Here is a 115,343-nt window from a genome sequence, read left to right on the forward strand (position 1 = left end):
CCTTGACAATTTGATCGGAGATACCAACCATATCTATCAAAATAAACTTACTGTACTCGATGCATACGCATTTGTAATGGCTCGTTGGTCTGTTAAAACCCCTAAGCCATGGAGTGAATATCCTAATGTTGCAAGATTTATGGAAGCTATGCAACAAGATGAAGCAGTTAAAAAATTTTTAGAATTATCTAATAAATAATTTTACAACTCTATAAAATTTATAAACAAATAGGAAATCTATTAACAACTTTAGATTTCCTATTTTAATTTAAAATTTTTATTTTGTTTAGCCTTTATAGCCTAACTAATATATTTTTTATTTAGCTCTATAATATCTGTTAGGGATTTATTCCCCAACAGATATTATAAAGCCAAAAATAAGCTCAGCTGAGCTTATTTAATTTCTTATTTTACAGGAACTATTTTGTCTTTTCCACCCATATACATTCTAAGTGGTGCTGGAATTTTAACTGAACCATCTTCTTGTAGCATATTTTCTAAGAAAGCTATTAACATTCTTGGAGGTGCGACTACAGTGTTGTTAAGTGTATGAGCAAGATAAGTTCCATCTTCTCCTCTCAATTTAATTCCAAGACGTCTTGCTTGAGCATCTCCCAAATTTGAACAAGAACCTACTTCAAAATATTTCTTTTGTCTTGGAGACCAAGCTTCAACATCAACAGATTTAACCTTCAAATCTGCTAAATCTCCACTACAACATTCCAAAGTTCTAACTGGAATTTCAAGACTTCTAAAGAAATCTACTGTGTTTTTCCAAAGCTCATTATAGAAATTCATAGAATCTTCAGGTTTACAGATTATTACCATTTCTTGCTTTTCAAATTGGTGAATTCTATATACGCCACGCTCTTCAATTCCATGTGCTCCAACTTCTTTTCTAAAGCAAGGTGAATAAGATGTCATTCTCAAAGGCATTTTTTCTTCATCTGTGATTGTGTTTATAAATTTACCAATCATAGAGTGTTCTGAAGTTCCTATCAAATATAAATCTTCGCCTTCAATCTTATACATCATATTTTCCATTTCAGCAAAACTCATAACCCCTGTTACAACTTCTGACCTAATCATAAAAGGTGGAATATAATATGTATATCCCCTATCAATCATAAAATCTCTTGCATAAGAAAGAATTGAAGAATGAAGTCTTGCTATATCTCCTCTTAGATAATAGAACCCTGCACCTGAAGTATCTCTTGCAGCATCCAAATCTATTCCGTCAAAGCTTTCCATTATTTCAACATGATATGGAACTTCATACTTAGGAACTACCGGTTCTCCAAATCTTTCAACTTCAACATTTTCTGAATCGTCTTTTCCAACAGGAACACTTTCATCAATGATTTGAGGAATTACAAGCATTCTCTCTTTAAGTTCTACTTCATATTTTTTAGTATCTTCTTCAATTTGAACAAGTGCATCATTTATTTCTTTAACTTTAGCTTTTGTAGCCTCTGCTTCTTCAATTTTCTTTTGAGCCATCAATGCTCCAATTTCCTTTGAAATCTTATTTCTTTGAGCTCTTAAATCATCACCCTTAATTTTTTCTTGGCGAAGTTTTTCATCAATCTCTATTACTTCATCTACAAGTCCTAACTTTTCATCTTGAAATTTCTTTTTTATGTTTTCTTTTACCAATTCAGGATTTTCTCTTAAAAATTTAATATCTAACATTTTCTCACCTTTCTTAAAAAATAAAAAGAGCCTTCTCAATCCCAAAGGGACGAGAAGACCCGCGTTGCCACCCTAATTAGTCTACAAATAGACTCTCTTTAAAACAATAGACTCAAAGGCGGATTCAGTTGCCCTCGTTATTTACTCACACCAAACGTAAACTCTCTAAAAACTCGGCACAACTTACTATTCCTCATCACTGTCCTATAAAAATTAAATTAATTATATCATTTTATAAAATTCTTTTCAAATACTAAGAATTATTTTTTCTAATAGTAATTAAATCTCTTAAAATTATAATTATGCTAAAAGGTTTTATTAAATTTTTACAAGTGTTAAAATACTTCTGGAGGATTTTATGAAAAATAAATTATTAATACTTATATTTCTTTTTGTGGTTATATTTCCCATCAAATCTCTTGCAGCTTCTACAATTGGTTTGGAAAATAGTCAGGGCGAATATATGCATTATGAAAAAGCAATTGTAACTAAAACTTCTGAATTCAGTAAAGTTGACAGCTTTGGAAATAAAGAACAAACAGTTGAAGTTAAATTTCTGACTGGAGAAAACAAGGATAAGACAATTGAAGTGAAAAATTCTATTTCCACTCAATTGAATAGTAACTTGGATTTAAAAATAGGCGATAAAGTTTTGATTCTTGAAAATAAAGATGCCTACGGTGAAACAATATATAGCATATCAGACCACTTGCGTACAGATTATCTATATATTTTGGCTGCATTTTTTATACTTTTTCTTTTATTGATAGGTAGAAAAAAAGGTGTCCTTTCAATAATATCCTTGCTTTTTACTCTTGGAATTATACTCTTCGGAGCAATTCCTATGATTATAAATGGACATAGCCCGGTTACAATGGCTGTTTTGAGTTCAATTTTAATTTCAATTTTCACAATATTGATAGTTGCCGGCTTTAGCAAAAAAAGTTTATGTGCAATACTTGGCACTTGCCTCGGAACTATCTTAGCAGCACTCATAGCTTATTTTGTTGGAAATAAATTACATCTCACCGGTCTTTCAATGGACGAAACACAAATGTTATTATATCTTCCAAACAATCTAACCTTAGAGCCAAAAGAATTGCTCTTTGCCGGAATAATTTGGGGGTCTCTTGGAGCTGTGATGGACGTTGGAATGAGCATCTCTTCAGCGATATATGAATTATCAATAAATAATAAAGACCTATCGTTTAAAGAGCTTTTGAATTCAGGAATGAATGTTGGAAAAGATATTATGTCAACTATGAGCAACACTTTAATTTTAGCCTACCTTGGAAGTGCTCTTCCCCTAATACTGTTGATGATGATATTTAATCAAAGTAATTATAAAATCATAAATTTAGATGTGATTGCAACAGAAATAGTTCGCTCGATCTCCGGTAGCATTGGATTGTTATTTACAATTCCAATAACCGCTATCTTAGCAAGCTATTTTATGCAACAAAATAAAAAATAAATACATTTAAAAAGCAACCATATATCGGTTGCTAATTTTATTATTTAAGTCCTTCGTAAAGAGTTCCCTCTTTTTCATCAATATATCTATCTGCACTAAGAGCCGCTATAGCCCCATCTGCAGCCGCTGTAACAACTTGTCTGATATTTTTAACTCTTATATCTCCAGCCGCAAACACACCCTCTATATTAGTTCTCATTTCTTCATCAGTCTTTATATATCCATTTTCAAGTTCAAGCTTATCTTTGAATATTTCTGTTTGAGGAACATATCCTATAAACACAAATAGTCCAAATGGCTCATTAGGTTTTATATTTGTAACTTTACCTGTCTTTAAATTCTTAATCACTATCTCATTTACTATTTTGTCGCCTTTTACTTCTTCAATAGTACTGTCCCATATAAAGTCTATCTTTTCATTTGCAAAAGCTTTTTCTTGCACAGCTTCAGTAGCTCTTAATTTGTCTCTCCTGTGAATTATATGCACTTTCTTAGCAAATCTTGTTATAAAAAGAGCTTCCTCTACAGCAGAGTTTCCTCCGCCCACTACATACACTTCAAGGTCTTGATAAAATGCCGCATCACAAGTTGCACAATAAGATACACCTCTACCGCTAAATTCTTCTTCCCCTTTAGCACCCATAGGTCTTGGAGATGCTCCTGCTGCAATTAGTAAAGTCTTGCCTTCATATTCTCCAAACTTACCAACTACTTTTTTAGTTTCTCCTTCAAGTTCAACTGATACAACTTCATCCATTGCAAACTCACACCCGAATTCTTCCGCTTGGGCTCTCATAGTCATTCCAAGTTCCATACCTGAAATATTTTTAATCCCAGGATAGTTTTCAACATCAACAGTATTAGCTATTTGGCCACCTTCAATACCCTTTTCAATTATGAGTACATTTAAACTGGCTCTTGAAGCATAAATACCTGCTGTCAATCCCGCAGGACCTGCTCCCAATATGATTAAATCGTACATTTTATCCCTCTTTCTATTATAAACTCAATTTTTATTAATATTCTTCTTACTTTAAATACCCATAAATTAACTTAATAATTCACACCCCCGCTCAGTTTTTGTTATACTTAAGTTGAGGTGAATTAAGTGAATAATTTAATAGAACATTTAAATCCAATTAATGCTAATATTATATCAATTATGTTGATTATCAGTATTTCAATATTGCTAAAGAAATCTTTTAAAAACAATATAAGAAAAGAAGTAGAAATGCCTAAGATAAATTTAACCCCAGCTCAAATAAGCTCACTGGTGTTTGGAAATATGAAATTTATAAAATCTTTAACTGCAACACTACTTTGCTTAAACGAAAATAAAAACATAAATCTAAACATTGGCACAAAAGATTTTTCCATAGATTTTTTAACTGATGAAAACTTAGAGAAGCCCGAAAAATATCTTATACAATTCTTTAAAACTATTAATCCCAAAAATATAACATCAAAAGATATTTTACGAGAGAGAAAATCTGCGCCCGACGACTTTAATAAATCTATGCAAAAATATTTTGATTTAGTCGAACAATCGCTATATACTAAAAATTTGAAAAAGAAAAATAATATAAAAATTCCAGCGCTAATTATTTTAATAGCTTTGATGTATTTGATAGTCGCTTTGATTTTAACATACTATAAGGGATTTTTAGCTTTAATTGTAATTCCACTTTCACTGATACTATCTTTTAACCAAACTAAAAAAATATTTGAAAAAACTCCACAAGGAGAAAAACTTCACGTTGAATATCTTAAATTTGTAGAAAACTTTGAAAATAAAAAGATTAATACATCTTCTCTTACTACAAAAGACATTATTAATCTAATCGCATTAGATGCTAAATCCGAACACATAGAGTCTATACTAAAATTAAATAACATTGACTCTTCAAAATATACCACACTGTTTGAAACTAACAACTTTATTTTCGCAGACAAAAAGAGTAGATAAAAACCTACTCTCTTTTTATTATCCAATTAAGTCTTTTAATCTTCCAGTCAACTTATAATTTACTTTCTTTAAATCCTTTAAATCACATGAACCAGTAAGCGCCATACTTATTCTAGTTTTTTCCATCAACTCAGTTAAATATCTCAAAGTGTATTCATATCCGCCATGCACCAAGTATGATAATATCTCGCCACTTATTCCAACCAAGTCAGCTCCCAAAACCAAACTCTTTAATACATCAAGAGAATTTTTAACTCCACCTGAGGCAACTATAAACAAGTCATCAGGTTTGTCCTTTACATTTTCTATAAGCGCCATTGCAGTTGGTATCCCCCAACCATATAATTCTGAAACATCTGTATCAGGAGTTCTAAGATTTTCAACTTCAAAGAAATTAGAGCCTCCAAATCCAGCTATATCGATATTTCTAACTCCTACAGAATACAATCTATCAGCAACTTCTCTAGAAATTCCAAAGCCAACTTCCTTGACAATTACAGGAACCTCAACAGCTTTTACGATATCCTCTATATTTTTTAGAACATCTGTAAAATCTCTTTCACCTTCGTCCATAGCAAGTTCTTGTGCTGGATTTAAATGAATTTGAAGTCCATCTGCCTTTATCAAATCAACAGCAAATTTGGCGTCTTCTGCACTTGCATAACCACTTATATTTGCAACTACAACACCCTCATCGCCCATTATTTCTCTAACACATTTAAAACTATTAGAAGCATCTTCATCTTCAAGCGCTATAGTTTCAGAACCTACTGCCATAGGAATTTTAAGTTCCTTTGCAAGCTTAGCTAAATTTTTATTTATATCTCCCGAAAATTCAGTTCCGCCAGTCATTGCATTAATCATAATTGGAAAAGAAATTTTCTTGCCTAAAAATTCCATAGTCGTGTCAATTTTATTATAATCACAACACGGTAGTGCATTATGATAAACGAAAACATCTTCAAAAAGTGGGTTTCCCTTATAGGTACTTCTCAGATAATTTTCTACATGTTCCCTCTTTCTATACTTTCTCATCTCAACATCTCCCATCAAGGATAATATAACATTCGAGTAAATCTTATTCAACCAAATCTCTATGATTTACTTCAACAGAATATCCAAGCTCTTTTAACTTCAAACCTATCTCATTAGTTATAACAACAGACCTATGAAAACCACCAGTACAACCAATTCCTATACTCAACACGCTCTTGCCCTCAGCTATATAATTTGGAATTAAAAACTTTAGCATATCAATGCACTTAGTTAAAAATCCACTGGTAACCGAATGTGACAATACAAATTCTTTTGTCTTATCATTTTCTCCTGACAATTTTTTTAATTCAGGTATATAGTAAGGATTTGGCAAAAATCTCACATCAAATATTAAATCACCATCTAATAAAATCCCATTTTTAAAACCAAAAGAAGTAACCGAAATTTTTAAAACTTCATCAATTTTTAAATCTACAATTTCTAACATCTTCTCTCTAAACTGCTTCATGGATAAATCAGAAGTATCAATTATATATTCAGCTTCTCCTCTTATATTCTCAAGCATCTTAGCTTCTTTTCTAATACCATTTAAAATAGACTTGTCTAGTGGATGAGGTCTACGCTTTTCCTTGTATCTATTTACAAGCACTTCTTCCCTTGCATCTAAAAATAGTAATTTATAATTTATGTTTTGAGCCTTAAGTTCCAATAAAGACTTTGAAAAATCTTCAAAAAACTCTCCACTTCTAACATCCACCACAACACAAACCTTACTCATGGTGTCAGATTTACAAGCCATTTCTGCAAACTTAGGCACCAAAGCCGGCGGTAAATTATCCATGGCAAAGTAACCCAAATCTTCAAATACATTTAAGGCTCCGGACTTACCTGAGCCGCTCATTCCGGTTATGACAAATATTTCCATTATCTTCCCCCAATGTATTTTACTTCTCTCTTTAACTCAACACCAAACTTTTCCATTACAATTTTTTGCACTGTATCTATCAAATCTTTAACATCTTGACTTTTAGCATTGTCAAAATTAACTACAAAACCACTGTGTTTAGTGCTTATCATTGCACCACCAACTCTAAGACCTTGTAGCCCTGAATCTTGTATCAACTTTCCTGCAAAGTATCCAGTAGGTCTTCTAAACGTGGACCCGGAACTTGGCATTTCTAAAGGCTGTTTGTCAATTCTTCTCTGCATTAACTCGTCCATCTTCTCAAAAATTTCTTCTTTATTTTTTTCAAATAATTCAAATTCAACCGAAAGAATAATATAATTATTTCTTTGAGCAATACTGTCTCTGTAAGCAAATTCCATTTCAGAATTGTTTAGCTCAATAACATTTAAATTGTTGTCAATCAATTTAACCTTGCTCACAACATCCTTTAGCTCTCCGTCATAAGCACCGGCATTCATTATAGCTCCGCCACCTACAGAACCGGGTATCCCATGGGCAAATTCCATACCACCAAGAGAATTTTCCCCCGCAAAAATTGCAGTGTCTCTTAAAGTTGCTCCAGCCCCTGCAATGACAGTCGTGCCTTTTAAAGTAATCTTGTTTAAAGTATCTCTTAAAACTATTACAAGACCGTCAACTCCCGAGTCATCAATCAAAACATTTGAACCGTTGCCAAGTAAAGTTACTTTAATACTCTTTTCTCTAGCAGTTTTAATGGCTTCAATTAAAGACTCTTCGTCATTTGGAATTAACAAAAACTCCGCCGGACCTCCAATCTTAAAAGTTGTATATTTATCTAAATTTTCTTCTCTATAAAAAGAACCAAAATTTTTAAATGAATTCATTTTACACCTCATTATAATTATACTATAAAATTCAAAACTATTAGATATAAAAAATAGAAATAAATCTCAAATTTATTTCTAGAATAAAAAAAAGACCTGAACTTTCCACTCAGGCCTTAAAATTAATTTAATTATTTAATTTCTTCTTTAAGTGCTTTCTCCTTCTTGATGATGTCAACAAGTTTAGGAACTATAGCGTTGATATCTCCAACAACTCCAAGGTCAGCTACATCAAAGATTGGTGCATCTTCAGTCTTGTTAACTGCGATGATAAGATCAGAATCTTCCATACCGGCTAAATGTTGGATAGCTCCAGAAATACCCATTGCAAAGTAAAGTTCCGGTCTTACAGTCTTACCTGTTTGTCCTACTTGACGGTCTTTTGCAATCCATCCAGCATCTACTGCAGCTCTTGAAGATGAAATTTCAGCATCAAGTTCTCTTGCAAGTTTATCAAGTTCATCAAATCCCTCCGGACCACCAAGTCCACGACCACCGGAAACTAAGATATTAGCTTCAGTGATATCTTTCTTCTTAGATTCACTCTTCTTGATTTCTCTGATAGTTACGTTCATATCAGCAGCAGTAAATTCTACTTTCTTTTCGATAACTTCTGATTTAGGGTTATCTACAGTAACTGATTGCATAACTCCAGGTCTTACAGTCGCCATTTGTGGTCTGAAATCTTCACAAATGATTGTAGCCATGATGTTTCCACCAAAAGCCGGACGAGTCATAAGTAAGTTCTTAGACTCTTCATCTATATCAAGTTTAGTACAGTCAGCAGTAAGTCCAGTGTGAATTCTTGCAGCAAGTCTTGGTGCAAGGTCACGACCAATTGAAGTTGCTCCATAAAGAACAATTTCAGGTTCATTTTCTTTGATTACTTCAAAGATTGCCTTTGCATAAGGTTCTGTTACATATTCCTTTAGCATTTCATCTTCTACTACTATAACTTTGTCTGCTCCATGTTTAAAAAGCACTGGTGTTTCAGACTTTACACTTTCTCCAAGAAGAATACCTACTACTTCTTGTCCAAGTGCATCAGCCAGTTCACGAGCTTTTCCAAGAAGTTCTATACCAACTTTTTGAATTTTGTTATCTCTTTGTTCTATAAATACGTATACATCTTTTGACATTTCACAAGCTCCTTTAGATAATGTACTTTTCTTGAAGTTTAGCTACAATTGCTTGAGCTGCTTCATCAGCTGATAAATCTTTTAAAAGTACGCCTTCGCCCTTACCTTGTTTAGGGAATGACTTCTTAACCTTTGTAGGTGAACCCTTTAGACCGATATTAGCTAAATCTAAGTTTTCTTTAATATCTTCTAATCCCCAAACTTTAACTTCTTTTTGGTAAGCTTCATATATTCCACCAACAGTCATATATCTTGCGCTTGCCGCTTCAGCTAAAGCTGTAATCAAACATGGCATTTTAACATCAATGATGTGATATCTATCTTCAAATTGTCTTTGTACAGTAACTGTGTCTCCGTTTACTTCTACGTTTTCAGCATAAGAAACTTGAGGAATTCCAATATGTTCAGCAATTTGAGGACCAACTTGTGCAGTATCCCCGTCAATTGCTTGACGTCCTGTTATGATTAAATCATACTCAAGATTTTCAAGAGCTCCAGCTATAGTACAAGATGTAGCCCAAGTATCAGCTCCACCAAAAGCTCTGTCAGATACTAAGATTGCTTCATCAGCTCCCATTGCAAGTGCTTCACGAAGAGCAACTTCAGCTTGAGGAGGCCCCATTGAAAGTACAGTTACATGTACATTTTCAGGGTCATTATCTTTAATTTTTAAAGCTACTTCAAGTCCCGCTTTATCATCAGGATTTATAATACTTGGTACACCATCTCTAATAAGAGTATTAGTTACAGGATCAAGTCTTACTTCGTTAGTGTCTGGTACTTGTTTAACACAAACAACTATTTTCATCTTTAAATAACCTCCTTAGTTTACACCCATCCATGAAGAAACTACCATTCTCATAACTTCAGAAGTTCCTTCATAGATTTCTGTAATCTTAGCATCTCTCATCATTCTTTCAATTGGATAGTCTCTTGTATAACCATATCCACCGAATAATTGTAAACAACGTCTTGTTACATCAGATGCTGCTTCAGATGCGAAAAGCTTACACATTGCAGCTAAGTGAGAATATGCTTCTTTATTTTGTTTAGCGCAGGCAGCTCTGTAAACTAAAAGTTGTGCTGCATCTGCTTTAGTTTTCATATCAGCTAATTGGAATTGAGTGTTTTGGAATTGAGAAAGTCTCTTACCAAATTGCTTTCTTTCCTTAACATAATCAACAGTTGCGTCAATAGCTCCTTCAGCGATTCCCAGTGCTTGAGAAGCGATACCGATTCTACCTCCGTCAAGAGTTTTCATAGCAACTTTAAATCCTTTGCCCTCTTTTCCAAGTAGGTTTTCTTTAGGAATTCTACAGTTTTCAAAAATCAACTCACAAGTTGAAGATCCTCTGATACCCATTTTGATTTCAGGTTCCCCAACTCTAAATCCAGGAGTTCCTCTTTCTACTATGAAAGCCGAAATCCCACGATTTCCTTTAGATTTATCAGTCATTGCAATTACTATAAAAGTATCGGCAAATCCTGCATTTGTTATGAATATTTTTGTTCCATTAAGTACATACTCATCTCCATCAAGAACAGCTGTTGTTTGTTGTCCTGATGCATCAGTACCAGCTCCCGGTTCAGTTAAACCAAAAGCTCCAATTTTCTTCCCACTTAATAAATCCGGTAAGAATCTTCTCTTTTGTTCTTCTGTACCGTTTTCAAAAATAGGAGCACAGCAAAGTGATGTGTGAGCTGAAACTACAACGCCTGTTGTTGCACATTTTTTAGAAAGTTCTTCAACAGCCATAGCATAAGCTAAGTAGTCTCCCCCTTGTCCACCGTATTCCTTTGGAAATGGAATTCCGAAGAAACCATATCTAGCAAGTTTCTTTAGATTTTCCTTTGGAAATTCTTCAGTTTCATCTACCTCTTGTGCAAATGGTTCGATTTCATTTTCAGTAAAAGAGCGGTACATTTCTCTAAGAAGTAAGTGCTCTTTGTCCATTGTAAAATCCATTTAATATCCCCCTTAATATAACGTGGTTAATACGTGTTAATAAAATAACACACTTGAGTACAATTATAACATTCTTTGTTAAAAATACAACAATGATTTTTAGAATACAATCCGAAAATTTGATTGCTATCTTAACTCTTAATTAGAGTTTGAAATATGTATCGTGTTCTCTGACACTTAAAACTAATCAATAAATCACAGTTCTCTTCTACAAAATAAATGTATAAATTTTTCCCTTTACAAGAATAATAACATACCTCTTATATCATCTCAATAAATAAAATATAATTTACAAATACCGTTTGTGGTTACTGCTTTTTAATTTTACTTTACAAAAATTATTCTCTACATTATACTTAATTTGTAAGAAGTTTACTCTATAAGTTATATAAAAATTGGGAGGTACACATGAAAAGATTCTTATTTCTCAATATTATTCTATTACTTATGTTTTTCAACGTAGTTTTTGCAAATTCAAATGTATCTACAGAAGAATATAATCTTAATAACATTAGCTTTGTAAGTTTTAATCCCGGTTAGGAAATCGTTCCCTTCGTTGTAGATGCATGTCCTGGTAGAGGTTCTCATACCATGATTAGTAATGGTTGGGGTAAATTGATTGAAGTAGACCGTTATGGAAATAGACGTACTATCTTCAATGGAGCTGCTTGGCAATGCAAATATTGTAATGAAGTATTAGTAACTGAATTTGATCCTTTACTTACAGGATATGTTGGTAAATATTGTATGCGTTCAAGATGGGATGTGAGTTCGTTAAGTGACATAGGGACTATTATGGAGGCACCACCGGAATCTATAAGATTTACTAATGGAGCGACTGTTCCAAATTGTCATCTTTATTATTGATTATGAAAATAAAAAATATTCTTATACTAATTTTCACAATGCTAGTTCTAATTTCTTGCTCTGGCAAAAATAATGAAAATTTGGTTGATGATTTTTTAACTACATATTTTAATCAAGCTAATTATAGTGAGACGGAATGGCAAAAAATTGAAGAAATCATCAGTTCCAAAGATAGTCATAAAGTCTTAGAGCCTTTCAAAGAATTTTTGACCGATAAAGCTCTGGACAAATTCGTAAATTCCCGTGTAATACCATGTTTCTATTTAAAAGATATGAATATATCTTATAAAATAGGTAGCTTTGAAAAGTCTGATGATGGCCTTACTGTAGAATTAGTATTAAATTCTAATGATAAAACTATATCTTTCCCATTAAAGTTTCAATTTAAAGATGGAAAGATAAATTGGTTTGACTACGCTACACTTATGAAAAATATACAGCAACTAAAAAAGCAATCGGTTTGAGTTCCGATTGCTAATTTTTTAATTTTCAACTTTTAGTTTTAATTTCTCATCTTCTATATCTACTTTAACTTTAGAATTTTCATAAACTTCGCCTTTTATAATAAGCTTTGAAAGTTCTGTTTCAAGAGTAGATTGAATATATCTCTTTACAGGTCTTGCTCCGTATTGTGGAGAATATGACGCATCTAAAATAAATCTCATTGCTTCATCTGTAACTTCTATTTCAATATTTCTATCGGCAAGCTTGCTTTCAATATGCTCTACAGTTTTCTTGATGATTTCATAAATTTGTTCCTTAACCAAAGGTTTAAACAATACAATTTCATCAACTCTGTTTAAAAACTCAGGTCTAAAGCTCATTCTCATTTGAGAGTCAACTGCATCTCTTGCCTCTTGTGAAATTTCTCCGTCAGAATTTATTCCGTCTAACAGATATGATGAGCCTATATTTGAAGTCATGATTATAACAGTATTTTTAAAATCAACTGTCCTGCCTTGGTTATCAGTAAGACGTCCATCATCTAAAACTTGTAATAAGATGTTGAATACATCCGGATGTGCCTTTTCAATTTCATCAAATAAGACAACACAATACGGCATCCTTCTAACTGCTTCAGTGAGTTGTCCCCCTTCATCATAGCCTACATATCCCGGAGGAGAACCTACAAGTCTTGATACAGAGTGTTTTTCCATGTACTCACTCATATCAATTCTTATCATATTCTTTTCATCATCAAATAAAATTTCAGTTAGTGCCTTTGCAGTTTCTGTCTTACCAACTCCAGTTGGCCCTAAGAATATAAACGAACCTATTGGTCTGTTTTCTGACTTAAGCCCCGCACGTTGTCTCAACACAGCATCTGAAACAGCTTCAATTGCCTCGTCTTGTCCAACAACTCTTTGATGTAGTATATCTGACATCGATAACAACTTATCCCTTTCAGTTTCAGCAAGTTTTTCAACAGGAATTTTAGTCCATCTTGAGACAACATGAGCAATCTCTTGGTCAGTTACAACTTCTTTGACCATAGAAGACTCAACTTGATTTTGAGCTTCTTTCTCTCTTAACTCTTCTTCCAACTTAGGAAGTTCTCCGTATTTTAAAACTGATAGTTTTTCAAGATTGTACTCTCTCTCAGCTTTTTCAATTTCATACTTAACTTCATCTATCTTGCTCTTTAAATCTTTTACTTTGTCTAAAGATTGCTTTTCACTTTCCCAAGTTGCCTTTAAATTATCAAACTCTGACTTTTCCTCTGAAAGTTCTTTTTCAAGCTCTTCAAGACGTTTTTTAGAGTAGTTGTCTGTCTCTTTTTTAAGCGCTTCTCTTTCTATTTCAAGTTGTAGAATTCTACGTCTTACATCATCAATTTCAGTTGGCATTGAGTCGATTTCAGTTCTAAGCATTGCACAAGCTTCGTCCATTAAATCAATAGCCTTATCCGGTAAAAATCTATCTGTTATATATCTATCAGAAAGTGTCGCAGCAGCAATTACAGCTGAATCTGCAATTCTAATTCCGTGGTAGATTTCATATTTTTCTTTCAAACCCCTTAGAATTGAAATTGTATCCTCAACAGTTGGCTCTTGAACCATAACTTTTTGAAATCTTCTTTCAAGTGCAGGGTCTTTTTCAATATACTTTCTGTATTCATCAAGAGTTGTAGCCCCTATTGCGTGAAGTTCTCCCCTTGCAAGCATCGGTTTTAAAAGATTTGAAGCGTCCATCGCTCCTTCTGTCTTACCTGCTCCGACTATATTGTGAATTTCGTCTATAAATAGGAGTATCTTTCCATCAGATTTCTCAACTTCAGAAAGTACAGCCTTTAATCTCTCTTCAAACTCTCCTCTATACTTTGCCCCTGCAACTAAAGCCCCCATATCAAGAGATATTATAGTCTTATCTTTCAATCCTTCAGGCACATCTTTTTTTACAATTCTTTGAGCCAAACCTTCAACAATTGCAGTTTTACCAACCCCCGGTTCACCAATTAAAACAGGATTGTTCTTTGTACGTCTTGAAAGAATTCTTATAACATTTCTAACTTCTTCATCACGTCCGATTACAGGGTCCATCTTTCCTTGTCTTGCCTCAGCTGTCAAATCTCTTCCGTATTTTTCAAGAGCGTCGTAAGTGTCTTCAGGATTGTCAGTTCTTACGTGTTGATTGCCCCTTATCTTTTGTAGCGCCGCTAAAAAAGACTCCTTAGTTATATTAAATTTTTTTAAACTTTCACTTGAATTAGTATTTTTAAGACCAAGTAGCGCCAAATAAATGTGCTCTACTGAAACATAATCATCTTGAAAATTATTGGCAATCTCTTCAGAATCAACAAGAGCCTTGCTTATATCTTTAGATGAATATACAGTTCCTGATTGCTTAGGAAGTTTTGAAATTTTATTAATCAGCTCATTCTTAAAAGCACTAGTATCTACTCCCATATACTTCAGTATCCTCGGTATTAAACCATCTTCATCATTTACCAAACTGTAATTCAAATGAATTTCATCCACTTGAGGATTTCCGTACTCTCTTGCAAGATTTTGCGCATTTTGTATAGCTTCAAGTGACTTTTTAGTATATTTTTCAAAATTCATAATTTCACTCCCTTGTACTAATTTTCTTTAACTCCTCATAAAGTCTAAGTTGCTCTTCAGAAAGATTTGTAGGATTTACAATGTTAAACTTCAAATATAAATCCCCAACGTTACCTTTCATATCCCTAAATCCTTTTTTAGGAATTCTCATTTTTCCAGTTCCCCTGTACCCCTTTGGAACCTTCACCTTTATTTTTCCATCTATATTGTCAATTACAATGCTGTCCCCAAGAGCCGCTTGCCAAGGATAAATTTCCTCTTCCTTAGTTATATTCAAACCATCAAACGACTCAGTTGTTGAAGTGTGAATATCGATTTTAAATAAAATATCTCCCATCACACCATATTTTTCTCCATTGACTTTAATCTTCTTGCCCGGAGTTATACCCGCCGGTACTTTTACATCAACTTCGATATTTTTCCCATTCAAAGAAAGAGCCATGTGCTTATTTGTTCCATGATATGCTTCCTTTAAAGATATGCTAATTTCAGTATTGTATTGTTGCCTATAATTCGATTTTCTCTTCGACCTTCCCCCTAAATCAGAAAAAATGTCTGAAAAATTAAATCCTCCCCTGCTACTCCTGTCATCTGAGCCAAAGAATGTTTCAAAGAAATCAGAAAAATTTCCATTTCCCGTTGAAGAATAAGAGTAACCATATTGAGAAGGGTCAAAATTAGCTCCGTTAGAAAAATCATAACTGGACCCAAAAGTATCATACTTTTTCTTTTTTTCAGGGTCTCCTAAAACTTCATACGCTTCGCTAACTTCTTTAAATTTTTCTTGAGCCTTTTCATCCCCACCATTTAAATCCGGATGGTATTTTTTAGCAAGTTTTCTATAAGCAGACTTAATTTCTTTCTCACTTGCACTTTTATTTACACCTAATATTTCATAATAATCTCTATACTTCACTTTTGCCTCCTATTTTGACCTTCTTTGACCTTATTAAATTATACACCGCTATTTCTAAATTTGCAATAGTTATCCACAGATTTTTATTTAACTATTTCACTTTTATTTTATAATTTAATTCTAGATTGTTTTAAGTTAAAATCATATTTTTTATTTATGTAGATTATATAAATCTCACACAACTTTATTTCAATATCTAATCTTTCCATACAATCTTACCCAATAAAAAAATGGTTTATCAAAATAAATCTTTCGATAAACCAAATTAAATTTTACTGCATATTTGCACTTGTAACCACTGCTAATATAATTAAAATATCATATAAAAAGTGAACAATATATGCCAAAGTTAAATTTTTTCTTCTAATATATACAGCAGATAAAACAAACCTAACTATACCTATTCCTATAACAGCTTGGACTATATTAAAATTATACGTTGATAAGTGCATAGCTCCGAAGATTAAAGATGAAACAACCCATGCAAAAATTTCTCTTGTCGACTCTTTTTCAAACTTAGCCTTATGGTATAAAAATAAAAACCAAATTATAAAAAATATCTCTTCTATTACAAGTTGCACCATTAATAAAATGGCAATGTATTTTATATTGTCCTCATTTGCAATCCCAACAATCGGGTTATCAACACTTCCAAATCGCTCAAGAATTATACTAGATATTACACCAACCAAAATAGTTAGTACAGTCATTCCAAAAACTACCGGTATATCCCTTAACTTAGGTCCTTTAAATAATCTTCTAAAAGATTTATGTCCTAACACAAATAAAGAAACTATAGGACCCACAAGGAACATAACCGCCAACCATGTTTTTTCAGGAAAAATTTCCATTATAAAAAACGAGCAATTCAAAATTATCAACGCTATAACCCATCTTAAAATACTTACTTCTCCAAGAGGGTATCTTTCTTCTTTAACTTCAACTAAAATATCTTCTTTTTCAAACTCTTCCATATTTCCCCCTGTAAAGATTATATCGTTACTTATAATTCTTTACAAACACAATAGACAAAATATAGTTGAGAATAAACATTACAATTGCCGATGAGCCTACTATCATATATAAACTCTTCACATCATAATTCCCATTAAAAATTCCAAACCCAAATAATATCGCAGCAACTATAATCGCATAGATTAAAATGTACAACATAAATATGCCAAGCGCCCATTTGACTTTAAACCTAAAACAAATTGGAATCATAGAGCTGTATATTACCATCAAAATTCCACCTACAATAGGTAATCCGTATAATTCCTCAAGTTCTATTCCAAAAAGCATACCTATAAAACCTATAACCCCCGATAAAACAAAACCTATAAAAACCAAACTCAAATAGCTGACATACGTTGAATTTACAATTTTTACATTTGAAATTGGAAGTCCTTTTATATATCTAAAACTTTCATTTTGTTCATCTTCTTTAAAAATTTCTATCATTAAATTTAAAAAATAAATGTTTAAACCTATCATAGGCCCGAGTACAGTTCTGGTTATATATGCAAACAAAAACATAAATGCGAATAGACCTATGTGCATTTTCATTGGAACATTTTTTATAATAATCCAATTTTTTTGAAGTATAGCACTACTCATAATTTTCCAACTCCTTTAAAAGAATTTTAAAAAATAATTTATTAAGTACTACATCAAGTAAGAAAATAAACATTCCAAAATATAAGATATAACTGCTCGTTACAAAATCAGATAATAAATTTGGAAAGTTAGCACTTAAAATAAAAGCTATAAAATATAAACCTACAGGCAACACTGTTACATAATTCTTGCCAAGTTTTAAACTGAAGAAGATATAAAGCAAACTAACAAAATAACATAGACAAGCAGTAAAAGCTAAAGTCCCGACTATCAACAAGTTTCTTGAAATACCATAAAAAATTCCTATTTCAACAAAACTTATAAATAAAACCATTAAAAATTGAGTTATAAATTTACTTTTTAAATATTCTCTTTCACCAATTGGTGTCGCCCTTAAATATTCCCTAACCTTTTCAGCCCCTTCAGTTAAAACAATCCCTCCAACAGACATTACAAATACAATCTGAAGCAATATACATACCGGTAATATATTTGCAGGATTTGCTCCCTCATTAAAAATTTTAATAATAAAGTAAAGTTGACTTAGTGGTATGATAATCAATTGAAACAACATAGTTTTTCTAAAAATATAGAAATCTTTAAGCATTAAGGCTTTCATAATCTCCACCTCGTTTGTAAAATACCATTATATCCTCGATACCGGCCTTATCTACGCTAAAATTAGGATATGACTTTCTAAACTCATTTACATTTTTTATAAGAGCATTAGTAGAATACTTTTCATTCTTAACTTTAACTATATACTCCTTAAAATTATTTATCTCTTCGTGACTACATTTTAAAATTCCAAAATTTTCAAACAATTCATACTTTTCTTCAGATAAAATAACTTCCCCATTGTCTATATACGTGATGTAATCTGCTATCTTTTCTAAATCTCCAGTGATATGAGATGAAATCAAAACTGAATTGGTTTCATCTTGCACAAAATCTAATAAAATATCCAAAATTTCACTTCTTACAACAGGGTCAAGTCCACTTGTTGGCTCATCTAAAATCAATATCTTTGGATTGGAAGACAATGCAATTGCAATTTTAAACTTCATCTTCATCCCTTTAGAAAAAGTTTCAAACTTTTTATTCGTTGTTATTTCAAACTTTTCAATATATCCAAAAAATTTATCAGAGTCCCAATTTTTATAGATGTTCCTATAAATTTTATCCGCTTGTAGCGCATTTATCTGCTTACTTAAAAAAGCCTCATCAATTACAAAACCAATATCTTGTTTGACAAAATTGTCTATATCCTTTCCAAAAGCTTTTATATCTCCACTAAACTTAGTAATGCCAAGTATACAATTTATAATTGTACTCTTACCTGCCCCATTTGCTCCGACAAGGCCCATAATCGTCCCCTCTTCAATGGAAAAATTTACATCCTTTAATGAAAAATCTTTATACTCCTTATTTAAATTTTTAATCTCTAAAGCTTTCATCTTCCACCTCTTTAAATAAATTAAACACTTCTTCCCTGTTAATCCCTGACGTTTTGCATATTTTCAAAATATCAGCTAACAGTTCCCTAATCTTCTGAACACTATCCGCTTTGATGTCTTCGTGATTTACCTTACTTACGAAACTTCCCCTGCCAGAAACCGTGTATATAAACCCATCCTTTTCCAAGTCGTTATACGCACGTTTAGTAGTTATCACAGAAACTTTTAAATCCTTTGCCAAACTTCTCATTCCCGGCAAAGCATCATCAGGCCTTAGCTCACCTACTGCAATCAGCCTTTTTATTTCATTTTCTATTTGTTCATAAATTGGTACATCACTTGAATTTAAAATTATTATTTTCATTTCGCACCTACCGTATATACTGTATATATACATTGTATAAGTGTGTATATTATATGTCAACACCCAAAATATTTTTACATTAATTTTTATTAATAATTGTTTTATTATCACACCGTAGGGTGCGGCACGAGTGTAGCGAGGTCCGCCCGTTTCATGACAATTTAAATTAATTTATATTTTGAAATTTTATTTGCATTGCACCATAATACTTATATTTTTTATATTTCATTTTATTTTGGTTTTAAGGGCGGACCTTTACTTCCCTTTATCTATTTCATTTTATTTGTCTATTAATTTTTTAATTCTTTATTTTTCTTCCAATCACGTGCCGCTCCTACGATTGTTGGCAATATTTATGTTTTTTATATTTTATATTCGAGGCCCGCTCATTCTTACAACTCAAATTAATTAACAAAATAAAAAGCACAACAAAAAAGGTGGAAACTTTTGCGTTCCACCTCAGTCTTCATCTTTTAATATTCTAAGCTCTATTAAAGCAATTCTATTGTCCTTAACATTTAACCCCTTTAATTCTACCATATCTTCATATACAACAGTAAAACCGGTTTCGTCTTCTTGAGGAATATACCCCAGAAGTTCAATCATAAGTCCTGAAATCGTCTCGTGATTTTCAGAATACAATTTAGTCCCTAGTTTTTCATTAATTACATCAATTTCAACATATCCGTCAATCAAATACCTATCATCAGCAATTTTTTCAATCTTAGGTTCATCCTTATCATATTCATCCTCAATCTCTCCGACAATTTCCTCAACCAAATCTTCCATAGTAACCATTCCTGAAAATCCACCATACTCATCAATCAAAATCGCCACATACTTTTTAGAAAGTTGTAACTCCTTTAAAAGCGAGTCAACCTTTTTAGTTTCCGGAACAAAGTAAGGTTCTTTCATAACATTATCTATATTTACAGACTTATAATTTGTCTTAGAGTAATCTATGAATAAATCTTTTATATAAACAGTTCCAATTATATTATCTCTGTTATCCTTAAAAACAGGCACTCTTGAATAACCCATTTTTAAAATTTCAACCACAGTATCTTCATTAAACTCATCATAATCCACCATAAAAATAGAAGTTCTTGGTGTCATGATTTCATAAGCCATAGTATCATCAAATTCCATAATGTTTACTATCATCTCTTCTCCTGCTGAATTTATAACCCCTTGCTCTTGAGAAACTTTGATATAAGCCTTTAATTCTTCCTCAGAAATTTTTTCCTCAACATCTTCAGAATACTTTCCTAAAATCTTTAGTATCAAAGTTGTTGAAAAAGATAAAAGCTTCACAAAAGGATATGCAAATTTAGAAACTATCCCTATCACAGTTGCAGATTTTAATGCAACTTCATCAGCATTAGTAAGTGCTATTCTCTTTGGCACAAGCTCACCACATACAAGAGTTATGTAAGACAACAACAACGTTATCAATACAAGAGCTATAGTTTGCGCATACGGTATACCCAGAGAATTTAATTGAGTTGCAAATACTCTTGATATAGTTGTCGCCGCAGATGCAGATGAAAAGAAATTGGCAAAAGTAATTCCAACTTGAATAGTAGATAAAAATCTTGTTTGGTCAGACAAAATCTTTTTAAGGATTATGGCCTTCTTATTTCCCTCATCGACAAGAGTTTGTATCTTATTCCTATTTGCAGATACCATAGCCATTTCAGCAGATGCAAAAAAAGCATTCACCCACGTTAAAAAAGCTATTAATAAAAATTGTAATATAATCGAGCCTCCGGCCCCGTCCATATTGTTCCTCCTTGATTTTTCATATGTTTTCAACAATTATACCACAATTTATCAACTATAAACCAATATAATCTGTATTTTTACAGAAAATATTTAGAACTATTTACCAATTTTAAGCAATCCCATTAAAATTTAAATGACTTCCGATCTTATGTAACGCTTAAATGTAAAAATAAGATCAGAATTTCATTTTTCTATTTCAGTTATAATTTTTTATCAAAAAATTTTATATAAATTTATAATTAAATATTAAATTATCTATAATAAAATCAAAAATAGCCAGTCAAAACCAATTTATTCACTATTTAATTTTATAATTTTAGAAAACGATTATTTTATTTAAGACAAGTAAATATCGAATGTTAAATTTTTGCCATTCGCCTTTAATTATTTAATTAGTTGCTATAAGAAATTGTTTTACTTTTAAAAGTATTGTGCTATTATATTTATATAAGAAGTTAACATTTTCATTACTTTTAATAATTTTTTAAAAGAAAAGAGGGATTTTATGTCTGTAGGAAAAAGCGAAAAAAGAGTCGACGCTTTTGATAAAGTTACAGGTCGTGCTAAATACACAGAAGACCTAGTTGATCCACGTGCTTACGTTGCAAAAATTTTACATTCAACAATACCACATGGAAGAGTAGTATCAATAGATACTTCTGAGGCAGAAAAAATTGAAGGTTTGGTAAAAATAGTTACATGTTTTGATGTTCCAAAACATGGTTTCCCAACAGCAGGTCACCCTTGGTCAACTGATCCACATCACCAAGATATAGCTGACCGTAAACTCCTAAACGAACATGTACGCTACTACGGAGACGACGTTGCAGTAGTTATAGCAAAAAATGAAGTTTCAGCTACACAAGCTTTGAATAAAATAAAAGTGGAATATGAAGAGTATCCTGCAGTTTTTGATGCATTCGAAGCTATGAAAGACGGGGCGCCTCAATTACATGAGGATTTCCCAAATAATATAATCAATCATACAACAAACAACAGAGGTAATTACCAAGAGGCAATAAAAGAAGAAGGTCTTATTAAAGTTGAAGGTTGGTATGATACACCTGTAGTACAACACTCTCATATTGAAAACGGGATTGTTTACTCTTATGAAGAATCCGGAAAAATAGTAGTTGTAGCCTCAACTCAAATACCTCACATTGTAAGACGTATTTGTGGTCAAGCATTGGGGGTACCTTGGAGTAAAATTCGTTTAATCAAACCATATATAGGTGGTGGATTTGGAAATAAACAAGACGCTCTTTACGAACCACTTGGAGCCTTCTTAACAACTCAAGTTGGTGGACACCCTGTAAAGCTTGACACATCTCGTGAAGAAACTTTCGTTTCAAACCGTACACGTCACAAAATTACTATGCACATTGTTTCATACCTTAGAAAAGACGGAACATTTGCAGCTCGTAAATTAGAAGCTTATTCAAATAATGGAGCTTATGCTTCTCACGGACATAGTATCGCAGCAAAAGGTCTTGGCTGTTTTCATCAATTATATCCTTGTGATAATGTTGAAGGAGATGCTTACACAGTATATACAAATAGACCGACTGCCGGAGCTATGCGTGGATATGGCATCCCACAAGCTATGTTTGCAGTAGAATCTCACACAGAAGATATAGCAAGAGCGCTTGGAATGGATTCATATGAATTCCGTATGAAAAATTTAATGCCTAAAGGATACGTTGATGGATTCTCTAAAAATGAAAACTACTACGATTCATTCAGAGAATGTCTTGAAGTAGGTAAAAAAGCTATCGACTACGATAAAAAATTAGAAGAATTTAAAAATCAAACAGGAAATATTCGTCGAGGCATAGGTCATGCAGTATTCTGGTACAATACAGCAGTTTACCCTATCTCGCTTGAAACTTCAGCTTGCCGTATGGTATTAAACCAAGATGGTTCAGTTCAACTTATGTTGGGTGAAACAGAAATTGGACAAGGTGCAGACACTGCATTCTCTCAAATGGCTGCAGATGCAATCGGGGTAAAATTTGAAGACATTCACATCATAACAAACCAAGATACCGATATAACTCCATTTGGTACAGCAGCATATGCTTCAAGACAAACATTTATAGCAAGTTTTTCTATTACAAAAACAGCAAGAATTCTCAGAGAAAAAATCTTTGACCACGCATATAAACTTCTCGGTATAACACGTGAAAATATAGATTTAATTGATGGAAACCTTGTTAGAATATCTGACAATAGAATTCTGATGAGTCTTGCTGAACTCGCAACAACAGAATTATATAGTTTTGTAAACAGCGAACACATAACAGCTGAGTCAACATATCAAATAAGAAATAATGCATACTCATTCGGTTGTTCATTTGCAGAGGTTGAAGTAGACTTAAGCCTATGTAAAGCAACAGTAAAACGACTAATCAATGTTCACGACTGCGGTAAACTTATCAATCCTCAACTTGCAGAAGCTCAAGTACACGGAGGAATGTCAATGGCTATAGGATATGCCCTTTCAGAAGAACTAAAATATGACGAAAAAACAGGCAGAACACTTAACAACAACCTGTTAGACTACAAGTTGTCTACGACAATGGATCATCCTGATTTAGAAGTTTATTTTGTTGAAAATGCTGAACCAACCTCACCTTATGGAACTAAAGCATTAGGAGAACCACCAACTTGTTCCCCTGCTCCAGCAATTAGAAATGCGATATTAAACGCAACAGGAGTTGCTGCAACACAATGCCCAATGAACCCACACGTTCTATATCCACTATTCAAAGAAGCCGGACTACTTGATAATTTAGAAATAGAACTTTAAGCAGGAGGAAATTATGTACGATATAAAGAAAATTTATGAAGCCTTTACAGTTGATGAGGCTATTGAGCTCTTACGTGAACATCCTGAAGCAAAAATACTAGGCGGAGGTTCAGACGTATTAATTAAAATTCGTGAAGGAAAAATGGCAGGCGAAGAATTAGTATCAATCTATATGATTGACGAAATTCGCGGTGTATCCATGGACGAAGATGGAACGCTAAGAGTTGGTGCATTGACATCATTTAGCCACATAACTCAAAACGAACTAATTCAAAAATACTGTCCTACACTTGGTGAAGCCGTAGACACTGCCGGTGGCCCACAACTTAGAAATATCGCAACAATTGGCGGTAATATAAGCAACGGTGTTCCATCAGCCGATTCAACAACAACCCTACACGCTTGGGATGCAATAGTTGAAATTAAAGGTGAAAACGGAGTTCGTGAAGTTCCTATTACAGAATTTTATATAAAGACAGGCGTTGTAGATTTAAAACCTACAGAACTTGTTACAGCAGTTAAAATCAAAAAAGAATCTTATGAAGGATACTATGGGCACTACTTTAAATATGCCATGAGAAATGCTATGGATATCGCAACAAGTGGTTGTTCAATCAGTTGTAAATTCTCCGGCGAAAACATAGTAGAAGATGTAAGAGCGGCATTTGGAGTTGCTGGACCTATACCACTAAGAACACCGGAAGCTGAAAAATTCCTAAAGGGAAAACCACTTACAGTAGAAAATATCAACGCATTTGCCGAAGAAGCAATCAAAGAACTTAAACCTAGAGATTCTTGGAGAGCTTCAAAAGACTTGAGAGTTCATATTCTAAAAGAAATCTCAAGAAGATGCTTAGTAGAATGCTTTAAAGCTTATAAAGGAGGTCAAAATGCATAATTCAGAACACGGACCTTATGAACCTAAAGAAGAACAAGTATTACACTACGAACCACAATTTAAACTAATCAGATGTAGAATCAACGGAGAAAGAATTACTCAGATGGTTGATATGAGAGCCTCTCTAACAGATATGTTGAGAAATGACTTTAGACTTACATCAGTAAAAAAAGGTTGTGAAGTTGGAGAATGTGGTGCATGTGCAGTTCTTATAGATGGAGAAGCCTTTAACTCTTGTATCTATATGGCAATATGGGCAGATGGAAAAGACATTTGGACAACAGAAGGACTGCTAAACAAAGACGGCACCCTCTCAGATATCCAACAAGCCTTTGTTGATGAGGCAGCTGTACAATGCGGATTCTGTACACCAGGATTTATAGTAACATCTTCAGAAATAGTTGCTAAAAAGAAGAGATTTACAAGAGCTGAACTTAGAAAAATGTTGGCAGGACATCTTTGCAGATGTACAGGTTACGAAAACATCCTAAGAGCTGTTGAAAAAACAATCGAAAAAAATCTTGAAAAATAAAAAATATAAAGAAATGACCGCTAGTTTTAACTGGTGGTCATTTTTATTTATATAATTAATATTCTCCACTCTTTGAATAAACAAACATATCTTTATTTTTTGATTTATTTCTTATTTTATAATTTCTTTAAAATTATTTCCCTCTATCCCTTGACAGTTATTTAGAAAGTGGTATAGTATACTTGTAATAATGATATTGGTTATCTTTTGTATTTTTAATTTTACATACAAAGTACCTTATTAAAAATAAACCAAGGAGGATTTTATGAAAAACTTAAAAATGTTAGCTGTAACTACAGCTATGTGTATGTCTATGTTAGTTGTAGGTTGTCAAAAGAAAGAGGCGCCTGCTAATAATGCCCCTACTAATGCTGCGGTTCAAAACGCTAATATGGATAAAGATGCTAAGGCAAAAACTGCTGATGCTAAGGTAACTTTAGCTGATTGGGAAGGAACTTGGAACAACTTTGGAGCATATTTAGATGACCCGGCTGTTCAACCAGCTTTTGAAGAAGTTGCAAAGAGAGATGGTATAACTGCTGAAGAAGCTAAAGCTAAATTACTTGAAAGAAGAAACTGTGAGTTTAACGGTATGGTAGTTAAAGGCGATACTATCACTTTCTTAGATGGTTTTGAAGATAAAGGTGGAAAAGAAGTAGCATCTGCTGAATACAAACTAACTGATGAACACAAAACTCAACACGGTTCTCACGAACTTACATGGTACACTTTCGAATCTGAAGGAGCAAAATACCCTGTGCTTCTACTAATGGAAGTTCACGGTGAAGAAGAATTAACTCACTTCCATATGAGATATGGTAACAATGCTGAAGAACTTTTAGCTATGGATGATTGGTTCCCTACTTTTGTAAAGCCAAATTCAACTATGGACCAAATCATCGAAGAAATAACTGAATAATTTTAGGAGGTATTATGAAAAAGAAACTGCTTAGTTTCTGTTTTGTAATTTGTCTTTTAATAATTAGTGGATGTTCAAAAAAAGAGGTGAAAGATGACAGACCTGTTGTCTACACCTCTTTTTATCCTATTCACGAACTTGTTAGTCAAGTTGCAGGCGACACTGTAGAAATTAAATCTTTTATGCCGTTAGATAAAGACCCTCATTTTTGGGAACCTAGTCCTAAAAATATGAGAGAACTTGCCAATGCCGATTTGCTTATCGTAAATGGTGCTAATATGGAAAAATGGCTAGATCAAGTCTCTGAAAATCTACCTGATTTAGATGTATTAGTGCTTTCTGAATCTGTTAATTTGATAACTTACAAGGGAGCTGCTGCTATGGGAGATTTTCAATATATGGGTCATTCTCAAATGCAATCCGGACAAGAATATAGGATTGAATTTGGACATACTCACGAAAATAATATGCGTGTAGCTTTTTTCAAAAAAGGCAATGAAACAAATGCTGAATTAATAAAAAAAGGTAAAAAAATTATGGAACAGAAAGGTGAAATAGTTCATCAAAGGTCACAAATCAATATTGAAGATTCTAAAGTCTACACTATTGAAATGGGCCATGAGAGTGGACTTGTAACTTATAAGTTGCCAACTGATGGTGACTGGGTATTTGTATCAGACCGTATTTCGGAAAATATATTGTCTTATGATTTATTGGATTCAAATAAAGAAAAGCTAAATGAAGAAGTTGTACTTGCCGGTTCAAGTTCATCTCTTGATAAAATCACTTATGACCCACATTCTTGGATGTCGGTTGTAAATGCAAAGAAATATTTAAATGCTATTTTTGATAAATTATCTGAAAAATATCCTGAAAATCAAAGGTTGTATAAAAAGAATAAACTAAAAACTGTAGATGCACTAACTGATTTAGAGTTTGAGTTTAAAGAAAAATTTAAAAATAAAAAAAATGATCACTTCCTTACTGCACACAATGCGTATGGATATATTGCGAGAGACTTCGACTTAGTTCAATTTGCGTTGTCAGATTTAGTAAGTTCTGAGTCTCCAAGTTTAAAGACTATAAGAACTGCAATCAATTTTGCAAACACTTATGGAATAGACACAATTTTTTATGAATATGGCGGCGATTCAAAGAGCGCCAAGTCCCTTGCAGAAGAAGTACATGGAAAAGCAGAAGGTCTTGTTTCAATGGAATTCGCTTCTAATATCGATGATCTGGAAAATAAAGATTATGTCTCTCTTATGAGGATGAATCTTGAAAAAATATATGAAGCTGTTAAATAAAATAAGGAGGAAATTTTGAATATTGTAGAAATAAAAAATCTTTCTTTTTCTTACGGACATGACATTGTCCTAAATAATTTAAATTTAAACATTAAAGATGGTGGATTAAATATAATTCTAGGAGAGAACGGCTCAGGTAAATCAACCCTACTAAAACTAATCTTGGGAGAATTAAAAGTCAATTCAGGAAGTATAAAACTTTTTGGAGAGGACATATCTAAATTTAAAAACTTTGAAAAGATAGGTTATGTACCTCAAATACAAGTAGCAAACCAGATGGCTTTCCCTGTTACCTGCCTTGAACTAGTGGTTTTAAATTTGTATCGAGATTTTGGAAAAGTTAAAATTCCAAAAGATGAACAACTTAGAAGAGCTAAAGAAATACTAATCAAGATGGGACTTGAAAAACAAATAAACACTCCCCTAAATGAACTATCAGGGGGGTTAAAACAGAGAGCCATGATAGCAAGAGCTTTGATAAATAATCCTGAACTCTTAATCTTAGATGAGCCGACAGCCGGAATTGACGTTAAAAGTAAAGAGCAATTTATAAATATTCTCTCTTCAATGCAAAAAGACAACATCACTATTATGTTGGTAACTCATGAAATGGAATTTATTGAAGAAAATTTAAAAGAATATGAAATTTTCAATCTTAAAGGAGGTTCAGTATGTTAGCTTATGATTTTATGAGAAAAGCCTTAATCGCCGGCTTTATGCTTTCAATCATGATTCCTTTAATTGGAGTTGTAATGGTTAATAGAAAGACTTCAATGGTTGGAGATGCACTGTCTCACACTTCTTTAGCAGGTGTCGCAGTTGGACTTATAATGGGATTTGACCCTGTTATCGGAGCTATTATAGCTTGTATAGTCTCAGCTTTTTCAATTGAAAAAATAAGAAAGAAGTTTCCGCAGTACGGAGATATGGCAACAGCTGTAATCATGAGCACGGGTCTCGGTTTAGCTGCTTTGCTTTCAAACTTCGCCCCCGGTGGAAATACTTTTGAATCCTACCTTTTCGGTAGTATCTCATCAGTTACAACTATCGACCTTATAAATGTGGGCATTGTCTTTATAATAGTTGTTGCATTTTCAGTAATTTATTATGGAGCACTACTTGATATTTCAATTGATTTAAACCTTGCAAGACTTTCAGGAGTAAATATAAAACTTATCAACAATGTATTTACACTACTTACAGCCATAACAGTTGCTCTTGCTTGTAAAATAGTTGGCGCACTACTTGTTGCTTCACTACTTGTGTTGCCGGTTGCAACGTCTCTATTAATATGTAGATCCTACAAACAAACTTTAAAACTAAGTATCATACTGGGAGTGATATATATGTTCTTTGGAATTTGTATGTCATATTGGTTCGACGTAAAACCCGGTGGAGCAATAGTTATAAATGCTGTAATTGGTATGTTAATACTTTTCAGTTTAAATAAAATAAAAAAGAGAAAGAGAATTTAAAAAATAGCAGTGTTGAAATTAACTCAGCACTGCTATTTTCTTTATGTTTTAATTATTACATATAAAAAGCAAGTATTTCAACTTGCCCTTTACTTATCATATATGAGATTTAACTTCTGCTATTCTCTCCTCAAGAGTTTTTAAAATAGCTTCATAACTTTCCAACTTATCTCTTTCTTCTTGTACCAATTTTTCAGGAGCCTTGCTTACAAACTTTTCATTTGCCAGTTTTGAACTAGCTCTTTTTATTTCAGAAATAGTCTTTTCCCTTTCATTGTTAAGTCTTTCATACTCTTTGTTGTAATCCACCAAGTCGTTAAGTGGTAAAAATATTTCTGCACCGTCAACAACTATAGACACATTTTCAGAAGTCATTTCAAAACTTTCATCTTCCACAGAAACACTTTCTGAATAAGCTAAGTTTAACAAATGTCCCTTGTTTTCTTCAACAGCACGTCTAGCATCTTGATTCAAAACTTTAATCACTGTTTGAGATTTGTTTTTATTTTCTATATTCATCTCTTGGCGCCTATTTCTGATAAGTCTGATTATATCTTTTATATACTCAATATCTTTTTCTTCAGTTTTAAACTTCAATGACTCTTCAACTACAGGCCAACTTTCCACAATCAACGCACCATTTTCGCTTGGAATGTGGTCCCAAATTTCCTCTGTGATGTATGGCATAAATGGGTGAAGTAATTTTAAAATTCCCTTTAATACATAGATTAAAGTTGCCTTAGCAGCCTTCTTAGTTTCTTCATCTTCTCCATACAATCTTGGTTTTACCATTTCAATGTACCAATCGCAGAAGTCAGACCAAATGAAATCATATATGTCATTTGCCGCAAGTCCTATGTCGTACTTGTCAATCTTAGTTGTCAAAGACTCAACAGTTTCCATATACTTAGTCAAAATCCACTTATCTTCATTTCTTAAATTTTCAAGTTTTAATTCAAAATCTCTGTCTTCAAAATTCATAAATACAAATCTTGTAGCATTCCAAAGTTTATTTGCAAAATTTCTGTTTGCTTCAACTCTTTCAGTGTAGAAACGCATATCATTTCCAGGAGTATTGCCTGAAATAAGTGTAAATCTAAGAGCGTCTGCACCATAATCAGCGATTAACTCAAGTGGGTCGATACCATTCCCCAAAGATTTACTCATCTTACGACCAAGTGAATCTCTTACAAGACCTGTCAAGAATACATCTTTGAAAGGAACTTCTCCCATTTGTTCGATTGATGAGAATACCATTCTAACTACCCAGAAGAATATTATGTCATATCCTGTAACAAGTACATCAGTAGGATAGAAGTAGTCAAGATCAGGTGTCTTATCCGGCCATCCAAGAGTTGAGAAAGGCCAAAGAGCTGATGAGAACCAAGTGTCTAGAGTATCTTCATCCCTTCTGAAAGTCTTTCCTTCATATCCTTCTTTGCCGGTTGGATCCTCTCTGCTAACTACTATCTCATCAGTTTCATTGCAATAGTAAACAGGAAGTCTGTGTCCCCACCAAAGTTGTCTTGAAATATTCCAATCTCTTATATTTTCAAGCCAGTGTTCATAAACTTTTCCAAATCTCTCCGGAATAAAATCAACCTCTCCATTTCTGTAAGCTTCAAGAGCCGGTTTAGCAAGAGGTTCCATCTTTACAAACCATTGCTTTGAAAGCATGGGCTCGATAACTGTTCCACATCTTTCACAATGTCCAACAGCACTGTCGTGTTCCTTTGCCCCAACGTATAGTCCAAGAGCATCAAAATCTTCTATTATCTTCTTACGAGCTTCAGAAGTTGTAAGCCCACAATATTTCCCGGCATTTTCATTTAAAACAGCCTTTTCGTCAAACACTATAAGTTGACCAAGACCATGTCTTTCTCCTACACCAAAGTCGTTAGGGTCGTGAGATGGAGTGATTTTTACACAACCTGTTCCAAAATCTTTTTCTACATATTCATCTGCGATTATAGGAATAGCTTTATTGTCCATTATTGGCAATAAGACATTCTTTCCAATTAAATCCTTATATCTTTCATCTTCAGGGTGCACTGCAACAGCAAGGTCTCCAGGAATAGTTTCAGGTCTTGTTGTAGCAACTTCTATACTTCCTGAACCATCTTCCAAAGGATATCTAAAGTGGTAGATATGTCTATGCTCATCAACGTGTTCAACCTCTGCATCTGAAATTGAAGTCCCACAATTTGGACACCAATTTATAATTCTGTCCCCTCTGTATATAAGTCCTTTTTCATAAAGCCTTATAAAAACTTCTTCAACAGCCTTAGAAAGTTGATCATCTAATGTAAATCTCTCTCTTGACCAGTCACAAGAAACCCCCAATTTTTTCAATTGGTTCTTTATATTTCCGCCATACTCGTGAGTCCAATCCCAAGTTTCTTCTAAGAATTTTTCTCTGCCAATATCTTCCTTAGCTATTCCTTGAGCCCTAAGCTTCTGTACAACCTTAGCTTCAGTAGAAATACTCGCATGGTCGGTACCCGGTAACCAAAGTGCCGAATAACCTTGCATTCTCTTAGTACGAGTTAAAATATCTTGTATTGTGTTGTTAAGGGCATGACCCATGTGAAGATTCCCGGTTACATTTGGCGGTGGCATCATTATTGTAAAAGGCTTTTTATTTTCATCAACTTCTGCCCTAAAATGATTATTTGACATCCAAAAATCATATATTCTATCTTCAAACTCCTTAGGATTATAATTCTTTGATAACTCTTTCATTTTTCCCCCTATATTCAATCTTACTCTGCCTTTGGCACTATTTTAAACTTCTTAATTTTAATAATAAAAAAGACCCCTCATCTCTAAGGACGAAGGGCCGTGGTACCACCTTAATTTCTGAATAAATCAGCTCAAATAATATATCGGTTATAACCGCTGCATAGCAGTGCAAAAAAGCAACCTTCACTACTTTCAAATGACACCTTCCACCGGCCGATGCCTCTCTAAAATTCTACGATAGCTACTCCTCTTTTTTATAGCAAATATTAAATTATTCCCATTATATTAATTAAAGCTCATAAAGTCAACTGCTCTTGAATAAAAAAGTTAATTCTTACAATACTATTAAATCTACACTATTATTATCACATAATAAAACTAATGTTTATTAATTTGTTGAATACCTATTTGTTTTGTTATTTACTTATCTTATTTGCTAATTTGTCTTATTGTGTGGTACAGGTATCCTCACACTGCCTTGTTAATGCTGACCATACATCTTTATTAACTTCTCTACTTTTTCTTCAAGTTCTGCTATGAAACCGTCATTTTCTATAATAACGTCTGACATAGCCTTTTTAGTTTCAACACTGATTTGTGAATTTATTTTCTTAACCGCAATTTCTCTTGTTATGTTATCTCTATTCATAAGCCTCTTTATCTGAGTAGCTTTTTTAACATAGACCAACCAAATTTCATCTGCTTTAAATGAATATTCCACCATCTTATCTTTTAGTTCAAAATACAACGGCATATCCACGAATAACACTTCGTCTTTACTCTCTTGAATTTTTGCATTTATTTCTTTAAAAATCTCTCTGTGCATTATTTTATTTAAGATTTCTAATTTTTCTTTATTATTAAATACATAATCCGAAAGAGCTGGTCTATTTACTTTCCCCTTTAGCAAAAATTCATCTCCAAAGTTTTCTCTAATCTTTTCTGCTATAAATTCTTTTTTCAAAACTTCGTGAGCTATTTCATCTGCATCTATAACTTGAAAACCGTGTTTTCTTATTATTTCTGTAACAGCACTCTTACCCGTTGCGATTGAACCGGTTATAACTATGACCTTACTTCGTGTCATAAAGGCTATCTCCAACTTTCATATCTATCTTCAACGCCACCTTCATATTAACTGCATTTTCCATAAGTTCGTGCATGATTTTTTTCACTTCTTCAATTTCTTCTTCAACTGCATCAACTATCAATTCATCGTGAATTTGAAGTATCAGTTTGGAATTCATATTCTTTTCCCTAAGCGTTTTATAAACTTTGACCATTGCAATTTTTATTATGTCTGCTGCTGAACCTTGTATTGGTGTATTGATTGCTATACGCTCCCCAAATTGACGTATATTGAAATTCTTTGCTGATAACTCCGGAATATATCTTCTTCTGTTTAAAATTGTTTTGACATACCCTTTCTCTTTTGCAATTTCTACTTCATCCGTCATGAATTTTTTAATACCTTTAAAATTTTCCAAATAGTTATCTATATATATTTTCGCCGTCTTTCTTGGAATATTTAAATTTCTTGAAAGTCCATAATCTGAAATACCATAAACTATACCAAAGTTTACTGCCTTGGCTTGTGATCTCATAAGTGAAGTCACTTCTTCAAGAGGAACTTCAAACACTTCAGAAGCCGTTTTTCTATGAATATCGACATCATTTTCAAAAGCCGATATCATATTTTCGTCTTCTGTTATAGAAGCTAGAACTCTAAGTTCTATTTGTGAATAGTCTGCATCAACTAGTGAACAACCTTCTGAAGCCAAAAAAGCTTTTCTAATAAGCCTGCCTTCTTCAGTTTTTATAGGTATGTTTTGAAGATTTGGATCTTGTGATGAAATTCGCCCTGTGCTCGCAACAGTTTGATTGAAGTGGGAGTGAATTCTGCCGGTTTTAGGGTTCACTATCTCTTTTAGTCCATCCACATAAGTTGATTTGAGCTTTGTCAATTTTCTATACTCCAAGATATTGCCGACTATCTCCCCTTCATCTATCAGCTTTTCCAAAACTTCTGCTGATGTCGAGTAGCCTGTCTTTGTCTTCTTTATGACTTGAAACCCAAGTTTTTCAAACAATATAACTCCAAGTTGTTTTGGTGAGCTTATATTAAATTCTTCTCCGGCTTGTTCATATATCAACCTTTCAAGTTTTTCTACCCTCTCGTTTAAATCGGCACCTATCTCATCAAATACTGTTGTCTCAGTTTTTATTCCTATAAGTTCCATAGAAGCCAATACTTCAACTAATGGCAATTCAACATTTCTATATAACTCTTCCATTTCTTGTTCTCTGAGTAGCTCAACTTGTCTATCTCTAAGTTTATATACTGCACTCAAATAAAAAGCTGCATATTTATTTAAATCATCATCAGATAGTTCTGAATATTTTTTCTTTTTCACGCCTTTTCCAAGTAATTCTTCTTCATCTTTATATCCAACACCGAAGTGTTCACTTGAAATATTTGAAATATCATAATCCGATTTAGTTGAATTTAAAAGATATTCAGCTATTTGAGTATCGTGAGTGAAATTATTTATATTTATTCCCTCACTCATCAAAACCATGATGTCTTCTTTTAAATCATGACCTATTTTTTCTATTTCTTCAGACTCAAAAACTTCTTTAAATTCAGCCAAATTTTCTATGCCTTGGTATATCACAACGGGTTTTTCCTTAACTTTTATTGCAAATCTGCAAGGTTTAATACCTTCATAAATTTTTCCATCCGTTATAAACCTAAAGGCAAAAGATTTTTCATTTTTTATTTCTTCTATTAAATCTTTATAAACAATATCTCTTACTTTAAATACACTCTCTGAAACTTCCACAACCTCTGCCTTTTGAAATCCTTCCGGCAATCTCTTTAGTAATGTGTAGAATTCATATTCTCTATATAAGTCAGATAACTCTTGTAGATTGTATTCTCTTAGCTTTAATTCATCTAATTCAGTTTCTATAGGCACATTTCTAACAATTGTTCCAAGTTTTTTAGACATAAAAGCTTGAGCCTTATTGTCTTCTAATTTTTCCTTTTGTTTTTTCGCTGTGATTTCATCTATATGGTCATATAGGTTCTCAATTGTTCCAAATTCATGTATCAACTTAAGTCCCGTCTTTTCACCTATTCCCGGCACTCCCGGAATATTGTCCGAACTGTCTCCCATAAGTCCTTTTAAATCTATAAATTGATCAGGTGTTAACCCATAATCTTCTTGTAAACTCTCAACTGTTACAAGGTCCATTTCAGTAATTCCCTTTCTTGTCAAAAGTACACTGGTGTCCTTGCCGACCAATTGATAGTAGTCCTTATCTCCTGTAAGTAGTACAGATTCCATACCGACTTCTGAAGCTAATTTAGAAATTGTCCCTGCTATATCATCAGCTTCGTACACCGGAGATTCTAAAACTATAATGTTCATAAGTTTTAATACATCTCTTACAATTGGAAACTGTTGTTCCAACTCATTTGGAGTCTTTTGGCGAGTGCCCTTATAATCTTTGTATATATCCGAACGGAAAGTCTTTCCCTTCATATCAAAACAAACCACAGCATGAGTAGGCTTTATCCTATCGATAGCATTTTCCACCATCTGTATAAAACCGTACAGTGCATTTGTATAAATTCCCTTTTTAGTTTTTAACAACGGCAATGCATAAAAAGCTCTAAAGAAGAGCGACGAACCATCTATAATCAAAATTTTTTCCATAAAATCACATCCTTATAACTATTATACATTATATTTACAACTAATTTCACAATGATAATTAAAAAAGAACCTAATTATAGGTCCATTTTGAGTTTTATTTAATTGTCATTGCAAAATAAAATATACTCTAATAGTTTCGACTTGATTTAATATATAAAATGTTGTAAAATAATTAGGTAATATGCCGGAGTGATGGAATTGGCAGACGTACCAGACTCAAAATCTGGCGGTGGCAACACCGTGCGGGTTCAAGTCCCGCCTCCGGCACCATTTATATACTCTCATAAAAGCTTAAAAGTTTTTGTGAGAGTTTTTTATTTGCTTTTATGTGTTTGTAAGACATTGTTTGTCGAAATTATTGTCGATTTGCGGACGGGCCTATACTTTTTTACTATTTATATCTTTTATTTGTTGATTTTATTTTGATTCTTTATTTTTCTTGTAATCACGTGCCGCCCGTACATTTTTTGAAATTGTTGGTTATATTGATGTTTTTTATATCTTTGCAGCAAAAAAACATGGCTTCCCACGCTTTTTTATAAAATTTGTAATTTGCTTTCTTTTACTATATACATCATCAACCAAACTATTCCAATGCCAAGCGCTATGTGACCTAATCCGGCTATTCCTGAGAACATATTTTGGTTAAATAGTTCTGCATTTCCCCCTATTACTTGATATATTCCCTTTATCCACATCATCACTATTGTAAGAACTAATCCTGCGCTCCAAAGTTTTATCGGCATTTTTATTTTTTTGTAGTCAACATTTTTTATTCTGCTTATCAAAAGATACAATATTATTCCAAATACAAAACCCAAAATTAATGTGTGTGTATGAATTACTGAAAGCATTGTTTTTCCTTTAAATGCGAAAATTTTTGTAAATTCCCTAAAAAACACTCCTGCACTCAAACCAAATATCAATGTTATTAGCGCTGTTTCTAAGATATCTGCTGTTTTAAATTGTGTTTTGTAGTGTTTGTAGGCTACATACACGAGCATAAAGTAAGCCACGGTCTTTGGCATCATTAACATTCCAACAATCGCATATTTATCAGCAAATAGCACCACCGGTACATAGAAAATAAATGACAGTGCAATTAAGATTGAGTATTTTCTAAACAGTCCTTTTTCATTATATGATATTGCTATTAATATAATTCCCATAATTGTAAACGGTATGTTTCTAATGATATTCCAAGTTAAGTTTGGGTCGCTGGTTCCCCATTTGTTTTGAGGGAGTACTGTTAAAATTATTCTTACTATTGTAAGCAAATATATTGTACAATCGAGCATTTTGTTTTCTTTGTGATTCTCTTTTTTGTAGTGTTTATAATACAGTAGATAAAATATCGTCATGGTTATTGAAGTTATCATTTTGCCCCATGAGAGTATTGATGCAAATTGTTCCATTCCATTTTGTGTCATGTGTGCCATAATTCTCGGTACCAAGTGGAATGAGTCCCCAAGTCCTAGAACTACCCCCATTACTCCAAATGTTTTTGCACTTTTATCTTCTAGTAATAATAATTTTATTCCTATTGATATCACTAAAACTAGATATAGTGCATCAAATATTGATTCAAATAGTCCTGCCATTTTTAATTCCTCCAAATATCCAACTGCATTGGATGTCATATTTTTCTATAAATGTGTCTTTATCCCAGTTTTCGCTAAATGCTCTCCTAACCAAGTCATGCACAATTGCCTTTATGAACATTATTTTTTCTTCCCTTGTACTCTTTAGTGATTTTGTCATTTCCTTTGTCTTATATTTTGTATATTCTCTTTCTAAGTGTTCTGTCCAGTAGAGATACTTATATTTATACAAATTATAGTTTTCCGGGTTGAAAATTTCTTCGCTTATTTCACGTCCAAATTGTTGAAGTGCTTTTTCATGGTCGTAGTTATTTTTCTTTAATAAGCTTGAAAAAAGTTTGTGTGAGTCCACTATATATTTTTCTAATATCAAAAAATATGCTTCTTCTAAATTTTCAAAATATTGGTAGAAACTTCCCCTTGGAATATTTGCTTTTTGTATTATATTTGCTATTCGAGCTTTATTAAATGGTTTTTGCAAAAATTCTTCACGAATTGCATTTAATATCGACTGTTTTTTCTCTTCTGACAAATTAAAAAAAGTGTCCTTCATTTTTTGCCCTTTCTTTATAAATTTATAAGAATTTTTATTATGACACCCTGTCATGTTTTGATTGTATATGACGCTATGTCGCTTGTCAATTGTTTTTATATTATTTTATAAATTTTTGATTTTAAAACTTTGATTAAAAAAGTATTCGCAATGCAAAGATATGATAGCAGCTGTAATAGTAAGTGCCGATATTGATTTGTCTGCTTTGTTTTAAAGGTTTACACCGTGTGAAAATACTTTTGATTATTATCTTTTTGGTAGTATCCCAAGTTACATCTATCCAACTTATTTTAAGCTTTTCTCTGTAATAATTTGTTTGTGATTAAACTCATTTTACAAGTTGCTTCCTATTTCTTTATCAAATATATATTATCATCTAAAATAATAATATAAATCTTTAAATTTCACACCTTTATTTTAAACGACATTCTTTCTAATATTTCTCAACATAAATAAACTTACTATTATTTCTATTATCATAAGAACAACTATTATTGTATCAATAATAGGATAAACCTTGCCTATTCCGCTTAAAGATATATAATCCCAAAGGCCATGATAAACTACAATTAACCATATATTTTTTATATTTTTATAACTGAGAGAAAGAAATATACCTGCAATAAAGGTGGTTATTAATTGTGTAATAACACTTGCAGGGCTTAACCCTCCCAAGATATTAACCGCATGTAGCAAAGAAAAAGTCAATGATGATATAAAAACAGCTTTTGTAATTCCCCTTTTTTCTGCTGCATTTGAAAAAATAACTCCTCTATAGATAAGTTCTTCATTTAGTCCAACTAATAATGCTCCTATTAATGGAATAAAAAATGATTTAGATAGCTCAAATTTCTGCACTATTGTAAATAAACTTATTAACATAACAGGAACAAAAAGCAACATAAAAGCTGTATATCTCGGCCTATATTCATCTATCTTTTTCTTACATTTTTTATAACAAATTATAGAAAATATGGCCAATATTATTAAAAAAGGCATAAAGGTATTGATAAAATTTGAATCCAAATAAGATACATCTTTAAAATTTTTGCATATAAAAATACCTATCCCCATGATAATTGTGTAAATTATCGCTATACTATAAAATCTCTTCATGTTTGTGATGTTTAATAAAACTAAACATTTACCTCCCTTTCAACATTCATATTTTTAAAAATTTCCTACTATTTTAATCTTCTTATAAAAATAGCATACAATACCGGTTCACAAGACATCTGTCACCACATTCCCAATGATAATCAGTAATTAAAGACAATAAATCATTTTGGTCTTCTAATATTACCTTTCCTATACTCATAAATAAACTTTTGAGATTACAACAGATTAAATAATATTTGTAAAACCCTGGTTAAATAAAGAACTCACAGCCCAGTGAACATATAAATATATAAAAATACAGACGATATTTTATTATTTCATCTCGTCTACTCTTTTGTCAACAAAAAATCTTATACCTTAACATCTACTAAAAAGTCTTTAATGACATTTTGTAAATCCCGAATATTTTTATGTTGATACTATTCTCTTAACCTCTTAGATATTCCGTTTAATATTTCTATCTTTCCCTCTATTGGCAATAAAATTCCTCTTGATTAGTTTTTCTCTATCATAATCAAGAGGTTTCTATACACAAAATTTTACAACTTATAAAATTTGTGTAAATATAAATACTTAATAAAAAAGTGATGCGCAGAGTAGAATAATCTATTCTGCACACCACTATTTTAAAGACAATTTATATCAAAAATCAATAATATCACTTCAATAAACTCTAAAGTCTATTCCTTTTATTTGTAGATATTATATAGCACTTGAGCTACTTGAGCTCTTGTAAATGGTGTTTTTGGACTGAATGTCCCGTCTTCCATTCCGTTTACAATCTTAGCTTTTGCAAGTTCTTCAACTGCATCCTTGGCCCAGCTTGAAATCTTAGCACTGTCTTTAAATTCTGAATTTCCACCGTTCTGAACTGTGACTCCTGCAACTTTTAAATATCTAGCCATTATTACAGCCATTTGTTCTCTAGTCATAACATCATTTGGATTAAATTTATCATTTCCCACTCCGTTGACTATTCCCGTTTCACTTGCCCAGTTCACATATGGTGCATAAAATTCGCCTTGTTTTACATCTGAGAACTTAGAATTTTGGTATTTACTCTTATCAATTTTTTGAATTCTTCCAAGAACTGTTACAAATTCTCCTCTTGTCATGCCTCTGTCCGGATCAAATTTGTTATCTCCTACTCCTTCAAAATATCCTTTAGACAAACCGAATTCTATAGCTGCTCTTGCCCAGTGGTTTTGAATATCTTGCAGTACGCTGCTTGTATTTGTTACTTTCTTTTCTTCTACTTTATTTTTTTCTTTTTCATTTACATTTTTAGTTAAATCCACCACTTTTGCATTTGCATGATGTCTAGCAGCAGAAATTGACGGTTTGAAATAGAAACTTCCACCAAAGTTATTATTACTGTTATCAGTATCAACCCTTGGTTTTTCTGTGCTTGGTTTTTCAACTATATCTATTTCAAATGTCTTCTCTACACTTACTCCATCTTTAGTAATTCTAACTTTAAATATCTTATGACCCGGTATAATAGTCTCAAATTTTTCAGTTAGAAGTTCTAATTTTGCACCGACAGGATAATTCAATTCCTGACTAATTCCTCTAAACTCTTCAGAAATAAATTTAGTTTTCTTCAAAGTTACAGAACTTGCAAGTTCTTCTTTAGTAAGGCTACCCGGTTGTGGTTTCGGATCTATCGGTTTTGGTTGCGGTTTATCTCCAGCAGAAGTTTCGTTACCATCAGTTATATTTACTTTAAAAGTTTGAACTTGGCTTCTTCCAAATTTATCCTTTACCAATACATTTAATTCATGTTCTCCTGAGCTTCTAAGAACCATCCTATCAGCCAACCTATAAGGTTTTATAGTATCTCTGTCATGCCATTCATCATCCAATTTTGCAGATTCATATTTATCCGCATATTCAATGTAGCTTGCCTCTATGCCATTAGGAATTTCAAAAGCAGATTCTAATTTTTCTACTTCATTTGAATGTACATTGTTCTTCTTTAGTTTAAGAGTTGGAAGAGTATCCTCTAAGTTTATAGTATGAGAATCTGTAGATGTATTTCCGGCTAAGTCTTTAACTTCTAAATATATAAAGTACTTGCCCGGTTCACCTTCTACTTCATAATTTTTGATTTCATCATTCTTATACTCTTTGCCATTTACCAATAATTTTTGTTGCCATACTCCGGATCCGCCCTTATCCTCAGCAGTATACTCAATTTTAGATTCAGGAGTTAAACTGTTTTTATCTTTAATCTGTGCAATAGGAGCTTCACTGTCAATTTTGGTTACAAATTGATGTTTTTCAGAAGTCCCAAATTTGTCGCCAACTTCTATAGTTAACATCTCGCCATCTTTTGAGTGTCCTTGATGTTTAAATCTCTTTTCTCGATGATTTTCTCCAAATAGATCCCATGAAAAAACAGATACATCATCAACTTTTGCATATATCTCGCTGGAATCGTCAAAGACTTTTCCTTCTAAAGTATAATTTTCACTAGGGAAGAATATTTCAGCCCTCTTATCTCCTCCCATGTCCTCAGGTAATTTTACATTATACAATTCAAGTTCAGGCCCTTTTGCGTCTAAACTGAAAGTATAACCGCGATTTGTTATTACTTTCCCGTCCTTATCAACTATTTTTAAGTTTACAGAGTTAAATCCTTCATATAGCACAGCATAAAGTTCACCATACCCATTTCCCTCAAATTTGTATTCTTTAGGATACTCTCTGAGATTCGGCTCACGAAGAGGCTCATAACCCTTCTTTGCAGGATTATATGAAGTTACACTCATAACGTCGCCTTCCATACCATAGTATTGAATTTTTATTCTATAAGGTTCATTTTCTATATCCGATAAATTTCCGGGTTCTATATTCTTATTTCTCGAAATAGAATCAGGTGAAAATGCAGTCCATGCAGCAAAGACACTCGGATACATTACTTCTCTTCCCTCATCATCTAACTCGGCATGTGCCATAATTTTACTCTTTACTACTGAATGATCTTTGTTGGTTAATTTCTCTCTTCCCATGGATTCTATATTTTCCGCAGCTTTATCTAGAGCTTCATTAGAAATTTGTCTTTCATCAAGAATAGACGCAGAACTACCTTCAAGAGAAACTTCTATCCCTGTACTATTCTTAGCAAAATCTGTAGCTTGAATATTTAATTTGTTAGTAGAATTTTCACTTAGATTAAATTCTTTAGCTACAAACTTTTTGTATTTGCTTTGATCATCAACCCTTTCAAAGGTTATAGCTTTTCCATCCAGAGATCCTTTTATATATGAAATTCCAAAATTATCATCAATCGTAACAGTAAGAGTTTTATTAGCTTTATCAATTTGAATATTCTCTTTTTTAATTTCCGGTTTTTGTCTGTCAAGTTTGATTGGTAAATAATCTACTTGATAATCATGATTTTCAGAAGATCTAAATTCAAGTTTGAAATAGTATTGTCCATCCGGGAGCTCTTTTACAAAATCAGTTCTACCAGGTTTCCAATTTTTATTTAATACAGTTCCTCTCCAGCCCAATGAATAATCAGGATTTGATACTATCGGCTTATACCAATCACGTTCTAAATAGTGAGCATGAATATATTTTTTATAGAAATTCCCCTTTTGTAATACTTGTACTACTTCTTTATTTTCATTTACAACTGAAATTTTATAATCATTTGCATCTCTTAATGCAATTATTCTCGGTATAACTTCATATCCATTTGTGGCAATCATATCCGGATTTACCGTTTTATTATTTGGAATCATACCATCAATTCCAAGCTTTTTCATTTGACCTTCAGCACCATCATGTGATTGTGAAGCCTCTAAAACTGTTGTAAGCTTAGATTTTGAATTACTGTCCCATTCAGGAAGATCGACAATTCTCTCTTTGCCCCAATCACCCAAGAAACCCATATAAGGTATACTCAAACTTGGTTGTTCATTGTTTTGAGATTCAAAATAAATAAACCCTTCTACAAATTTATCTTTGCCATCCGATACAGCTTTTAATGTAAAGCTTACACTTGCTTTTGAATTAGCAGGTACTTTTATAGTTTGTACACTTGGAGTAATGCTGGCCCCATCCACTACTTTTGGATGAATTTCGTGTACATCATCATATCCCCCGCCGGATTTTTGTTTTTGTACAGAAACAATATTATCAGTTATTACATTTCCCGTTTTGATGTTAAATACTTGATCTGTATTTGAGAAGTTATTTAAATCAACCGTAAATTTTGTGGTTTCTTTTATCTCCTTTAAAGAAACTGAAGGTCTACCCTCATGTGATAAAAATACATTGGTCGAAAAAGCATTCTCAACATTTACTTGTCCCGCACCTTGATGTCTAGGCGAACTCTCTAAAAATGTATCTCCAACCGGAACTTTCTTATCTCTCATAGGACGAGCAGTCGACATCATTAAAAATTTTGCAAGTTCCGATCTTGTATACTTGCCAATTTCTTCAGGAATCTTTGGAACCGCTCTATCCCTTAAAATCTTATGGTTTTTAGGTTGTATTAATACACTTTGCATATCCTCTTGAATCTTAGAATATAAAAGTGCCGTTACACCTGCTATAACAGGTTGAGACATTGAAGTCCCTGACATTTGTACATAATAATTTTTTCCATTGTGGTTATTTCCAAGAGAAATAATTTCTTGCCCCGGAGCTGTGATATCCGGCTTTAATTCCAATTGATTGTTCGGACCCCATGCTGAAAAACCGGAAATTGCAGTTTCATCTAAGAAAGCTGCACGAGTTTTATACTCTTTTGTTTTTATTTTTATTTTAAAAGGTTCATCTATTGGTTTTAATCTTTCAACATTATCATTACTTAAATTAAAAAGTTCTTTACCCGCATTTCCACTTATACCGATAGTAAGAATTGGGTCCATACCTTCAGATGCTTTAAGTGCTTTTTGGCTAATTCTCTCAAAACCGGTTGGCACTTCTTCCATAAATGTGTCTCTATTTTTATTCATGATGTCATTGACAAGAATAAACCCAATTGCACCATATAATCTAGCTTTATCTAATTTTTGATAAGGGAGATTATTATTGTCCATATCTCTTGCAACTGCAACTACTTTACCATCAAGTTTATTTTCAAATTTTTTAAATATTTCAGCATCTGCACGTCCTAAATAGTAAACTTCATATTCTTTGGCTTCAAACTTCTCAAATGTTTCAGGAAATTCAAATCTTTCCCCTATCGGCGCTACCGGATAGTCTTTACCATTAAGTTCCACTGTAGGATAAAGCGCTCCGGTATTCCTAGATGCTGCCACCCCTATTGCATAAGGATTTGCCGCTCCACTAACTGTCATTGAAGTATCTACATTCCCAAAAGCATTATTTGTATAATTATCAAAAGTGCTACTTGATGAAGACGCCCCATAATTACCCATTGAAACAGAAACGGCAACCCCATATTCTTGTGCATTTCTTATGGCTGTATCATATAAGTCTCCACGTCTGCCCACTCCCGGATCACCAATACTCAAACTGATGACATCAGCACCATGTTTAATGGCATCTTCCATTGCATGATATACTGCATCATCTCCCGAAGTCGGTGTATAACCATCCTTATCTTGCCCATCTGCAAAAATTCTATAGACAAGAAGTTGTGCTCCCGGCGCAACTCCTCTTATACCTAAGCCTTTTTCCGCATCTTCTTCACTCGCGCTGCCGGCCAGTATTCCTGCAATATGTTGCCCATGTGGAGCAAAGAAATTATCCTCCAGTTCAAAATTCGCATCACAATAATTAAATCCATGCGGTACTTTATTTGTAAAATGTCCTGTTTGATCTACGGTTTTAATTTTTGCATACTTATTAAAAAAATCATCACTCATTTGCAAATCTTTATGTTCTAAATCTGCGCCTGAATCGATAGAGGCTATAACCATGCCTCTACCGTCAAACTTATACTTCTTATTTATTTTTTCATTCTTTATAGAATCTACAAGCTTTATGACTTTTCTAGCATCTGTCATAGCCGGTTCAACAGGTTGAGATTCAATTGCCTGATCTACTTCATCAATCTCAAAAATTTTCTTCAACTCAACTTCCGGAACTTCAATTGCCGCTCCGTCAAACACTAGATTGTACTCATACTTTACTTTTAAATTAGGAATTTTTTTAAGTTCTGCAAGAGCTTTTTCCCTATCTGCTTTGTCGAACTTAACTATCATAGTAACTATTCCATTATTCCTTTTCTCAATAGTTTGAGACTTTAAATAATTTGCGATCAGAGGAAATTCTTCTTTTAATTCCTCTTCACTCACACTCTGTTTTTTATCATTTTCATTTACACTAGTTATTTCTCTCTCTTTTATTAGAGACGCTGCAGTGGCTGCAAGCGCAGAGGTGCCTGAGCCACATATTATAATAATAGCTAGCATCAAAGAAATAATTCTTCTTTTCATCTAGATACTTTCTCCTTTTATTGTCTAAATATCATTTGTAAACTGCTCTTATAATTACCTCAATATCCGGCATTATAAAGCTTGTTTTTTTTGAGTTCGGGTTATTAAATGTCACTTTTTCAGGACGGTTGGATTCCCAACGCACAAATTTTCTCTTTTCATTTTCATTTGCATATAAAGCTACTTCTCTTCCAGCTTTTGCTTTATACGGCCACGAATCCCCTCCTTCAGTGTAAATATCGTATGCCTGATTTTCATCATTTACTACCTCAATATCATCATTAAAAGTTTTCTTAAAAAGATCTTTTAATCCATTTTGACTAAGTTGAGGAGAAAGATTTACAATTCTTCCCGCCTCATCTAAGAGTAGTATATTAGGAGTTGTTTTAAGACCCAGTTTAGATGCCCAAATCTTAGTTTCAGAGTCATAGAGTGCAACTTCCTTTAAATTTCCGGCACCCATTTCATCTAAAGTTTTATTAGTAAGTTCAATTGTATCATTTGTGTTTTCTTCTACAGAAGTTACAACTACATAGAAGTTATATTTCTCTGTAAACTTAGGATATTTACTAATTAAATTAGACATTTCCTCCATCATTGTTTTGCAACCGCCACAACCTGGGTAGCCAAATAATAACATAGTTTTCTTATCTTTATTTAAAATGTCCTTCAAAGTAATTACTTCATTTTCATAATTTCTTGCATTGTAATTCGTCACATCATTACCATAAACTTTTTTGATTTGAGTTTTTTCACGATCATTTTGTTTAAAGTGAATAAAAAATTTAGACTCCTTTACTTCGTCAAAAGATTTAAACTCTACATTTCTTGATGACACAGGAATTGTTGCAATTCCATCTTCCCATCCATCTTCACTAGCCGTTGCTTTAATGGTAAAAGAACTTGTATCTGCAACATTAAGTATAAACTCTTTTGTTATTACCTCTTTATTATTCATATCAAAATCCTCTTCATGTTTTAAGTTATTATCTTCAAGTATTTCAATTTTTACTTTACTTTTAACTCTTGCATTTAAGTTAGGATCTAATACCTTCACCTCTACCTTTACTTTATTTATTTCAGTCGTAAGTGATTTAAGATTTACACTTAACTTTTTTTCAAATTTTGCAGATACATGTTCCTTATCCCCTATTAGCCATTTAGTCATTCCGCCTAGCATTACATAAATATTATTAAATCCCTTTCCCTGCATAAGTTTTGCAGCTTCTTTAGACCTATTATCTGTTCTACAATAGATTAGATAAGTTTTATCTTTATCAAGAGTTTTTAAATAGCTTTCAAATTCTGCTCTATTATAGAAATTAGATTGAATGGAGCCCTTTATATGACTTTCATCATACTCTCCCTTTGTTCTGACATCAAAAATTACAAAATCAGAATTATTCTTATTTTTATTTATAAGTTTTTCTCCTCTTTCAGTGTCAATTTCTTGATAGAGTAATTCTTTAGTTTTTTTTTCTCCGGATTTTGTCTTGCATAGATATATATTTGATCTGGATAATTTCCTCCAAATTCATGCTCTTCTACTGCTATTAGATTTTTTATATTGTCTAAACTTAAATTTGAAATATTTCCCAAGTGTTTATCTTTAAATATATAGAAATATTCAAAAGTCTGTTTTTCAGACAATTCTTTTAACTTATCCAAAAATTCTTGGGTAGCTTCTCCATAAGATTTCCCTATATTGAAATTTAAATCTTTTGCTACAAATTGTCCTTGGTTAAAACCATCTATATATTCATATAGATATAAGGCAACTTTTTTACCAATAACTTCATCTTCAATTTCTTTTTCAACATTTTTTTTCTTGTCTAAAGCACTTGGATCTGCTTTCAATACAACTTCCTTTAAGGCATTATATTTAATTTTTACAGATTTTTTAGTTCTATTTTCACTTATAATTTCATTTTCTGCAGCTTTTAGGGCACTTTTTAATTCTTCATTGCCTTCAATTTTTTTTGCTATATCTATAAGATCCTTTAATGAATCATTATAATTAAATACGCCAACTATATTTACAACTGAACCGCTACATTGAACACATTGCATTCTGCCATGCAGTTTTTCTTTTTTCAGTTCTTCTAAAGTAAAGCGCTGTTCCTGACCAAAGTTTACCTTTTCACCTTTTTTCCACTTTTCAATATAGAAATATCTAAAATCATCTCTTGCTGCATATTCTTCTAATACTCTCAAGACTTTACCATTTGTTTCAAAATTTTGTCCTTCTATAATAGTAGCCCCTTGTGAAATACCTAATTCAATATCTCCGTCCATTTTATTAACTGCACTCTTGTCTCTCTCTGCACTTGCCCATTCAAGATATCCTACTGTTACTGCATAAGGTGCCTTTGGCGTATCGTCTTCATTGCCCAACTTATTTTCTTTTCCATAATAAGTCTCTATTGTAATATCCTTATCTACTTTTATTTTTATTGCTTCCGTTTCAATTGCTGTAAGATCTTTTTGATTTATTTTAAACTCAATTTCTTTTCCATTTACTTCAATCTTCTTTAAAGGTTCATCACCATACTTGGTTTGAACTTTAATATAGATGTTGGAATTTTTTTGTACTTGAATTTCAGTTCCATTCGTAAAATTCAATTCTCTATAGTGAGATGGCATATAAGTGTCCGCTGCTTTATCTCCGTACTCTTTATTGGTTTTTTCTGAATCAAAACGGTCAAACTTTGCATCTTTCCACTTTTCTATATATTTATCAGTACCGAATAATACATGTACTTGAGGAGCAGCATAAGATGACGACAAACCTTTTACCTTAAAATTATCGTTTTTATCTACAAGTCCCTCTGTAAATTCTTTCAAATTAAATAATTCAGCTGTAACTGCATCTGTTTTTATATTTTCTTTTTTTTGCAAACCCTCAGTTCTTTCAATAGTATCTTTAAGCCTTTGTGCAGATTTATCTGTGTACTTACTCAAATCAATTGCACTAGCTTTTTCTACTTCTAATTTCAAAACAGTTTTTGGGTCTTCCACACCTTTGAGTTGTGTAACAAGTTCTAATTTAAGAACTACTTCTCCAAATTCACCATCATACTCATACTCAACCATATTTCTATTTATTTGAGCTTCTAATATCTGTTTAATTGTAAATTCCTGACCTGTTCTTTTAACTCTCCAAGCTTTAACTTCTTGACCTTCAGGAACTTTTGGTTTTTGAATTGCATTTTTTACATCTTCGTCACTTCCAAACTTTTGACCAACTTTCATATCTTTAGAATCACCAAGCAAACCTTCAACATAAACTGTTACAGTTCCATCAAAATCTTTTGGCAAATTCGGATCTTCTGCCATATTAGGATTACCAGGATTTAATCCCTCTTCACTTGGTGTATCCGGTTTAGGTTCAGGTTTTGGTAGCGGTTTTGGTGTATCTGGGACTTCTTTCCCAACAGGAAGTTCTGCATCATCATAGATGTTTACATATGCATATATATATACAGTGTCCTCTGTTATAGATGATCCATGGAAATGTTCAGGAATGGCTACAAGTTCTTTTAGTTCTTTTGGTCCGCCTATTTTTATTTTAAATGAATCTCCATTTGGATTGTTTTTTTCAATATAGAAGTATTTAAATCCTTTTTTATTAGCTAGACTTTCTATGGTTTCCAACATGCTTTTGCCATTATCACCATTCCCCAGTTCACCATATTTTTGACCTGTTTTAAATCCAAAATATTTGTAGTTTTGTTCTCCATTATTTTCAAAATCTAGAATACCTTTTTCATCTCTGCTTCTTTGAATGAGACGAAGCGATACCTTGGCATTTCTAACAACAACGCCTTCGCCTGGGTTAGGGTTAGGGTTAGGTGTTGGATTAGGTGTTGGATTAGGTGTTGGATTAGGTGTTGGACCAGGTGTTGGATTAGGTGTTGGATTAGGTGTTGGACCAGGTGTTGGATTAGGTGTTGAAGTCTTGTCCCTAACTTTCACTCCGATCTTTACATTACTCTCAGGCATTGTAAAGTATGCTCCGTTCTTTTGGTCAGCATTTTCAATTTTTACATTACCTTCTAGAACCACAAATTTATCAAACACTTTTTTGGCTGTTGTTGGTGCATTAAATGTAATGTTAACTTTCTCTCCCGCTCTTGCTTTAATAACTTCTTCGTCGCTTTCTTCATCATCCTTGCCATTGACTTTAACTTGGAAAAATCCATTTGAAAAATCCGTTTCAATTATGTAAGCTTTTCCAGTTGGTTTAGGAGTAGGAGTTCCTTTTTCCTTCCAAAGAGCTTTTACTTCAATATCTTTATTTATACTTATCTTATCTCCAACTTGTTTTTCTACTTTATCAACTTCCCAAGCTTTAAATTCTTTATTTTGAGGTGCTGTAAATTTATTTCCAGGCAATGTATATGATTTATCTTTATCAACTACTACACTTGCCATACTTCCGCCTCCACCGTTTGAGTTAAAGCTAACTGTGAATTTCTTTGCAGGTGTTAATGGAGAATCCTCTTTTTCCTTCCAAAGAGCTTTTACTTCAATATCTTTATTTATACTTATCTTATCTCCAACTTGCTTTTCAGTTCCGTCAACTTCCCAAGCTTTAAATTCTTTTCCGTCTGCCGGTTTAAATGCATTGGCAGGAAGTGTATATTCTTTTCCCTTTTCAACTTTAACACTCGCCATATTTCCACTTCCACCGTTGACATTAAAGCTAACTGTGAATTCCTTTGCAGGTGTTACCGGTTTTGAAGGTGTCACCGGTTTTGAAGGAGTGCTTCCACTTGAAGAACTTCCTCCGCTTGAAGAGCTGCTTCCACTTGAAGAACTTCCTCCGCTTGAAGAGCTGCTTCCACTTGAAGAACCCCACCATCCGAACCATGCATTTGAACTCCCGGAAGTAGTATGTTTATGAGTTGTTTCTTTATCGTCACGTATGCCTTTTCTCAAATTTTCTTTTGCTTTTCTCAAACTCTCTTCTTTTAGTTTGGATTTAGTCTCTTCCATTTTATCAAGAGCATTGTAAAGAGCATTAAACACAATATTTCTAATTGCATCGGCACTCGGTGTTAAATTTTCAACTCCGGTTCCCTCTCCAATGATTTTCAGTTCCTTTGCCCAATTAAAATAACTATCAGGCCATTTGGCATCTTTCATTTGATTAGATTGTAGATCAAACTTACTTGCAACTACCAAAACTTTTATAAACTCTTGATATGTTATTTTATTCTCCGGTTTGAACTGTCCGTCAGGAAAACCATTTATAAGATACTGACCATTCGGCATTTTAACAGTGCTTGCAACATTTATGACCCCATTTGCCCAGTGATCGGTGCCGACATCCGGAAATTTTCCCTTTTGAGATTGCAAATTCTTTGCTAAATCTTCCAATCCTAAAGAATAAACTACAATTTTTATAAGCTCACTTCTGGTGATTACTTCATTTAACTTTAAATCACCCTTTTCATCACCTTGGATGATCCCCTTTTTCACCAGTTTTTCTACTTTATCGTTTTCCTGTTTGTTTTGGCTTGCAAATGCAGCACTCGGACTAAAACACGAAAACAAAATACAAAAAACTAATAATATTGACCATAATTTTTTCATTGTAAATGAATGTCTCCTTCCTTTTATATTTTGATAATTACTATCATTTATGTAATATCACACTTTATCGCTTTTGTCAATATATTAGCTTTTAATTTATTATTATTTCTAGTTAAAATGATAATAAATTAAAAAAATTTTAACCATTTTAAAATAACGAATGTGACGGTAAAACCGCACCAATCCAAAAGAAGAATGTGCATTCATAAAAATATCAATATTAAAGCGTAGGGGCGGCACGTATCCACAAAAAAAATAAAGAATTAAAACAAAAGCAGAAAAATAAAAAATATAAATATCAAAAAAGTATAGGCCCGCCCGCAAAAATAATAACAGATTCAAAAACTGTATGATTACACAACACAACAGCATAGCCAACCCACCAAACCAAATAAAATGAAATACTAAAAACATAAATGTAAAAACCAGCCCAAAAAACGGGCGGCCTATACTGCTTTATAATATAATTTTCGATTTGTCCATTACATCATCAAACTCATTATCCATTTCACAAACACGTGCCGCCCCTACATGAACTAAATAAAATTTAAACCATAAAATAACCAAAAAAAACGGGCGGGCCTATACTGCTTTATAATATAATTTTTGATTTGTCCATTACATCATCAAACTAATTATCCATTTCACAAACACGTGCCGCCCCTACATGAACTAAATAAAATTTAAACCATAAAATAACCGAAAAAAAAACGGGCGGGCCTATACTGCTTTATAATATAATTTTCCCATTTGTCTATTTCATAATCAAACTCATTATCTATTTCACAGACACGTGCCGCCCCTACGATAAAATAAATAAAATAATTACATATAATGAAATATTAAAAATCCAAAAAACCTAAATATGCATCATCAACATAATAATCATATATGGCTATGTTATTTTGCTCTGCATACTGTTTTAGCATTGCTTTTTGTGAATATATACTCATACTCTCATTTGTATTACCATCATCTTTTGATAATCTGCATTACAAAACAGCAATATATTTTTTAGTCCTGTTCAAATTTACGCTCCTTTCTCTTAACAAGACTATCTCAATGTAATTATTAAATCAAAACACTCCTGTGTACTCAATTCTTACTTAGTCTTGCGTTTGTTTTTTATTTTTTTCTTCTAAATTTTTATCTACAATATGTTCGATTACTTCTTCAAATACTTCGGTAATCGTTTCCCCTACATACACTCTTTTAATTTCAAATTTTATTTTTCTATGTTTTTTCTCATTTGTTTTTTTCATCATTTCGTCTCCTTTCCATTTGTTCCAATAAAAACCTGCTAACAAAAGTCAAGCCTACTCCGAAATTAATTTCAGAGTAGGCTTGTAATATTTAGTATTGAATTTAAGCATAGCAAATAAGCCGGTTGATATCGGCTTGTTTTAACTATTCTATTCCTAGCTCTAAGCTACTTTTAACGCCTCCTTTTCTTGTTTTGATGCCATAACTTTTGCATAGTAGATTCTTAAGAACTTATTTAAGCCTGCAAATTTACATACTTTTTTTGCTTTTCCATCTTTTTCTTTTTTTAGCATATATAGATATATTTCATTTTCTGGATTTTTAACACTCATCATACATTTCATAGATTGGTATCCTATTTTTCTAAGTATTGCATTACCTCTTTTGGTTATTTTTCTCTGATCTGCTTTGAAATTCCCCGATTCATATGGAGGTGAGTCTATTCCTACAAAGGATATTAGGCATTTTTTATTTTTAAATTTTGATAAGTCTCCAAATTCTGCTGTTATTTGTACTGCTAATTTGTCTGATATTCCTGAGAATTTTTTGGCTTCTTGATATTCTTCTAGAGGCTCGGCAATTTCTATCATTTGTGATAAAATATTATATAGAATTTGATTTATATGTTTGATCAATTCTATCCCTTCTTGTAGGTTCATCTTTATGTATGAGCTATTGGAAGGTTGAGTTGAGATACTTTCCTCTGCAAGCTTGTAAATGGATTTAGCTTTATCAGCATTAGGATGGTATCTCTTTTCTTTTGCCCAGTTCTTAAAGTCTTCTATGAATTTTTCTTCTGTTTTTTCTAAAACTAGGTCTTTGTGCCACCATGTTTCTAAGAAATCTAATAGTTTGTCTTTTGAGAAGTCTTTAGATCCATGAGATATTAATTTTTTTATTCCTGGAAATGTTTGACTGATTGTTTGGTCTATGAAGTTCATTTGATTGATTCTTAGGTCCATGTAATGCTGATAAGATCTGTTTAATTCTTTTAGAGTTCTAAAATTTTCTGTATCTACTTTGTGTTCTTGTAATTCTTTCCAATACATCAACCCATATTCTGCTATTTGTGTGGCATCTATATTATCATTTTTTGCTTTTCTGAAGTTTAACACTCGGCAGAACTGTTTCATTTTTAATGGATTAATTACTGCTACAAAGTATCCTTGTTTTTTTAATTCATAAAGAATTGGCAAATGATATTTTCCTGTTGCTTCCATGACTATTTTGATTTCTTGATTTAAATCTTTTAGTTTATTTAAGAATCCTTCTACTTCTGGTTTGTTAAGATTTACATCAAAGGGCTTCCAAATAATTTTGCTACCTTGTTCTAAGGCACAGGCTGTAAATTTTTCTTTTGCTATATCTATTCCTATAGATATCATTTTCTTACCTTCTTTCTTTTAAATTTGTAGTTCCTACCTGCACCATTACACTCATTTTAGCTCGTGACACGGACGTTTTGCCCAACCTGCTTAACCGAATATGAATAATGAAGAGGTAGATGACAGTTTTTATTGCGGATGTTTTAACCCTAAAAGACGATCGTCATACTACTTCTTCATTATACAAAAATAGTGCAAGATAGAAATCACTTTCTTTCTTACACTATTTATGGTACTAAAAGGCGATAGATTTTACTTCTACCGTCTTGTGTAAATTTATTATGTTCTCAAAATTTATTTTAGTTCATTTTCGATTTCTTCTGTGCTTGGTAATACTCCTTTAAAACTTTCAGGAATTAAATTTTGTAGTTGATATTCTGAAATTCCAATAGGTTCTCTTGAACTTTCAGAAGCATATTTCGCCAATACATTATCCTTTGTCTTACAGATTAAAAGACCTATTGTTTGATTATCTCCATCGCCCTTCAATATATGATTTACAGATGTTACATAAGTTCCAAGTTGACCTATGTCCGCAGGTTTAAATGCAGAAATTTTAACCTCCACAACCACATAGCAATGCAGCTTAATGTTGTAGAATAACATATCAATAAATTCTTCTGAATTTCCAACTACAAGTCTATATTCTCTACCTACAAATGAAAAGCCTGTTCCAAGCTCTAATAAGAATTTTTGAATATTATCCATCAAAGCGTCTTTCAATTCTTTTTCATCATAATTTTGTCTAATCGCTATAAAGTCAAAATTATACGGATCTCTTGTCATTTCATTTGCTAAATCGCTTTGTGTTGCAGGCAAATTATTTGTGAAATTTGTTATTGCTTTTCCTTGTCTATCAAACAGGTCTGTATCCAAGAAATTTAAAAGCACAGCTCTACTCCAGTTATTTTCTAATGTTTTAGATATAAAGAAAAATGCTTTATTCAAATTTCCCTCACATCTATCCATAATATATCTTTGATGTCCCCATGGGATACTAAAAATTATATCAAAATCTCTACTGACTTTGGATATTCGTAAATCGTCCACAAGCTGTGGACGATTTAATGGAGAATACATTTCATAAAATTTTTTCATATATTTTAAATTAGTAACAGAAAATCCTTTAACATTTGGAATTTCCTTTTGTAGATCCGAACTTAGTTTTTTATAAAATCCGCTTCCCCATCTGCTTTCTGCCTTTAATCTAATAATTTCTTCTCCTAGACTATAATAAAATCTCAGCATTTCTGAATTAACTGAAACTGCTGCTTTAAGTTGTCTATCCTTATATGATTTTTTTATTTTTTCAAGCATTTTTATATATTCACTATCCCCTATGATAGCTAAATCTTTTTTATCCATCACCACCGCTCCTTTTTTATTGTAATTTTATCTTATATTTTTATCATAATCAGCTTACATCCTATAAGCCAATTCTATCACCAAGATTTTAGTCTAATTGAGATAATTATACCAAAAATATAGCCTTTTTTCTATCTCTCAGTTTATGTGTGCCATTGAAACAAGGACTAATCTTTATATCTGCATTTCCAAAATGGGATTGTGCTTTATGCACTTAGACAGTGCATAAACTTGTAGGACTGAACGGTTAGTTCATCTCTTTAATTCATATTTCTTGCTCTGTATAATTTTCGATTGGTCTATTTCATCATCAAACTCATTATCTATTTCACAGACACGTGCCGCCCCTACATGAACTAAATAAAATTTAAACGGAAAACAACCCAAAAAAATAACGGGCGGGCCTATACTGCTTTATAATATAATTTTCGATTTGTCCATTACATCATCAAACTCATTATCTATCTCACAGACACGTGCCGCCCCTACATTAACTAATAAAACGACTATGTATACAAAATAAATATAAACACATTGCAAAAAGGGCGGACATTGATACATTCGTGCCGCCCTTATAATAAATAAATAATTAAACCCATTAATATGATGGTGGAATTTCACCAATGACTTGCAAAAGTTCACGAGCTTTATCTAAATTTTCATCAGGGACATAGACCATTATTCCAACGTTGATGTTTGCATAGATAACTTGAGCGGTGGAGTCGTTCATTTGAGAAGATTCTTCAAAGTGAGGTATATTATTATCATCCAAAATACCTATTATTCCGCCAAGTTTTAATCTATCATTTACAGAGATTAATTCAACGAATTTAGGTTCTCTTTCAGTTTCTTTATTAAATTTAAACATATAAGACCTCCTTGGTAAATATATTTAATATATACCCATATATAAAAAAAGATGACGGATTGGGTTATATCCATCATCTTTTTTTAATTACATATTCTTTGAGTAGAACTCAACGATTAATTGGTCTTCAATTTCTATTGGAACATCTTCTCTTGCCGGAATAGAAACTAAAGTAGCTTTAAAGCCTTCTTCCTTAGAGATGTAAGGATATGAAGTTACGAAGTTTGTTTCAAAGTTTTCTTTGAACATAGCAACTTTTTTACCTCTTGCAGAAAGTTCAATAACATCTCCTGCATCACATCTGTATGAAGGAATATTAACCTTTTTACCGTTTACAGTTAAGTGTCCGTGAGTTACCATTTGTCTTGCTTGTCTTATAGAAGAAGCAAAGCCCATTCTGTAAGCTAAGTTATCAAGTCTTCTTTCAAGGAAGATAACTAAGTTAGGACCAGTTTGTCCAGCAGTTTTCTTAGCTTCCTTAAATAAGTTGACAAATTGTTTTTCAAGAACACCATAGTAAGCTCTTAATCTTTGTTTTTCAAGTAATTGCTTACCATATTCGGTTAATTTCTTGTCACTTCTTGCAGTACCCTTTACAGCTCTCTTCATAGCCTTAGGGTGTCCACATACGTTAAGACCTAATCTTCTTGATTGTTTAAATCTTGGTACCATCATTCTTGCCATTTTATTATTCAACTCCTAATATATTCTCGCCGCGATAATTTAAGAGCCGAAAGCATTATACTAAATAACTGAGTAAAAGTAAAGAGAAAACAGAGAAAAATTGTGCTATAATGTAACCTACGGAGGGTAAAATGATACTTAAAAATGCAAATTATATAGACGTTAAAAATGGTAGAGTTATAACACAAACCGATATACAAATAGAAGACGGGAAAATTGTAAAGATAGGCGAAAATCTTCAAGCTAATGATTATATAGATTGTAGCTCAAAACTTATTGTGCCGGCATTTACAAATGCACATACTCATCTTGGAATGAGTATGATGAGAAATTATTCAGATGATTTAGAACTTCAAGATTGGCTTGTGAAAAAAATATGGCCTTTTGAAGCTAAGTTGACTAAAGAAGATATATATTGGGGTGCAAAACTATCGGCGGTTGAATCGGCAAAAAACGGAGTGTGTGCAGTGGTTGATATGTACGACCAAATCGATTCAACTGCAAGAGCATGTAAGGAAGTCGGAATAAAGGGAATTCTTGCCAAGGGAGTTTTGGATGTAGCGGGCAGTGGTTCAGAGAGAATAGATATATTCAAACAAAACTACAGAGAATACAATTCAGATGATATTAAAGTTGTCTTGGGGCCGCACGCTATTTACACTTGTTCAACGGACTTTTTAAAAGAGTGTTTAAAAGTTTCAAAAGAATATGGTGGGATGCTTCACATACACGTTTCAGAAACTATGAAAGAAGTTGAAGATTCTAAAAAATTATATGGGATGACACCTGTAGAATACTTGGATTCGTTGGGATATTTAGATACTAAGATAATAGCCGCACATTGTGTGTATATAACAGATTCGGAAATTGAAATGATAGCGGGAAAAGAATTCTATCCGGTATACAATCCGGTATCTAATTTGAAATTGGCAAGCGGATTTACACCGGTTAAAAAGATATTAGATGCAAATATAAATTTGGGGATAGGAACTGACAGTTCATCTTCAAACAACAATTTGAGTATATTAAAAGAAATACACGTAGGAGCGATAGTAAATAAGGCGGTAAATAAGTCAAGCTCAAGTGTACAAGCTAATGAAATGTTAAAACTTGCTACAGTAAACGGAAGTAAGATAACAGGCTTCGACAACGGCTCTGTTGAAGTTGGAAAGAGTGCGGATTTGACATTTTTTGATTTAAATTCAATTAACTTCACTCCTAAAAATGATTTAATAGGAGCGCTTTGTTATAGTGCAACACCGGAAGATATCAAAGATATTATGATAAACGGTGAGTTTATAATGAAAGATAGAATGATGTTAAATGTTGACGAAGAAGAAGTTAAGTATGAAGTAAATAAATTGACAGACAGAATTTTAAGGAGTTTATAATGGATAAAAAAGTAGTTTACAGTGGGATACAACCCTCAGGTTCACTTACGATAGGGAACTATATAGGAGCTCTTTCAAACTTTAGTGAATTACAAGAAGAGTACAATTGTCTATACTGTATAGTGGATATGCACGCAATAACAATGCCGCAAGAACCTAAGAATTTAAGGAAAAATACACTGGATATATTGTCACTGTACTTGGCGTGTGGACTTGACCCTGAAAAATCAATTATATATATTCAATCACACGTGCCTGAACACGCTGAACTTGGTTGGGTTTTAAATACTATAGCATCCATGGGACAACTTCAAAGAATGACACAATTTAAAGATAAGTCAAGCAAGAGTAAAGAAGTATTGGCTGGGATACTAAATTATCCGGTGCTTATGGCGGCGGATATCTTGTTGTATCAAAGCGCCTATGTGCCGGTTGGAGAAGACCAAAGACAGCATATAGAACTCACAAGAGATCTGGCTCAAAAATTCAACTCAAGATATTCTGATACATTTACAATTCCGGATATAATGACGCCGAAAGTTGGCGCAAGAATAATGTCGCTACAAGACCCGCAATATAAGATGAGTAAATCGGATTCGGATGAAAATGCGTTTATATTGATTTTAGACGATGAAAATGCAATAAGAAGAAAGATAAAACGTGCCGTGACGGACTCGGAAGGAGTTATCAGATATTCAACAGAACAACCGGGACTTAAGAATTTAATAGACATCTATTCATCTTTTTCAAAACTAAGTGTTGAAGAAATAGTTGAAAAATATAAAGACTTGGGCTACGGCAAATTTAAAGAAGATTTAGCCGAAGTTGTTGTAGAAAGATTAAGACCTGTTCAAGAGAGATTTAATGCAATTAGAAATGATAAAGAATATTTAGAAAAAGTATATACAGAAGGAGCGCAAAAAGCCTCCGCATTGGCGAGAAAGACACTTAGAAAAGTATATAAAAAAGTTGGATTTATACCAAGATAGATAAAAAATTAAGAGCTGAGCATTTTTAATACGGGTGAGAAGAGAAATAGTATAGGTTCGCCCGTTTTTTTGTGGTTCGTTTTAGGTTTAAATTTTATTTAGTTCATGTAGGGGCGGCACGTGTCTGTGAGATAGATAATTAGTTTGATGATGTAATGGACAAATCGAAAATTATATTATAAAGCAATATAGGCCCGCCCGTTATTTTTTTGGGTTGTTTTCGGTTTAAATTTTATTTAGTTCATGTAGGGGCGGCACGTGTCTGCAAAATAGATATTGGGTTTGTTTATGTAATGGATAAATTGAAAATTGTATTATGAAGCAGTATAGGCCCGCCCGTTTTTTGGGTTGGTTTTATGTTTAAATTTTATTTATTTTATCGTAGGGGCGGCACGTGTTTGTGAAATGGATAATGAGTTTGATGATGTAATGGACAAATCTAAAATTATATTATAAAGCAGTGTAGGCCCGCCCGTTATTTTTTTGGGTTGTTTTAGGTTTAAATTTTATTTAGTTCATGTAGGGGCGGCACGTGTTTGTGAAATAGATATTGGGTTTGTTTATGTAATGGATAAATTGAAAATTGTATTATGAAGCAGTATAGGCCCGCCCGTTTTTTTTTGGTTATTTTATGGTTTATATTTTATTTATTTTATCGTAGGGGCGGCACGTGTTTGTGAAATGGATAATGAGTTTGATGATGTAATGGACAAATCGAAAATTATATTATAAAGCAGTGTAGGCCCGCCCGTTTTTTTTTGGTTATTTTATGGTTTATATTTTATTTATTTTATCGTAGGGGCGGCACGTGTTTGTGAAATGGATAATGAGTTTGATGATGTAATGGACAAATCTAAAATTATATTATAAAGCAGTGTAGGCCCGCCCGTTATTTTTTTGGGTTGTTTTAGGTTTAAATTTTATTTAGTTCATGTAGGGGCGGCACGTGTTTGTGAAATAGATATTGGGTTTGTTTATGTAATGGATAAATTGAAAATTGTATTATGAAGCAGTATAGGCCCGCCCGTTATTTTTTTGGTTGTTTTCGGTTTGAATTTTCTATGTGCTGTTGTTTTTTTACTTCTACCGCTTAAATAAATTATTATGATCTCTGTATTTGTTTATTAAATTTTTAGGTTTTTATTGTTTAACATTCTACTAAACATCATATGATATAAATCTTTAGATGATTCTTCTATTTTAGTAATACTTGATATTTTATTTCCTGCGTCCTTTGATGATGCTCCGCAAAGATAAAAGGCTTCATTGTCTGTTCCATAGTCTATTGCTATATATCTATCGTGATATTTTTTACCTGCTACCTTCAGTTTTAGGTCTATATTAGGATAACCTTTTCTAAAATCGTCCAAGATATTTTTTGTGAGCATATCCTTATTTTTTATATTATCACTAAAGACTATGATTTGGATATTATCTCTTGCAGCTCTTAAAAGTTCTAATGTTTTAAGTCCTATGTAGTTGTCTATGGCATAAATGCTTTTCTTTGCTGACTTATATATTTTTGTATATGCTACATCTGCTTCTATCTTATCTCCATTCATCAAAAGGAAGTGTTTATATGTTTGCGGATCTATGAAATTATCCATTACTTTTTTCAAATCTTCTTTTGTGGCTAGGGTGTTCATCTTTCTGTCTATTCTAGCTATATCATTTGTATTTTTATTTGTTTGAATAGCAATTTGTAATAATTCTTTTGAGCTGATAAAATCTTGGTTTTCAATTATAAAGTCTTTCATCTGCTTAAACATTCGTATTAAAGCCTTGCTCTGCTTAACTGCAAGTTCGCCTCTTAATACAGTCATAAGCATATATATGCCCTGTTCTGTAAAGGCATATGGCAGCTTTCTACGCCCGCCCCAACTTGATGTCGATTTTTTCGACATCAAGTTTTCAAATTCTGACTTTGTCAACTGGAACATAAAATCATCATCAAATTTTTCCGAGTTGTTTTTTACTTGCTCGTTAAATCTTGTCGTTGTATATCCATAGATTTCAGCAAGTTCAAAATCAAGCATAACTTTTTGGTTTCTTATATAGTAAATCTTACTTTCCATTGTAGTTTCTTCTATTACTACAATTTCTTTATTTTGCTCTGTCACAAAATACGCCTCCTATATATTTTTTTAACTACAATTTGTAAGCTATTTCTTCATCACGTTTTCAAAATCTACTTGTTATAATTGTACCAAAAATATAGGTTCTTTTCTATCTGTCAGTCCCCTTATGGAAATGTTGTTATATTTTATTTAGTTCATGTAGGGGCGGCACGTGTTTGTGAAATAGATAATTAGTTTGATGATGTAATGGACAAATCGAAAATTATATTATAAAGCAGTATAGGCCCGCCCGTTTTTTTGGGGGTTCGTTTTCGGTTTATATTTTATTTAGTTCATGTAGGGGCGGCACGTGTTTGTGAAATGGATAATTAGTTTGATGATGTAATGGACAAATCGAAAATTATATTATAAAGCAGTGTAGGCCCGCCCGTTTTTTTTTTTTTGGTTATTTTATGGTTTAAATTTTATTTAGTTCATGTAGGGGCGGCACATGTCTATGAAATAGATATTGGGTTTGATGATGTAATGGACAAATCGAAAATTATATTATAAAGCAGTTTAGGCCCGCCCGTTTTTTGGGTTGGCTTTTATATTTATATTTTTATGTTTTCAGTATTTCATTTTATTTTGGTTTGGTGGGTTTGCTATGCTGTTGTGTTATGTAATCATACAGTTTTTGAATCTGTTATTATTTTTGCGGGCGGGCCTATATTTTTTTGACATTTATATTTTTTATTTTTCTGTTTTTGTTTTAATTCTTTATTTTTTTTCGTGGATACGTGCCGCCCCTACGTGATAATATTGATGTTTTTAAAATAAGTGTAAGGTCGACACTAGTGTAGCGAGTTTTTTACAATAAAATAAGCGTGGTTTCCCACGCCTGTTTTGTTTAGTTTAGTATCTCTTTTCTGATTGTAACTTCTTGTTTTGCTTCGTCCCATTTGATGTCTTGTCCGTCTTTTAAGCCCAATGCTCTTGCTACGTTTGCTATCGGCAACATTGTTCTTCCGTTTTCTATCATTGGTTTTACGTCGCTTTGGATTTCTTTTCCGTTTACTATTATTTTATTTGTATCTACCGGAATTTCTATTGTTGTATTTTTGTCTTTTAGGATCGCTATTCTTGTGTCTTCTCTCCACTCTACTGTGTATCCTAGGGCTTCTGCTACGTATCTTATCGGTAACATTGTTCTGCCGTCTTTTATTATGGCTTTTGTATCCATTTTGGTTTCTTGTGTGTGGTTGTTTATTGTTCTTTGTAGTATGTCTGAGCCTATTTTGATCTTTAGTTCTATTACTGTCTTTTGTTTTTGCACTTCTGCTTTTGCATCTTTGCTTGGCGCCTTTATATATCTCCAGTCTATTGATCCCCTTTGATCGTTGTCGTTTCTAAATGCTCTTGGTGCCACTTTTATGCTTGGTTGTAATGGAGTTGAAGGTATTACTTTTATGCCCGGTGTCAGCGGCATAGCCGGCACTTCTTTTGGCTTTTCTTCTTTGTCTCTTCTTGCTTGTTCTTCTTTTTCTCTTCTTGCCTTTTCTTCTTTGTCTCTTCTTGCTTGTTCTTCTTTTTCTCTTCTTGCCTTTTCTTCTTTGTCTCTTCTTGCTTGTTCTTCTCTTTCTCTTCTTGCTTGTTCTTCTTTTTCTCTTCTTGCTTGTTCTTCTTTTTCTCTTCTTGCTTGTTCTTCTTTTTCTCTTCTCGCTTGTTCTTCTTTTTCTCTTCTTGCTTGTTCTTCTTTTTCTCTTCTTGCCTTTTCTTCTTTGTCTCTTCTTGCTTGTTCTTCTTTTTCTCTTCTTGCCTTTTCTTCTTTGTCTCTTCTTGCCTTTTCTTCTTTGTCTCTTCTTGCTTGTTCTTCTTTTTCTCTTCTCGCTTGTTCTTCTTTTTCTCTTCTTGCTTGTTCTTCTTTTTCTCTTCTTGTTTGTTCTTCTCTTTCTTTTTCTCTTTCTCTTTCTTCTTTTTCTTCTTTTTCTCTTCTCGCTTGTTCTTCTTTGTCTCTTCTTGCTTGTTCTTCTTTTTCTCTTCTCGCTTGTTCTTCTTTTTCTCTTCTTGCTTGTTCTTCTTTTTCTCTTCTCGCTTGTTCTTCTTTGTCTCTTCTTGCTTGTTCTTCTTTGTCTCTTCTTGCTTGTTCTTCTTTGTCTCTTCTTGCTTGTTCTTCTCTTTCTCTTCTTGCTTGTTCTTCTTTGTCTCTTCTTGCTTGTTCTTCTTTTTCTCTTCTTGTTTGTTCTTCTCTTTCTTTTTCTCTTTCTCTTTCTTCTTTTTCTTCTTTAATATTTTTTACAGACTTTCTAAATTCCTTAAGATTTTGAATATCATCATTATTATTTTCTGATATAAGTTTTCTAGCTTTAGTTCTAATTCTTCCTTCTAACTCTTGATTGCCTTCTATTTTTGTTTTTTCTAACTTCAATAATTCTTCTATTAATTTAGCTTTTTCATCTTTTAATTCTTGATCTATTTTATCAAGTAATGATTTAAATTCATTTACAAACAGAGTATGATCTAACTTACCATTGTTATATATAGCTGACCTATTTGATTTGCTAGGATCTTCTTTATAATTTTTAATTTCTTGTTCTAATTTAGATTCTAGATTTTTTAACAAAACTTTTCCATCGACACTTGTTGCATAAACAACACCACTTAACTCAGCCTTACCGAAGTTAACTGGTGCAAAAAGTACAAATGCTCCCACTACGCATGAGACAACCCCTATTGATAATCTTCTTATAGAATATCGGTATATTCTATTTCGCTTCCTACTTTTAATAAATTCCCTTAAATTCTCCATTCTCGTCCTCCGTTAAATATTCATTATCATTTTTAGTCATTCTTGATTAATTTTACAACTCTCCCCCTCAAAAATCAAGCTTTTTAGCGGTGTTGCAAGGATTCGAAATATATTACACTCTTTTTGTAAATTAATTAAAAGTTTATAATTTGTTCTTTAAAATTATTTTGCAAGTTCGCCTTATTATTCAACATTTATTTTAATTATCATTTTCACATTTTTAATCAGAGACAAATTTCTAAAATATTGTTTAAATTATTTTTAGGAAAAATATTAAATTAAAATTTAAATTTTATAATTGTATTCTAAATTTTAATCTTCTCAACTTAAAATTATGTTTTTTGTATTTCATTATATAAAATTATTGGGTTAATTTTATTTCATCGTAGGGGCGGCACATGTCTGTGAAATATATAATGGGTTTGTTTATGTAATGGACAAATTGAAAATTATATTGTAAAGCTGTATAGATCCGCCCGTTTTTGTATATATAATTATTTTATTCCTCTTTTTTGGCAACAAAATAAGCGTGGTTTCCCACGCCTGTTTTGTTTAGTTTATTATCTCTTTTCTAATTGTAACTTCTTGTTTTGCTTCGTCCCATTTGATGTCTTGTCCGTCTTTTAGACCCAATGCTCTTGCTATGTTTGCTATCGGCAACATTGTTCTTCCGTTTTCTATCATCGGTTTTACATCGCTTTGGATTTCTTTTCCGTTGATTATTATTTTATTTGTATCTACCGGAATTTCTATTGTTGTTTCTTTGTCTTTTAGGATCGCTGTTCTTGTGTCTTCTCTCCACTCTACTGTGTATCCTAGGGCTTCTGCTACGTATCTTATTGGCAGCATTGTTCTTCCGTCTTTTATTATGGCTTTTGTATCCATTTTTATTTCTTGTGTGTGGTTGTTTATTGTTCTTTGTAGTATGTCTGATCCTATTTTGATCTTCACTTCTATTACTGTCTTTTGTTTTTGCACTTCTGCTTTTGCATCTTTGCTTGGTGCTTTTATATATCTCCAGTCTATTGATCCCCTTTGATCGTTGTCATTTCTAAATGCTCTTGGTGCCACTTTTATGCTTGGTTGTAATGGAGTTGAAGGTATTACTTTTATGCCCGGTGTTAGCGGCATAGCCGGAATAACTTCTTTTGGTTTTTCTTCTTTTTCTTTAGGTTCGTTTTCCGGTTGTTTCGGTTCAGCCGGTTTTTCTTCCGGTTTCTTAGGTTCTTCCGGATTTTTTTCAGGATCCTTAGGTTCCGGTTTATTTGGTTTTTCCGGTTGCTTTGGATCAGATGGCTTTTCTTCTTTTTCTTTAGGTTCGTTTTCAGGTTTCTTAGGCTCAGCCGGTTTCTCTTCAGGTTTCTTAGGTTCTTCCGGCACTTTTGGTTCTACCGGTTTTTCTTTTTCTTTTTCTTTCTTAATTAATTCTTCAAGAGCCTTTTCCGCTTTCTTCTTATTCATCAATTTAGCTCTTTCTGCAATATCTTTAATAGTCTCTACATTTGTTGCTTCATCAATATCTTTTTTAGCTAGTTTCTTTGATGTCTCTGTTAGATCGCTTAAATTATCTATATACTCTTTTGCAGCTTCTTTTACTTCTTTTAATTCTTTCTTAACTAATTCTTCAAGAGCCTTTTCCGCTTTCTTCTTGTTCATCAACTTAGCTCTTTCTGCAATATCTTTAATAGTCTCTACATTTGTTGCTTCATCAATATCTTTTTTAGCTAGTTTCTTTGATGTCTCTGTTAGATCACTTAATTTATCTACATATTCTTTTGCGGCATCTTTTAACTCAATTTCCTTAGCTTTATCTTTTTCTTCTGCTAATTCTATAACTATACTTACACTATTAGGACTTGTAGCGCCTCCCAATTGAGATTTATAAAATTCTTTTTCTTCTTTATTTAGAAAAGCCAGTTTATCTATATCATTTTTTATATTATCCTTAATCTTCGCTTCAATGGCTTCATTTTTTTCTTTAGCTATATCAAAAACAGTTTTAAAATGATTAAATTCTTCTGTATTGTCTAAAACAGTTTTATAATATTTTTTCTCTTCTTCATTTAAAAATTCAAGTTTGCTAATTTCGTTAAATGTCTCTTCTTTACCTTTTGCATCAATTTTAGATTTATATACCTTAAGTTCTTCTAAATTTTTAGCTTTATCAATTCTTGCACTAAATATACCAATTTCTTTTTCATCTTTTAAAGATTTTATATTCTCTCTTAACTTATTCTTTAAATCTTTTTCTTCTCCCATTTTCTCTATCAATGGATTAATAGTCTTCTCAAGTTCTTTTAATTTTTCTTGAGTAAATTCTTTACTGTTGTCTAAATCTTTTATCTTCAGTAAATTCTTTTCTAATTCTGTAACAGAAGATCTTCCATAATCTTTATCTCCATTACGTAAGACTTTAGCTGCTTTTTCAAATAAATCATCTATTTTTTTTTCTATTTTCTTCTTATTTTCAACATGATTTTTTAAGCTATCTACAGCTCTTTTAAATACTTGTTCATTTTTACTCCAATCTTCTACATTTGTCTTTAAATTTGCTTTTTCAGCATCACTCAAATATCCTTCTACGTCTACAACCGCTTCTATTAATTTTTCTTTTATCCCTTTATCGTGCTCTTTGGATTGAATTTCAAATACTAACTTTAACAAATCGTCATAGTTGTTTGTCTTAAGTACCTTCATTAACATCCCTGAATTACCTTCAGAAAGTTTTATTTCTTTTAAAGTTTCTTTTACTTTATCCCTAATTTTATCGAAATTTGCATTCTCTGTTGGTTCTTTTTTCTCTGATTCTTCTCCTGATTGATCTACTTGAGGTTTCTCTTCTTTTTCTTTTCTTTCTCTAGCTATTGCTTTAGTTAGTGCTTCTTCTGCTTTTTGTACTGCTTCTTCTGCTTTTTGTACTGCTTCTTCTACTTTTTGTAATGCTTCTTCTGATTCTCGCGCTAATTTTTGTACTGTTGCTTGTTCTTCTCCACTCACTTCTTTAGCTTTTTTTTCTAATTCTTCTGCAGCTTGTTTTGCTTTTTCCGCATATGTTTTTGCTTCTTTTGCTAAATTTGCGGCTTCTTCTACTTTATTTTTTACTGTTTCTGCCTCAGTTGCCGCTCCACTAATCTCTCCTTTATTTAATTTTTCTTTTATTTTTTCTGCTTCTTTTGTCACTTCTTCTGCTACTTTTGTCACTATTTCTTCTCGTTTTGCTGCGTCTTCTACTAATTGTTGAACCTTTTCTTTTAATACATTTATTTTTTGTAAAGTTTCCCTTTCTCTTTCTCTTTCCTTTTCTCTTTCCCCTTCTTGTTTTTCTTCTTTTTGTAGTTTATCGTAAGTTTCTTCTTCTCTAAGAATTCCACCAGCATAATAGGTTGGATTCTCTTTTTTGCTGCTATCATATATAGCAACCTTAAACTTTTTGCCTAAATCAGTTGCATCTATTTTACCTTCACGAATAAGTGGATTACTCTTATCTGGTTCCAATTTAATCTCTTTTTTATTATCACCAATAACTAACTTCACATCTTTTAAATCATGATTATCCTGTGTAAAAGATTTAGACACTAAAACCACCGAACATTTGCCATCATTGTCATCTTTTTGTTGTACTTCAAGGAGAAGATCACTATATTTCTCAACTTCACTCGCATAAACAACACCACTTAACTCAGCTTTACCGAAGTTAACTGGTGCAAAAAGTACAAATGCTCCCACTACGCATGAGACAACTCCTATTGACAATCTTCTTATAGAATATCTGTATATTCTATTTCGCTTCCTACTTTTAATAAATTCCCTTAAATTCTCCATTCTCGTCCTCCGTTAAATATTCATTATCATTTTTAATCATTCTTAATTAATTTTACAACTCTCACCCTCAAAAATCAAGTTTTTTAGCGGTGTTGCAAGGATTCGAAATATATTACACTCTTTTTGTAAATTAATTAAAAGTTTATAATTTGTTCTTTAAAATTATTTTGCAAGTTCGCCTTATTATTCAGCATCTATTTTAATTATCATTCTCACATTTTTAAAAAAAGGCAAATTTCTAAAATATTGTTTAAATTATTTTTAGGAAAAATATTCAATTAAAATTTAAATTTTATAGTTGTATTCTAAATTTTAATCTTCTCAGCTTAAAATTATGTTTTTTGTATTTCATTATATGAAATTGAGGTGTTAATTTTTATTTTATCGTAGGGGCGGCACGTGTCTGTGAGATAGATTGTGGTTGATGATGAAATGGACAAATCTAAAATTATATTATAAAGCAATATAGGCCCGCCCGTTTTTTTGGGTTGGTTTTTATATTTATGTTTTATGTTTTTAGTATTTCATTTTATTTTGGTTTGGTGTTTGGCTATGCTGTTGTGTAATCATACAGTTTTTGAATCTGTTATTATTTTTGCGGGCGGGCCTATACTTTTTTGACATTTATATTTTTTATTTTTCTGTTTTTGTTTTAATTCTTTATTTTTTTCGTGGATACGTGCCGCCCCTACGTGATAATATTGATGTTTTTAAAATAAGTAGGGGCGGCACGTGTCTGTGAAATAGATAATGGGTTTGTTGATGAAATGGACAAATCGAAAATTATATTATAAAGCAGCATAGGTCCGCCCGTTTTTTGGGTTGGTTTTTATATTTATGTTTTATGTTTTCAGTATTTCATTTTATTTTGGTTTGGTGGGTTGGCTATGCTGTTGTGTTGTGTAATCATACAGTTTTTGAATCTGTTATTATTTTTGCGGGCGGGCCTATACTTTTTTGACATTTATATTTTTTATTTTTCTGCTTTTGTTTTAATTCTCTATTTTTTTCGTGGATACGTGCCGCCCCTACGTGATAATATTTATGTTTTTAAAATAAGTAGGGGCGGCACGTGTCTGTGAAATGGATTGTGGTTGATGATGAAATGGACAAATCTAAAATTATATTATAAAGCAATATAGGCCCGCCCGTTTTTTTTGTGGTTCGTTTTAGGTTTAAATTTTTTATATGTTATTATCTTTTTTTATTTCTTAATCTTTTATTCCGAGGGAGGGCTAAGGGCGTTGCGATTCTCCCTCACGCCCTCTCTCTAACTCCCTCAAAACGCTTTTGGTTTGTGTTGGTATTTAGGCTTTTTAGATTTTTGATATTTCATTTTATGTAATTGCCGGGTTAATCTTTATTTATTTTAGAGTCTAAAGTTGTCAAACTTGTGTGACAAGAAACCCATCCAATAATATTTTTCAAATGGCATAACTATCCTCATCAAATAATGCATATTTCTGTCAAAGGAAATCGAAGCGACCCTTGACTGGGATGAGAAAATTCAACTTGAACCTTCTTTACAAATATAATTTACAATGTCTTATTAAAGTTATCTCCATTTTTTAAAACTAAAGAATGCGATACTCCTCATAAAAATGATGCTATGTTTTATTAATAAATGTTTTTTCTATGTCCTATATCAACAAAAACTAATACAAGTTCATTGTCTCTTATATCTGCAAGAATACGATAATCTCCTATTCTATATCTCCATTGACCGCTCCTGTTTGCTGTAAGTCCTTTTCCATGAATACGAGGATTTTCACAATTTACAAGATTCTTTTCAATCCAAACTTTAATTATTTTTTGGATTTGTCTGTCCAACTTTCTAAAAGCTTTATCAAACTTATCTGTTGTAGTTATCTGGTATATCATATTTCTAAATCTTCCCAAAGTTCATTTATAGGTCTTGTTTTTAGTGTTCCTTTTGCCTTTTCTGCTTCATACTCCTCAAACACTTTAAGATCATATTCATTTTCAATATGTTCAAGCATCGTCATTCTAATTATTTCAGATAGACTTTTATTATTAAGTCTTGCATAAGATTTAATAATATTTAGCTCGTCCTCCGGAACTCTCAAACTAATTGTAGACATATCTTTGCTCCTTTCATTTCTCCTCTTGCCCTTTAATAGTTAATCTCTCCTCTACGTAATACGATCGTATTACATAGAGGAATGCTTGTCAAGATAATATTGGTTTTGTTAGGCAACCAGACTGTATAAAATAAAGAGCATTAAGTCTACATATTTTTTAGCATCAGCAGGTAAATTTATGCCCTATTAAAAACAAAGAAGGTTCAAATTGAACCTTCTCATATTGAAGACAAACCCATGGTTTTCCTAGGTTCGTTTTATCTAAGCGTGGTTTCCCACGCCTATCTTCGGGTTCTCTCCTCCTACACCCTCAAAACGCTTTTTGGGATGGTTTTTATATTTATGTTTTATGTTTTTAGTATTTCATTTTATTTTTGTTTGGTGGGTTGGCTATGCTGTTGTGTTATGTAATCATACAGTTTTTGAATCTGTTATTATTTTTGCGGGCGGGCCTATACTTTTTTGACATTTATATTTTTTATTTTTCTGTTTTTGTTTTAATTCTTTATTTTTTTCGTGGATACGTGCCGCCCCTACGTGATAATATCGATATTTTTAAAATAAGTAGGGGCGGCACGTGTTTGTGAAATGGATAATTAGTTTGATGATGTAATGGACAAATCGAAAATTATATTATAAAGCAATATAGGCCCGCCCGTTTTTTGGGTTGGTTTTTATATTTATATTTTTATGTTTTCAGTATTTCATTTTATTTTGGTTTGGTGGGTTGGCTATGCTGTTGTGTTGTGTAATCATACAGTTTTTGAATCTGTTATTATTTTTGCGGGCGGGCCTATGCTTTTTTGACATTTATATTTTTTATTTTTCTGTTTTTGTTTTAATTCTTTATTTTTTTCGTGGATACGTGCCGCCCCTACGTGATAATATTGATGTTTTTAAAATAAGTAGGGGCGGCACGTGTTTGTGAAATGGATAATGAGTTTGATGATGTAATGGACAAATCGAAAATTATATTATAAAGCAGTGTAGGCCCGCCCGCTTTTTGGGATGGTTTTTACATTTATGTTTTCAGTATTTCATTTTATTTTGGTTTGGTGGTTGGCTATGCTGTTGTGTTATGTAATCATACAGTTTTTGAATCTGTTATTATTTTTGCGGGCGGGCCTATATTTTTTTGACATTTATATTTTTTATTTTTCTGTTTTTGTTTTAATTCTTTATTTTTTTTCGTGGATACGTGCCGCCCCTACGTGATAATATTGATGTTTTTAAAATAAGTGTAAGGTCGACACTAGTGTAGCGAGTTTTTTACAATAAAATAAGCGTGGTTTCCCACGCCTATTTTGTTTAGTTTAGTATCTCTTTTCTGATTGTAACTTCTTGTTTTGCTTCGTCCCATTTGATGTCTTGTCCGTCTTTTAAGCCCAATGCTCTTGCTACGTTTGCTATTGGCAACATTGTTCTTCTGTTTTCTATCATCGGTTTTACATCGCTTTGGATTTCTTTTCCGTTGATTATTATTTTATTTGTATCTACCGGAATTTCTATTGTTGTTTCTTTGTCTTTTAGGATCGCTGTTCTTGTGTCTTCTCTCCACTCTACTGTGTATCCTAGGGCTTCTGCTACGTATCTTATCGGTAGCATTGTTCTTCCGTCTTTTATTATGGCTTTTGTATCCATTTTTATTTCTTGTGTGTGGTTGTTTATTGTTCTTTGTAGTATGTCTGAGCCTATTGTAACTTTTACTTCTACTACTGTCTTTTGTTTTTGCACTTCTGTCTTTGCATCTTTACTTGGTGCCTTTATATATCTCCAGTCTATTGATCCTCTTTGATCGTTGTCATTTCTAAATGCTCTTGGTGCCACTTTTATACTTGGTTGTAATGGAGTTGAAGGTATTACTTTTGTACCCGGTGTCAGCGGCATAGCCGGCACTTCTTTTGGCTTTTCTTCTTTTTCTCTTCTCGCTTGTTCTTCTTTGTCTCTTCTTGCTTGTTCTTCTTTGTCTTTTCTTGCCTGTTCTTCTCTGTCTTTTCTCGCCTGCTCTTCTCTGTCTCTTCTTGCCTGTTCTTCTCTGTCTCTTCTTGCTTGCTCTTCTTTTTCTCTTCTTGCCTGCTCTTCTCTGTCTCTTCTCGCCTGTTCTTCTCTGTCTCTTCTCGCCTGTTCTTCTTTTTCTCTTCTCGCCTGTTCTTCTCTATCTTTTTCTGTAAGGATTTTTATTTCTTGCTCGTAAATTCTTCTTTCAAACCCATCTTCTTTTTTTAGAACTTCAACTTTCACTTTTTTGCTATTACCATAATAATCACGAGTAATTATCCATTTATTATTATTATTATACTCAACTCCTTTTATTCCTTCAAAGCCACTATTAGATTTAATAAATTCACCTGCTCTCACACCACCATCATTTGTTATTCTCACTTTATCATAATCTATTTCTATATTAAATGTTATTTCCCCAGTATTAGCATCATATTTTAAAAAATTATCTAATTTAGCTTTTTCTCTTTCTGCTTCTTTATTATATTTATCAGCATCTTGAGCATAAACAACACCGCTTAACTCCGTTTTTCCAAAGTCAACCGGTGAAAAAAGTACAAATGCTCCTACTATGCATGATGCAACTCCTATAGATAATCTTCTTATAGAGTATCTATATATTCTATTTCGTTTTCTGCTTTTTATAAATTCTTTTAAACTTTCCATATCTTTCTCCCGTTAAATTTTATTTTATAAATACCTGCTTATAATTTCCAATTAATTTTACACTGCATATTCCCTCAAAGTCAAGGTTTTTAATTACATTTTAATTGTTTCAGTTCAAACCCCACAAGCATTTACTAAATAAATGCTTATTATATATTTTAGGTGAATATTTTATTTATTTCTCTATTTTTACTGTTTGTTTCAAAAATAAATCTGTCATTTTAATTCTAAATATATACTTCTAAAATATTGCTTAAATTTTTTTACTAAAAAATTATTTTTCATTTTTTTAATTTTATTATCTGTTTTTAAGATGGATAGATCGATAAGTTTAAAATTTACAGCCTACTAAAAAAAAATAAAATGGATGCCCTATAAATTGCAGAGAAACATCCATTTTATTTTAAGTTAATGCCTAATTATTGACTTCATCTTAATTAATTTTTTATTTAATTTCTAGAATTACTTGCCCTTTCTATTTAAAAGAAATAGCTTACAATCCCCGCTCCAAAAACATCCGTTATTGCGTGTGCCAGGAAAAATGGGAACAGGTTTTTGTCTTTTGATTTTGTATATACTAGATAGTAAATTCCCCCTACTAAAAGCCCTATCGCCAAAGCTGATATATTTCCTTGGTAGGTGTGGAATGAATATCTTATAAGTAATGAGTAGATAAAGTAATATTTTCTTTTATCCGGTTCAACGCTAAGACAAATTCCCAAGAAAAATATTTCTTCATAGAATCCATTTAATATTGAGTACATTATAAGCGACAAATCCAATGTGGATAATTTTGACAATAATAAATTTGTAGTTTCAGATTCATAAAATACTGAATTATCTGTATTTGGATATGGCAAAATGCTATATACCAATGTGAAATACAAGTCAAAAATCAATGCTACTCCTATAAATAAGGCTATTCCAATTGCTATTGATTTTAAGTTTATCTTTATTTTCCATTGTGAGAAATTAAAGTTTCTAATGTATAGGTATATAAAGGCTATACTTAATAAAATAAATTGAAATACTAATGCACGCCAATTCATATTGGTTGTGAATTCAGGAATTTGTGTTGTGTTCGGATCCGGCAAGTAAAAAAATGATGATATTGAGGAATATATAAAGTAGCCGAACATTATCACAGTTACAATTAGTATGTCCCACCATTTTAAATAATTTATCTTTTCTCTTTTTGTCTTTAAATTTTCCATCTTATTCAACCTCATCTGTATATGTTTCTATGTCGAATTTATCTAAAACGTTCATCTTCTGTTTTACAAACAGATCGTAGCAAAGCAATATTATTAACACAATTTGCACTATTAAGCTGATTATACTTCCTTCGACTCCAAATTTACCTCCCGTAAGCCAGCTCGGCCCCTGTGTTGTGACATTTATAAATGCATTTCCCACATTTGTTCCGCTTACAGGAAAGGCGAATACATTTCCTTGGAAGCAATTCCACGCGGCATGGAATCCGCTTACAAGCCATATGTTTTTTGTCTTTATCATAACGAGGGCTGCAAAAATTCCAAATACAAACAGATCTATTAGAGGAATAACTGATATGCCGTCGTTTTCTAAATGCATAACTGTAAAGAAAATTGCCGAAACAGCTATGCCGATTAAAATATTTGTTTTACGAGCAACTCCTGAAAATAAAAATCCTCTTGTCAAAACTTCTTCGGCATTTCCCTGTATTGACCAAACCATAAGAAGGGGAATAAACTCTAAAATAAGTTTTGAGTCAAATGTAACTTTATCAATCCTAACTACACCTACAATTATCATAAAAGCTACACAACTTATTAAAACAATTGCACCAAAACCCCAGCCTTTTAAAAATTCTTTTAAGCTACCTGTTTTTCTAAATCCCAAAGTATTCCAAGAAATTTTTAATATTTTCCTCGCCAAAAATATAACCAAAAGAGTTATAAATATAAAACTCGAAAGCTCGACTAAATTTATTATATAACCACTACTTGGCAAGATATTTAATACTACATTTATATAGCCTAATGTAAAAATTTCAGAACTGAAAAGCACCAATTTAGCCATAAGCAAAAGTATTAAAGTATACAAATAGGGATTCTTTGTAAAATTCTTATCCTTAATTAAGTCCAATATCATCACACCTTTCTATTTTAAATAAATTCTTTAAATATCAGATGCCCTCAACCTTACCATAAATAATTTATATGATAATTTGTCAATTGAGGGCATATATTATTTTACATTTTCTAAAGTCGTATTCTTAATATTATTTATTTTCTCAAATTTTCTACCTGCTATCAAAAGCTCAATCGCTCCTTTCGGACAAGCTTTTCTGCAATTTCCACATCTGATACATTCCAAATGGTTGGCATCCTTTACAGGGTCAACATTCATCAAGCATATTTTGGCACATCTTCCACAGTTGATACACTTCTCACAGTTGATTTGGTACCTGTAAAAAGATACTTTATTAAACAAGGAATAAATAGCTCCCAAAGGACATATCAGCTTACAAAATGGTCTGTAAATTATAATTGATAAAATAATTGTAGTAAGAAGGATTACATTCTTCCATACAAATAAGAACCCGATTGATCCTCTCATAGCTTTATTTAACAGTACTAATGGGATTCCTCCTTCCAGCGTTCCAACAGGACATATATATTTACAGAAGTATGGATTGCCATTGCCTATATTATTTACCAAGTACATCGGAAGTATAATGACAAATATCAGCAAGATTAAATATTTTAGTTTTACTAGTATTTTTTCTTTGGGCAGTGTCCTTATTTTTTTGGGAAATGGAATTTTATGTAATAAGTCTTGGAAAAGCCCAAAAGGACATAACCAGCCACATACCAATCTCCCCAACAAGCTTCCTATAAGGAGTAAAAACCCTACTACATAGAATGGAAATCCTCCCCCTTTTTTTCCTATTACTGCTTGCAGAGATCCTATAGGGCAGGATCCCAATGCTCCAACGCAGGAGTAACAATTAAGTCCGGGGACACATGCGTTTTTTATGTCCCCTTTATATATTTTCCCTGAGATATACCCTGATACATTCCCATTTGTAATAATGGTTGCCAAGGCTTGAATTTTATGTCTAAACGAATTAAATTGTTTTTTCATAAGTTATTTTATCCAATTCCTATACATTCCATGCAAATCTTGATCGCCTTATTTAACACTACGAGATTTTCTTGTTTTACAAGGACTCCGTATAATACAAAACATATCCCGGTCATCAATAGAACTGAGGGTTTTATATTATTTTTCTGCATACTATCACCTATTTATTTTTAGAAATTTTATCAAATTCTTTGTCAATTACATTTGCCCACTCTTCTTTTGAACGGCTCCCTAGGTATTCTTCTCCGACTATATCTCCATTTTTATTTACAAAGAAAGTATATGGAAGTGCATCTGTCTTCTTGAGAAGTGTATTTATTAAATTTTCATCTAAAAAGATCACTTTCATTTCACTTTTTTTATCTTTTAAAATTTTTGATATTATTTCCCTTGATTCTTCGTCGGGTTTACCTTTTGAATCCATGTCAATGTCAACGCCCAATATGCCTACTTTTTTGTCTTTATATTCTTTTGCCAATTCTGCTAAATATGGCAATTCTTCCATGCAAGGGTTACATGTTGAAGAGAACATATTTACCATAGTAAGGTCATTTTCTCTAAATACTTCTTGTGTGACCTTATTTTTTTCTAAATCTGTTGTTTCAAACTCTCCTATGTTTGCACTAGAGCTTTCTTTTTGTGCTTGTTCGGCAACGGGCGGTTTATTGGCTGAATCTGTCTTATTTTCTTTTTTACCGCAAGCTGCCAAGCCAAATGTCATAATACCTACCAAACAAAACATAGATGCTTTCTTTAACATAAATTTTTTACTAAAATCTCTATTCATATTTTCCTCTCCTTTATTTTAGATTATTTTAGGTTGTAGTTATTTTATCATTTATGTTGTTAAGTTCGTGTTAAGAAAAAATAAAACTTCTACATTAAATATTGAATATCACACTTAAAATGGCGATAGGTTTCATCTATTCCTATCGCCATTAATATTATATTATTAATTTTTATCTTGCAAAGTTTAATTTAAAGCAATATTTTCTTCCATTTTCTGATTTTTGTTCTGAAAGTTCCAAAAGGTGCAACTGTATTTATGTGGATAAACTTATATACTTCCCATACTGCCGTCTTAGTTGCTTCATCAGCCCATTTCCTCATATGCGGTTCAAATAATTCTTCTTCACTTAATGAGTCGATCATTTCATAGATAGAATTGATATTTTCATTTAATTTATCTTTCAACTCTTTTAGGGATAAATGCGCATAAGTATCTGTAAACCATTGGTATAATTTTCCAAGCTCATTCCATTTAAATTCATCCGCTGGCGTATTCACATGAAATCCCATTTTTTCGTCCTCTTCCCATTTGAGAAGTAAGGTCGTCCACCCCACTTGGTAAGCTAAATTTTCAGAAGGGGTTCTATCAACTTCGTTAATTCTCTCATTTTTTAAGTTTTCCGGAATATTATCAAATTCTGAAATATATTTTTCAAATGATTTTTTTATTTCAAATTTTAGTTCTTCTTTATTTTCGTACGTTCTCAAAAAACACCTCCTCAACTTCTATTTCATCAATGCTTTGATTTATAATAACTTTATTTCCTCATTTATTTCTTGCCATAAATTAATTTAAAACAAAGTTGTTTCTCATACGTCTCATTTGTTCTTATTATCTTTTAAAAAATAACCTTCTCCAATTTTATTTACAATTGGATTATACCCTAAAATTTGTTTTACTTTTTTTCTAAGTGATGCCAAATGTACTCTTATGGAATTGCTGAAATAATCGACCTCGCTGTCCCAAGCGTGTGCCAGCAGATCTTCAACTGTTACAATTCTATCTTTATTAAATAGTAAATACTCGATGATTGCCGTTTCTTTTTTTGTCAACTTCATCTCCTCACCCCTGACATAGAGAATCCTTTTTTTTGTGTCGAATTCAAGTTCTCCGCAACTTATTTTTATATTTTTTAAGCGAAAGTCTCTTCTCATAAGTGCTTTTACTCTCATTTCTAATTCCTCAAAGTAGAACGGCTTTGTCAAATAGTCGCTTGCTCCTAATTCAAATCCTTCTACTTTTGACTCTATATTTGAATTTGCCGTCAATATTAATACTTTTGAATTTTCTCTCTCCTTATTCAATTGTTTTAATATTTCAAAGCCTGTCATGTCCGGAAGATTTAAATCAAAAATATATAAATCGTGTTCTTCAGCTAAAATATATTCCAAAGCTTCTCTCCCGCAAGACGCCTTATCTACATAATATCCAAGCGTGTTTAACCCTTCTGCAATGGAATTCAACAATTCTATTTCGTCTTCTACTAGTAGTATTTTCATCATTAAATCCTACCTTTCAAAATATGTCTCTATAATCGTTCCCTTTGGAAAATTATCTTTAATCTGTATTTTTGCACCGTGGTGGTCAAAAACTTTTTTTGAAAATGAAAGACCCATTCCTATTCCTTCTTTTTTTAATTTCTCAGGATTTTCTCCTCTGAAAAAAGGTTCAAATATATATTCTTTATCAGATTTTTCAATCCCTATTCCTTCGTCATATATCTTTATACAAATTTTATCTTCATTATTCTGTATAAATACTTTTACACTTCCACCTTTATAACTATATTTTATGGCATTGTCTATCAGGTTATAAAATGCTTGATATAAAAGTATGTAATTTCCCACTATATTAAAGTTTTTATTGTCTACACCTCTATCTTCTGTTGTTAAAATATTAAATTCCACATTTATATCTTCTTTTTCTATTCTTTCTTCAAAATCAACAAGTAAATCTTCAAGCAAAAGTTCAAGAGGAATGTTCTCTTTTAACTCCATTCTCTCTATATAAGTTAAATTCAAAATCTTAATTATAATATTATTTAGTTTGTTTACTTGAAAAGAGATGGTATCTAAAAGTTCTTTAACTTCTTCTTTTTTATACTCTCTTTTATTAAATACCTCTATTTTAGTTTGAAGTACTGTAAGGGGTGTCTTTAGTTGATGTGCTACATAAGAAGAAAAATCTTTTTGCATTTCAAATGATTTCTTTAATTTACGCATCATATTGTTAAAAGATTCTATTAAGCTATTGATTTCTATAGCTCGTGAGTATAATTCCACAGATTCACTAAGGTTTTGCTTGTCCATATTATCCATGTGTTCTGATAATTTTCTAAGAGGTAATAAATACCTTCCCAGAAAAACATATGTAATAATCGTTCCTAAACTTGTTGTTAAAAAAGCAAATATATATCCATACATTTTCAGTTTAAGACTAAAATTATCTATATTGTATATTTCAATTTGTATATTCCCTATGGGTATTATCAGATCTTCCAATACTAACGATACTGAATAATTTAGTAAAAAAATCAACGCTAAATTTGATGTAAATAGTATAATCCCAATCAACAATGTCAATTGTTTTTGCATGCTTTTTTTCGTGTTCAAATCTCATCTTCTCCTAAGTACCTATAGTAAACAATTTAATTATTAATTATCTTTTATTATTTTATATCTAATCAATGCGATTATAAATATCCGACATTAATTTATATTAAATTTTCTTCTCTTGATTTTTAATGTTTTAATGTGGATAAGTTATTTATTTCATATTTATATAAAAAAAGCAAGCCTTTCGACTTGCCTTAAATTATTCTGCTGAATAAGGAATTAATGCGATTTGTCTAGCTCTCTTAATAGCAGCTGTCATTTGTCTTTGGTGTTTTGCATTAAGTCCAGTGATTCTTCTTGGAAGAATCTTTCCCTTTTCTGAGATATAGTTCTTTAGAAGAGCTACGTCTTTATAATCTATTTTCTTAGTCTTATCCTTTTCAAATGGATCGACTTTCTTTCTTGGTCTAAATCTTCTTTGCACTTTCTACCCTCCTCAAAATGGAATGTCTTCATTATTTATATGGTAAAATCCCTCATCATTGTCTGAGTCAGATCCAAAAGTGTTTCCAAAACTACCTGATGGTGCAGATTGGAAATCATTTGAATAAGCTGAGTTAACCGGTGGTTCCGGTCTTCTCATTTGTTGACCTTGCATATTATCTCCTGCACTTTCAACAAAGTCCATATTCTCAACAATTACATCAGTTGTATAAACTGTTTTTCCATCTTTATCATCATATCTTCCCGTTTGAATTCTTCCTTGAACTACAAGTCTATCGCCTTTTTTTACGTAGTTGGCAATTACCTCAGCAGTTTTATTCCATGCTGTACATGAAATAAAATCGGCTGTAGGTTGGTTGTTACGCTCTGCCTCAGCTCTTTTATCTTTTGATAATCTTCTGTTTACAGCAATTGTAAATCTCACTACTGCTATACCACTTGGCGTATATCTTAGTTCCGGATCTCTTGTAAGTCTTCCCATCAAATTGACATTATTCATAATTTCACCTTAATCCTCTAATTTAACTACCATGTGTCTCATTACAGATTCTAAAATTCTTGCAACTCTGTCGAATTCTTTAATTACTTCAGCTTCTGTTTCAAATTCAACTAAGTAATAGAAAGCTTCTTTGTTGTATTCAATTTCGTATGCTAGCTTTCTCATACCCCATTCATCAACATTTGTGATATTTCCATTATCACTTATGATTTTCTTAAGTCTTTCAAAAGCTGCTACTCTCTTTTCTTCTTCTACTGTTGGGTAGAACATTACTATTGCTTCGTACTTTCTCATAATTCACCTCCTCGTGGACTAATGGCTCATTCTTTTGAATGAGCAAGGATATAACTCAAGTATTATATAAAATTTATACGTTTTTGTCAAATAAACAGTAAAATAATTATTGATTTAAATCCTCAATTTATATTATATAATAATTAGAGGAGGTTTTTTATGAATACTAAAAATATTAAAGTAAATGCTCAAAAAACCATAGCTTTAGTTGCGCATGACAATAAAAAAGACGAGCTTGTAGCATGGGCTGTAGAAAATAAATCACACCTATCCGCTCATAAACTAATCGGTACCGGAACAACTGCCGCTCTAATTTCAAAACACACAGGCCTTGAAGTCGAAGGACTATTCTCCGGTCCCCTTGGCGGAGACCAACAACTTGGCTCAAGAATCGCAGAAGGAAAAGTTGATATCCTTATTTTCTTTTGGGACCCGTTAGAAATGCAGCCTCATGACCCGGATGTAAAAGCACTTCTAAGAATTACAACACTATATGATGTGCCGCTTGCAACTTCTAAAACTTGTGCAGACTACATTGTTTCTTCTACACTATTTAACTCTGAATACAACGCAGAAATTGTAGACAACTCATTTAGTATAGCAAGTAGAGTTGAACAATTTGATTTAACTGAAAAATAAACAAAAAAGAGAAGTAAAAAGTTTTAAAACTCTTTACCTCTCTTTTTTAATTACAAAAAACCATAAAAGGCTTAACAGTATGAAAAATTTAATTAAATAAATTGCTCACTCTTCTTCCTTTTTATGGTGAATAATACTTACAAATTTCTCGCCCTCTTTTATCTTTCTGATTCTCTTTTCAAAATCTATTCTAGAAACCCAAATTTGCCTTTCACACCCAAGGCATTTTAATTTTATATCCACGCCCGTTCTAAGTATTTCCCACATATTTTCACCACAAGGATGACCTTTTTTTAGAGTGACTATATCTCCTACCTTGTAATATAGCATTTTACCTCCTACTTACCATCTATCTCATATTTAAAAACCGGAAGCTTTATTCCATTTTCATTAAACACTTCAACAATACTCTCTCTGAGTTTGTACTCAACACCATATTGAGAACCGGCTTTTGCATAAGCCACAACAGTTATTTCATAACCGGTGTTTGTGTTATTAGTAACCCCCCAGACAACAGGACTTCCTATCAACCCTTCAACTTTCATAGGAGCTAACTTTTTATTCAAAAGGTCTATAACTCTATCCGGTTCTTCAGATAAAGCTACCGAGCAGATTACTTTAGCCCTCATATTTCCCCTTTGTTGATTAGTCACAATCCCTATCTGTCCATTTGGAATAATGTGTTTCGAGCCATCAAAATCCCTTATAACCGTGGTTCTAAGTCCTATATCCTCTATAATTCCGGTCCTACCTTCAATTACAACAGTATCTCCAACTGAAAATTGATTTTCTAAAATTATAAAAAACCCATTTATACAATCTTTTACAAGAGTCTGCGCACCAAAAGAAAGAGCCAACGAGCCCACCCCAACAGTAGCCATTATAGACGATGTATTAAGCCCTACAATGTCCAGAGATATTGTAACGCATATTATCATTATGACAATTACAACTATCTTATTTAAAATGCTTACTATTGTGAGTAACCTTGGATTTGAATATGTTCCGTGTCTAAGTTGATGCTCAATTCTCGACATAAAAATCCATCTTAAAAATTTAGATAGCAAAAAACCTATTAGAAAAACTAATAAAATAATCACCAATTTGCCAAACGGATTTAATACCCCCTCTGTCCTGAGATACTTTTCAAACTCATTTAATACACTCATTTGTTTTTCTCTCCCAATTCATTTCTGTCATTCGTTACTTTATAAAGAGTCACTATCCCATCTTGAAGCACACCTATCCTAATACCCGATATTTCTATTTTTTCAGCTTCTGCTGGAAACCTATAATAAAATTCATTTCTCTGAAGCAAATTGCCCGCTATATCAGAATTCGAATAACCATATAACGATTTAGAAACCAATTGTAACTTTTCAACATTCGCCGCCACTATATGTTTAGTCTTTTCTTCAAGATTAGAATTATATTTCGATAAAATTCCAGAATGTAGTAAATATACACTCCTGTCCACAACCTCTACATCAGAAATATTTGGAATTTCAACACTCTTTACATCATCACCTTCAAATGCATACAAATTTTTATTAGTTACCATGATAACTCTTGAATCAGAATAATTTACATAAAGCGCCACCTCAGAACCCCTTGAGTAGGTCTTATTATTAGATGAATTTTTTACTATACAATTAGTTGTGTAACCATTAGTTTCAACCTTTAATTCTGCAATCACAAATTTTTCTAAATTCTTTACATCATAATCAAGTATGGAATTTGCAGTCTCATAGATTTTTTTCAGTTTTCCATCAGCTGTCAGACCCCATAACCTCTCTCCATTTTCATACTTTGTGTGTAAAATAAAATTTTTATTCTCATACTTTATGTTAAATAGAGTGTCCGTTATCTTTATATTTCTGATAAACTCTCCATTGTCTTGATATTGACTTATCCTTCCAAGGTCTTTATCATATAGAAAAGCATAGTTATTAGCAAAAAAAGATTCTAATTCAACATTTTTCGCCTTTACAGTCTTAATCAAATCCCCTTCTCTATTTAAAATATAGAGATTATTGTCAAAAATCATCAAACCATTTGTAGTGAGATGAAAACTTTTTGCATTCTCAGTAACCTTTATTTTCTCATCTAATACAATCTCTCTTCCAGCTGTGTTCCTATAATAAAAATATATTACAATCAGCAATAACAACAATGTTATCGATACTATTATTTTTCTCGTATTTAAATTCATCATTTCCTCCGAGTCAATTATACCACAGCTTAAAATCTATTTGGTATTGGATGGATATGAATTTATATTTGTTTTATCGTAGGGGCGGCACGTGTTTGTGAAATGGATAATGAGTTTGATGATGTAATGGACAAATCGAAAATTATATTATAAAGCAGTATAGGCCCGCCCGTTTTTTGGGTTGGTTTTATGTTTAAATTTTATTTATTTTATCGTAGGGGCGGCACGTGTCTGTGAAATGGATAATGAGTTTGATGATGTAATGGACAAATCGAAAATTATATTATAAAGCAGTATAGGCCCGCCCGTTATTTTTTCGGTTATTTTATGGTTTATATTTTATTTAGTTCATGTAGGGGCGGCACGTGTTTGTGAAATGGATAATGAGTTTGATGATGAAATGGACAAATCGAAAATTATATTATAAAGCAGTATAGGCCCGCCCGTTATTTTTTCGGTTATTTTATGGTTTATATTTTATTTAGTTCATGTAGGGGCGGCACGTGTTTGTGAAATGGATAATGAGTTTGATGATGAAATGGACAAATCGAAAATTATATTATAAAGCAGTGTAGGCCCGCCCGTTTTTTTTTGGGGGGTTGTTTTCGGTTTAAATTTTATTTAGTTCATGTAGGGGCGGCACGTGTTTGTGAAATGGATAATGAGTTTGATGATGAAATGGACAAATCGAAAATTATATTATAAAGCAGTGTAGGCCCGCCCGCTTTTTTTGTGATTCGTTTTATGTTTAAATTTTATTTATTTTATCGTAGGGGCGGCACGTGTTTGTGAAATGGATAATTAGTTTGATTATGAAATAGACAAATCGAAAATTATATTATAAAACAGTGTAGGCCCGCCCATTTTTTGGGTTGGTTTTTACATTTATGTTTTTAGTATTTCATTTTATTTTGGTTTGGTGGTTGGCTATGCTGTTATGTAATCATACAGTTTTTGAATCTGTTATTATTTTTGCGGGCGGGCCTATACTTTTTTGACATTTATATTTTTTATTTTTCTGTTTTTGTTTTAATTCTTTATTTTTTTCGTGGATACGTGCCGCCCCTACGTGGTAATATTGATGTTTTTAAAATAAGTGTAAGGTCGACACTAGTGTAGCGAGTTTTTTACAATAAAATAAGCGTGGTTTCCCACGCCTATTTTGTTTAGTTTAGTATCTCTTTTCTGATTGTAACTTCTTGTTTTGCTTCGTCCCATTTGATGTCTTGTCCGTCTTTTAGACCCAATGCTCTTGCTATGTTTGCTATCGGCAACATTGTTCTTCCGTTTTCTATCATCGGTTTTACATCGCTTTGGATTTCTTTTCCGTTGATTATTATTTTATTTGTATCTACCGGAATTTCTATTGTTGTTTCTTTGTCTTTCAGGATCGCTGTTCTTGTGTCTTCTCTCCACTCTACTGTGTATCCTAGGGCTTCTGCCACGTATCTTATAGGCAGCATTGTTCTGCCGTCTTTTATTATGGCTTTTGTGTCCATTTTGATTTCTTGTGTGTGGTTGTTTATTGTTCTTTGTAGTATGTCTGATCCTATTTTGATCTTCACTTCTATTACTGTCTTTTGTTTTTGCACTTCTGCTTTTGCATCTTTGCTTGGCGCCTTTATATATCTCCAGTCTATTGAACCTCTTTGATCATTGTCATTTCTAAATGCTCTTGGTGCCACTTTTATGCTTGGTGTTAGTGGGGTAGGCTTCATTGACCATACTGCCTTTAGGGTTATGTTCTTTTCTACAGGGCTGTTAAAGTCATATTCTCTTCCTTCTAATTCCCATCTTTCAAAAGTTAATCCTTCTGCTTTTGGTGCTTCCGGCTTTGCTACTGTTTTACCTTTTTGAACTGTTTGATTTGCTATAGGTGTTCCCCCGTTTGAATCAAATGTTACTGTCACCATTTCTATCGGTTCAACCGGTGCTGCCTTAATTGACCATACTGCCTTTAGGGTTATGTTCTTTTCTACAGGATTAGTAAAGTCATATTCTCTTCCTTCTAATTCCCATCTTTCAAAAGTTAATCCTTCTGCTTTTGGCGCTTCCGGCTTTGCTACTGTTTTACCTTTTTGAACTGTTTGATTTGCTATAGGTGTTCCCCCGTTTGAATCAAATGTTACTGTCACCATTTCTATCGGTTCAACCGGTGCTGCCTTAATTGACCATACTGCCTTTAGGGTTATGTTCTTTTCTACAGGATTAGTAAAGTTATATTCTTTTCCTTCTAATTCCCATCTTTCAAATTTAAATCCTTCTTTTGTTGGATCTTCCGGTTTTGCTGCTTCTTTGCCCTTCTTAACTACTACCGGAGCAACTTGACTTCCACCATTTGAGTCAAATGTTACTGTAAATACTTCAACTACTTTTACTACTGCTGTTGTTCCGTCCATTTCTACGGTTCCAACTACTTTGTAATTACCTGTTTCATCTTTGTAGTCTGCTCCATCTACAAATTTTTCTGTTTCTTCATTTAACTTTTCTACCGTCAAGTCTTCAACAGTTTTTAACATTGAGATTACATTGCCATCTTTATCTACTTCTTTGATATTTAAAGTATATTTTGTTTGTCCCGGTTTTTCTTTTTGTTTTCTATCTTCTAATCTCTTAGCTTCATCTACTATTTTACCTATCTCTTCTTTGTCTTTAGATCCATCTATTAATTTCTTTGCTAAATTCTTTGATTTATCTGTTATTTCCTTTAATTCATCTATCTCTTTTTTAGCTTTTTCTTTTAGATCGTTTAACTTTCTATCTTCTAATCCCTTAGATTCAGCTACTATTTTTTCTACCTCTGCTTTATCTTTAGCTTTATCTATTAATTTCTTTGCTAAATTCTTTGACTTATCTGTTATTGTTTTTAATTTTTCTATTTCTTTTTTAGCTTTTTCTTTTAACTCAATTTCATTAGCTTTGTCTTTTTCTACTGCCAACTCAAAAGCAATATTAACAGAATTAATAGTCGTAGATGTATTAACTCCACTTATAAATGCTTCTTTTTCTTTGTCACTTAAATATCCAAGATTATTAATTTTTTTAGCTAATCTCACTTTTGTAAATTCTACACTAAAATCGTTTATTTCTTTATCAATTTTTTCTATCTCTATCTTTAGGCTGTTTAATTGCTCTTCGCTTGTATCATAATTATTAAGAGCTTTTATTTTTTTATCTACTTCATCTAATTTAGAAGTTAGTTGAGCTACTGTTTTAAAGAATTTACTTTTAACACTTGCATCTGCTCCTAAATACGCTGACCTTAAACTCTCTACCTCTTCTTCAAATGCTTCTCTTTTTTTATTTAATTCTTCTTTTAATTTTTCAGCTTTATTTTTATTCTCAACTTCACTCGCATAAACAACGCCACTTAATTCCGCATTGCCAAATTTAACCGGCGAAAAAAGTACAAATGCTCCTACTACACATGATACAACACCAATTGACAATCTTCTAATTGAGTATCTATATACTCTATTTTGTTTTTTAGTTTTTATAAACTTTCTTAAATTATCCACGGTTCCTCCTACAAATTTTTTAAATATTTCTTTAATTTTTTTGTTTTTATCTTACTTATAATCTTATCACATGCAAAATATTTATCAACTATTTATCTAATATTTTATAAAGAAATTTATTGACAAAATTAATTTTTAGCATTAAAACATAGATTTTTAGAAAAATTATTTAACTAAATACAAGCTTATAAATAAAAAAAGGCTGAAATCAGCCTGTATGTATTGAAATAAAGCCTCAACTTAAAATTTCAATAACTCTCTAAATTCCCACCACTCTTGCCAATTATTGGCGCTCATCTTTGCGGGGCAAATCTTTCTTGATGCGTCATAGTGTCTTACCACTCTATCCCAAGGTATGCCATAATATGCCATCAAAAATTTTATCAAATCATGAGCATTTTTCTTGGTCTTGTTCCAATCACTATCTTGGTTAACACATAGTTCAACTCCGATTGAATTGGAATTTGTTATCCCATATCTACCTTTTCCGTCTCCACAGTGCCAAGCTGCGTGGGCTACTTCTATTATCTCTACACTTCCTTTATCGTCTACAAAGTAGTGAGCCGAAGCTTGTCTATCTCCTTTGCCAAAGTATCTGTAGTGTGCCAATGCATCGGCTCCTTGCGAATAATTTCCCGTATCATGCACTACTATAAACACCGGCCTTTGCATTCCTCTTTTTGAAAAATTGTATTTCGTGGGTTTTTTATCTATCAACATTTATTTTGTCTCCTAATTCTCTTCTGATCGCTGCAATTGCGTTCATTTTTGTATTTATTACCGTTCTAACTTTTATTCCAAGTTCGCTAGCTATTTCCGAATGGCTTTTGCCTTTGAAATAATATAGAACCAGCACTTCTCTTTGTCTTTCTGTGACTTTTCTAATGGCTTTATAAAGCTCAACTTCTATTTCTCTTTCTAAAAAATCTTCTTCTGTAATATGTCCATCTTCGATGTCAAAATTTGGCTCGAATAGATCAATTTTACTCTCATGTTTTACTAAGTATTTCATTGTGTCAAGATAGAAATATTTTAAGTAGTTTTTTACATAATTTAAAAAATGTCCCCTATCTTCACAGTATGTTTCGATACACTCCAACACTATTACTCTCCCGTCTTGCAACAAGTCTTCAAATTCTCCTCTAATTGGGCAATATCTTGATATTGAAGATATTATAAGTGGGTTCAGAGTTTCTAAAAGTTCTTGTTTGATTTCGTCATCGTTTGCATTTTCAATTAGATAATTTATATCCATAGCTAACCTCCCTTATTTTAGTTTAGAACTTACGTTCTTAAGTAGATTATAGTACGTATGTTCTTTTTTGTCAAAGTTTGATTTTATAGGATGAATTTTTATTTTAACTTCGCAAGAGCGGCACATTTTTTTCAAGATTAGTTGTGAATTTAAAGGAACATGTACAAATTGAAAAATTATATGATGAAGTAATATAAGCCTGCCCGTTATTTTTTGGTTATGTTATAGGGAGCGGCGAGACTTAACCTTTTTACAATAAAATAAATTACTATCTATTTTAGTTAATTTACTTATTGCTGTTTAAATTTCCTATACTGTCGCTTAATTCATGAATACTATTTGTTAAATCACTTAACTTGGATTCTATTCTGAATAATAAATAAAATGTTATAGCTATTGGAAATCCAACGTTTGAAACTTGTGTCATTATTTCGTCCATATTTTCCTCCTTTGTTATGTTTATTTTATTGATGTTTACGGGCGGACCTATATTTTTTTATTATTTATACTTTTTATCTGTCTGTTTATATTTTAATTCTTTATTTTTCTTGCAATCACGTGCCGCCCCTACCGGTTTGGTTTAATTAAATTAATAAAAATATTCATCCTTATCCCAATTATATGGATTATTTTCAATATATTCGCACACGTTCAAATGTTCCCTTTCGTCTCTGACAATTCTGTCATAATACCCACGTTGCCACACTGGGAATTTTAAACCTCGGCTTACATCTGATTTTAATTTACGTACAATTTTTGGAACGGAGTTTTTGGAATCAATTAACACCAATGTGAAATGAATATGATTTGGCATTATAATATAGTGTTCAATTTCAGATATATTTTTTAATGTTTTATCAATTTTTTGTCCCAATTCATTTAAAATGATATTTGGTTGGTTTTTAAATTCAATGTTTCCAAATATTTTTTGTTTTTTATCGGCACATATTGTTATAAAGTATATTCCATTTGATGAATAATCATAGTTTTTTAGCCGTATTGTTTTTCGTTTTTGTAGTTTTGATTCCATGGTTTCCTCCTTTTTGTTTATTGTATCATTCATTGTGTTTATGGGTTGTTTTATTTTAAATTGCGCTTTATTAACGAATCGTAGGGGTAGCACGAGTGCAGCGAGGTCCGCCAGTTTCACAATAATTTAAATTAATCTATGTTTTTATTTTTCGTTTGCACAATAATTTTTATGTTTTTGATATTTCTTTTTATCGGAGTTGAGGGCGGGCCTTTGTTGTTTTGTTATTTATGTTTTTTATTTGTCTGTTCATTTTTTTAATTCTTTATTTTTCTTGCAATCACGTGCCGCCCCTACGGTTATTGGTAATATTTGTGTCTTTTATAACTATACAATTTTATCTTGGTTGGCGGGTCGGCCTCATCCTATCGCATTCGTGCGAAGTCCGCCAGTTTCACAATAATTTAAATTAATTTATGTTTTTATTTTTCGTTTGCACAGTAATTTTTATGTTTTTGATATTTCATTTTATTGGGGTTGAGGGCGGGCCTTTGTTGTTTTGTTATTTATGTTTTTTATTTGTCTGTTCATTTTTTAATTCTTTATTTTTCTTGCAATCACGTGCCGCCCCTACGGTTATTGGTAATATTTGTGTTTTTTATAACTATACAATTTTATCTTGGTTGGCGGGTCGGCCTCATCCTATCGCATTCGTGCGAGGTCCGCCCGTTTCACAATAATTTAAATTAATCTATGTTTTTATTTTTCGTTTGCACAGTAATTTTTATGTTTTTGATATTTCATTTTATTGGGTTTGAGGGCGGGCCTTTGTTGTTTTATTATTTATGTTTTTTATTTGTCTGTTCATTTTTTAATTCTTTATTTTTCTTGCAATCACGTGCCGCCCCTACGGTTATTGGTAATATTTGTGTCTTATAAAGACAAAATCATATTACCAACCATATGTAAATAAAGAAATCAACCTTGTAAAAGGTCTTTTTCTATGACTTCTTTGGTGTATGCCTTACCAAAGCCGACAATGTCGCCTTCAGGGCCAACAAACACTTTCGCATCTCTGATTGTTGTTTCCAACTCTGTTAGTTCAGTTTTTTCGATGCTTTCTTTCGGGTCTTTGAAACTCATGTTTAAAGTTTTTCCTCCTGTGTCTTTAAAGACAAGTTCTAAAGTTTTCTTAACCATAATTTTCTCCTTTCGTTAGTACTATTCTGTAATTTCCGACTCTGTGATTTTGTAGATTTTTTCTACCGGCGTTTTTAAAAGATTTCCTAATTTAGTCGCTACGTTTTTAACTGCGTCAATTTCGGCGTCTTTATTCAGCCTTGGCAGTATCTTAGACTTGATTTTTTCCTTGCCATCTTCTCCTAAGGTAGCTTTGAACTCAAGTTTTAACTTTGCGCTCTTTACTGTTTCCTTTGCCATGTTATCACCTCCTTGTACTATATATATAGAAATAAGGTGCAAAAGTTACTATTCATTTTTTAAATTTTTAAAAAACTTTTTGAACTTGTGTTTTTATAAAAATGAACATAAAAAAACCCGAGATTTCTCTCGGATTTTTATTTTAAGCTAAACTTATTTTGTTTTAACTGCTATTTCAAAAGCATCAATAGCTTCTTGTAATGGTTTTACACCAGCTTTAACTTCTTCTGCTTTTTCTTTAGCTAAAGCTTCTTTAGCTTTTGCTATAGCTTCATCTAATTTAGTGAAAGCTTCTTCTGGAGCCCATTTAGTTCCAGCTTTTACTGCATCTTCATTAGCTGCTTTTTCAACACCGCTTTTAACTTTTTCAGCTTTGTCTATAACTGTTTGAAGTTCAGCTTTTGCTTCTTTTAATTCTTTAGCTACTTTATCTGCTTCTAAATCCTTAACTGCTTTTTCTAAATCAGTTATGAAATTATAAATTCTACCATCAACATTTCTGTCATCAGTAAATCTTACTTCATATTCAACTTTTACATCAGTTTTTGCTAATTTAGCTAATTTATCTAAATCAGAAGTAGCAACTAAATAAGTTCTTGTGTTATCTTTAGCATCTGCATTAAAGTTATCACGAGCTTCATTCATTACAACAATAGATTCATTTGGTGAGAAGTTTCTAGTGATTACAACTTTACCTACGTGAGTTCTATCACTAATAGTAGTGAACATACCCTTAATAGCTCCTTCAAGAGCTGTGTTTGCCGGAAGAATTGAAAGTACTTCTATCTCAGTTGTAACTTTGTTATCTTTTCTTGCAAATTGAAGTTTATCTCCAACTCTTAAGTCTTTGTATTGTTTTGCATTGAAGATATCAGCATCTCTTACGTCTAATGAAGACATATCGCCATATTTATCAACAATATTAATTATTCTCTTGTCATTAGCAAATCCTCTAACTTCTACGATTGGGAAATCATTAGTTTTGCTATGGTCAATTACAGTAGTAAGTCTATCGTTGTATTGAACTTTTATAACATCATATAGATCACCATAGTTATATGGGAATGCTTTTGTGTTATTTAAGAAGTTTCTTTCAACTAATTTTCCATCAGTATCTTCAAGAGTTGTATTTCCTAAAGAACTTGCTTGGTTAACTACTCTGAACATTTCAGCTTTAGCTGATTTAGCTACAACGTTGAATACTACAACTTTAGCAGTTCTTGCATCTCTTTGGTTGAAAGCATCAACTACTGCTTTGTGTCCGTTTACATCATATCCTGCATAAACGTTAGGAACTCTATCTAAGTGTCTGTAACCAATTAGGCTGATAGCTTCGTTAACATCTTTAACTTGTCTCATAATGTTATTAGCTGGGTTAGCTACGAAGAATTTTGTATCGTTAGTTAAATCTAATGTTACGTTATCTCCTGCAACTCCTCTAACAAATTCGATAGTTTTAGCTTTTAAACCATCTTTGTCAAGTTTAATGTTTACATAACCATTTTCAACTCTTGTATCTTTAAGGCTTGCTACATCAGTATATCCTGTTTCAGCAACTTTTTCAGCTACTCCGTTCCATCTTGATTCTTCAAGAGCTAATTCTCTTGGGTTACCAAGTTCAAGGATGTGAGTTACTTCTTTTTTATCATTAGTGATTACTCTAACTAAAGATCCTAGGTAGTAGTTTGGATTACTTAAGTTATAAACTTTTACTACATTTGATCTATCAAGTGCTGCAGTATTTACAAATACTGTATCAGTAGTGATAGTGTATTCTTGTTCTTTAGCATCTTGGTTAAGAACTAATTTGTCTCTGTTTAAAGAAGAAAGTACGCCAAGTTTTTCGTTAGCTGCAGTTCTTCTGAAGTTCTTCATCTTGTAAAGAGCGTTGTATACCATTGTGAATGCGTCGCCTCTGTTAGCAGCTGCGTTTGAATCAGCAACAGTTACATCATCAAGAATTCCTAATTGTTGTGCCCATGTTAACCATAGACCAGCCCATTTAGCGTTAGCTTCTTTAACCATATCAGCTGTTAGATCAGTTTTAACTAGAACTACTAACATTTTTGCAAGTTCTGCATATGTTACGTTGTTTTCCGGTTTGAATGATCCATCTGGGTAACCTTGTAGCATTGGTTGTCCGTTAGTTGCTGAAGGAACTGTTGTACCTACAGTGATAACGCCGTTTGCCCAATGTGAGTTATCAACATCGCTGTAAAGTTTCATAGCACCTTGTAATTTAGCTGCTAGATCTTTGTTTCCGTTTGCAATAGCTAAAAGCTTAGTGATTTCAGCTCTTGTAATGTTTTTGTCTAGTCCTAGACTTCCATCTTCGTAACCTTCAACTAATTTTTTATCAACAACGTATTGGATTTTGTTATCCTTACCTGTGATTTTTTCAACTTTTTCAGTTGTTTTAGTTTCGGCAGCGAAAACAGATGTGAATGCGCCTAGTACCATTACTAGTGTTAGTACTAGAGATAATAATTTCTTGTTCATCTTGTCTTTCGACCTCCTTAAAATTTTTGTAGACCTACAAAAGTCTTAAACTTTTGCTAGACTGCTTGAACGAACAGTCTTTTCAGAGGTGACAAGTTAAACATTAGTCACATGGATTAATATTTAGTTGTCATTGTTCCTCGTTGTTATTATTATACACTATTACGTTTAAATGTAAAATTACAGTTGTGTTACATTTTTGTAACTTGATGAAACATTTTTGTAATCACGTGCCGCCCCTACGGTTTTTGAAATTGTTTGTTTTACGGGCGGGCCTATATTGTTTTGTCATTTATGTTTTTTTATTTTTTTGTTTTATTTTAATTCTTTGTCTTTCTTGTAATCACGTGCCGCCCCTACTGTTGTTTCATTAATTTTTGATATTTCAGCGTGTAATCACACAACGAAAAGAAGAGACAGATTTCTCCATCTCTTCTTCTTTTGTAGGAATTAAGTTATTTTTTTGTAGGAATTAAGTCATGTCGTACGCTCTTTTAAAGTTATTTAATTCTTGTCTTGTGACAATCCACTTTAATAGATCATATATAAAGAATTTAAACTTGGCGTTCCAAACATTAGAGTAACATTTCCAATACCCCACGCATTTACAGTCACATCGTTTTTCTTTAAAAGCTATTACATCTTTTAAAGGATATCCCAGGAATATGCCCACTTCACAAGGACAACTCGGACCGTTGAAATGTTGCTTTAATATATTTAAAGATTCACGCATGTCGCATTCATACGCATAGCCATATTCAGAAAGAAATTCTTTAATTTTCACGTCCTTGATTCTATTTTTTAATCTTTGCGGATGGTACAAATAGACAAGTACCGAATCTTCACTACACCTTAATATTATGGAATCTAATTTGAGGAGTCTTTCAAAGGCGGTGTTATGTTTTATCCAACAACTTTTTAAATCTCTACCGGAAGATTTTAAGTTAATGAGTGTGCCGACCTTTCTACCGTAAACAGTAGGTGCTGTATAGAATTTTAAAAGAGCAAGTACATAATTATAATCGTCTAATTCTTTAATTTTAAAGAAATACTTGCTGAAGTCCGCTTTTAATTTATGCGTTGGCAAGAAGTTTACCAAGAGCTTCACAATCCTCTTTGTCATCTTCTTTAGGTTGATCATAAACTGCTAGAGGTTCATCTACTAATTTCACGCCAAAACCTTCAAGCTCCTCTTGCCAGTCTCTAATCCACTGTCCATCTGCCCATTCATAAGATCCGAAAATCGCAACTTTTTTAGTGGAAAGCAATTCATTTACACTGTCCATGAAAGGACGCATATATCCTTCTTCAAGTTCTTCAGCTCCCATTGCCGGGCAACCAAATGCAACTTTATCAACATTTTTTACATCATCAACTGTAGCATTTGATACTTCAATTACTTTACACTCTTCACCAGCTGCTTTCACGCCATCTTCTATGTAGTGAGCCATCTGTTCAGTGTTACCAGTGCCACTCCAATAAATGATATTTACCATTTCTAGCTCCTTTCTCTATCGAAAAACTTTTTTAAACTAACTAAGGGTTTGTATGAACAACTGTTTTAAGAAGTTTTTGATAGTGTTTATCATTTACAAGTATTATTATACGTTCCTCGTTATTGTTTGTCAATACTTTTTGATAAATTTTATCATTTATTTTTTTATTCTCTTTAAGCCTTGAATTTACTGATATCTAAGGCTATTTACTATTTATTTTTTTAAAAATAATTTATTTTTTAATTTATATTTTTATATTTTATACACTTAACATCAGTTAATATAATTTTTTTATTCCATGAGTCTTTTATTAATGCTTTCGGATAGACTTCACGTTATTGCGTTCTCGCGAACCCTATTGAGTTATGTATTGATATCTTTATATTTTTGTTATTAAAACAAAAAACGGACTGCACTGCAATCCGTTCATAATATAATTCTATTTAAAAAACTCACTTCCCATTTCAAATAAAGTATCTGCGCTTATATTTTCACTTGTCATAAAACTATATAGTATTCCATCTTCCTCGAAAAGTAGGTGATGTGAAATAGAGGTTTCTCTTTTTGTACCCTCTCCACCAATTCCAACGTTAAAGAAAGGGTCGTTTTTAGAGCGTTCTTTTTCTTCCGTGGTCATTTCTTTTTCACTTGCTAAAAATAAGCTCTCAAGTCTTGTGAAATAGAATTTATGCCCGTCTATTTCTTTAACTTCAGTGTGTTCTAGAGTATCTATTTTTGGAACGTTAAATGGTACCTTGTCTATATTCACTTCTAAAAGTTCTCCACCTTCATTTTTATATGTTACATCGATGGCTTTCCTCTTATTCATTTGACTACCATTTTCATCAACATTGGCAAGATCTTCTATTCTAATTCCATCAAACTTAAAGTCTCCTATAGTTTCGGGGACAACTGCTTCAAATCCTGCTTTCTTTTCAGCTTTTTTAATATCTTCATATTTTGTATAGTTGTAATAAGAAGTTGAAGAGCTTATTGTGCCTGTTATAGTACCTATTGCATAAACTCCTCCTCCTATTAAAATACAAATCACTAAAGCTGCTGCTAATTTTAATTTCTTCATTCTCTTCATCATAAATCCTCCTCTTTCTCGTTCCAAGTCTCTTATTTGTAAATCAATCTTATTTTTTACAAAGTCGGAAGGAAATACTTTATCAACAGAAGAATTAATTTGTTTTTTCAATTCATCTTCAAATTTTTCTTTATCAATCATTTGCTTCCTCCCTTTTCGGCAATACAACTTCTGAATTTAGCTTTTCCAATTCTCTTTTCAAATCTTTTCTAGCCTTATACAGCCTTGACTTGACAGTTCCTTGAAAACTCCCGCAAATCTGAGCAATTTCTGCAATTGTGAAATCATTGTAATAATATAGCACTATGACTTCCCTAAGTTTTGGTTTTAGATTCATAAGACAAATTTGAATCTCATCTTCCAATGCAATTTTATCTTCTTGGCTATTTTCAGTTCCCTTGACTTCAATTTTTTCTAAGATATCTTGTTCCGGAAATTCTCTTTGATTTTTATTGTATTTTTTATAGGCTCTATTTTTTAAAATGGCATACAGCCACGTCTTCAATTTAGTATGGTCTTTTAAAGCAGACATATTTTTATAAGCCGATACAAATGTATCCTGTAGTACATCTTCTGCATCATAAGAATTTCCTAAAATCAAATATGCTGTTCTATATAACATTAAATGGTACTTTCCATATAATTGGTCAAAAGCTTCTTTGTCGCCGGCCTTTATAGCTTCGACCATTTGGATATCATCCATGCTCAGTCTCCTTCCTTTTTTGATGCATCTATATATAAGATATGTATTATGATTAAAAGGTTCATTTTATTTAAAAATATTATAAATTATTTTTAGATTTGATGTTTAATTGCATATAAAAAAGAGCCTGTTTCCAAGCTCTTAATTATATAAATTTCTGTCCCCAAACTTGATTTTACTATCCACAACTACTCTCTCTGAAGGTAGTTCATATTTATCCACCATAGTAAAGAGTACCTTTGCAACTTCTGCTCTACTCATTGGATTATTTGGATAGAGCATACCTCCTGCTCCGCCATTTACAACTCCAACTTTCACAAGTGCTCCAACGTAGCCTTTGTTTTCATTTCTAATAGAAGCTGAGTCTGCAAACTTAGATGCTGCAGCAGAATCCGGTTTTACTTTGTATATATAACCGATTATTCCCATTACTTCTTGTCTAGAAATAGGTTTGTTTGGATTCAAAGCTCCAGTTGTCGGGGTCAAATAACCGGCCTTAATTGCCTTTGCAATATCTTGGTAGTACCAATCTGATGTAGATACATCAGAAAATGTAACTGCATAAGTTTTTTCCAACCCTGCCATGGAATTTATTATGGAATAAAACTCTGCTCTACTCATCATATCGTCCGGTTTAAATGTATCCTGGGCATAACCTGTCATAAAGCCTCTATCACTCATATCGTCAATATAAACTTTAGCCCAATGATTCTTTGTGTCCTTAAATACCTTTGCATATGCCGTGGAAGAATTGAACAAAATCATAAGAGAAAGTAATGTAAACAAAAACTTAACACTTCTTTTCATTCTCATCACCCTAATCTTATTTACAAATTAATTGTAACATCATTATATAATTTATTACTTTAAATTTGTGTTACAGATAATCTGAGGTTTGTAATAATTCTGAAATATTTACATTTTATGGGTATAATTATTGTAAAATCTAATTTAGATATTCAAATTAGCAGGAGGAAAAATGGAATTATTAGAATTTTTAAAATCTCAAAATGTAGATGAAAATTTACTAAACGAAGTAAATAAATTTAGAGCTTATTATAAATTGGATAAAGATTTGAAGTACAGAGTTCCTGAAGTCAATTTTAAATTTTATGGAAAGGAAGTTTGGGAAAAGGCAATAGCCGGAATACTTTCCGGCAATCACATACTTTTAACAGGTCCTAAGGCAACCGGTAAAAATGTGCTATCTGAAAATTTAGCTACACTTTTTAGCAGACCTCTTTGGACTATTTCTTTGAATGTAAACACAGACTCAGCTTCCCTTATAGGAACTGATACTTTTAGAGATAACAATGTTATTTTAAAAAAAGGTCCTGTGTATGAATGTGGAGAGTTCGGAGGCTTTGGAGTGTTTGACGAAATAAATATGGCTAAGAACGAGGCGCTTTCTGTTGTGCATTCCGCTCTTGACTACAGAAGAATTATAGATGTGTCGGGATACGGCAGACTTAAATTGCACGAGGCGACAAGATTTATTGCAACTATGAACCACGGATATATTGGGACGAGAGATTTAAACGAGGCGCTTGTATCCAGATTTATGGTAATTGAAATGCCGACTATTTCAGAAGAAAACTTAAAATCTATTTTAAGAGATAAAACTAAACTTACTGAAAAATACATTGAATTGTTTACAAGATTTTTCTTGGATATTGAATTAAAAAGTTTAAATTCTGAAATTTCTTCAAAGCCTATCGACTTGCGTGGTCTACTCGGAGCTATAAAGCTAATGGAAATGGGACTTGATATAAAAAGTGCAATCGAAATGGGCATAAGTCATAAATCTTTCGATTCTTATGAAAGTGAAATAGTTGGAGATGTTTTAAAAACTTTGATTAGAAAAGACTTAAAATCTGAGGAATTATTTAATGAGTAGGAATAAAAATATTGTATGGACAATTTCAGAAGATTACTCAGATGTAAACACAAATTCCTTTTTATCTGAAACTCCTTACAAACTTGCCTTACTTGGAATTTCACATAAACTCTACAATAAATTTGCAATCGAAAAGTTTTTGAGTTTTCACATAAATTCCAAAACCAACTATAAAGATTTAAAGATGATTATGGCACTTGCCATTGAAAACGCAACAAGAGAAAAACTTTTTGAATTTCGCCCGGGAACGGTTGACTTTTTTGAAGAGTTTTTAAAAAGTTTAAAACACAAATATGAATTTTTAGAGCCAACTTCTATAAGTGAAGAATTGGAGCGAGCTTACTATTCGAGTTTTTTGAACAAACCAAGAATTGTAAACGGAAGTCTTGAAGAAATGTTAAATGAAATAGAAAATTTTCATTCTCTAGGCACTTATGAGCTCTTAAATTTTTTAAAAAATCTATATCAAAAGTATTTTCATGTTTATGACACAATGCCAACAACTGATAAGGTTGAAAAATTTATAGAAAAAGTTAAATCTAAACAGATAATAAATCCTATGGTTGTAAATGTGAAAGAAGTTGAAATTTCTGACCTTGAAAAATTCAATATAGAGTCTGCCGAGTTCACTCAATCGATTTATGAAGATTTGAAAGAAGTTATAGACAAGTCAAATATAAAGTCAGGGGCTAAGGATTACTCGGCTATAGTAGAGAGAAGATATGGCAAATCTATTGGAAGACCAAACGAAATAAAAAAGCTTGAGAGTGAAATTTGCACCGGAATACATGAAAATGTAAAGTTGCATTTTACCAATGGCGAATACACTATGAAAGATTCTTTCTTTAAAGCTCAAGCTGATGAAGTTCATACTAAAAATTTAGAAAAATATCGTGCAGATGAGTTGCACTTTAAAAGAGCCACAATAAATTTAAAAGAAGTGTTGAAAAACTCAATTTTAAAAAATTCTGAACAGTACAACATTAGAAGTACAATGGGAGAGTTAGTTGCAAGCGAAATTTGGAAGAGTTTATATTCTAACAATCAAAAAGTTTTCAAAAGAAACTATTCAGATGACCTTGGAGATATTTCAGTAGATATCCTATTAGATTCTTCCGCTTCTCAAACTGTTAGGCAGAGCGAAGTTGCAATTGAGGCCTTTATAATCGCAGAAGCGCTTACTTCTTTAAATATAGATACAAGGGTTATTTCATTTAACAACTTTTTTGACAGAATGATTATAAAGACTTACAGAGACTATCACGACTCAAAGCTCAAGAACTCAGAAATTTTTAAATTCCAAGGCTCCGGTAGCAATCGTGACGGATTGGCTATAAAATTGATTACTAACTTGATAGAAAAAAATCCACACGATAGAAAATTTTTGATTATTCTTTCAGATGGTAAGCCGAATGACGAAACGGACCTCGGTTTAATTGGCATGGCAGACCTTGGTGTTGAAAATTATGTTGATGAAATTGCAACGTTTGACACTTACAATTCAGTAATGAAAGCAAGGCTTATGGGGATAAATGTGTTAGGTGTATTTACAGGTCTTGAAGAAGATTTAGAAACAGAGAAAAAAATATTCGGCAGTGACTTTGCATACATCACTGATTTAAAAAGATTTCACTCAATTGTCGGAATATTCTTTAAAGCAATTGCAAATAAAATAAATTAAAGTCGCCTTAGTGATAAGACGACTTTTTCTTACTCATTCGCTTCCTTGCTGTTTATGAAGATAAAACCACCTAGAGAATAGGCAAGCGGAATAATCAAATCCATATATACCTTGTAAAATGTTAGCTTACTTATCACAAAGATTAAGCTGATTGCAACTATCCATATTGCTAAATTTATCAAATATTTTTTACTTTTTATATAGTTCTTTACCTTTTTTGTATAGTTCTTTTCTAATAACTCAATAGTTAGATGAAATAGACACATTGCCATTCCCACTAAATAACCTATATGAGTTATTGGCTCTTTTGACCATTGCACGTCTGTATTCATAAGGTATATGACTCTTTCTCTTGTCAGTTGTTGCCATTTTGGCCACACTTCAAGACCATGATACCTTACCAAGACATATATACAAAATATAAAAAATAAAAAGTAGACTACACTTATTTTTCTTCTAATCTTCATTTGTACTCCTATTACCAATCTATCTTAATAAATTTAAACTATATCCCTTTTATTTTGTACATTAATTAATTGATTCTACATTAATTAATCCTCAAAAATGTACCCCTGTTATTATGCCTATATAAATTAAAATAATATTTCATACGTATCTCTAAATATGTCTAAATATTTTATTTAACTTAATATATTTTTTTACTTTTGTCAATAATCATGCTAACCTAATAATTACATATAAAAAATGGCACTTCTAAAAGAAATGCCATCCAATTTTAAATTATTTCTATTTATCCGAAAAATCCATTTATTATCAAAAGAACTACAAATCCTATAGCCCAAGCTATTGTTGTTGGGATAGACCAAATTCTAATTTGCTCTTTAGCGTCGCTTATTCCCATAGTTCTATTTACAACCCAGAAGAATGAATCACTGAATTGGCTGAAGAATAATGAACCTATACATGCTGAAAGTGTGGCAAATGTAGGATTAACTCCTAAGGATGTCATAATAGGGGCAGTGATTGAGGCTGCTGTAAGCATTGCAACTGTTCCCGAACCTTGGATAAGTCTCATCATTGTAGCTATTATAAATGGTAAGAATAATGGCGGAATTGCTGTTGTGGCAATGCCTTTTGCTATATATTCTCCAACTCCGCTTGTTCTAAGTACAGAACCTAAAGCTCCACCACCGCCTGTTACAAATATTATTATTCCGGCGGATGCTAAACCTTTTTCCATCATCTTGGCAACTTCATCTCTTGGTGCGTCTTTAGCAAGTAAGAACAATGCTAAGAGAACTCCAACCGCAACGGCAACTATAGGCGCTCCTGTAAAGTTTATTATCCATTTTAAAGTTTCATTTTCAACTCCAACTAATGCCGTTACATTTTGTAATAGTATCAACACTATTGGAACTAATATTGGCAAGAATGAAGAAAATGCGCTTAGTAAGTTTTCATCAAAGTCAGCTAAAATTTCATCAGCCACAGCTTTGCTTCTCTCTCTTGTCCAACCTTCTCCATCTTCTGTAGGAATTTGATAAATCTTTTTACCAATGTATTTTGCATATACTAAACAAGCTGCTGACATAGGTATAGCTATTAATATCCCCCATAATATAAGTGAGCCTATATTGGCTCCAAATATACCGGCCGCTCCTATAGGACCGGGTGTTGGCGGAATTAATGAGTGAGTTATTACAAGTCCAGATGCAAGAGCTACTCCAAGTCCAACCATAGATTTCTTACTTTGACGAGAAAGTGCTTTTGCAAGTGGCGCTAAGATTACAAAGCCTGAATCACAAAATATTGGAATTGAAACTAAAAATCCTGTTATCGTAAGAGCTATTTCTTCTTTGTCTTTACCCAATACTTTTAAGAATGTGTATGCCATCTTTTTAGCTGCACCACTAAACTCAAAAATTTCTCCCATCATAACTCCAAGACCTATTATTACTCCTATACTTCCAAGAGTTCCTCCAAATCCATCGGTTATCGCCTTTATTAGATTAGGTGCGGGAAATCCTCCTATAGCTCCTATTAGTAAACTCGCTATAATTAACGCTAAGAAAGTGTGAACTTTAGTTTTTAAAATCATAAATACCAAGAATATTATGCCTATTACCATGGCTATAATCATTCTCTCAGGCGAAAGCATCAATTCTCCCATTATTTAACTCCTCCACTTTTAAATTGGTTTGCATATTTTGCCGCTACTTTTACAGCTTCTATCATACTTACAGAACTTGCCGTATTAGTTCCGGCTATTGGATAAGCTGTTCCATGGTCTACACTTGTTCTTAAAAATGGCATAGAATTTGTAAGTGAGATTGTCTTTTCAAAATTATATGTCTTAGTTGCAACGTGTCCTTGGTCATGATACAAACTCAAAACAGCTGCGTAACTTCCGTGAAGTGCTTGGTGGAACACAGAGTCTGCCGGCACAGGTCCTGCAACATCGTAGCCTTCTTCTTTAGCTTTCTTAACAGCCGGTTCTATTTCATTCACTTCTTCCCAACCAAACAATCCATGTTCTCCTGAGTGAGGATTAAGCCCTGCAACCGCCATAGTTCCTTTAACTCCCAGCCTGTGCATAGCTTCTGTACATCTCTTTATATAGTCTAAAACTCTATCGTATTTTATTGTGTCTATTGCATCTTTAAGGCTTAAGTGTCTTGAAAGGAAAAATACTCTCAAATTTTCAACTTCGAACATTGTAAGAGGGTCTTTTACTCCGGAAATATCTTCAAACATCTCTGTATGTCCTATATATGGAACTTTTGCTGCTCTTAGAGATTCTTTGTTGATTGGTGTTGTAGCAACTGCATCAACCTCTCCAGCCATTGCAAGTTCTCCGGCTTTTTTCACATATTGATAAGAAGCTTCCCCACAAAGTGCATTCACTTTTCCAAATTCATAGTCTTCTTTAACTATTCCTAAGTCGATAAGGTCTATTGTTCCTTTTTCAAAAAGAGCTTCTGATACTTCTCTAATTATATTAATCTTTAAATCTAATCCTGTTACGTCTAATGCTTTTTTTACTACAAACTCGTCTCCTACTAATATCAATTTTGATATTTCCTGAACTTCATCACTTGCCCATGTGTGCATTGTGATTTCAGGTCCTATACCTGCAGGGTCTCCAAGTGGTATTGCTATAATTGGCTTTTTCATTTATTTCCTCCTCAAATATTTTTTAACTTATTAATGCACTTACTCATTGCAAATTTATCTCCTACCATACCTCCTTTAGAAATTATTCTAAGTTGCGGAAAATACCCGCCCATAATTCTTCCGTACGCAACCAAAGGTAAAACTTCTTCTCTTATTTCAATTCCTATTGCGCCTGATTCTTCTGAAAGGGCAACAGTAATATCTCCTCCAGTGCAAAATACGCCCGAAAAATTATGCTCTAATTTCAAAATTTTGCTCGCCAGTTTTGCAAGCCCGTTTGAAATTTTAATTGATATATCATCTATTGATATGTTTAATCTTTTTGAAATTTCTTTTAAATCTAATCTACTTTGACCGTCTCTATAAGGTGTGGTTGTTATCATCAAAACTTCTGTTTCAAATAACTGAGTATCTGACTCTCTAACTAACTCTGTCATATAAGTTTCTAAATCAGTTTCCTCTACAAATTTTAACGGGTCAACTTCTACTACTTTTACATTGTGGTCAAATATTGTTTCATTAATTTGCTTTATAGTTATATCTGTTACAGAGCCTACAACCATCAATACTTTATTGTCTTTGCCTTCATTTTCTAATATCTTCTGTGTTAAAACTTTAGTAAATGGTCCTGCGTCTACTGCAAAAGATTTTTCTTTGGAAACAACTACGGCTTTTGATATTTCTTCTAAATGTCTATTAGATACTCCATCAAAAATAATCAATTTAGTGCCTTTTTTCTTTTCGCTTTTTATCAATTCAGCTATATAATCTACACCTTTTTCTACGTCTTCTAAATATATAGATTTGACTTGATTTTCTAAATTCTTCGATAACAAAGTTTCTGCATCGTTTGAAAATACCGGTGTTTTTGAATCCTTCCCAGCATCTGTATTCATAAGTAGAGAACCATTTACAATCATAGTTCCATTTACTACAATTCTCCCACTGTCTGGATATGCCGGAACACAAATTCCGATATAGTCTTCAAGTTCATCTAAAAATGCTCTCAATTCACTTCCAAGATTTCCCCTCAAAGTTGAGTCTATTCTCTTAGAATATAAAATAACTTCGTCATCTTTTAATTTTTTTAAGCCTTCTCTAACTCTTTTATAGGCTTCTTCAGGTTCAATAGCCCTTGAATTAGTAGTGTATGCAACAACATCCATATCACTTGGAATTTCATTAAAAGAATTTAAAAGACTGCATGCCGTCAGCCCTATCTTTTTCATTAGGGAGCAATTTGCATTTGCCCCTGTTAAATCATCTGCTACCATTACAACTTTTGCCATATAGCACCTAAACTTTCATATATTTTATTTCAGATTCTATTAATCTTTTTTCAAATTCACTACTTAAACCTTGGTCAGTTATAAATAAATCGAAATCTTTTACATCGTGAACATAGTACAAATTTGAATTATTTATCTTCCCACTATCTGCAATCAAAATAGATTTTTTTGAATTCTTCACCATTTCAATTTTTGATAAAATCTTATTCTCAGATGGAGTGAAAATTTTTAAATCATTCGATATGCTTGACGCACCTAAAAAAGCTATATCTGCAGAAAGTCTTTCAAGACATAGTTGAGTTAGTATCCCATTCATACTATTGGTTTCGTTACTCAATAATCCTCCTAAAACTATTAAATTTATTCCTGATGTTTCTTTTAAATAGTTAATAATGGATAAGTCTTGAGTTATCACATTTAGATGACTAAAATCTCTTAGCTTGATTTTTTTAGACAATTCATAACAAGTACTACCCGAGTCCAAGAAAACTGTCATATCTTCTTTAATCAGATTAATTGCCTCTTCTGCAATTTTTCTTTTTTTGTTAATATTTTTCACTTTCTTTTCATCTATAGAAACTTCTACATCTAATGCTCTGCTTGGATAAGCCCCGCCTATTCCTCTTACTGCAAGACCTTTTTGCTCCAGTTCCAATAGATCTCTTCTTATTGTCATCTCAGAGACATTGAATTTTTCAGCTAATTTTTCAATAGTTATAAATTCAGAATTCTTAAGTTGTCTATAAATTTCTTTAGTTCTGATTTCTTTATTCATAGTCTTCACCTAATTTAGATTTTAATCAGATAAAAAAGCATTGTCAATAAAAGTTGTTATATTTTGTTAAATTTGTTATTTTTTTTCATTAATCAGCATAAAAAAAATAGATAGTACATCAAAAATACTATTTTTTGACACACTATCTATTTTATTTTTAATTTTAATTATTTTCTATCGCATCAGTAGGAGCATCTATGTTGTCAAATTTTTTCAATATATCCATAAACTGTTCCCCTGTTATAGTTTCTTCTTTTAACAAGTACCTTGCAATTTCATGAAGGGCTTCCATATTGTCTTTTAATATATTTACAGCTTCAAGATGAGCTTTTTCTACTATTTTAAATACTGCATCATCTATTTCAGCTTGTTTTTTAGGTGAAACTGTCAGTGAGGAATCTCCCCCTAAATATTGATTTGTCATAGCTTCCATTGCCACAAAACCAAATTCATCACTCATACCGAACCTGGTTATCATAGTCTTTGCTATTTTAGTAGCTTTTTCTATGTCATTTGAAGCTCCTGATGTCTTCAAATTAAAAATCAATTCTTCAGCACTTCTTCCACCTGTCAAAGTTACTATTTGACTGAATAAATCTTTACTGCTCATCAAGAATTTTTCTTCTTCATCAACTTGCATAGTATATCCAAGAGCTCCTGATGTACGAGGAACGATTGTAATTTTATGAACCGGTGCTGAACCGTTCTGTTTTGCCGCAACAAGTGCGTGTCCAACTTCATGGTATGCAATTATCTCTTTTTCTTTTGGAGAAATTACTGCATTCTTTCTCTCGTATCCGGCCAAGACAACTTCAACGGACTCTTCTATATCTCGTTGGCTCATAAGACTTCTGCCCTCTCTAACTGCCCTTAATGCCGCTTCATTTACCATATTGGCCAAATCGGCTCCACTTGCTCCTGCAGTAGATCTTGCAACTTGATTGAAATCTATGTCAGCTTCTTTTTTTATTGATTTTGCATGTACTTTTAGTATTGCTTCTCTTCCGGCTAAATCCGGAAGTTCCACAGGTACACGTCTATCAAATCTACCCGGTCTTAACAACGCCGGATCTAATGACTCCGGTCTGTTTGTAGCTGCTAATATTACAACTCCATCATTACCTTCAAACCCGTCCATTTCCGAAAGTAACTGATTTAAAGTTTGTTCTCTTTCATCATTTCCACCAAAACCTGCTCCATCACGCTTTTTACCTATTGTATCAATCTCGTCTATAAAGATTATACAAGGTGCTTTTTCATGAGCTTGTTTAAATAAATCTCTGACCTTGGCAGCTCCAAGTCCAACAAACATCTCTACAAATTCAGAACCTGAAATTGAAAAGAACGGCACTTTTGCCTCTCCGGCAACTGCCTTTGCAAGAAGTGTCTTACCAGTCCCCGGAGGGCCTACTAACAAAGCTCCCTTAGGCAACTTAGCACCTATTGAAGTATATTTTTTAGGTTGATGTAGAAAATCAACTATTTCTGTCAAAGCTTCTTTGGCTTCATCTTGCCCGGCTACATTTTCAAAAGTAATGCCGTCTGTTGACTCAACATAGATTTTTGCATTGCTCTTTCCAAAACGCATTGGGCCTATTCCACCTTCTCCACCGAATTTTTTCAGTACAAATTTAAATAGTATTATATAAAGAAGTACCATCATTCCGAAAGTATATAGGAATGATAAAAACATCGCCACCGGAGCAGGAACTTCTTTAGTAAACTCTCTATTCACTTTTACATTATTTTCAAGCATCAAATCCACTATACCTTGATGTCCTTCAACTCTATTTGTCTTATATTCTATAGTTTTATCAGATTTTGAATCTGAAACTTCAAAAGTATAGTTTCTATCTTTTACACTAACTTCCTTAACTTTTCCACTTACTATCATACTTACAAATTGGTCATAAGATACTTCTTTGACTTCAGGCTTTTTCTCTTGTAAAAACCTATTCATAAAAGGAACTAAAAGTATCGCAATTATTGCCAAAATATAGTAGATATTCCTAGGATTTTTTAAGTTGTTAAATTTATCTTTATCTTTATTTTTCATATCTTTATTATCTGCCATTTATTCACTCCCCAACTAAAATATTTGCAGTGATAACATTATACCCATTTTTCTGACCAAATTTAACCTTTATTTTGAAAATAAAAAATTAATATATAAAAGTCAGAAATTTTCAATATTTCTGACTTTTATATAATTTAAAATTTACAAATTTCTATTTAAAGTTCTTCTGTTTTCAAGTGCAGTTGAGATTGTAATTTCATCATAGTATTCCAAATCTCCGCCAACGGGAAGACCGTATCCTATTCTTGAAACTTTAATCCCAAGCGGTTCAATCAACCTTGAAATATAAAGGGCCGTTGTATCTCCTTCAGTTGTTGGATTTGTCGCAACAATTATCTCTTTTATATCTTCTGTTTCAAGTCTCTTTATCAAACTGCCTATGCTTAGTTCATCTGCATGAATTGCTCTTGATGGAGAAATTGTCCCATGTAGTACATGATATAATCCATGATAACAATTGCTACGTTCTAAAGCCTCAACATCTTTAGGGTATTCCACAACGCATATTGTGCTCATATCTCTTGTGTTATCTTTGCAAATATCACAAACCTCTTCATCTGTGAAGTTTTGACATTTCTCACATTTGTGTATGTTTTGTTTTGCTTCAAGCAGGGCATTTGAAAGTTCTCTTACCTCTTCGTCCTTCATGTCTATTACATGATATGCCAATCTTTGAGCTGTCTTACTTCCTATGCCCGGCAATTTATTTAGTTGAGATATTAACTGTTCAATAGACTTTGCACGTTTTGCCATTATTATAGCCCCGGAATATTAAGACCGCCTGTTATTTTACCCATTTCAGAATTAACTTTATCATCGGCTGTTCTCATTGCTTCACCAATAGCTGCTACAATTAAATCTTCAAGCATCTCAACATCTTCCGGATCCACAACTTCAGGATCTATCTTAACACTTATAAGTTCTTTGTTCCCATTAACAGTTGCTCTTACTGCCCCACCGCCTGATGAAGCTTCAACTTCTTGATTTTTTAAATCTTCTTGCAAAGTCTCCATTTGTTTTTGAATCTTTTGCATTTGTTTCATCATATTATTCATATTTCCGCCGCCCGGAAATCCACCAAATCCTCTTGCCATGTTATCCTCCTAAATTTTCTTATAGTTAAATTATATCAATATTTTCTTCGCCGACAAGTTTTTTCAATTTTTCTATACTTTGTTCTCTATTTTTTAAATCTTTTATTTCCAATTTCAGTTCAATTGAATCTCCATAGGTCTCTTTTAATAGAACTATAAGTGCGGTTTTATTTTCATCTCTCGAACTCATCTTATAAAACATTTCATCTACTACATCGAAATATAGTACCACTGTTCCATTTAGAACTTCCATATCACGTACTTTATCTAACAATACCGCCGTTGACATTTTGTTTCTATTTTTTAAATTTGAAATCACTTGATTCCATTCTGATTTTAGCTGTTGAGTTGATAAAGAAACTTCACCTTTTTTAGTGGTTTTTATAGTGTCATTTGAAACTTGTTCATGCTCATCTTTTTCAACCTTATTTGCCACTGCCCTATCAACAGGCTTTTCTTTTGCTCTTTCAACTACTTTAGACTCATTGGACTGAAATCTATTGTCTTTGAATTTATTTAAATCCAAATTGCCAATACTTATAGAGTTTAATTTATCTTCTAATTCTTTCAACCTCAACTCTACATCTGTAACTTGGGTGCACAATTCAACAAGACACATCTCAATCATTACACGCTTGTCCATTGAATATTTAATATTAGAAAGAGTGTTGTTTAATATCTTGATTATCTCTATTATTCTACTTGCTCCTGCTTTTTCAGCTTGATTTTTATATTCTTCAAATTGGCTGGTGTGCACTAAAGTTTCAGAATTAGTTGCACCTATAACCATAACATTTCTAAAGTGGGTTATCAAATCACTTATCAAAATTGTTATATCTTTTCCCGCTTTATACAGTTCATCCATTTCAGCCAGTGATTGTGCAAGATTTCTTTCTATTATAGCATCCGATAAATTGAATAAAAATTTATTCGAAACAATACCCAATATATCAATCGCTCTTTCGTATGTTAATTTTTCATCTGAAAAAGAAAACAACTGGTCTAAAAGCGAAAGACTATCTCTCATTGCCCCATCTGAGCTATTTGCTATTAACTCAAATACCTCCGGTTCAACTTCTCTATTTTCTATTTTTGAAATTCTCTCTAAATTTGAAGATATTTCATCTTCACTTATCCTCTTAAAATTATATCTTTGAAGCCTTGACAAAATTGTTGTGGGAATTTTTTCAGGTTCAGTTGTCGCCAAAATAAATATCAAATGTCTTGGTGGCTCTTCTAATATTTTTAATAGAGCATTGAATGCACCTTTTGACAACATATGAACTTCATCTATTATATATACTTTGTATTTTAAATTTTGTGGTGGATAGACAACTTTATCTTTTAATTCTCTTATGTCATCTACACCATTATTAGATGCTGCATCCATCTCGACAACATCCATAACTCTATCTTCAAGAATTGACCTACAAGATTCACATTCGTTGCATGGATTTCCATCTACCGGATGTTCACAGTTGACTGCTCTTGATAGGATTTTTGCACAAGAAGTCTTTCCAGTTCCCCTTGTTCCTGAAAAAAGGTATGCGTGAGAAAATTCATTATTTATAATTTGATTTTTAAGAGCTGTCGTGACATGGTTCTGTCCAACTATCTCTTCAAATGTTTTTGAACGATATTTTCTATAAAGTGCTTGATACATTTAGTCCTCCTATTTAAATTATAGCATAATGTTTTAAATCTTATTTTTAAATAATTAATTATTTATTATTATAGAAATTTAACTTAACTAACACCTAATTTTCACATAAATAGCTTATTATCTTAGCATACAAATTAGGAGGTATTTAAAAATGACAAATCTTAGAAAAATGTTAAGTATAGCAACTGTAGGAGTTATGATGTTAGGTGTAGTAGCTTGTGGAGCTAAAAAACCAGCTGAAGAAGCAGCTAATTCTGCAAACGCAGCAGCAGCTGAAGCTAATGCAGCAGCTCAAGAAGCTAACAAAGCAGCTAACGAAGCTAAAACTGAAGAAGCTGAAGCTAACAAAGCAACTGAAGAAGCTAACAAGGCTGAAGAAGCAGCTACTGAAGCTGAAGCAGCAGCTAACTCTGCTGAAGAAGCAGCTGACGAAGCTAAAACTGAAGCAAAATAAGAAACTTTCAAAAGTTAGGAAGGCTCAATTCGGGCTTTCCTTTTTAAATGCAATTTTTTTTACTAATATGCTATAATAAATTAAAAAAGAAGGTGATTTAATGTTTTGTCCTAACTGTGGAAATAAAGTTCAATCTTCTGATAACTACTGCTCTAATTGCGGAACTAGTTTAAAGAATGTGAAAATACAAATTATCGAAAATAATACTTCAGAGCAAGAAACAAGAACTTTTAAGCCTCTGACAAATTTGTCCGGTATAGATTCTACAAGTGAATTAAAAGATATTATTAAGGCAGTAGATGAAAAAATATCTAAAAATATATCTGACTATCAAAAACAATCTTCTATTCTAAAAGGTTCTGAAAAACCTTCTAAAGAAAATAAAAAAGAAGTTAAAGATCTTAGCTTGACCAATGAACTTAATTTCAAAAAAGAAAATTTAGACGCTTCAACTAAAGAAGAACCACTAAAAACTCAAAAAACGACAAAATCAACACCTAAATCTACTCCTAATAAAAAAAGCTTTCGAGAAAAATTTAGGGACTTTATAAATGAAGATGATGACCAATTTTCTATATTCTCTTCTCTAAAAGATGACACTGAAAATTTAGATAAAGTTGAACTCACTAAACCGGAGGTTAAAACATTTGAAAATACAATGGACATACCTCCTATAAATGTTATCGAAGAGGAATTGTCAAAGACAAATAAAAAAGATACTACAAATAAAGAGTTTGATAAAAAGATATCTTCTTATGATTATAAAAGTTTTACAGAGCTTGTTAATGCAGAGTTGGAAAAATCTAAATCTGATGTAAAAAATGAACCGTCAAATAAAAAAGATAAAGCTGACGAAAAAACAAAAAAAGATAGTAAAACCAAATCATCTGATAAAAAGCAAACTGTAAAAAAAGAAACTGAGCCTGTCAAAGAAAAGAAACTTGAAAAAAGTTCAGAAAAATCTGTAACTAAAGAAAAATTTATAGACAAGTTTAAAAATAAATTTACAAATAAAGATAAACCTAAAGAAAACTTAAATAAAGAAAAAAAAGATAACCCATTTAAACTAAGCAAGGCAAATATTTCTAAAGATCATCATACATTAGAAGATATCTCGGAAACTATGAAGACTAATTTAGTATTTCAAAAACTTAGAAGTATACACACTATTGCAACTAAACTCAATGAAAAGCAACTTTTAATATTTGCAATCTTACTATCTATCATACCTGTTGTAATAAGTGTTGTGAAATGGAATAACTTTTCTCTTATTATTGTTTTTTCACTAGTGATTAAAATTCTAATCAAGTTAGCTCAATTCTACATCCCACTAAATTTAGCTACAGAAAAAGCTTGGATTGATTCGAGTTATAGCGAGATTAAACATTTTGCACTTATAAATTATTTTCTTTCTGAAATAATTATGCTCGTTATGTTTATCTTCTCTCCTTGGTATGGAATATTTTATTTTAAAACTCTATCAGCCTTTACGGCATTTCCAGTTGCAACAATAGTTTTGGTTTTGTTTGCAACTTGTCTATCGGTTTCTCAATTTCACAACCAACTAAAAGAAACTAATAAGATAGATTTTATAGGTTGGTACATGATACTATTCATAATATCTGAGTTCATCGGAAAAATTATATTTATGTTTACTGACATATTAGTATAAAATTGACCAAGTCGAAATTCGATTTGGTTTTTTTGTGCTTATATTTTTAATAATCATACTATACATACCTGTCAAACTATTATTTTTATGAAAACTTATATTTTATTCTCTAATGGTAATTTTTACTGTCTATGCCAATCAATCTAATATATTATTTAATTGTAAATCTTCTATACTAATTTTTATAGTGTAGTATTAACTTTAAATTACACACTTTCAAAAAATATTTTTAAATATATTGATGTTAAAGCTCCTATTATAAAAGATATAATACTAATGTAACTATGATCATCAAAAAAGTAAAAAATAAAAAAGATATTCCAAGCTAATGGAAATAATAAAATATATCCTAAAAATAGCTTTCTGCTCTTATAAACCAATGGTAATGAAACTAGTAAAGGAAAAGAGAATGGACTGAGTATATAATAATTTAACGTTGTTATGAATCTATATAAATTAGATAACCCTGAAAAGAAAATAGGAATGCATCCCACCATTATTATAAAATACAAAATCATAACTATTTTATTTTTCATTTGTTCTATTCTCCCCTTTTAATAAACTTTTCATCCAAAACTACAATAAAAAGTGTATTATACTTTTTATCTTTGAATCCTAAATCCTCTATTTTTAGTATTATAGTAATTTTAATTATACCCCTATTTTTATTTATTATTAATTTTACTAACTCTTTATATTCTCTATGCAGTATTGAGAAATGTTTCTATCAAAAAATTTAATTTTTTTCTATTTCTCAAATACCTAAACTAAGTAAATAAAAAAGTGTGGCTAAGCCACACTCGGTATTGTTTATGCAATTTCTTCTTGTCTTTCTGCTTTTAATTTTTTTCCGTACTCATCGGCAGTTTTCATTGCTTCTATAAATCTTTCCTTTGTTAAAGGATTTGTTACTGCCCTCTTCCACTCAGTTGTGTTAGGTGCTACTTCTGCTAATTTTTCTAAATCATCATAAGTTAAACCAACATCTTCAAGTGTGATAGGTAATCCTATAGATTTATTGAATTTCGCAATTTTATCCAATTCATCAAATTGTTCTGCATATGCATGTAGCACAAGCACACCAAATGAAACAAGTTCTCCGTGTAGATATTCTTTGTCTCTTGGAACAGCAGTTGATGCATTGTAGAAAATATGTGCAAGAGAAGAATTGTAATAGTACTCTGGTTGATTAGTTAAATTTGAAACATATCCCGTTGCAACAAGTATATCCATTGCTACTTCTTCAATTGCTTGAGTAGATTTATTGTTTCTGCAATCTTCTATAGCTTGCTTTCCATATTTTAAGAAAGGTGCTTCACAACTCTTGCTAAGTGTTAATCCCATTCTTGCTATGTGATCTAATTCTGCATACTTTGTTGCGTATGCAACTTCAGGTTGCTTGCTAAGTCCATCTCCTATCCCTGCCCATAGGTATTCCTCAGGTGCATTGGCAATTATACTTGTTTCAACAAACATATGCACTGGTGCCGGAATTAATTCATAGTGTGAGAAAGTTCTATCGTCATTATATACAACTGAAATTGCTGTCACTGCTGAGCAATTTGAACAGATTGTAGGGAATGAGAAAGCATTTTTATTTAATTGTGCCGCCAATATTTTGCCAGTGTCAGTAGATTTTCCACCGCCAATTGTAAATATTACGTCTGCATTTTGAATTTCTTCTCTATTTTTTAATCTTTCAACATTGCTCATTGTACATTCTTCACCGTATACAAATTCTCCGGTAATTTCTATATCTGAATCTTTAAGAGCTTCTCTTATCTTAGGTGCTGCTGCTTGAAGCGCCCTCTTTCCACCAACTAAAACTACTTTATTGTAGTTGTAATCTCTACAAACTTTTTCTAAATGTGGATATCCTTCTTTTGAAACGCTATAGTTACTCATTTTTACTGTTTTCATCTATATTTATTCTCCCGTATTTTTACTTAAAATCTATTTATAATTTTATTTAACCACTACTCTCCAATTGTGTTCATCTTCAACATCTCCCCATTGAATTCCTGTCAAAGTATCGTACAATTTTTGAGTTAGTTCGCCTGTCTTAAATTCATTTACTTCTACTTTTTCTCCTTTATAGAAAAGTTCGCCTATAGGAGATATTACAGCTGCTGTACCTGTACCCCAAGCTTCTTGAAGTCTTCCTTCTTTTCCAGCTTTCATAAGTTCATATATTTCTAAATGACGTTCTTCAACTTTATATCCCCAATCTTTTACAAGTTGTAAGATTGAGTCTCTTGTAACTCCGGCAAGTACAGTTCCTTCGATTGGAGCTGTTACAACAACGTCGTCTATCAAGAACATTACGTTCATTGAACCCACTTCTTCAACATACTTACGATGAACTCCATCTAACCAAAGTACTTGAGTATATCCAAGTTTTTTAGCTTTCATTTGACCTGCTAAACTTCCTGCGTAGTTTCCACCGCATTTTACAAATCCTGTTCCACCAACCGTTGCTCTTGTAAGTTCGTCTTCTACATATATTTTTATAGGATTAACTCCTTCAGGATAATATGCTCCTACTGGTGAAAGCACAATTATAAATCTATAATTATCTGCTTGGTCTACACCTAATGCAACTTCATTTGCATACATAAAAGGTCTGATGTATAAAGATTCTCCCTCACCTGTTGGAATCCAAGCTTCTTCAACTTTAACTAATTCCTTTATAGCCTCTACAAACATTTCTTCAGGTACACTTGGCATACACATACGCTCATTAGATTTTTCAAATCTCTTTGCATTCATATCAGGTCTAAAAAGATATACCTCTCCATTTTTCCCGCGATATGCTTTAAGTCCTTCAAAAGTCTCTTGTGCATAATGTAGTACCATTGCAGCCGGATCAATAATCATTGGTGCATAAGGTACAATTCTTTCGTCATGCCAACCCTTGCCTTCTTTCCAATCCATTACAAACATATAGTCTGTAAATTTTTTACCAAATCCTAGAGCTCCTTGTGGTTTTTCCTTTAAAGTTTCTGCTTGTTCAAATCTTATATTCATCTTATCCTCCTAAATTTACTCAACTGTACCTAATACTGATGATGGTACTTTCCCATAAGTTCTATTTTTATATACTCCAACTGTTAAAAATGGAATTACTACTACAGCTATCGCCAAATATCCACAGTAGCCATATCCATATTTAATTATATTTGTAAGTCCAACCATTGAAATCGCCATTGAAACAGTGATTATAAATGCTGCAACTATAACTCTTTTCTTAGTTTGACTTGCTATCTTATTAAGTAATTTTGAATTTTCAAATCTTGATACAAATCCAAAAGTAGTTGTTACTCCTGTTGAGATTAAGCAAAGCACCAAACACACTCCATAAATTGCAAACAACCATTTCCAACCTATTGCATTTGTTACCATCAAAGTAGGTAGTGTTGTTCCTCCCTCAACAGTTGTATAAAAACTCTTCCATGAATTTAACATCACAATTGACAATACTAATGCTATTGAGTTAACTGCAAATGAAAATTTCATAGCTTTGCCAACTTGACTTCTATCTTCTAAAACTTTTCCGCATACTATCATTGTTGGAAGGGTTACACATTGAAATCCTGCATATACGAATGAATTTAAAATTGCTTTTGGTAAGTTTTTAAATCCACAACTTCCAAAGTCTTTTGTAAGTACAGTTACAAAATTTTCTCCTTGAAAACTTCCAAGAGTGTATATACTTACTGCTGTTATCAAAATTGCCATTCCCATAAATGTGCTTGCTTTTCTAACTAAATTTGCACCAAATATTGTCAATGACAAAACCAA

At 32.3% G+C, this 115,343-nt stretch carries 96 protein-coding genes, 1 tRNA gene and 2 other annotated features (2 of these 99 only partly in view); of the genes, 21 read left to right on the plus strand and 76 right to left on the minus strand.

All coding sequences use genetic code 11. The annotated features are described in order from the left end of the window. On the plus strand, positions 1-199 hold the final stretch of the coding sequence (locus DYE58_RS01270) for a glutathione S-transferase family protein (RefSeq protein ID WP_115311938.1). The gene continues 413 nt to the left of window position 1, outside the view; only the last 199 of its 612 coding nucleotides appear in the window; its start codon lies off the left edge, out of view; its stop codon occupies positions 197-199. Positions 200-405: 206 nt separating this feature from the next. Here DYE58_RS01270 and serS read toward each other — a convergent pair whose 3' ends face one another. After that, the gene (gene serS, locus DYE58_RS01275) at positions 406-1,692 is read right to left on the minus strand and encodes a serine--tRNA ligase (protein WP_004822665.1); all 1,287 of its coding nucleotides are present in this window, start codon (positions 1,690-1,692) and stop codon (positions 406-408) included. Between the two features lie 42 nt (positions 1,693-1,734). Continuing rightward, positions 1,735-1,901: a binding site (T-box leader), on the minus strand. A gap of 149 nt (positions 1,902-2,050) precedes the next feature. Between serS and DYE58_RS01280 the strand changes: the two genes are divergently transcribed. Continuing rightward, complete coding sequence (locus DYE58_RS01280; RefSeq protein ID WP_004822662.1) at positions 2,051-3,166, plus strand: YibE/F family protein; 1,116 nt, start codon at positions 2,051-2,053, stop codon at positions 3,164-3,166. A 40-nt stretch (positions 3,167-3,206) separates the two neighbouring features. Here DYE58_RS01280 and trxB read toward each other — a convergent pair whose 3' ends face one another. Then, a complete protein-coding gene (gene trxB, locus DYE58_RS01285) occupies positions 3,207-4,148 on the minus strand; it encodes a thioredoxin-disulfide reductase (RefSeq protein WP_004822661.1) in 942 nt (313 codons plus the stop codon). Positions 4,149-4,274: 126 nt separating this feature from the next. On the opposite strand from trxB, the gene DYE58_RS01290 reads away from it, so the two are divergent. Further along, on the plus strand, positions 4,275-5,132 hold the full coding sequence (locus DYE58_RS01290) for a DUF2207 family protein (RefSeq protein ID WP_004822660.1): 858 nt from the start codon (positions 4,275-4,277) through the stop codon (positions 5,130-5,132). Positions 5,133-5,150: 18 nt separating this feature from the next. Here DYE58_RS01290 and fni read toward each other — a convergent pair whose 3' ends face one another. The 6 genes from fni to DYE58_RS01320 form a co-directional block, all read right to left on the minus strand. Beyond that, positions 5,151-6,167, minus strand: coding sequence for a type 2 isopentenyl-diphosphate Delta-isomerase (gene fni / locus DYE58_RS01295; RefSeq protein ID WP_040552989.1), 1,017 nt, complete (start codon positions 6,165-6,167; stop codon positions 5,151-5,153). 43 nt (positions 6,168-6,210) lie between these two features. Continuing rightward, positions 6,211-7,053: an RNase adapter RapZ gene (gene rapZ, locus DYE58_RS01300; RefSeq protein WP_004822657.1), complete on the minus strand. Its 843-nt coding sequence runs from the start codon at positions 7,051-7,053 to the stop codon at positions 6,211-6,213. Continuing rightward, positions 7,053-7,940 (minus strand): UDP-N-acetylmuramate dehydrogenase, encoded by an 888-nt coding sequence (gene murB, locus DYE58_RS01305; protein WP_004822655.1) that lies wholly within the window; start codon positions 7,938-7,940, stop codon positions 7,053-7,055. Before murB ends, rapZ begins: the two co-directional genes overlap by 1 nt. A 131-nt stretch (positions 7,941-8,071) precedes the next feature. Continuing rightward, positions 8,072-9,079, minus strand: a complete 1,008-nt coding sequence (locus tag DYE58_RS01310) for an electron transfer flavoprotein subunit alpha/FixB family protein (RefSeq protein ID WP_004822653.1) — start codon at positions 9,077-9,079, stop codon at positions 8,072-8,074. A gap of 13 nt (positions 9,080-9,092) precedes the next feature. Next, entirely contained in the window at positions 9,093-9,887 is a 795-nt protein-coding gene (locus DYE58_RS01315; RefSeq protein ID WP_004822651.1) for an electron transfer flavoprotein subunit beta/FixA family protein, read from the minus strand. Positions 9,888-9,902: 15 nt separating this feature from the next. After that, positions 9,903-11,045 carry an acyl-CoA dehydrogenase gene (locus DYE58_RS01320; protein ID WP_004822648.1) on the minus strand — a complete coding sequence of 381 codons (1,143 nt, stop codon included), beginning with the start codon at positions 11,043-11,045 and terminating at the stop codon, positions 9,903-9,905. A gap of 408 nt (positions 11,046-11,453) precedes the next feature. On the opposite strand from DYE58_RS01320, the gene DYE58_RS11505 reads away from it, so the two are divergent. Genes DYE58_RS11505 through DYE58_RS01330 form a run of 3 tightly spaced genes read left to right on the plus strand, consistent with a single transcriptional unit; the run spans position 11,454 to position 12,376 of the window. Next, a complete protein-coding gene (locus DYE58_RS11505) occupies positions 11,454-11,585 on the plus strand; it encodes a hypothetical protein (RefSeq protein ID WP_257009249.1) in 132 nt (43 codons plus the stop codon). A 51-nt stretch (positions 11,586-11,636) separates the two neighbouring features. After that, entirely contained in the window at positions 11,637-11,912 is a 276-nt protein-coding gene (locus DYE58_RS01325; RefSeq protein ID WP_004822646.1) for a hypothetical protein, read from the plus strand. A gap of 38 nt (positions 11,913-11,950) precedes the next feature. After that, positions 11,951-12,376, plus strand: a complete 426-nt coding sequence (locus DYE58_RS01330) for a hypothetical protein (RefSeq protein WP_147285869.1) — start codon at positions 11,951-11,953, stop codon at positions 12,374-12,376. Positions 12,377-12,394: 18 nt separating this feature from the next. Here DYE58_RS01330 and clpB read toward each other — a convergent pair whose 3' ends face one another. From clpB to DYE58_RS01370, 8 genes are all read right to left on the minus strand, one after another. Next, positions 12,395-14,974, minus strand: coding sequence for an ATP-dependent chaperone ClpB (gene clpB, locus DYE58_RS01335; protein ID WP_004822640.1), 2,580 nt, complete (start codon positions 14,972-14,974; stop codon positions 12,395-12,397). Between the two features lie 4 nt (positions 14,975-14,978). Next, positions 14,979-15,890, minus strand: a complete 912-nt coding sequence (locus DYE58_RS01340; protein ID WP_004822639.1) for a DnaJ domain-containing protein — start codon at positions 15,888-15,890, stop codon at positions 14,979-14,981. Positions 15,891-16,162: 272 nt separating this feature from the next. After that, the gene (locus DYE58_RS01345; RefSeq protein WP_004822637.1) at positions 16,163-16,864 is read right to left on the minus strand and encodes a CPBP family intramembrane glutamic endopeptidase; all 702 of its coding nucleotides are present in this window, start codon (positions 16,862-16,864) and stop codon (positions 16,163-16,165) included. A 25-nt stretch (positions 16,865-16,889) separates the two neighbouring features. Beyond that, entirely contained in the window at positions 16,890-17,507 is a 618-nt protein-coding gene (locus DYE58_RS01350; RefSeq protein ID WP_004822636.1) for an ABC-2 transporter permease, read from the minus strand. Beyond that, on the minus strand, positions 17,500-18,126 hold the full coding sequence (locus DYE58_RS01355; protein WP_004822633.1) for an ABC-2 transporter permease: 627 nt from the start codon (positions 18,124-18,126) through the stop codon (positions 17,500-17,502). The genes DYE58_RS01350 and DYE58_RS01355 overlap by 8 nt, the downstream gene beginning before the upstream one ends. Further along, a complete protein-coding gene (locus tag DYE58_RS01360; RefSeq protein ID WP_004822632.1) occupies positions 18,107-18,964 on the minus strand; it encodes an ABC transporter ATP-binding protein in 858 nt (285 codons plus the stop codon). Before DYE58_RS01360 ends, DYE58_RS01355 begins: the two co-directional genes overlap by 20 nt. Then, positions 18,945-19,328 (minus strand): GntR family transcriptional regulator, encoded by a 384-nt coding sequence (locus tag DYE58_RS01365; RefSeq protein ID WP_004822631.1) that lies wholly within the window; start codon positions 19,326-19,328, stop codon positions 18,945-18,947. The genes DYE58_RS01360 and DYE58_RS01365 overlap by 20 nt, the downstream gene beginning before the upstream one ends. Positions 19,329-19,787: 459 nt before the next feature. Then, entirely contained in the window at positions 19,788-21,110 is a 1,323-nt protein-coding gene (locus DYE58_RS01370; RefSeq protein WP_004823342.1) for a hemolysin family protein, read from the minus strand. Between the two features lie 508 nt (positions 21,111-21,618). On the opposite strand from DYE58_RS01370, the gene xdhA reads away from it, so the two are divergent. The 7 genes from xdhA (at position 21,619) to DYE58_RS01405 (ending at position 29,053) form a co-directional block, all read left to right on the plus strand. Then, entirely contained in the window at positions 21,619-23,922 is a 2,304-nt protein-coding gene (gene xdhA / locus DYE58_RS01375) for a xanthine dehydrogenase subunit XdhA (RefSeq protein ID WP_004822630.1), read from the plus strand. Positions 23,923-23,935: 13 nt separating this feature from the next. Beyond that, complete coding sequence (xdhB, locus tag DYE58_RS01380; RefSeq protein WP_004822629.1) at positions 23,936-24,820, plus strand: xanthine dehydrogenase subunit XdhB; 885 nt, start codon at positions 23,936-23,938, stop codon at positions 24,818-24,820. Beyond that, positions 24,813-25,352 carry a xanthine dehydrogenase subunit XdhC gene (gene xdhC, locus DYE58_RS01385; protein ID WP_004822628.1) on the plus strand — a complete coding sequence of 180 codons (540 nt, stop codon included), beginning with the start codon at positions 24,813-24,815 and terminating at the stop codon, positions 25,350-25,352. Before xdhB ends, xdhC begins: the two co-directional genes overlap by 8 nt. A 265-nt stretch (positions 25,353-25,617) precedes the next feature. Beyond that, positions 25,618-26,271 (plus strand): ZinT/AdcA family metal-binding protein, encoded by a 654-nt coding sequence (locus tag DYE58_RS01390; RefSeq protein WP_004822626.1) that lies wholly within the window; start codon positions 25,618-25,620, stop codon positions 26,269-26,271. Positions 26,272-26,285: 14 nt separating this feature from the next. After that, a complete protein-coding gene (locus tag DYE58_RS01395; protein WP_115311941.1) occupies positions 26,286-27,578 on the plus strand; it encodes a metal ABC transporter substrate-binding protein in 1,293 nt (430 codons plus the stop codon). A 15-nt stretch (positions 27,579-27,593) separates the two neighbouring features. Next, the gene (locus tag DYE58_RS01400; protein WP_004822620.1) at positions 27,594-28,256 is read left to right on the plus strand and encodes a metal ABC transporter ATP-binding protein; all 663 of its coding nucleotides are present in this window, start codon (positions 27,594-27,596) and stop codon (positions 28,254-28,256) included. Beyond that, complete coding sequence (locus tag DYE58_RS01405) at positions 28,250-29,053, plus strand: metal ABC transporter permease (RefSeq protein WP_004822618.1); 804 nt, start codon at positions 28,250-28,252, stop codon at positions 29,051-29,053. The genes DYE58_RS01400 and DYE58_RS01405 overlap by 7 nt, the downstream gene beginning before the upstream one ends. Before the next feature lie 96 nt (positions 29,054-29,149). Here the strand turns inward: DYE58_RS01405 and DYE58_RS01410 are convergent, their stop codons facing one another. The 3 genes from DYE58_RS01410 to polA all read right to left on the minus strand — a co-directional run bounded on the left by DYE58_RS01410 (position 29,150) and on the right by polA (position 35,517). Beyond that, positions 29,150-31,795, minus strand: coding sequence for a valine--tRNA ligase (locus DYE58_RS01410; protein ID WP_040552938.1), 2,646 nt, complete (start codon positions 31,793-31,795; stop codon positions 29,150-29,152). A gap of 82 nt (positions 31,796-31,877) precedes the next feature. Then, positions 31,878-32,062, minus strand: a binding site (T-box leader). Between the two features lie 214 nt (positions 32,063-32,276). Beyond that, positions 32,277-32,882: a dephospho-CoA kinase gene (gene coaE, locus DYE58_RS01415; protein ID WP_004822615.1), complete on the minus strand. Its 606-nt coding sequence runs from the start codon at positions 32,880-32,882 to the stop codon at positions 32,277-32,279. Beyond that, positions 32,869-35,517, minus strand: a complete 2,649-nt coding sequence (gene polA / locus DYE58_RS01420; protein WP_004822613.1) for a DNA polymerase I — start codon at positions 35,515-35,517, stop codon at positions 32,869-32,871. Before polA ends, coaE begins: the two co-directional genes overlap by 14 nt. A 183-nt stretch (positions 35,518-35,700) precedes the next feature. On the opposite strand from polA, the gene DYE58_RS01425 reads away from it, so the two are divergent. Next, a tRNA-Leu gene (locus DYE58_RS01425) sits at positions 35,701-35,787 on the plus strand. 266 nt (positions 35,788-36,053) lie between these two features. Here DYE58_RS01425 and DYE58_RS01430 read toward each other — a convergent pair. From DYE58_RS01430 to rpsD, 12 genes are all read right to left on the minus strand, one after another. Then, on the minus strand, positions 36,054-37,118 hold the full coding sequence (locus DYE58_RS01430; protein ID WP_004822611.1) for a DUF2871 domain-containing protein: 1,065 nt from the start codon (positions 37,116-37,118) through the stop codon (positions 36,054-36,056). Next, positions 37,102-37,671 (minus strand): TetR/AcrR family transcriptional regulator, encoded by a 570-nt coding sequence (locus tag DYE58_RS01435; RefSeq protein WP_172463309.1) that lies wholly within the window; start codon positions 37,669-37,671, stop codon positions 37,102-37,104. The genes DYE58_RS01430 and DYE58_RS01435 overlap by 17 nt, the downstream gene beginning before the upstream one ends. A gap of 417 nt (positions 37,672-38,088) precedes the next feature. Further along, entirely contained in the window at positions 38,089-38,787 is a 699-nt protein-coding gene (locus DYE58_RS01440; RefSeq protein WP_040552936.1) for a CPBP family intramembrane glutamic endopeptidase, read from the minus strand. Positions 38,788-39,479: 692 nt separating this feature from the next. Next, positions 39,480-45,212 carry an S-layer homology domain-containing protein gene (locus DYE58_RS01445; protein ID WP_115311943.1) on the minus strand — a complete coding sequence of 1,911 codons (5,733 nt, stop codon included), beginning with the start codon at positions 45,210-45,212 and terminating at the stop codon, positions 39,480-39,482. 31 nt (positions 45,213-45,243) lie between these two features. Next, positions 45,244-46,746 carry a rhodanese-like domain-containing protein gene (locus tag DYE58_RS01450; protein ID WP_342769542.1) on the minus strand — a complete coding sequence of 501 codons (1,503 nt, stop codon included), beginning with the start codon at positions 46,744-46,746 and terminating at the stop codon, positions 45,244-45,246. Beyond that, on the minus strand, positions 46,629-50,810 hold the full coding sequence (locus tag DYE58_RS01455) for an InlB B-repeat-containing protein (protein ID WP_004822602.1): 4,182 nt from the start codon (positions 50,808-50,810) through the stop codon (positions 46,629-46,631). Before DYE58_RS01455 ends, DYE58_RS01450 begins: the two co-directional genes overlap by 118 nt. Positions 50,811-51,916: 1,106 nt before the next feature. Continuing rightward, positions 51,917-52,072, minus strand: coding sequence for a recombinase RecR (locus DYE58_RS01465; protein WP_115311944.1), 156 nt, complete (start codon positions 52,070-52,072; stop codon positions 51,917-51,919). Positions 52,073-52,234: 162 nt separating this feature from the next. Then, complete coding sequence (locus tag DYE58_RS01470) at positions 52,235-53,458, minus strand: IS110 family RNA-guided transposase (RefSeq protein ID WP_004823452.1); 1,224 nt, start codon at positions 53,456-53,458, stop codon at positions 52,235-52,237. Positions 53,459-53,752: 294 nt separating this feature from the next. Further along, positions 53,753-54,823, minus strand: a complete 1,071-nt coding sequence (locus tag DYE58_RS01475) for a PDDEXK nuclease domain-containing protein (protein WP_004822601.1) — start codon at positions 54,821-54,823, stop codon at positions 53,753-53,755. Between the two features lie 252 nt (positions 54,824-55,075). Then, positions 55,076-55,210, minus strand: a complete 135-nt coding sequence (locus tag DYE58_RS11510; RefSeq protein WP_004822600.1) for a hypothetical protein — start codon at positions 55,208-55,210, stop codon at positions 55,076-55,078. 211 nt (positions 55,211-55,421) lie between these two features. Then, positions 55,422-55,691: a putative signal transducing protein gene (locus DYE58_RS01480; protein WP_004822599.1), complete on the minus strand. Its 270-nt coding sequence runs from the start codon at positions 55,689-55,691 to the stop codon at positions 55,422-55,424. Positions 55,692-55,778: 87 nt separating this feature from the next. After that, positions 55,779-56,375, minus strand: a complete 597-nt coding sequence (gene rpsD / locus DYE58_RS01485) for a 30S ribosomal protein S4 (RefSeq protein WP_004822591.1) — start codon at positions 56,373-56,375, stop codon at positions 55,779-55,781. A gap of 131 nt (positions 56,376-56,506) precedes the next feature. On the opposite strand from rpsD, the gene DYE58_RS01490 reads away from it, so the two are divergent. Together DYE58_RS01490 and trpS are read left to right on the plus strand one after the other, a co-directional pair. Then, positions 56,507-57,766: an amidohydrolase gene (locus DYE58_RS01490; RefSeq protein ID WP_115311945.1), complete on the plus strand. Its 1,260-nt coding sequence runs from the start codon at positions 56,507-56,509 to the stop codon at positions 57,764-57,766. Then, the gene (trpS, locus tag DYE58_RS01495) at positions 57,766-58,755 is read left to right on the plus strand and encodes a tryptophan--tRNA ligase (RefSeq protein ID WP_004822586.1); all 990 of its coding nucleotides are present in this window, start codon (positions 57,766-57,768) and stop codon (positions 58,753-58,755) included. Before DYE58_RS01490 ends, trpS begins: the two co-directional genes overlap by 1 nt. 1,124 nt (positions 58,756-59,879) lie before the next feature. Here trpS and DYE58_RS01500 read toward each other — a convergent pair. The 17 genes from DYE58_RS01500 to rpsF all read right to left on the minus strand — a co-directional run bounded on the left by DYE58_RS01500 (position 59,880) and on the right by rpsF (position 79,983). Beyond that, positions 59,880-60,875: an ORF6N domain-containing protein gene (locus DYE58_RS01500; RefSeq protein ID WP_004823479.1), complete on the minus strand. Its 996-nt coding sequence runs from the start codon at positions 60,873-60,875 to the stop codon at positions 59,880-59,882. Positions 60,876-61,722: 847 nt separating this feature from the next. Continuing rightward, positions 61,723-63,621 carry a stalk domain-containing protein gene (locus DYE58_RS01505; protein ID WP_115311946.1) on the minus strand — a complete coding sequence of 633 codons (1,899 nt, stop codon included), beginning with the start codon at positions 63,619-63,621 and terminating at the stop codon, positions 61,723-61,725. Between the two features lie 552 nt (positions 63,622-64,173). Further along, positions 64,174-67,443: a stalk domain-containing protein gene (locus DYE58_RS01510; RefSeq protein ID WP_115311947.1), complete on the minus strand. Its 3,270-nt coding sequence runs from the start codon at positions 67,441-67,443 to the stop codon at positions 64,174-64,176. Positions 67,444-69,060: 1,617 nt separating this feature from the next. Then, a complete protein-coding gene (locus DYE58_RS01515) occupies positions 69,061-69,324 on the minus strand; it encodes a type II toxin-antitoxin system RelE family toxin (RefSeq protein WP_004823529.1) in 264 nt (87 codons plus the stop codon). Further along, on the minus strand, positions 69,321-69,545 hold the full coding sequence (gene relB, locus DYE58_RS01520) for a type II toxin-antitoxin system RelB family antitoxin (protein WP_004823528.1): 225 nt from the start codon (positions 69,543-69,545) through the stop codon (positions 69,321-69,323). The genes DYE58_RS01515 and relB overlap by 4 nt, the downstream gene beginning before the upstream one ends. A 1,308-nt stretch (positions 69,546-70,853) precedes the next feature. Next, entirely contained in the window at positions 70,854-72,212 is a 1,359-nt protein-coding gene (locus DYE58_RS01525) for a stalk domain-containing protein (protein WP_115311948.1), read from the minus strand. A gap of 479 nt (positions 72,213-72,691) precedes the next feature. Beyond that, positions 72,692-73,426 carry a CPBP family glutamic-type intramembrane protease gene (locus DYE58_RS01530; RefSeq protein ID WP_040552817.1) on the minus strand — a complete coding sequence of 245 codons (735 nt, stop codon included), beginning with the start codon at positions 73,424-73,426 and terminating at the stop codon, positions 72,692-72,694. A gap of 1 nt (position 73,427) precedes the next feature. Then, positions 73,428-74,345, minus strand: a complete 918-nt coding sequence (locus DYE58_RS01535) for a CPBP family intramembrane glutamic endopeptidase (protein ID WP_004822175.1) — start codon at positions 74,343-74,345, stop codon at positions 73,428-73,430. Positions 74,346-74,441: 96 nt separating this feature from the next. Next, a complete protein-coding gene (locus tag DYE58_RS01540) occupies positions 74,442-75,341 on the minus strand; it encodes a 4Fe-4S binding protein (RefSeq protein ID WP_004822173.1) in 900 nt (299 codons plus the stop codon). Positions 75,342-75,349: 8 nt separating this feature from the next. Next, the gene (locus tag DYE58_RS11515) at positions 75,350-75,493 is read right to left on the minus strand and encodes a CD1871A family CXXC motif-containing protein (RefSeq protein ID WP_115311949.1); all 144 of its coding nucleotides are present in this window, start codon (positions 75,491-75,493) and stop codon (positions 75,350-75,352) included. Between the two features lie 8 nt (positions 75,494-75,501). After that, on the minus strand, positions 75,502-76,128 hold the full coding sequence (locus DYE58_RS01550; RefSeq protein WP_004822171.1) for a TlpA family protein disulfide reductase: 627 nt from the start codon (positions 76,126-76,128) through the stop codon (positions 75,502-75,504). 191 nt (positions 76,129-76,319) lie between these two features. Continuing rightward, on the minus strand, positions 76,320-76,838 hold the full coding sequence (locus tag DYE58_RS01555) for a ClbS/DfsB family four-helix bundle protein (RefSeq protein ID WP_004822169.1): 519 nt from the start codon (positions 76,836-76,838) through the stop codon (positions 76,320-76,322). A gap of 111 nt (positions 76,839-76,949) precedes the next feature. Continuing rightward, positions 76,950-77,633, minus strand: a complete 684-nt coding sequence (locus DYE58_RS01560) for a response regulator transcription factor (RefSeq protein ID WP_004822167.1) — start codon at positions 77,631-77,633, stop codon at positions 76,950-76,952. A gap of 6 nt (positions 77,634-77,639) precedes the next feature. Then, positions 77,640-78,743, minus strand: a complete 1,104-nt coding sequence (locus tag DYE58_RS01565; RefSeq protein ID WP_174900124.1) for a sensor histidine kinase — start codon at positions 78,741-78,743, stop codon at positions 77,640-77,642. A 202-nt stretch (positions 78,744-78,945) separates the two neighbouring features. Next, positions 78,946-79,170, minus strand: a complete 225-nt coding sequence (rpsR, locus tag DYE58_RS01570) for a 30S ribosomal protein S18 (protein ID WP_004822163.1) — start codon at positions 79,168-79,170, stop codon at positions 78,946-78,948. Between the two features lie 12 nt (positions 79,171-79,182). Then, entirely contained in the window at positions 79,183-79,689 is a 507-nt protein-coding gene (locus DYE58_RS01575; protein WP_004822161.1) for a single-stranded DNA-binding protein, read from the minus strand. A gap of 9 nt (positions 79,690-79,698) precedes the next feature. Continuing rightward, a complete protein-coding gene (rpsF, locus tag DYE58_RS01580) occupies positions 79,699-79,983 on the minus strand; it encodes a 30S ribosomal protein S6 (protein ID WP_004822159.1) in 285 nt (94 codons plus the stop codon). A 159-nt stretch (positions 79,984-80,142) separates the two neighbouring features. Here rpsF and DYE58_RS01585 point away from each other — a divergent pair, with 159 nt between their 5' ends. Further along, entirely contained in the window at positions 80,143-80,622 is a 480-nt protein-coding gene (locus DYE58_RS01585) for a methylglyoxal synthase (protein WP_004822157.1), read from the plus strand. A gap of 105 nt (positions 80,623-80,727) precedes the next feature. On the opposite strand, the gene DYE58_RS01590 is transcribed toward DYE58_RS01585, so the two are convergent. From DYE58_RS01590 to DYE58_RS01665, 16 genes are all read right to left on the minus strand, one after another. Beyond that, positions 80,728-80,952 (minus strand): DUF951 domain-containing protein, encoded by a 225-nt coding sequence (locus DYE58_RS01590; RefSeq protein ID WP_004822154.1) that lies wholly within the window; start codon positions 80,950-80,952, stop codon positions 80,728-80,730. Positions 80,953-80,960: 8 nt separating this feature from the next. Next, entirely contained in the window at positions 80,961-81,791 is an 831-nt protein-coding gene (locus DYE58_RS01595) for a mechanosensitive ion channel family protein (protein ID WP_004822151.1), read from the minus strand. Beyond that, positions 81,788-82,834 (minus strand): hypothetical protein, encoded by a 1,047-nt coding sequence (locus DYE58_RS01600; protein WP_004822150.1) that lies wholly within the window; start codon positions 82,832-82,834, stop codon positions 81,788-81,790. Before DYE58_RS01600 ends, DYE58_RS01595 begins: the two co-directional genes overlap by 4 nt. Positions 82,835-84,000: 1,166 nt before the next feature. Beyond that, a complete protein-coding gene (locus DYE58_RS01605; protein WP_115311951.1) occupies positions 84,001-86,352 on the minus strand; it encodes an InlB B-repeat-containing protein in 2,352 nt (783 codons plus the stop codon). 240 nt (positions 86,353-86,592) lie between these two features. Then, positions 86,593-87,072 (minus strand): peptidoglycan recognition protein family protein, encoded by a 480-nt coding sequence (locus tag DYE58_RS01610; RefSeq protein ID WP_004822148.1) that lies wholly within the window; start codon positions 87,070-87,072, stop codon positions 86,593-86,595. Beyond that, on the minus strand, positions 87,059-87,607 hold the full coding sequence (locus DYE58_RS01615; RefSeq protein ID WP_004822146.1) for a sigma-70 family RNA polymerase sigma factor: 549 nt from the start codon (positions 87,605-87,607) through the stop codon (positions 87,059-87,061). Before DYE58_RS01615 ends, DYE58_RS01610 begins: the two co-directional genes overlap by 14 nt. A gap of 286 nt (positions 87,608-87,893) precedes the next feature. Next, positions 87,894-88,046: a YvrJ family protein gene (locus tag DYE58_RS01620; protein ID WP_004822145.1), complete on the minus strand. Its 153-nt coding sequence runs from the start codon at positions 88,044-88,046 to the stop codon at positions 87,894-87,896. Positions 88,047-88,196: 150 nt separating this feature from the next. Continuing rightward, entirely contained in the window at positions 88,197-88,637 is a 441-nt protein-coding gene (locus DYE58_RS01625) for a transposase (protein WP_172463310.1), read from the minus strand. Between the two features lie 918 nt (positions 88,638-89,555). After that, positions 89,556-89,777: a DUF2922 domain-containing protein gene (locus DYE58_RS01630; RefSeq protein ID WP_004822138.1), complete on the minus strand. Its 222-nt coding sequence runs from the start codon at positions 89,775-89,777 to the stop codon at positions 89,556-89,558. 21 nt (positions 89,778-89,798) lie between these two features. After that, positions 89,799-90,017 (minus strand): DUF1659 domain-containing protein, encoded by a 219-nt coding sequence (locus DYE58_RS01635; RefSeq protein WP_004822137.1) that lies wholly within the window; start codon positions 90,015-90,017, stop codon positions 89,799-89,801. 153 nt (positions 90,018-90,170) lie between these two features. Further along, a complete protein-coding gene (locus DYE58_RS01640; RefSeq protein ID WP_004822134.1) occupies positions 90,171-92,516 on the minus strand; it encodes an S-layer homology domain-containing protein in 2,346 nt (781 codons plus the stop codon). 472 nt (positions 92,517-92,988) lie between these two features. Beyond that, positions 92,989-93,624 carry a DUF3793 family protein gene (locus DYE58_RS01645; protein WP_169311340.1) on the minus strand — a complete coding sequence of 212 codons (636 nt, stop codon included), beginning with the start codon at positions 93,622-93,624 and terminating at the stop codon, positions 92,989-92,991. Then, on the minus strand, positions 93,590-94,012 hold the full coding sequence (locus tag DYE58_RS01650; RefSeq protein ID WP_004822131.1) for a flavodoxin: 423 nt from the start codon (positions 94,010-94,012) through the stop codon (positions 93,590-93,592). The genes DYE58_RS01645 and DYE58_RS01650 overlap by 35 nt, the downstream gene beginning before the upstream one ends. Before the next feature lie 439 nt (positions 94,013-94,451). Beyond that, on the minus strand, positions 94,452-95,243 hold the full coding sequence (locus tag DYE58_RS01655) for a hypothetical protein (RefSeq protein WP_004822129.1): 792 nt from the start codon (positions 95,241-95,243) through the stop codon (positions 94,452-94,454). Then, the gene (locus DYE58_RS01660) at positions 95,236-95,805 is read right to left on the minus strand and encodes an RNA polymerase sigma factor (protein WP_004822127.1); all 570 of its coding nucleotides are present in this window, start codon (positions 95,803-95,805) and stop codon (positions 95,236-95,238) included. The genes DYE58_RS01655 and DYE58_RS01660 overlap by 8 nt, the downstream gene beginning before the upstream one ends. 141 nt (positions 95,806-95,946) lie before the next feature. Further along, on the minus strand, positions 95,947-96,612 hold the full coding sequence (locus tag DYE58_RS01665; RefSeq protein ID WP_004822125.1) for an S-layer homology domain-containing protein: 666 nt from the start codon (positions 96,610-96,612) through the stop codon (positions 95,947-95,949). Positions 96,613-96,784: 172 nt separating this feature from the next. Here DYE58_RS01665 and DYE58_RS01670 point away from each other — a divergent pair, with 172 nt between their 5' ends. Further along, a complete protein-coding gene (locus DYE58_RS01670) occupies positions 96,785-97,702 on the plus strand; it encodes an AAA family ATPase (RefSeq protein ID WP_004822123.1) in 918 nt (305 codons plus the stop codon). Continuing rightward, positions 97,695-99,383, plus strand: a complete 1,689-nt coding sequence (locus tag DYE58_RS01675) for a vWA domain-containing protein (RefSeq protein ID WP_004822121.1) — start codon at positions 97,695-97,697, stop codon at positions 99,381-99,383. The genes DYE58_RS01670 and DYE58_RS01675 overlap by 8 nt, the downstream gene beginning before the upstream one ends. 29 nt (positions 99,384-99,412) lie before the next feature. On the opposite strand, the gene DYE58_RS01680 is transcribed toward DYE58_RS01675, so the two are convergent. From DYE58_RS01680 to dnaX, 9 genes are all read right to left on the minus strand, one after another. Continuing rightward, complete coding sequence (locus DYE58_RS01680; protein ID WP_115311953.1) at positions 99,413-99,850, minus strand: hypothetical protein; 438 nt, start codon at positions 99,848-99,850, stop codon at positions 99,413-99,415. 284 nt (positions 99,851-100,134) lie between these two features. Next, positions 100,135-101,514 (minus strand): GntP family permease, encoded by a 1,380-nt coding sequence (locus DYE58_RS01685; protein ID WP_004822118.1) that lies wholly within the window; start codon positions 101,512-101,514, stop codon positions 100,135-100,137. Beyond that, on the minus strand, positions 101,514-102,518 hold the full coding sequence (pdxA, locus tag DYE58_RS01690; RefSeq protein ID WP_004822115.1) for a 4-hydroxythreonine-4-phosphate dehydrogenase PdxA: 1,005 nt from the start codon (positions 102,516-102,518) through the stop codon (positions 101,514-101,516). The genes DYE58_RS01685 and pdxA overlap by 1 nt, the downstream gene beginning before the upstream one ends. Before the next feature lie 11 nt (positions 102,519-102,529). Continuing rightward, the gene (locus DYE58_RS01695) at positions 102,530-103,807 is read right to left on the minus strand and encodes a four-carbon acid sugar kinase family protein (protein WP_004822114.1); all 1,278 of its coding nucleotides are present in this window, start codon (positions 103,805-103,807) and stop codon (positions 102,530-102,532) included. Positions 103,808-103,814: 7 nt separating this feature from the next. Beyond that, entirely contained in the window at positions 103,815-104,582 is a 768-nt protein-coding gene (locus DYE58_RS01700; protein ID WP_115311954.1) for a DeoR/GlpR family DNA-binding transcription regulator, read from the minus strand. Between the two features lie 163 nt (positions 104,583-104,745). Next, positions 104,746-106,656, minus strand: a complete 1,911-nt coding sequence (ftsH, locus tag DYE58_RS01705; protein ID WP_425451998.1) for an ATP-dependent zinc metalloprotease FtsH — start codon at positions 106,654-106,656, stop codon at positions 104,746-104,748. Between the two features lie 144 nt (positions 106,657-106,800). Next, entirely contained in the window at positions 106,801-107,412 is a 612-nt protein-coding gene (recR, locus tag DYE58_RS01710) for a recombination mediator RecR (protein WP_004822106.1), read from the minus strand. Positions 107,413-107,414: 2 nt separating this feature from the next. After that, positions 107,415-107,753 (minus strand): YbaB/EbfC family nucleoid-associated protein, encoded by a 339-nt coding sequence (locus tag DYE58_RS01715; protein WP_004822105.1) that lies wholly within the window; start codon positions 107,751-107,753, stop codon positions 107,415-107,417. Between the two features lie 25 nt (positions 107,754-107,778). Further along, complete coding sequence (gene dnaX, locus DYE58_RS01720) at positions 107,779-109,416, minus strand: DNA polymerase III subunit gamma/tau (protein ID WP_004822103.1); 1,638 nt, start codon at positions 109,414-109,416, stop codon at positions 107,779-107,781. Positions 109,417-109,567: 151 nt separating this feature from the next. Between dnaX and DYE58_RS01725 the strand changes: the two genes are divergently transcribed. Next, on the plus strand, positions 109,568-109,870 hold the full coding sequence (locus DYE58_RS01725) for a hypothetical protein (RefSeq protein WP_004822102.1): 303 nt from the start codon (positions 109,568-109,570) through the stop codon (positions 109,868-109,870). Positions 109,871-109,970: 100 nt separating this feature from the next. Continuing rightward, a complete protein-coding gene (locus tag DYE58_RS01730; protein ID WP_115311955.1) occupies positions 109,971-111,542 on the plus strand; it encodes a zinc ribbon domain-containing protein in 1,572 nt (523 codons plus the stop codon). 810 nt (positions 111,543-112,352) lie between these two features. Here DYE58_RS01730 and DYE58_RS01740 read toward each other — a convergent pair. The 3 genes in view from DYE58_RS01740 to DYE58_RS01750 are tightly spaced (at most 45 nt apart) and all read right to left on the minus strand, a layout consistent with a single transcriptional unit that may run on beyond the window. Then, positions 112,353-113,462 carry an iron-containing alcohol dehydrogenase family protein gene (locus DYE58_RS01740; RefSeq protein ID WP_004822094.1) on the minus strand — a complete coding sequence of 370 codons (1,110 nt, stop codon included), beginning with the start codon at positions 113,460-113,462 and terminating at the stop codon, positions 112,353-112,355. Between the two features lie 45 nt (positions 113,463-113,507). Next, complete coding sequence (locus DYE58_RS01745; protein WP_004822092.1) at positions 113,508-114,569, minus strand: branched-chain amino acid aminotransferase; 1,062 nt, start codon at positions 114,567-114,569, stop codon at positions 113,508-113,510. Between the two features lie 15 nt (positions 114,570-114,584). Beyond that, positions 114,585-115,343: the 3' portion of a hypothetical protein gene (locus tag DYE58_RS01750; protein ID WP_004822090.1), read on the minus strand. The gene runs 408 nt beyond the window's last position; the window shows 759 of its 1,167 coding nt (coding positions 409-1,167); its start codon lies off the right edge, out of view; the stop codon is at positions 114,585-114,587.

It is taken from the genome of Peptoniphilus indolicus (assembly GCF_900454665.1).
In the GTDB taxonomy this organism is placed as follows: Bacteria; Bacillota; Clostridia; order Tissierellales; family Peptoniphilaceae; genus Peptoniphilus; species Peptoniphilus indolicus.

Bases quoted from the DNA above. Each gene is read 5' to 3' on its own strand.
- DYE58_RS01640 (WP_004822134.1), bottom strand. From the start codon at position 92,516: ATGAACAAGAAATTATTATCTCTAGTACTAACACTAGTAATGGTACTA.
- trpS (WP_004822586.1), top strand. From the start codon at position 57,766: ATGGATAAAAAAGTAGTTTACAGTGGGATACAACCCTCAGGTTCACTT.
- DYE58_RS01455 (WP_004822602.1), bottom strand. From the start codon at position 50,810: ATGAAAAAATTATGGTCAATATTATTAGTTTTTTGTATTTTGTTTTCG.
- DYE58_RS01590 (WP_004822154.1), bottom strand. From the start codon at position 80,952: ATGCTATATTACAAGGTAGGAGATATAGTCACTCTAAAAAAAGGTCAT.
- rpsF (WP_004822159.1), bottom strand. From the start codon at position 79,983: ATGAGAAAGTACGAAGCAATAGTAATGTTCTACCCAACAGTAGAAGAA.
- rpsD (WP_004822591.1), bottom strand. From the start codon at position 56,375: ATGGCAAGAATGATGGTACCAAGATTTAAACAATCAAGAAGATTAGGT.
- DYE58_RS01510 (WP_115311947.1), bottom strand. From the start codon at position 67,443: ATGGAGAATTTAAGGGAATTTATTAAAAGTAGGAAGCGAAATAGAATA.
- DYE58_RS01475 (WP_004822601.1), bottom strand. From the start codon at position 54,823: ATGGATAAAAAAGATTTAGCTATCATAGGGGATAGTGAATATATAAAA.
- DYE58_RS01325 (WP_004822646.1), top strand. From the start codon at position 11,637: ATGATTAGTAATGGTTGGGGTAAATTGATTGAAGTAGACCGTTATGGA.
- DYE58_RS01550 (WP_004822171.1), bottom strand. From the start codon at position 76,128: ATGAATAGAGATTTTAGTAAAAAATTTATGTTAAAGAAAGCATCTATG.
- DYE58_RS01665 (WP_004822125.1), bottom strand. From the start codon at position 96,612: ATGAAAAGAAGTGTTAAGTTTTTGTTTACATTACTTTCTCTTATGATT.
- DYE58_RS01525 (WP_115311948.1), bottom strand. From the start codon at position 72,212: ATGGAAAGTTTAAAAGAATTTATAAAAAGCAGAAAACGAAATAGAATA.
- DYE58_RS01505 (WP_115311946.1), bottom strand. From the start codon at position 63,621: ATGGAGAATTTAAGGGAATTTATTAAAAGTAGGAAGCGAAATAGAATA.
- DYE58_RS01650 (WP_004822131.1), bottom strand. From the start codon at position 94,012: ATGGTAAATATCATTTATTGGAGTGGCACTGGTAACACTGAACAGATG.
- DYE58_RS01315 (WP_004822651.1), bottom strand. From the start codon at position 9,887: ATGAAAATAGTTGTTTGTGTTAAACAAGTACCAGACACTAACGAAGTA.
- DYE58_RS01445 (WP_115311943.1), bottom strand. From the start codon at position 45,212: ATGAAAAGAAGAATTATTTCTTTGATGCTAGCTATTATTATAATATGT.
- ftsH (WP_425451998.1), bottom strand. From the start codon at position 106,656: ATGGCAGATAATAAAGATATGAAAAATAAAGATAAAGATAAATTTAAC.
- xdhB (WP_004822629.1), top strand. From the start codon at position 23,936: ATGTACGATATAAAGAAAATTTATGAAGCCTTTACAGTTGATGAGGCT.
- DYE58_RS01715 (WP_004822105.1), bottom strand. From the start codon at position 107,753: ATGGCAAGAGGATTTGGTGGATTTCCGGGCGGCGGAAATATGAATAAT.
- DYE58_RS01360 (WP_004822632.1), bottom strand. From the start codon at position 18,964: ATGAAAGCTTTAGAGATTAAAAATTTAAATAAGGAGTATAAAGATTTT.
- DYE58_RS01730 (WP_115311955.1), top strand. From the start codon at position 109,971: ATGTTTTGTCCTAACTGTGGAAATAAAGTTCAATCTTCTGATAACTAC.
- DYE58_RS01440 (WP_040552936.1), bottom strand. From the start codon at position 38,787: ATGAAGAGATTTTATAGTATAGCGATAATTTACACAATTATCATGGGG.
- DYE58_RS11515 (WP_115311949.1), bottom strand. From the start codon at position 75,493: ATGCAGAAAAATAATATAAAACCCTCAGTTCTATTGATGACCGGGATA.
- DYE58_RS01655 (WP_004822129.1), bottom strand. From the start codon at position 95,243: ATGATTGATAAAGAAAAATTTGAAGATGAATTGAAAAAACAAATTAAT.
- DYE58_RS01430 (WP_004822611.1), bottom strand. From the start codon at position 37,118: ATGGCAGGACTATTTGAATCAATATTTGATGCACTATATCTAGTTTTA.
- trxB (WP_004822661.1), bottom strand. From the start codon at position 4,148: ATGTACGATTTAATCATATTGGGAGCAGGTCCTGCGGGATTGACAGCA.
- DYE58_RS01355 (WP_004822633.1), bottom strand. From the start codon at position 18,126: ATGAAAGCCTTAATGCTTAAAGATTTCTATATTTTTAGAAAAACTATG.
- serS (WP_004822665.1), bottom strand. From the start codon at position 1,692: ATGTTAGATATTAAATTTTTAAGAGAAAATCCTGAATTGGTAAAAGAA.
- DYE58_RS01615 (WP_004822146.1), bottom strand. From the start codon at position 87,607: ATGGATATAAATTATCTAATTGAAAATGCAAACGATGACGAAATCAAA.
- pdxA (WP_004822115.1), bottom strand. From the start codon at position 102,518: ATGAAAAAGCCAATTATAGCAATACCACTTGGAGACCCTGCAGGTATA.
- DYE58_RS01600 (WP_004822150.1), bottom strand. From the start codon at position 82,834: ATGAATTTAAATACGAGAAAAATAATAGTATCGATAACATTGTTGTTA.
- DYE58_RS01345 (WP_004822637.1), bottom strand. From the start codon at position 16,864: ATGGAAGAGTTTGAAAAAGAAGATATTTTAGTTGAAGTTAAAGAAGAA.
- DYE58_RS11505 (WP_257009249.1), top strand. From the start codon at position 11,454: ATGAAAAGATTCTTATTTCTCAATATTATTCTATTACTTATGTTTTTC.
- DYE58_RS01410 (WP_040552938.1), bottom strand. From the start codon at position 31,795: ATGAAAGAGTTATCAAAGAATTATAATCCTAAGGAGTTTGAAGATAGA.
- DYE58_RS01470 (WP_004823452.1), bottom strand. From the start codon at position 53,458: ATGATATCTATAGGAATAGATATAGCAAAAGAAAAATTTACAGCCTGT.
- DYE58_RS01680 (WP_115311953.1), bottom strand. From the start codon at position 99,850: ATGAAGATTAGAAGAAAAATAAGTGTAGTCTACTTTTTATTTTTTATA.
- DYE58_RS01480 (WP_004822599.1), bottom strand. From the start codon at position 55,691: ATGTTTAAATTTAATAAAGAAACTGAAAGAGAACCTAAATTCGTTGAA.
- DYE58_RS01465 (WP_115311944.1), bottom strand. From the start codon at position 52,072: ATGAAAAAAACAAATGAGAAAAAACATAGAAAAATAAAATTTGAAATT.
- rapZ (WP_004822657.1), bottom strand. From the start codon at position 7,053: ATGGAAATATTTGTCATAACCGGAATGAGCGGCTCAGGTAAGTCCGGA.
- DYE58_RS01350 (WP_004822636.1), bottom strand. From the start codon at position 17,507: ATGAGTAGTGCTATACTTCAAAAAAATTGGATTATTATAAAAAATGTT.
- relB (WP_004823528.1), bottom strand. From the start codon at position 69,545: ATGTCTACAATTAGTTTGAGAGTTCCGGAGGACGAGCTAAATATTATT.
- DYE58_RS01695 (WP_004822114.1), bottom strand. From the start codon at position 103,807: ATGGCAAAAGTTGTAATGGTAGCAGATGATTTAACAGGGGCAAATGCA.
- DYE58_RS01435 (WP_172463309.1), bottom strand. From the start codon at position 37,671: ATGAAGGACACTTTTTTTAATTTGTCAGAAGAGAAAAAACAGTCGATA.
- DYE58_RS01585 (WP_004822157.1), top strand. From the start codon at position 80,143: ATGAATACTAAAAATATTAAAGTAAATGCTCAAAAAACCATAGCTTTA.
- dnaX (WP_004822103.1), bottom strand. From the start codon at position 109,416: ATGTATCAAGCACTTTATAGAAAATATCGTTCAAAAACATTTGAAGAG.
- DYE58_RS01745 (WP_004822092.1), bottom strand. From the start codon at position 114,569: ATGAATATAAGATTTGAACAAGCAGAAACTTTAAAGGAAAAACCACAA.
- DYE58_RS01635 (WP_004822137.1), bottom strand. From the start codon at position 90,017: ATGGCAAAGGAAACAGTAAAGAGCGCAAAGTTAAAACTTGAGTTCAAA.
- DYE58_RS01630 (WP_004822138.1), bottom strand. From the start codon at position 89,777: ATGGTTAAGAAAACTTTAGAACTTGTCTTTAAAGACACAGGAGGAAAA.
- DYE58_RS01390 (WP_004822626.1), top strand. From the start codon at position 25,618: ATGAAAAACTTAAAAATGTTAGCTGTAACTACAGCTATGTGTATGTCT.
- DYE58_RS01515 (WP_004823529.1), bottom strand. From the start codon at position 69,324: ATGATATACCAGATAACTACAACAGATAAGTTTGATAAAGCTTTTAGA.
- DYE58_RS01395 (WP_115311941.1), top strand. From the start codon at position 26,286: ATGAAAAAGAAACTGCTTAGTTTCTGTTTTGTAATTTGTCTTTTAATA.
- fni (WP_040552989.1), bottom strand. From the start codon at position 6,167: ATGAGAAAGTATAGAAAGAGGGAACATGTAGAAAATTATCTGAGAAGT.
- DYE58_RS01610 (WP_004822148.1), bottom strand. From the start codon at position 87,072: ATGTTGATAGATAAAAAACCCACGAAATACAATTTTTCAAAAAGAGGA.
- murB (WP_004822655.1), bottom strand. From the start codon at position 7,940: ATGAATTCATTTAAAAATTTTGGTTCTTTTTATAGAGAAGAAAATTTA.
- DYE58_RS01490 (WP_115311945.1), top strand. From the start codon at position 56,507: ATGATACTTAAAAATGCAAATTATATAGACGTTAAAAATGGTAGAGTT.
- DYE58_RS01280 (WP_004822662.1), top strand. From the start codon at position 2,051: ATGAAAAATAAATTATTAATACTTATATTTCTTTTTGTGGTTATATTT.
- DYE58_RS01405 (WP_004822618.1), top strand. From the start codon at position 28,250: ATGTTAGCTTATGATTTTATGAGAAAAGCCTTAATCGCCGGCTTTATG.
- DYE58_RS01620 (WP_004822145.1), bottom strand. From the start codon at position 88,046: ATGGACGAAATAATGACACAAGTTTCAAACGTTGGATTTCCAATAGCT.
- DYE58_RS01330 (WP_147285869.1), top strand. From the start codon at position 11,951: ATGCTAGTTCTAATTTCTTGCTCTGGCAAAAATAATGAAAATTTGGTT.
- DYE58_RS01575 (WP_004822161.1), bottom strand. From the start codon at position 79,689: ATGAATAATGTCAATTTGATGGGAAGACTTACAAGAGATCCGGAACTA.
- DYE58_RS01310 (WP_004822653.1), bottom strand. From the start codon at position 9,079: ATGTCAAAAGATGTATACGTATTTATAGAACAAAGAGATAACAAAATT.
- DYE58_RS01320 (WP_004822648.1), bottom strand. From the start codon at position 11,045: ATGGATTTTACAATGGACAAAGAGCACTTACTTCTTAGAGAAATGTAC.
- recR (WP_004822106.1), bottom strand. From the start codon at position 107,412: ATGGCAAAACGTGCAAAGTCTATTGAACAGTTAATATCTCAACTAAAT.
- DYE58_RS01740 (WP_004822094.1), bottom strand. From the start codon at position 113,462: ATGAAAACAGTAAAAATGAGTAACTATAGCGTTTCAAAAGAAGGATAT.
- DYE58_RS01660 (WP_004822127.1), bottom strand. From the start codon at position 95,805: ATGGATGATATCCAAATGGTCGAAGCTATAAAGGCCGGCGACAAAGAA.
- DYE58_RS01530 (WP_040552817.1), bottom strand. From the start codon at position 73,426: ATGGAAAATTTAAAGACAAAAAGAGAAAAGATAAATTATTTAAAATGG.
- DYE58_RS01365 (WP_004822631.1), bottom strand. From the start codon at position 19,328: ATGAAAATAATAATTTTAAATTCAAGTGATGTACCAATTTATGAACAA.
- DYE58_RS01670 (WP_004822123.1), top strand. From the start codon at position 96,785: ATGGAATTATTAGAATTTTTAAAATCTCAAAATGTAGATGAAAATTTA.
- DYE58_RS01540 (WP_004822173.1), bottom strand. From the start codon at position 75,341: ATGAAAAAACAATTTAATTCGTTTAGACATAAAATTCAAGCCTTGGCA.
- xdhC (WP_004822628.1), top strand. From the start codon at position 24,813: ATGCATAATTCAGAACACGGACCTTATGAACCTAAAGAAGAACAAGTA.
- DYE58_RS01725 (WP_004822102.1), top strand. From the start codon at position 109,568: ATGACAAATCTTAGAAAAATGTTAAGTATAGCAACTGTAGGAGTTATG.
- DYE58_RS01700 (WP_115311954.1), bottom strand. From the start codon at position 104,582: ATGAATAAAGAAATCAGAACTAAAGAAATTTATAGACAACTTAAGAAT.
- xdhA (WP_004822630.1), top strand. From the start codon at position 21,619: ATGTCTGTAGGAAAAAGCGAAAAAAGAGTCGACGCTTTTGATAAAGTT.
- DYE58_RS01370 (WP_004823342.1), bottom strand. From the start codon at position 21,110: ATGGACGGGGCCGGAGGCTCGATTATATTACAATTTTTATTAATAGCT.
- polA (WP_004822613.1), bottom strand. From the start codon at position 35,517: ATGGAAAAAATTTTGATTATAGATGGTTCGTCGCTCTTCTTTAGAGCT.
- DYE58_RS01675 (WP_004822121.1), top strand. From the start codon at position 97,695: ATGAGTAGGAATAAAAATATTGTATGGACAATTTCAGAAGATTACTCA.
- DYE58_RS01560 (WP_004822167.1), bottom strand. From the start codon at position 77,633: ATGATGAAAATACTACTAGTAGAAGACGAAATAGAATTGTTGAATTCC.
- DYE58_RS01625 (WP_172463310.1), bottom strand. From the start codon at position 88,637: ATGGAATCAAAACTACAAAAACGAAAAACAATACGGCTAAAAAACTAT.
- DYE58_RS01595 (WP_004822151.1), bottom strand. From the start codon at position 81,791: ATGAGTGTATTAAATGAGTTTGAAAAGTATCTCAGGACAGAGGGGGTA.
- coaE (WP_004822615.1), bottom strand. From the start codon at position 32,882: ATGACACGAAGTAAGGTCATAGTTATAACCGGTTCAATCGCAACGGGT.
- clpB (WP_004822640.1), bottom strand. From the start codon at position 14,974: ATGAATTTTGAAAAATATACTAAAAAGTCACTTGAAGCTATACAAAAT.
- DYE58_RS01535 (WP_004822175.1), bottom strand. From the start codon at position 74,345: ATGATATTGGACTTAATTAAGGATAAGAATTTTACAAAGAATCCCTAT.
- DYE58_RS01685 (WP_004822118.1), bottom strand. From the start codon at position 101,514: ATGGGAGAATTGATGCTTTCGCCTGAGAGAATGATTATAGCCATGGTA.